Annotated in this window: 89 protein-coding genes, 1 tRNA gene, 1 other RNA gene, 2 pseudogenes and 1 riboswitch (1 of these 94 running past the window's edge); of the genes and pseudogenes, 28 read left to right on the top strand and 65 right to left on the bottom strand. The window is 57.0% G+C overall.

All coding sequences use genetic code 11. The annotated features are described in order from the left end of the window. From ruvB to murD, 9 genes are all read right to left on the bottom strand, one after another. Nucleotides 1-382, bottom strand: the 5' portion of a protein-coding gene (gene ruvB, locus KQI26_RS04905; protein ID WP_216503457.1) for a Holliday junction branch migration DNA helicase RuvB. Its footprint begins 659 nt before the window's first position; 382 of the gene's 1,041 nt are visible here — the first part of the coding sequence; the start codon lies at nucleotides 380-382; its stop codon lies off the left edge, out of view. Nucleotides 383-394: 12 nt separating this feature from the next. Continuing rightward, a complete protein-coding gene (ruvA, locus tag KQI26_RS04900) occupies nucleotides 395-994 on the bottom strand; it encodes a Holliday junction branch migration protein RuvA (RefSeq protein ID WP_216503456.1) in 600 nt (199 codons plus the stop codon). 2 nt (nucleotides 995-996) lie between these two features. After that, on the bottom strand, nucleotides 997-1,494 hold the full coding sequence (gene ruvC, locus KQI26_RS04895; RefSeq protein ID WP_118428817.1) for a crossover junction endodeoxyribonuclease RuvC: 498 nt from the start codon (nucleotides 1,492-1,494) through the stop codon (nucleotides 997-999). Between the two features lie 566 nt (nucleotides 1,495-2,060). Further along, the gene (locus KQI26_RS04890) at nucleotides 2,061-3,317 is read right to left on the bottom strand and encodes a methionine gamma-lyase family protein (protein ID WP_216503455.1); all 1,257 of its coding nucleotides are present in this window, start codon (nucleotides 3,315-3,317) and stop codon (nucleotides 2,061-2,063) included. After that, nucleotides 3,314-4,321: a M20/M25/M40 family metallo-hydrolase gene (locus tag KQI26_RS04885; RefSeq protein WP_216503454.1), complete on the bottom strand. Its 1,008-nt coding sequence runs from the start codon at nucleotides 4,319-4,321 to the stop codon at nucleotides 3,314-3,316. The genes KQI26_RS04890 and KQI26_RS04885 overlap by 4 nt, the downstream gene beginning before the upstream one ends. Nucleotides 4,322-4,338: 17 nt before the next feature. Continuing rightward, nucleotides 4,339-5,346, bottom strand: coding sequence for a M20/M25/M40 family metallo-hydrolase (locus KQI26_RS04880; RefSeq protein ID WP_253292681.1), 1,008 nt, complete (start codon nucleotides 5,344-5,346; stop codon nucleotides 4,339-4,341). Continuing rightward, on the bottom strand, nucleotides 5,339-6,364 hold the full coding sequence (locus tag KQI26_RS04875; protein ID WP_216503453.1) for a M42 family metallopeptidase: 1,026 nt from the start codon (nucleotides 6,362-6,364) through the stop codon (nucleotides 5,339-5,341). The genes KQI26_RS04880 and KQI26_RS04875 overlap by 8 nt, the downstream gene beginning before the upstream one ends. A 14-nt stretch (nucleotides 6,365-6,378) precedes the next feature. Next, complete coding sequence (locus tag KQI26_RS04870; protein ID WP_216503452.1) at nucleotides 6,379-7,413, bottom strand: M42 family peptidase; 1,035 nt, start codon at nucleotides 7,411-7,413, stop codon at nucleotides 6,379-6,381. A gap of 21 nt (nucleotides 7,414-7,434) precedes the next feature. Continuing rightward, entirely contained in the window at nucleotides 7,435-8,802 is a 1,368-nt protein-coding gene (murD, locus tag KQI26_RS04865; RefSeq protein ID WP_216503536.1) for a UDP-N-acetylmuramoyl-L-alanine--D-glutamate ligase, read from the bottom strand. A 366-nt stretch (nucleotides 8,803-9,168) separates the two neighbouring features. Between murD and rnpB the strand changes: the two genes are divergently transcribed. The 3 genes from rnpB to KQI26_RS04850 all read left to right on the top strand — a co-directional run bounded on the left by rnpB (nucleotide 9,169) and on the right by KQI26_RS04850 (nucleotide 12,105). Further along, an RNA gene (gene rnpB, locus KQI26_RS04860) (RNase P RNA component class A) lies at nucleotides 9,169-9,528 on the top strand. Between the two features lie 267 nt (nucleotides 9,529-9,795). Next, entirely contained in the window at nucleotides 9,796-10,449 is a 654-nt protein-coding gene (locus KQI26_RS04855; protein ID WP_216503451.1) for a GntR family transcriptional regulator, read from the top strand. A 585-nt stretch (nucleotides 10,450-11,034) separates the two neighbouring features. After that, complete coding sequence (locus KQI26_RS04850) at nucleotides 11,035-12,105, top strand: hypothetical protein (protein WP_216503450.1); 1,071 nt, start codon at nucleotides 11,035-11,037, stop codon at nucleotides 12,103-12,105. A 224-nt stretch (nucleotides 12,106-12,329) separates the two neighbouring features. Here the strand turns inward: KQI26_RS04850 and KQI26_RS04845 are convergent, their stop codons facing one another. Beyond that, nucleotides 12,330-13,142: an RsiV family protein gene (locus KQI26_RS04845; RefSeq protein ID WP_216503449.1), complete on the bottom strand. Its 813-nt coding sequence runs from the start codon at nucleotides 13,140-13,142 to the stop codon at nucleotides 12,330-12,332. 334 nt (nucleotides 13,143-13,476) lie between these two features. Next, nucleotides 13,477-14,184: a gamma-glutamyl-gamma-aminobutyrate hydrolase family protein gene (locus KQI26_RS04840; protein ID WP_216503448.1), complete on the bottom strand. Its 708-nt coding sequence runs from the start codon at nucleotides 14,182-14,184 to the stop codon at nucleotides 13,477-13,479. Between the two features lie 535 nt (nucleotides 14,185-14,719). On the opposite strand from KQI26_RS04840, the gene KQI26_RS04835 reads away from it, so the two are divergent. From KQI26_RS04835 to KQI26_RS04815, 5 genes and pseudogenes are all read left to right on the top strand, one after another. Next, nucleotides 14,720-16,498, top strand: a complete 1,779-nt coding sequence (locus KQI26_RS04835) for a Na/Pi cotransporter family protein (protein WP_216503447.1) — start codon at nucleotides 14,720-14,722, stop codon at nucleotides 16,496-16,498. A gap of 460 nt (nucleotides 16,499-16,958) precedes the next feature. After that, complete coding sequence (locus tag KQI26_RS04830) at nucleotides 16,959-17,858, top strand: phosphatase (RefSeq protein ID WP_216503446.1); 900 nt, start codon at nucleotides 16,959-16,961, stop codon at nucleotides 17,856-17,858. A 21-nt stretch (nucleotides 17,859-17,879) separates the two neighbouring features. Then, a pseudogene (gene ppk1, locus KQI26_RS04825) lies at nucleotides 17,880-20,042 on the top strand (polyphosphate kinase 1); the annotation flags it as partial. Between the two features lie 576 nt (nucleotides 20,043-20,618). Further along, the gene (locus KQI26_RS04820; protein WP_216503444.1) at nucleotides 20,619-23,534 is read left to right on the top strand and encodes an acyl-CoA dehydratase activase-related protein; all 2,916 of its coding nucleotides are present in this window, start codon (nucleotides 20,619-20,621) and stop codon (nucleotides 23,532-23,534) included. Between the two features lie 5 nt (nucleotides 23,535-23,539). Then, a complete protein-coding gene (locus KQI26_RS04815; protein ID WP_216503443.1) occupies nucleotides 23,540-24,883 on the top strand; it encodes a 2-hydroxyacyl-CoA dehydratase in 1,344 nt (447 codons plus the stop codon). A gap of 603 nt (nucleotides 24,884-25,486) precedes the next feature. On the opposite strand, the gene KQI26_RS04810 is transcribed toward KQI26_RS04815, so the two are convergent. From KQI26_RS04810 to polA, 4 genes are all read right to left on the bottom strand, one after another. Next, entirely contained in the window at nucleotides 25,487-26,107 is a 621-nt protein-coding gene (locus tag KQI26_RS04810; RefSeq protein WP_216503442.1) for a redox-sensing transcriptional repressor Rex, read from the bottom strand. Nucleotides 26,108-26,357: 250 nt separating this feature from the next. After that, nucleotides 26,358-27,383 carry a tRNA (adenosine(37)-N6)-threonylcarbamoyltransferase complex transferase subunit TsaD gene (tsaD, locus tag KQI26_RS04805; protein ID WP_216503441.1) on the bottom strand — a complete coding sequence of 342 codons (1,026 nt, stop codon included), beginning with the start codon at nucleotides 27,381-27,383 and terminating at the stop codon, nucleotides 26,358-26,360. Nucleotides 27,384-27,644: 261 nt separating this feature from the next. Next, complete coding sequence (gene rimI, locus KQI26_RS04800) at nucleotides 27,645-28,106, bottom strand: ribosomal protein S18-alanine N-acetyltransferase (protein WP_216503440.1); 462 nt, start codon at nucleotides 28,104-28,106, stop codon at nucleotides 27,645-27,647. Then, a complete protein-coding gene (gene polA / locus KQI26_RS04795) occupies nucleotides 28,090-30,735 on the bottom strand; it encodes a DNA polymerase I (protein ID WP_216503439.1) in 2,646 nt (881 codons plus the stop codon). The genes rimI and polA overlap by 17 nt, the downstream gene beginning before the upstream one ends. A 293-nt stretch (nucleotides 30,736-31,028) precedes the next feature. On the opposite strand from polA, the gene KQI26_RS04790 reads away from it, so the two are divergent. Further along, nucleotides 31,029-31,102, top strand: a tRNA-Gln gene (locus KQI26_RS04790). A gap of 210 nt (nucleotides 31,103-31,312) precedes the next feature. Here KQI26_RS04790 and KQI26_RS04785 read toward each other — a convergent pair. Together KQI26_RS04785 and KQI26_RS04780 are read right to left on the bottom strand one after the other, a co-directional pair. After that, on the bottom strand, nucleotides 31,313-32,170 hold the full coding sequence (locus KQI26_RS04785) for an ATP-binding protein (protein WP_216503438.1): 858 nt from the start codon (nucleotides 32,168-32,170) through the stop codon (nucleotides 31,313-31,315). Then, the gene (locus tag KQI26_RS04780) at nucleotides 32,167-32,787 is read right to left on the bottom strand and encodes a DUF6291 domain-containing protein (protein WP_216503437.1); all 621 of its coding nucleotides are present in this window, start codon (nucleotides 32,785-32,787) and stop codon (nucleotides 32,167-32,169) included. Before KQI26_RS04780 ends, KQI26_RS04785 begins: the two co-directional genes overlap by 4 nt. Before the next feature lie 670 nt (nucleotides 32,788-33,457). Here KQI26_RS04780 and pckA point away from each other — a divergent pair. The 3 genes from pckA to KQI26_RS04765 all read left to right on the top strand — a co-directional run bounded on the left by pckA (nucleotide 33,458) and on the right by KQI26_RS04765 (nucleotide 38,699). Next, the gene (gene pckA, locus KQI26_RS04775; RefSeq protein ID WP_216503436.1) at nucleotides 33,458-35,017 is read left to right on the top strand and encodes a phosphoenolpyruvate carboxykinase (ATP); all 1,560 of its coding nucleotides are present in this window, start codon (nucleotides 33,458-33,460) and stop codon (nucleotides 35,015-35,017) included. A gap of 816 nt (nucleotides 35,018-35,833) precedes the next feature. After that, complete coding sequence (locus KQI26_RS04770; RefSeq protein WP_216503535.1) at nucleotides 35,834-37,993, top strand: Tex family protein; 2,160 nt, start codon at nucleotides 35,834-35,836, stop codon at nucleotides 37,991-37,993. A 178-nt stretch (nucleotides 37,994-38,171) separates the two neighbouring features. After that, entirely contained in the window at nucleotides 38,172-38,699 is a 528-nt protein-coding gene (locus tag KQI26_RS04765; RefSeq protein ID WP_216503435.1) for a hypothetical protein, read from the top strand. Nucleotides 38,700-39,163: 464 nt separating this feature from the next. Here KQI26_RS04765 and KQI26_RS04760 read toward each other — a convergent pair whose 3' ends face one another. Both KQI26_RS04760 and KQI26_RS04755 read right to left on the bottom strand, forming a co-directional pair. Continuing rightward, the gene (locus tag KQI26_RS04760; RefSeq protein ID WP_216503434.1) at nucleotides 39,164-40,030 is read right to left on the bottom strand and encodes a YitT family protein; all 867 of its coding nucleotides are present in this window, start codon (nucleotides 40,028-40,030) and stop codon (nucleotides 39,164-39,166) included. A gap of 5 nt (nucleotides 40,031-40,035) precedes the next feature. Further along, a complete protein-coding gene (locus tag KQI26_RS04755) occupies nucleotides 40,036-40,392 on the bottom strand; it encodes a Mini-ribonuclease 3 (RefSeq protein WP_371744083.1) in 357 nt (118 codons plus the stop codon). A gap of 312 nt (nucleotides 40,393-40,704) precedes the next feature. Between KQI26_RS04755 and trxA the strand changes: the two genes are divergently transcribed. The 3 genes from trxA (at nucleotide 40,705) to KQI26_RS04740 (ending at nucleotide 44,533) form a co-directional block, all read left to right on the top strand. Further along, the gene (trxA, locus tag KQI26_RS04750; protein ID WP_118746695.1) at nucleotides 40,705-41,013 is read left to right on the top strand and encodes a thioredoxin; all 309 of its coding nucleotides are present in this window, start codon (nucleotides 40,705-40,707) and stop codon (nucleotides 41,011-41,013) included. Nucleotides 41,014-41,784: 771 nt separating this feature from the next. Next, a complete protein-coding gene (locus KQI26_RS04745) occupies nucleotides 41,785-43,998 on the top strand; it encodes a substrate-binding domain-containing protein (protein WP_216503433.1) in 2,214 nt (737 codons plus the stop codon). Between the two features lie 292 nt (nucleotides 43,999-44,290). Continuing rightward, nucleotides 44,291-44,533, top strand: a complete 243-nt coding sequence (locus tag KQI26_RS04740; protein WP_216503432.1) for a helix-turn-helix transcriptional regulator — start codon at nucleotides 44,291-44,293, stop codon at nucleotides 44,531-44,533. A gap of 399 nt (nucleotides 44,534-44,932) precedes the next feature. Here the strand turns inward: KQI26_RS04740 and KQI26_RS04735 are convergent, their stop codons facing one another. The 18 genes from KQI26_RS04735 to KQI26_RS04650 form a co-directional block, all read right to left on the bottom strand. Beyond that, entirely contained in the window at nucleotides 44,933-49,279 is a 4,347-nt protein-coding gene (locus KQI26_RS04735) for a PolC-type DNA polymerase III (protein ID WP_216503431.1), read from the bottom strand. Beyond that, nucleotides 49,276-50,337: a flavodoxin-dependent (E)-4-hydroxy-3-methylbut-2-enyl-diphosphate synthase gene (gene ispG, locus KQI26_RS04730; protein WP_216503430.1), complete on the bottom strand. Its 1,062-nt coding sequence runs from the start codon at nucleotides 50,335-50,337 to the stop codon at nucleotides 49,276-49,278. The genes KQI26_RS04735 and ispG overlap by 4 nt, the downstream gene beginning before the upstream one ends. A gap of 5 nt (nucleotides 50,338-50,342) precedes the next feature. Continuing rightward, entirely contained in the window at nucleotides 50,343-51,389 is a 1,047-nt protein-coding gene (locus KQI26_RS04725; protein ID WP_216503429.1) for an RIP metalloprotease, read from the bottom strand. Between the two features lie 119 nt (nucleotides 51,390-51,508). Further along, nucleotides 51,509-52,663 (bottom strand): 1-deoxy-D-xylulose-5-phosphate reductoisomerase, encoded by a 1,155-nt coding sequence (locus tag KQI26_RS04720; protein ID WP_216503428.1) that lies wholly within the window; start codon nucleotides 52,661-52,663, stop codon nucleotides 51,509-51,511. An 18-nt stretch (nucleotides 52,664-52,681) separates the two neighbouring features. After that, nucleotides 52,682-53,488 carry a phosphatidate cytidylyltransferase gene (locus KQI26_RS04715; RefSeq protein WP_216503427.1) on the bottom strand — a complete coding sequence of 269 codons (807 nt, stop codon included), beginning with the start codon at nucleotides 53,486-53,488 and terminating at the stop codon, nucleotides 52,682-52,684. After that, on the bottom strand, nucleotides 53,485-54,225 hold the full coding sequence (uppS, locus tag KQI26_RS04710; protein WP_216503426.1) for a polyprenyl diphosphate synthase: 741 nt from the start codon (nucleotides 54,223-54,225) through the stop codon (nucleotides 53,485-53,487). The genes KQI26_RS04715 and uppS overlap by 4 nt, the downstream gene beginning before the upstream one ends. Nucleotides 54,226-54,710: 485 nt before the next feature. Then, nucleotides 54,711-55,265 carry a ribosome recycling factor gene (gene frr / locus KQI26_RS04705; RefSeq protein ID WP_216503425.1) on the bottom strand — a complete coding sequence of 185 codons (555 nt, stop codon included), beginning with the start codon at nucleotides 55,263-55,265 and terminating at the stop codon, nucleotides 54,711-54,713. A gap of 2 nt (nucleotides 55,266-55,267) precedes the next feature. Next, the gene (gene pyrH, locus KQI26_RS04700) at nucleotides 55,268-55,990 is read right to left on the bottom strand and encodes a UMP kinase (protein ID WP_118746685.1); all 723 of its coding nucleotides are present in this window, start codon (nucleotides 55,988-55,990) and stop codon (nucleotides 55,268-55,270) included. Between the two features lie 715 nt (nucleotides 55,991-56,705). After that, on the bottom strand, nucleotides 56,706-58,343 hold the full coding sequence (locus KQI26_RS04695) for a recombinase family protein (RefSeq protein WP_253292680.1): 1,638 nt from the start codon (nucleotides 58,341-58,343) through the stop codon (nucleotides 56,706-56,708). 77 nt (nucleotides 58,344-58,420) lie between these two features. After that, complete coding sequence (locus KQI26_RS04690) at nucleotides 58,421-59,035, bottom strand: hypothetical protein (protein WP_216503423.1); 615 nt, start codon at nucleotides 59,033-59,035, stop codon at nucleotides 58,421-58,423. A 14-nt stretch (nucleotides 59,036-59,049) separates the two neighbouring features. Continuing rightward, nucleotides 59,050-60,522: a MobQ family relaxase gene (gene mobQ / locus KQI26_RS04685; RefSeq protein ID WP_216503531.1), complete on the bottom strand. Its 1,473-nt coding sequence runs from the start codon at nucleotides 60,520-60,522 to the stop codon at nucleotides 59,050-59,052. Between the two features lie 2 nt (nucleotides 60,523-60,524). Beyond that, nucleotides 60,525-60,833: a DUF3847 domain-containing protein gene (locus tag KQI26_RS04680; RefSeq protein ID WP_216503422.1), complete on the bottom strand. Its 309-nt coding sequence runs from the start codon at nucleotides 60,831-60,833 to the stop codon at nucleotides 60,525-60,527. A 305-nt stretch (nucleotides 60,834-61,138) separates the two neighbouring features. Continuing rightward, nucleotides 61,139-61,564 carry a very short patch repair endonuclease gene (locus KQI26_RS04675; RefSeq protein WP_191470740.1) on the bottom strand — a complete coding sequence of 142 codons (426 nt, stop codon included), beginning with the start codon at nucleotides 61,562-61,564 and terminating at the stop codon, nucleotides 61,139-61,141. 22 nt (nucleotides 61,565-61,586) lie between these two features. Next, entirely contained in the window at nucleotides 61,587-63,482 is a 1,896-nt protein-coding gene (locus KQI26_RS04670; RefSeq protein WP_021919698.1) for a Z1 domain-containing protein, read from the bottom strand. Further along, complete coding sequence (locus KQI26_RS04665) at nucleotides 63,479-64,540, bottom strand: restriction endonuclease PLD domain-containing protein (RefSeq protein ID WP_216503421.1); 1,062 nt, start codon at nucleotides 64,538-64,540, stop codon at nucleotides 63,479-63,481. Before KQI26_RS04665 ends, KQI26_RS04670 begins: the two co-directional genes overlap by 4 nt. Nucleotides 64,541-64,552: 12 nt before the next feature. After that, nucleotides 64,553-65,662, bottom strand: a complete 1,110-nt coding sequence (locus KQI26_RS04660) for a DNA cytosine methyltransferase (protein ID WP_191470743.1) — start codon at nucleotides 65,660-65,662, stop codon at nucleotides 64,553-64,555. 199 nt (nucleotides 65,663-65,861) lie between these two features. Next, nucleotides 65,862-66,506, bottom strand: coding sequence for a recombinase family protein (locus KQI26_RS04655; RefSeq protein ID WP_216503420.1), 645 nt, complete (start codon nucleotides 66,504-66,506; stop codon nucleotides 65,862-65,864). Further along, nucleotides 66,475-66,699, bottom strand: coding sequence for a phosphoribosylglycinamide formyltransferase (locus KQI26_RS04650; protein WP_101691721.1), 225 nt, complete (start codon nucleotides 66,697-66,699; stop codon nucleotides 66,475-66,477). Before KQI26_RS04650 ends, KQI26_RS04655 begins: the two co-directional genes overlap by 32 nt. A 567-nt stretch (nucleotides 66,700-67,266) precedes the next feature. Between KQI26_RS04650 and KQI26_RS04645 the strand changes: the two genes are divergently transcribed. Beyond that, the gene (locus tag KQI26_RS04645) at nucleotides 67,267-68,166 is read left to right on the top strand and encodes a helix-turn-helix domain-containing protein (RefSeq protein WP_371744081.1); all 900 of its coding nucleotides are present in this window, start codon (nucleotides 67,267-67,269) and stop codon (nucleotides 68,164-68,166) included. Nucleotides 68,167-68,343: 177 nt separating this feature from the next. On the opposite strand, the gene KQI26_RS04640 is transcribed toward KQI26_RS04645, so the two are convergent. Beyond that, nucleotides 68,344-69,765: a M20 family metallopeptidase gene (locus KQI26_RS04640; RefSeq protein ID WP_253292679.1), complete on the bottom strand. Its 1,422-nt coding sequence runs from the start codon at nucleotides 69,763-69,765 to the stop codon at nucleotides 68,344-68,346. A 981-nt stretch (nucleotides 69,766-70,746) separates the two neighbouring features. Here KQI26_RS04640 and KQI26_RS04635 point away from each other — a divergent pair. From KQI26_RS04635 to KQI26_RS04620, 4 genes are all read left to right on the top strand, one after another. Continuing rightward, nucleotides 70,747-72,048 carry a putative DNA modification/repair radical SAM protein gene (locus KQI26_RS04635; protein ID WP_216503418.1) on the top strand — a complete coding sequence of 434 codons (1,302 nt, stop codon included), beginning with the start codon at nucleotides 70,747-70,749 and terminating at the stop codon, nucleotides 72,046-72,048. Continuing rightward, a complete protein-coding gene (locus tag KQI26_RS04630) occupies nucleotides 72,030-72,839 on the top strand; it encodes a TIGR03915 family putative DNA repair protein (RefSeq protein WP_216503417.1) in 810 nt (269 codons plus the stop codon). The genes KQI26_RS04635 and KQI26_RS04630 overlap by 19 nt, the downstream gene beginning before the upstream one ends. A 44-nt stretch (nucleotides 72,840-72,883) precedes the next feature. Beyond that, nucleotides 72,884-74,116 (top strand): metalloregulator ArsR/SmtB family transcription factor, encoded by a 1,233-nt coding sequence (locus tag KQI26_RS04625; protein WP_216503416.1) that lies wholly within the window; start codon nucleotides 72,884-72,886, stop codon nucleotides 74,114-74,116. Nucleotides 74,117-74,471: 355 nt separating this feature from the next. Then, on the top strand, nucleotides 74,472-74,705 hold the full coding sequence (locus tag KQI26_RS04620; protein ID WP_118428182.1) for a thioredoxin family protein: 234 nt from the start codon (nucleotides 74,472-74,474) through the stop codon (nucleotides 74,703-74,705). A 226-nt stretch (nucleotides 74,706-74,931) separates the two neighbouring features. Here KQI26_RS04620 and KQI26_RS04615 read toward each other — a convergent pair whose 3' ends face one another. From KQI26_RS04615 to KQI26_RS04590, 6 genes are all read right to left on the bottom strand, one after another. Beyond that, nucleotides 74,932-75,276 carry a DUF3784 domain-containing protein gene (locus KQI26_RS04615; RefSeq protein WP_216503415.1) on the bottom strand — a complete coding sequence of 115 codons (345 nt, stop codon included), beginning with the start codon at nucleotides 75,274-75,276 and terminating at the stop codon, nucleotides 74,932-74,934. Nucleotides 75,277-75,399: 123 nt separating this feature from the next. Then, nucleotides 75,400-76,323, bottom strand: coding sequence for a translation elongation factor Ts (tsf, locus tag KQI26_RS04610; protein ID WP_216503414.1), 924 nt, complete (start codon nucleotides 76,321-76,323; stop codon nucleotides 75,400-75,402). A 305-nt stretch (nucleotides 76,324-76,628) separates the two neighbouring features. Beyond that, nucleotides 76,629-77,429 carry a 30S ribosomal protein S2 gene (gene rpsB / locus KQI26_RS04605; RefSeq protein WP_216503413.1) on the bottom strand — a complete coding sequence of 267 codons (801 nt, stop codon included), beginning with the start codon at nucleotides 77,427-77,429 and terminating at the stop codon, nucleotides 76,629-76,631. A 149-nt stretch (nucleotides 77,430-77,578) separates the two neighbouring features. Beyond that, nucleotides 77,579-77,875 carry a YlmC/YmxH family sporulation protein gene (locus KQI26_RS04600; RefSeq protein ID WP_216503412.1) on the bottom strand — a complete coding sequence of 99 codons (297 nt, stop codon included), beginning with the start codon at nucleotides 77,873-77,875 and terminating at the stop codon, nucleotides 77,579-77,581. A gap of 431 nt (nucleotides 77,876-78,306) precedes the next feature. Continuing rightward, nucleotides 78,307-79,857 carry an ABC transporter substrate-binding protein gene (locus KQI26_RS04595; protein ID WP_216503411.1) on the bottom strand — a complete coding sequence of 517 codons (1,551 nt, stop codon included), beginning with the start codon at nucleotides 79,855-79,857 and terminating at the stop codon, nucleotides 78,307-78,309. A 695-nt stretch (nucleotides 79,858-80,552) separates the two neighbouring features. Then, nucleotides 80,553-81,209: an ECF transporter S component gene (locus tag KQI26_RS04590; protein WP_216503410.1), complete on the bottom strand. Its 657-nt coding sequence runs from the start codon at nucleotides 81,207-81,209 to the stop codon at nucleotides 80,553-80,555. Between the two features lie 125 nt (nucleotides 81,210-81,334). Further along, a riboswitch (FMN riboswitch) is annotated at nucleotides 81,335-81,452 on the bottom strand. Nucleotides 81,453-81,830: 378 nt separating this feature from the next. On the opposite strand from KQI26_RS04590, the gene KQI26_RS04585 reads away from it, so the two are divergent. Both KQI26_RS04585 and KQI26_RS04580 read left to right on the top strand, forming a co-directional pair. Next, nucleotides 81,831-82,220, top strand: a complete 390-nt coding sequence (locus KQI26_RS04585) for a NusG domain II-containing protein (protein WP_216503409.1) — start codon at nucleotides 81,831-81,833, stop codon at nucleotides 82,218-82,220. 26 nt (nucleotides 82,221-82,246) lie between these two features. Beyond that, entirely contained in the window at nucleotides 82,247-82,750 is a 504-nt protein-coding gene (locus tag KQI26_RS04580; protein ID WP_216503408.1) for a Gx transporter family protein, read from the top strand. A gap of 29 nt (nucleotides 82,751-82,779) precedes the next feature. On the opposite strand, the gene KQI26_RS04575 is transcribed toward KQI26_RS04580, so the two are convergent. Then, a complete protein-coding gene (locus tag KQI26_RS04575; RefSeq protein ID WP_177614225.1) occupies nucleotides 82,780-82,923 on the bottom strand; it encodes a hypothetical protein in 144 nt (47 codons plus the stop codon). Nucleotides 82,924-82,940: 17 nt separating this feature from the next. Between KQI26_RS04575 and KQI26_RS15690 the strand changes: the two are divergent. Then, nucleotides 82,941-83,018, top strand: a pseudogene (locus tag KQI26_RS15690) (Maff2 family mobile element protein); the annotation flags it as partial. Nucleotides 83,019-83,135: 117 nt separating this feature from the next. Then, entirely contained in the window at nucleotides 83,136-83,579 is a 444-nt protein-coding gene (locus KQI26_RS04565) for a zinc ribbon domain-containing protein (protein ID WP_216503407.1), read from the top strand. Nucleotides 83,580-83,963: 384 nt separating this feature from the next. On the opposite strand, the gene serS is transcribed toward KQI26_RS04565, so the two are convergent. Next, nucleotides 83,964-85,259 carry a serine--tRNA ligase gene (gene serS / locus KQI26_RS04560; RefSeq protein WP_216503406.1) on the bottom strand — a complete coding sequence of 432 codons (1,296 nt, stop codon included), beginning with the start codon at nucleotides 85,257-85,259 and terminating at the stop codon, nucleotides 83,964-83,966. Between the two features lie 504 nt (nucleotides 85,260-85,763). After that, complete coding sequence (locus tag KQI26_RS04555) at nucleotides 85,764-85,913, bottom strand: hypothetical protein (protein ID WP_216503405.1); 150 nt, start codon at nucleotides 85,911-85,913, stop codon at nucleotides 85,764-85,766. A gap of 97 nt (nucleotides 85,914-86,010) precedes the next feature. Here KQI26_RS04555 and KQI26_RS04550 point away from each other — a divergent pair, with 97 nt between their 5' ends. After that, nucleotides 86,011-86,226: a helix-turn-helix domain-containing protein gene (locus tag KQI26_RS04550; protein ID WP_216503404.1), complete on the top strand. Its 216-nt coding sequence runs from the start codon at nucleotides 86,011-86,013 to the stop codon at nucleotides 86,224-86,226. A 14-nt stretch (nucleotides 86,227-86,240) separates the two neighbouring features. Further along, nucleotides 86,241-86,516, top strand: a complete 276-nt coding sequence (locus KQI26_RS04545) for a helix-turn-helix domain-containing protein (RefSeq protein ID WP_216503403.1) — start codon at nucleotides 86,241-86,243, stop codon at nucleotides 86,514-86,516. A gap of 230 nt (nucleotides 86,517-86,746) precedes the next feature. Here the strand turns inward: KQI26_RS04545 and KQI26_RS04540 are convergent, their stop codons facing one another. The 10 genes from KQI26_RS04540 to KQI26_RS04495 all read right to left on the bottom strand — a co-directional run bounded on the left by KQI26_RS04540 (nucleotide 86,747) and on the right by KQI26_RS04495 (nucleotide 104,762). After that, on the bottom strand, nucleotides 86,747-87,262 hold the full coding sequence (locus tag KQI26_RS04540; protein ID WP_216503402.1) for a hypothetical protein: 516 nt from the start codon (nucleotides 87,260-87,262) through the stop codon (nucleotides 86,747-86,749). Between the two features lie 295 nt (nucleotides 87,263-87,557). Further along, a complete protein-coding gene (locus KQI26_RS04535; RefSeq protein WP_216503401.1) occupies nucleotides 87,558-89,195 on the bottom strand; it encodes a recombinase family protein in 1,638 nt (545 codons plus the stop codon). A 90-nt stretch (nucleotides 89,196-89,285) separates the two neighbouring features. Beyond that, nucleotides 89,286-89,459 carry a transposon-encoded TnpW family protein gene (locus tag KQI26_RS04530; RefSeq protein WP_216503400.1) on the bottom strand — a complete coding sequence of 58 codons (174 nt, stop codon included), beginning with the start codon at nucleotides 89,457-89,459 and terminating at the stop codon, nucleotides 89,286-89,288. A 492-nt stretch (nucleotides 89,460-89,951) separates the two neighbouring features. Further along, nucleotides 89,952-90,332 carry a sporulation initiation factor Spo0A C-terminal domain-containing protein gene (locus KQI26_RS04525; RefSeq protein WP_253292678.1) on the bottom strand — a complete coding sequence of 127 codons (381 nt, stop codon included), beginning with the start codon at nucleotides 90,330-90,332 and terminating at the stop codon, nucleotides 89,952-89,954. Nucleotides 90,333-90,898: 566 nt separating this feature from the next. Then, nucleotides 90,899-93,001: a GGDEF domain-containing protein gene (locus KQI26_RS04520; protein ID WP_216503399.1), complete on the bottom strand. Its 2,103-nt coding sequence runs from the start codon at nucleotides 92,999-93,001 to the stop codon at nucleotides 90,899-90,901. Between the two features lie 157 nt (nucleotides 93,002-93,158). After that, nucleotides 93,159-102,587 carry an S-layer homology domain-containing protein gene (locus KQI26_RS04515; protein WP_216503398.1) on the bottom strand — a complete coding sequence of 3,143 codons (9,429 nt, stop codon included), beginning with the start codon at nucleotides 102,585-102,587 and terminating at the stop codon, nucleotides 93,159-93,161. Nucleotides 102,588-102,637: 50 nt separating this feature from the next. Then, nucleotides 102,638-102,778: a hypothetical protein gene (locus KQI26_RS04510; RefSeq protein ID WP_216503397.1), complete on the bottom strand. Its 141-nt coding sequence runs from the start codon at nucleotides 102,776-102,778 to the stop codon at nucleotides 102,638-102,640. Continuing rightward, the gene (locus tag KQI26_RS04505; protein ID WP_216503396.1) at nucleotides 102,775-103,059 is read right to left on the bottom strand and encodes a hypothetical protein; all 285 of its coding nucleotides are present in this window, start codon (nucleotides 103,057-103,059) and stop codon (nucleotides 102,775-102,777) included. Before KQI26_RS04505 ends, KQI26_RS04510 begins: the two co-directional genes overlap by 4 nt. Before the next feature lie 33 nt (nucleotides 103,060-103,092). Then, a complete protein-coding gene (locus KQI26_RS04500) occupies nucleotides 103,093-103,497 on the bottom strand; it encodes an Rrf2 family transcriptional regulator (protein ID WP_216503395.1) in 405 nt (134 codons plus the stop codon). Between the two features lie 425 nt (nucleotides 103,498-103,922). Beyond that, entirely contained in the window at nucleotides 103,923-104,762 is an 840-nt protein-coding gene (locus KQI26_RS04495) for a tyrosine-type recombinase/integrase (protein WP_216503394.1), read from the bottom strand. Nucleotides 104,763-105,093: 331 nt separating this feature from the next. Between KQI26_RS04495 and KQI26_RS04490 the strand changes: the two genes are divergently transcribed. Next, the gene (locus KQI26_RS04490) at nucleotides 105,094-106,053 is read left to right on the top strand and encodes an Abi family protein (protein WP_216503393.1); all 960 of its coding nucleotides are present in this window, start codon (nucleotides 105,094-105,096) and stop codon (nucleotides 106,051-106,053) included. Between the two features lie 220 nt (nucleotides 106,054-106,273). Here KQI26_RS04490 and KQI26_RS04485 read toward each other — a convergent pair whose 3' ends face one another. The 5 genes from KQI26_RS04485 to KQI26_RS04465 form a co-directional block, all read right to left on the bottom strand. Next, nucleotides 106,274-106,435: a hypothetical protein gene (locus KQI26_RS04485; protein WP_216503392.1), complete on the bottom strand. Its 162-nt coding sequence runs from the start codon at nucleotides 106,433-106,435 to the stop codon at nucleotides 106,274-106,276. A gap of 223 nt (nucleotides 106,436-106,658) precedes the next feature. Next, complete coding sequence (locus KQI26_RS15265; RefSeq protein ID WP_253292677.1) at nucleotides 106,659-108,608, bottom strand: C40 family peptidase; 1,950 nt, start codon at nucleotides 108,606-108,608, stop codon at nucleotides 106,659-106,661. 46 nt (nucleotides 108,609-108,654) lie between these two features. Next, nucleotides 108,655-109,737 (bottom strand): DNA cytosine methyltransferase, encoded by a 1,083-nt coding sequence (locus KQI26_RS04475; protein ID WP_216503524.1) that lies wholly within the window; start codon nucleotides 109,735-109,737, stop codon nucleotides 108,655-108,657. A 35-nt stretch (nucleotides 109,738-109,772) separates the two neighbouring features. After that, a complete protein-coding gene (locus KQI26_RS04470) occupies nucleotides 109,773-112,103 on the bottom strand; it encodes a VirB4-like conjugal transfer ATPase, CD1110 family (RefSeq protein ID WP_216503391.1) in 2,331 nt (776 codons plus the stop codon). Beyond that, entirely contained in the window at nucleotides 112,096-112,446 is a 351-nt protein-coding gene (locus tag KQI26_RS04465) for a PrgI family protein (protein WP_253292676.1), read from the bottom strand. The genes KQI26_RS04470 and KQI26_RS04465 overlap by 8 nt, the downstream gene beginning before the upstream one ends. 109 nt (nucleotides 112,447-112,555) lie before the next feature. On the opposite strand from KQI26_RS04465, the gene KQI26_RS04460 reads away from it, so the two are divergent. Then, a complete protein-coding gene (locus tag KQI26_RS04460; protein WP_216503390.1) occupies nucleotides 112,556-112,906 on the top strand; it encodes a hypothetical protein in 351 nt (116 codons plus the stop codon). Nucleotides 112,907-112,941: 35 nt separating this feature from the next. Here the strand turns inward: KQI26_RS04460 and KQI26_RS04455 are convergent, their stop codons facing one another. Genes KQI26_RS04455 through KQI26_RS04445 form a run of 3 tightly spaced genes read right to left on the bottom strand, consistent with a single transcriptional unit; the run spans nucleotide 112,942 to nucleotide 115,196 of the window. Then, on the bottom strand, nucleotides 112,942-113,781 hold the full coding sequence (locus KQI26_RS04455; protein WP_216503520.1) for a hypothetical protein: 840 nt from the start codon (nucleotides 113,779-113,781) through the stop codon (nucleotides 112,942-112,944). Nucleotides 113,782-113,833: 52 nt separating this feature from the next. After that, nucleotides 113,834-114,175 carry a TrbC/VirB2 family protein gene (locus tag KQI26_RS04450; protein WP_371744080.1) on the bottom strand — a complete coding sequence of 114 codons (342 nt, stop codon included), beginning with the start codon at nucleotides 114,173-114,175 and terminating at the stop codon, nucleotides 113,834-113,836. After that, nucleotides 114,159-115,196 carry a VirD4-like conjugal transfer protein, CD1115 family gene (locus tag KQI26_RS04445; protein WP_216503518.1) on the bottom strand — a complete coding sequence of 346 codons (1,038 nt, stop codon included), beginning with the start codon at nucleotides 115,194-115,196 and terminating at the stop codon, nucleotides 114,159-114,161. Before KQI26_RS04445 ends, KQI26_RS04450 begins: the two co-directional genes overlap by 17 nt. Between the last annotated feature and the right edge of the window lie 147 nt (nucleotides 115,197-115,343).

Genomic DNA, 115,343 nt, shown 5'->3' with positions numbered 1-115,343 from the left:
CGCTGCGGTTCAGGCGATGGATCTCATCGATAAAAAGCACATCGTTTTCATTGAGGTTGGTCAAAAGAGCCGCCAGATCCCCTGCCTTCTCGATGGCCGGGCCGGAGGTGATGCGGATATTGACCCCCATTTCGTTTGCAATGATGCCGGCCAGGGTGGTTTTGCCCAGGCCCGGCGGGCCATAGAGCAGCACATGGTCCAAAGGCTCCCCCCGCTGCCGGGCGGCTTCGATGAACACCGACAGATTGTCCTTGGCCTTGCTCTGGCCGATGTATTCATTCAGCTTCCGAGGGCGCAGGGAGTTTTCCCCTTCGTCCTCTTTTGTCAAGCTGCTGGTGACGATCCGTTCTTCTTCCAGATCCTTTTCAAATTCGATTGCCACTGTGATCCCCCATTACCGCATGAGCTTTTTCAGGCACTGGCGCACCAGCTCCTCCACCGGCAGGCTTTCGTCCAGGCCTCCCAGGGCCTCGGCGGCTTCGGCCCGGCCATAGCCCAGCACGGTGAGGGCGGCCAGAGCCTCCCCGGCAGAGCCCATATTGACTTGCGGCGAAGGCAGCTCCACCCCGGATGTGCCGGAGACCGACAGCTGGCTTTTGGCCAGTTTGTCTTTCAGCTCCAGAATGATCCGCTGGGCCAGCTTTTTCCCCACGCCGGGGGCTTTGGTCAGGGCCTTTTCGTCCTCGGAAATGACGCACAGGGCCAGTTTTTCCGGGGTGACCACCGACAAAATGGCCAGGGCCGCCTTGGGCCCCACCCCGGAGATGGAAGTGAGCATCTTATAACAGGAAAGCTCCTCCTCGGCGGCAAAGCCATAAAGCTCCATGGCGTCCTCCCGCACATGGAGATAGGTGTAAAACAGGGCTTCCTCCCCCTTTTTCACCGCCGAGGCCGAGAAAAAGGAGGTGTTGATGCCATACCCCACCCCGCCGTTGTCCAGCACCACCCGGTTTGGGTCCACATGAAAAACCGTTCCTTTGATATGATGAAACATCCTTATGTACTCCTGTTTTCAAACATTCGGGAGGAGGCGCTGTGGGCATGACACACCGCCAGGGCCAGGGCATCGGCGGCGTCATCGGGCCGGGGGATCTTTCGGAGGCCCAGGATGTTCCGGGTCAGCTCCATCACCTGGCGTTTTTCCGCCTTGCCATAGCCCACCACCGCCTGCTTCACCTGGCCGGGGGTGTACTCATAAAAAGGCAGGCCCTTCTGGGCAATGCTGAGCAGGATCACCCCTCTGGCATGGCCTACGGCGATGCCGGTGGTCACATTGGTGTTGAAAAACAGCTCCTCCACGCTCACCGCATCGGGTTTGAAATGATCCAGCAGGGTGAGCATATCCTGATAAATCTCCAGCAGCCGGTTTTGCAGAGGCACCCCGGCGGGGGTGGTGATGGCCCCATAGCCCAGGGCACGCATCCGGCCTTTGTCAACTTCCACGGCGCCATAGCCCACAATGGCATACCCCGGGTCGATCCCCAGTATCACCATGCACTTTGCCGCCTTTCCATTTGCAGATATACAAATCTATTATACTACGGTTTACCTGATAGCACAACGACAAATTTGCAGTCCCGTGTCGGGACGGCCATACTCTCCCCGGCTGTATGCGTTGCTATTCCTCGGTGCTCCGATGCTGGCGAGCCAGCGCCGGGAGGGGTTTTGGTGCAATCCTAACAAAGTGCCGCAGAAAAGGCTGGTTTTTGTTGCCGGGCGCGGGAGCGCAGTATGACAGCCCAGGCACTGGGCCGGGAGTGGCGGCAGCGTGACGCTGCACCCAAAACTCTCCCCGGCTGTATGCGTTGCTATTCCTCGGTGCTCCGGTGCTGGCGAGCCAACACCGGTAGGGGCCTTGGTGCAATCCTAACAGAGTGCCGCAGAAAAGGCTGGTTTTTGTTGCCGGGCGCGGCAGCGCAGTATGACAGCCCAGGCACTGGGCCGGGAGCGCAGTATGACAGCCCAGGCACTGGGCCGGGAGTGGCGGCTCGCCGCCAGCGTCACGCTGGAAGCATCAAAAAAGCGGCTTCTGCCGCTTTTTTGATGCTTTTTGATTCTTTTTATTTTTCCATTTCCAGAATGTACTTGGCGCCGGCCATGACCCCCAGCCGTCCGGCTTCATAGGTCAGGCCGCCCTGCAGAAAGGCGGTATAGGGCTCACGCATGGGCGCATCGCAGGAAAGCTCGATGGACGAGCCCTGGATAAAGGCCCCCGCCGCCATGACCACCGGGCAATCATAGCCCGGCATATCCCAGGGCTCCGGCGCGGCGAAGGAATCCACCGGCGCTCCCGCCTGGATGCCCCGGCAGAAAGCCAGCAGCGGCTCCGGCTTGCCGAAGTCCACCGTCTGGATGATGTCATGGCGCTCCTCCCCGCTTCCGGGAGACACCGAAAAGCCCATCTCCTCCAGCAGGGCCGCGGCGAATACCGCCGTTTTCAGCGCCTGGCACACGGTGTGGGGCGCCATGAACAATCCCTGATACAAAGACCGGTTGACCCCCAGAGTGGCGCCGCACTCTCCGCCGATGCCCGGCACCGTCAGGCGGAAGGCCGCCCGCTCCACAAGGTCAGCCCGTCCGGCGATGTAGCCGCCGGTGGGAGCCAGGCCGCCGCCGGGGTTCTTGATGAGAGATCCGGCCGTGAGATCGGCTCCGTGCTGGGTGGGCTCGGTTTCCTCCACAAACTCGCCGTAGCAGTTGTCCACCACAATGGCGGCATCCGGGTTGACCTTCCGCACCACCTTGCAGATCTCCCCGATTTCCTCGCAGGACAGGGTCTGCCGCTGGGCATAACCCCGGCTGCGCTGAATGAATACTCCCTTTACCTGAGACCCGGCGGCGGCCTGCTCGATGGCGGGCAGGTCGGGCCGTCCCTCTTTCAAAGGCACTTCCCGGTAGCCGATGCCGTAATCGGCAAAGGTGCCCCCCACCTTGCCCCGCAGGCCTACCACCGTCTGCAAAGTGTCATAGACACTGCCGGTTACAGACAAGAACACATCCCCGGCGCCGACGCAGGAGAACATGGCGGCGGCAATGGTGTGGGTGCCGTTGACAAAGCCGGTGCGCACCAGGGCCTTCTCCGCCCCGAATACCTGGGCGTAGATCTGGTCCAGCTTGTCCCGGCCCATGTCGTCATAGCCATAGCCGGTGGTGCCGCCGAAGCAGGCGTCACTCACCCGATGCTCCGAAAAGGCCGACAGAATTTTTGCGGTGTTGCAGCTGGCCCGCTGCTCCAAAAGCGCAAACCGGCCCCGGGCCTTGGCCTCTGCCTTGCGGCAGAGGTCCCAAAGGGCCGGTGAAAAATCAAATGTGCTCATAGCTCCTTCTCGCAGGCCCGGGCCAGAAGGACGGCGGCCTGTTCTCCGTCTTTCACAGAAATGGTTTCGGCAGTGGAATGGATATACCGGCCGGGGATGCTCACGCAGCCCGAGGGCACGCCATCCCGGCTGACCAGAATGGAGGCGGTATCGGTGCCGCCTCGCAGCAGCACTTCGTCCTGATAGGAAATGCCGTTTTCCTCGGCGGATCTCCGCAGATGCTCCACCGCTTCCGGGGTGCAGATCAAGGAAGCGTCCTTGACCTTGATGGCGGGGCCTTTCCCCAGCTTCACTTCCCCATCGGCGGCCCCCGGGCAGTCCCCGGCGTGGGTCAGGTCGATGGCGATACCCAGGTCGGGCTCGATGGCGTGGGCCGAGGTCTTGGAGCCTTTCAGCCCCTGCTCTTCCTGGACGGTAAAGACGAAATACAGGTCATTTTCCGTCTTCTTCACCTGGCTCATGGCGCAGAGCATGGCGGCGCAGGAGGCCAGGTTGTCGCAATAGGGGGACATCAAAAGTCCGTCGCCGATCTCCTTGGCTTCGTAATCAAACACGGCCACATCCCCTACCCGCACCATCTTGCGGGCTTCTTCCTCGGAAGCGGCCCCGATGTCCAGGAACAGATCGGTCATGGCGGCTTTGTCTCCGGTTTTGGTTTTCAGCTCGGCATCGCTCCGCTCAAAGAGCACGCCCTGCACGCCGCTCAAAAACCGCACTTTTTTGCCCGACAGACGGCTGGCCCGATGGCCGCCGATGTTGGTCACCTGCAAAAAGCCGTCCTTTTCAAAGCGATTCACCATAAAACCGATCACATCCATGTGGGCGGCCACCATGATGCGCTTGCCCGAGCCCTTCTTCCGGCAGATCACATTGCCCAAAGCGTCGATCTTCACCTTGTCGCAATAGGGGGCGGCCAGGTCGGCAATGGTCTTTGCCCCATGGGCTTCAAAGCCCGAGGGGGAGGCATTTTCCAGAAGAGTGCGGAAAGTTTTCACAAAATTCATCTTGTTCTCCCCTCCTTTTACAGTGTGCGCTGGGCGCAAAGGGCCATGAGACGGGCGCTTTGCTCCACATCCTTCAGGCTGACCATTTCGTTCTGGGAATGGATATACCGGCAGGGAATGGAAATGCAGCCGGACAGCACCCCGCCCCGGGTCTTCTGGATGGCGGCGCTGTCTGTGCCGCCGGCGGTGAGCACTTCGTCCTGATAGGGCACATCCCCCTCTTTGGCCGCCTCACGAAGGTGGGCGATCACCTGGGGATTGCACAGAAGGGATGCATCCTTGATCTTGATGGTGGGACCGACCCCCAGCTTGACCACCATTTTGGCCTTTTCCGAGGGGTTGTCTCCGGTGCGGGTCACATCCATGCACACGCCGAAATCCGGGTCGATGGCATAGGCCGCTGTGGCAGCGCCCCGCAGACCCACTTCCTCCTGGACGGTAAAGACGAAATACAGGTCGTTTTCGCTCTTTTCCACCTGGCTCATGGCCGAAAGCAGCGCGGCGCAGGCGATCAGATCGTCGCAATACGGAGACAGAAGCATCTGGCCCACCTGCTGGGGCTCCCCTTCGTAGACCGCCACATCCCCCACCTGCACCATTTTTCCGGCGCTTTCTTCGCTTTCAGCGCCGATGTCCAGATACAGGTCGCCCAGAGTGATATCCTCCAGCTTCTTTTCCTCCATGGCCTTTTCGTCACACCAGACGCTGCCGCCCATGCCGTTTTCCAGCTTCATCCGGGCGCCGATGAGACGGTAGGGCACAAAGCCGCCCAAGGCCCCAAAACGGAGGAAGCCCTTTTTGTCGATGTGGGTGATGATCAGGCCGATCACATCCATGTGGGCCGCCATCATCAGGCGCTTCCCCGGCCCCTTTTTGCGGCAGATCACATTGCCCAGGGTGTCGATCTTCACTTCGTCACAATAGGGCCCTGCAAGCTCTGCAATGGCCTGGGCGCAGGGGCTTTCAAAGCCCGAGGGCCGGGCCATACTTTGCAGATGGGTAAATGTTTTCAAGATATCAATCATCGCATTCTGCCTCCTTTACCACCAGCCGGGCCATTTTCAGCACTTCCTCTGCATCGGGCCAATGGAGCACATTGCTGGCCGAATGGATATACCGCACAGGAGCGGCCAGGCCGAACACCTGAGCGCCCTCTCCGGCCTGGTGCATGACTCCGGCGTCGGTGGAGCCGTTCATGCTGGCCCGGTACTGCCAGCGGATGCCCGCTTCGTCGGCCTTGCCGGTCAGGCGGCGGACAAATTCCCGGTTGTATACCGAGCCGCGGTCGGCCAGGGACACAACGGCCCCGCCACCCTGGAAGCAGGATCTTTCATGCTCCCGTACGCCGGGGATGTCGGCGGCGGTGGTGCCTTCGATGACCAGGCCCCAGCGGGGTTTGATCCGGCTGGCGGCGGCCTGAGCGCCACGGCTGCCGATCTCCTCGCCCACCACAAAGGCAAACCAGGTATCTTTCTCCACGCCTTCGCGGATCAGCTGCACCATGACGGCGCAGCCGATCCGGTCGTCGATGGCCTTGGAGCGGATCCGGTCCTCACCGAACTCCACCCAGCGGCTGTCAAAGGCGGCATAATCCCCCACCCGGGCGTATTGTTCCGCTTCCTTCTGGGAGGAAGCGCCGATGTCGATATAAAGGGTGTCAAAGCCGGGGGCCACCTTCCGCTCTTCGGGAGTGGTCAGGTGGATGGCCTTGAGGGAAATGACGCCGGGAACCTTCTGGGGACCCACTTCCATCCGCCGGCCCACCAGGACCCGGGGGTCGATGCCGCCGGAGGGAACGATCTTGAACATCCCGTCCGAGGTGATGCGGCTGATGAGGAAGCCCACTTCGTCCATATGGGCGCACACCATCATGGGCGCTTTCCGGGGCTGCTTGCCTTTTTTCAGCACCAGGAGATTTCCCAGGTGGTCTTCGATGATCTCATCGGCGTAAGGCTCCACCATGTCCCGGATGCACTGACGCACTTCATCTTCATAGCCGGGTACGCCGTTTTTGGCGCACAGCTGTTTGAGTATTTCTTTCATCTTGCTCCCCCCTTTTACAGATTGCCGTCAAAGCCCAGGGTGAACTCTGCCAGGAGATGCCCCACATGCTTCATGTCTTTCAGCTTCAGCACTTCCACCGGGGAGTGCATATACCGCAGAGGCAGGGAGAGCACCGCTGTGCACACGCCGCCCTCGATGGGCTGGATGGACCAGGCGTTGGTGCCGGAATGAGAGGGCACCGCTTCCGGCTGATAGGGGATCTCCTTGGCCCGGGCCACTTCGCACAGCCGGCGGGCAAACTTGGGCATGCTGTTGGAGCCGAAGCCGATGACAGGGCCGCCGCCCAGGTCAAAGACCCGGTCCTCGGGCTTGTTGTCCCCGGTGCGGGCGTGGCACACATCGATGGCAATGGCGTAATCGGGCGCATCCAGATAGGCTCTGGCCCGGGCGCCATGGCCGCCCACTTCTTCCTTGGTGCTGCCCAGGACGATGAGGTCCACATCCAGCTCCTTGTCTTTCAGCTCTTCCAGAGCCAGCAGGATGCACACAAAGCAGGCCCGGTCGTCCATGGACTTGCCGCACAGCAGGTCGTTTTTCAGCCGGAAGGCCTCTCCGGCGAAGGCGGCGTAATCCCCCACCCGGACGGTCTCCTTGGCCTTTTCCCCGCTCATGCCCAGGTCCAGCACCATCTCTTCAATGGGCAGGGCCTTCTTGTTGTCCCCGGCCTTTTGCAGGTGGGGCGGGATGCAGCTGACCACCGCCGGGATGGGGCCGTCCTTGGTGAGCACGGTCAGCTCGCTGCCCAGCAGCATCCGGGGGTCCACCCCCATGCCGATGAAGCGGCAGAAGCCCTCCTCCAGCACTTCGGTGATGACAAAGCCGATCTGATCCAGATGGGCGTCCAGCAGCAGCTTTTTGGCCCCTTCCCTGCCGCAGGAGCGGCAGCCGATCACATTGCCCAGCTTATCCACTTCCACCCGGTCCATATAGGGGCGCAGCAGTTCCGCCGCCTGGGCGGAAACGCCGAATTCATCCCCCGATACGCCGTAGCGGTCAGTGAGACTTTTCATGGTGTTTACCAGTTCCAATCCATTGCACCTCTTTCGTCTTTATTCCGAAAGCCGGGAAACCATTTCCTTATAGGCCCGGCCTTTCGTCATGAAGTTGGGGTATGCGTCAAAGGATGCGCACACCGGAGAAAGGGTCACGATATCCCCTTCCTGTGCCTGCTCATAGGCAAACTGCACCGCTTCTTCCAGAGTGGCTTTTTCGGCGATCTTTATGCCGCAGCCAGGATAAGAAGGGGCATTTTCCACGGCCTGCCGCAGCTTCTGCGCGGTGGCCCCATTGAGAATCAGCAGCTTCACATGGCGGCAGGCTTCTTCGCCGTAGGCATCGAAGGGGATCTTCTTGTCATAGCCCCCGGCGATGACGATGAGCTTCTGGTCAAAGGAATGCAGCCCGGCGATGGCCCGGGCAGGGCTGGTGGCGATGGCGTCGTTATAATACTTGACCCCGTGCACTTCCCGCACAAACTCGATCCGGTGCTCCACCCCGGCAAACTCCCGGGCCACCTGCAAGGCGGTCTCGGGGCGGATGTAGTCGGCCGCGGCGCAGATGGCCGCCATGTAATTTTCCACATTGTGCAGCCCTGGGATGCGGATGTCCTCCCTTGTGATCCAGGGCGTGCCATTATAATAAATGGTGTCGTTTTCGAACCAGGCCCCGCTTTCCACCTTTTCCCGCCGGGAGAAGGTGCGCACCTTGCCGGGGGCTTTTGGGGCCATGGCGGCGCTCAGGTCGTTGTCCAGGTTACATACCAGCAGATCGCCCTTTCCCTGGCCGAGGAAGATATTCTCCTTGGCGGAAACATATTCTTCCATTCCCTTGTGCACATCCAGATGGTTGGGGGTCACATTGGTGACCACCGCCACATGGGGGGCCTTGCTCATGGTCATCAGCTGGAAGGAGGAAAGCTCCACCACGGCGAAGTCCTCCGCCTTCATTTCCCCGGCCATGGACAGCAGGGGCTGGCCGATGTTGCCCCCCAGCCACACCCGCTTCCCTTCGGCCTTGAGCATTTCGGCGATGAGGGTGGTCGTGGTGGTTTTGCCATCGGAACCGGTGACGGCCAGGATGGGACAGGGGCAGACTTCAAAGAACACTTCCATTTCGGAAGTAAGGCGGCTGCCCTGGGCCTTGGCCTGCTCCAGGGAGGGCAGGTCGGGCCGGATGCCCGGAGAGCGGAAGATCACTTCCTGGGTCAGGTTCTCAAGGTACCCCTCCCCCAGCTGGAGCCTGACGCCCATTTCTTCCAGCTGGCGGGCGGTATCTCCCAGCTGCTCTCTGGTTTTTTTATCGCAGGCGGTGACACACGCCCCGGCCTTGCACAAAAGCCCGATGAGGGGGCGGTTGGAAACGCCGATGCCCAGCACCGCCGCTTCCTTCCCGTTCATCGAGCGGAGAAATTCTTCCATTTTGCTCACTTGATCATCCCTTTCAGCAGGCACGCCTGCCTGTGATTTTCTGAGAAAAACATGACACCCTCTATTGTAACCGATCTGCCGCCAATGTCAATGCCCAGTGCCCGGGCCGTCGTTCCTGTCTCCGGCATCATGCGTTGTTTGCTTTTTTGCTCCGGTGCTGGCGAGCCAACACCGGTAGGGGCCTGGGTGCAATCCTGGCAGAGCGCCACAGAAAAATCAGCGGACGCAGCCGGCTTTCGCTTTGTTGCCCGGTGCGGCAGCACCGCTTGGCCGTCCCGACACGGGACCGCCGCTTGGCCGTCCCGACACGGGACCGCCGCTTGACAGGGACGGGACGGAGTGTGTATAATAGGAATCCGAGTAAGCCGAGCAGCCGCGTGCACAGTGCCGAAAGGCCGTGTATGAGGAAAGTCCGGGCTTTATAGGGCAGGATAACGGATAACATCCGCCGAAGGCGACTTCAGGACAAGTGCAACAGAGATATACCGCCATGCCTTGCATGGTAAGGGTGGAAAGGCGGGGTAAGAGCCCACCGGCCCCCCAGGCAACTGGGGGATCCTGTAAACTCTATCCAAAGCAACACCGGAAGGAAAACAGCGCCCCAGGGCGCAGGGCTGGCCCGGTCCGTTTTCGGGAGGTGGCTCGAGGCGTCTGGCAACAGGCGTCCCAGATAGATGGCTGCATAGACAGAACCCGGCTTATAGGCTTGCTCGAAAAAAGAAGGCATCCTTTGTGAATGCCTTCTTTTTCAGTTCTTGCAGATAGATACAGGGCTGCACGCAGCGGCCCAGGTGATCCCATCACTCCGCCCGGATGCCTTGATCGGGCGGGACAGCACCACCTGATCGCTCCGGCGCCGGTTCTGCTGCCCAGCGCGGCAGCGCAATATGACTGCCCAGGCACTGGGCTTGTGCTCGGGGCCTTTGCCATGTATAATAAAATAATAAGGAAAAAACGCACCCTTTGACGAAAGGATGTTGCAATGTGAAAAAATTCAATGAATCCCTGGGGGGCAATCCCCTGCGCAAGCATGTATACAAAGAGATCGAAAAGGCCATTCTGGACGGGGTCTTTGAGCCGGGCTATTCCCTCACCGAGGGCAAGCTGTCCGCTGAGCTGGGCGTGAGCCGCACCCCGGTGCGGGAGGCCCTGATGCAGCTGGAGCTGGAGGGCCTTGTGAAGAACATCCCCAACAAGGGTGCCGTGGTGGTGGGCGTCACCAGCCAGGATATCGACGATATCTACACCATCCGCACCCGCATCGAGGGCCTGGCCGCCCGCCGCTGCGCTCAGAATATCGGCGATGATGAGCTGGAAGAGCTGCGCCAGGTGGTGGAGCTTCAGGAGTATTTTGTCACAAAACAGGATTTCCTCCAGGTGTGGCACCTGGACAGCCGCTTCCACGAGATGATCTACGATACCTGCCGTTCCCGGCCCCTCAAGCAGATCCTCTCTCTGTTCCATAACTACATCCAGAAAGCCAGAGAGTATTCGGTGAAGTCCGGCCGGGCTCAGGCCTCCGCCCAGGAGCACCGGGCCATTCTGAACGCCATCGAAAATCACGACCTGGACGGCGCCGAAAAGGCCATGGCCCTTCATGTGAACAACGCCCGGGACGCCTTCTTCGAATACATGTAGGCAGCGTGACGCTGCACCCATACTGCGCTGCCGCGCTGGCGGCGAGCCGCCGCTCCCATACTGCGCTCCCGCGCCGGGCCGGTTGTACGCAGAAAAGCAAAGAAAGTATGGCCGTCCGGCCACCGGACCTCCCTTGTGCAAAGGGAGCTGTCGGCGAACGCCGACTGAGGGATTGACGGCGAGCCGCCGCACCCAAGCGGTGCTCCCGGTCCGGTGTCCGGACGGCCAAGCGGTGCTCCCGCACCCGACAATAGAAAACCAGCTGAATCATTCCCCCGGCTTTGCAATCCCCCCTGCATGGCGTTGCCATGCTGTCCCCCCTTTGCACAAGGGGGGCTTTTCTTTGCCCTGCGGCAAATGCAGCCAGCCTTCGTTCGATTACCCAGCGCGGCAGCGCAGTATGGCAGCGGCGGCACGCCGCCGCAAGGGGGGATTTTTATGCACCCTGCCAGGATTGCACTTTGGCCTCTATCGGCGGAGCCGAAGCATCGAGGATCGCGACGCATAAAACCGGGGAGAGTATGCCCGCGGAGGCACTCCGCGCATAGAATGGCGTGAAAGACTTTTTCAGGAGGGAAATACGCCATGAATCACAAACCTTACCGTTTCTTTTTGGGAGCAAACTCCAGCCAGGGCTTTGTCTCCTTTTTCGAAAACGCCCTGGAAGACGATGCCATCCGCCAGAACTTCATCTTCAAAGGCGGCCCCGGCTGCGGCAAATCCACCGCCATGAAGCAGGCCGCCCAGGAAGGCCTCCGCCGTCAGCAGCCCATGGAGATCATCCACTGTTCCTCCGACCCCTCTTCCCTGGACGGCGTGCTCTTCCCGGAGCAGGGCAAGGCCCTCTACGACGGCACCGCCCCGCATACCATCGACCTGCCCTTCCCCGGCGCCCAGGGCGGATACATCCTGCCGCCCCCCTTCCTTTCGGAAGAGGAGCTGGTGCAAAAGGCCGATGCTCTCCAGCAGGTGCAGCAGAAGCTGTCGGCCTGCTATCGCCAGGTGTTCACCCTCACCGCCGCCGCAGGCCAGGTGGAAAACCGGCTGCATCTGCTGCTTTCGGGCATCACCGATGCGGCACGGCTGCGCCGCCGGGCCGTGGGCATCATCGCCCGGGAGATCCCCCGGGGAAAAACCCCAGGCCGGGAGAAAAAACGCTTCCTGTCCGGCATCACCCCAGAGGGGCTGCTTCGCTTTGACGAGACCATCGGGAAACAGCGTCGGGTCTATTGCCTGGAGGACCCCCACGGCTTTGCTCCGGTGCTGCTGGAAGAGATCCGCCGGGCGGCTCTGGAGCGGGGCCAGGTCTTTTACGGCTGCTACTGCCCTCTTTGCCCCGAAAAGCTGGAGCATCTGATCTTCCCGGAACTGTCTCTGGCCTTTGTGTCCTCCACTCCCCTGCATCCCTACGAAGGCCCCTGTTTCCGCCGGCTGGATCTGGGACGGCTCACCGACCGGGAATCCCTGCGGCCCATCCGCACCCAGGTGCGTCTGCTGCGGAAAATCCAGCTTGCCCTGCTGGAGGATGCCGTTGCCGCATTGCGGCAGGCCAAGGGCTGCCACGACCAGCTGGAAGCACTCTACCGCCCCCATCTGGACATCCCCGCCTTGCAGCAAACGGCAGAGGAAGTCGTAGGGAAGATCTTTGTACTTTGAGCGTGTCGAAAAAGTGGCTTAGGCCACTTTTTCGAGTTTTTGCAAGGGGCTGTATGCACGCCTTTGGCGCACACTTGCCCCTTGAGAAGTGCAAAAAGCCGCGCACAGGTCGCGGCTTTTTGCGGATTGATAGGGGTAGGGCAGACGACCCTTTTCGTTGTATAGGTTTTTCGACAGACTGAAAAAACCTCCCATCAGGGAGGTTTTTTTCTGTGTTCGGGAAGCTAAGCCAGAACGCTTTCCAGGTTTTCCAGAGGGATCTTCACCAGCTGGCCGCCGGCGCTCTGGGCGCTGATGGCGCTTTCCCCCATGCACAGATACAGAGTATCCTGGCTGATGGCAAAGGAACCATCCTGCTTTTCAAAGGTGAAGGGGGTGAGCTGGCTGTACTCCAGGCCATTCTCCCCGCACCACTTTTCGATCTGCTCTGTAACGGCCTGCTGGGCCTTTTCCTTGTCCTCGATGAACAGATCCTGGAGCTTTTCCGGCCAGCCGGTCTGGCAATCAAAGGTCTCGGCGGTATAGATCACCTTGTCCTTTACATTGGTGTCCACATACCGATAAGTGCGCACCACGCTGATCCGGCCGCCGCTTTGCTGCACCAGCTCGTAGGAAAAATCCACATGGTAATCGGCCACCGGCTGTACCGCCGTCTGCCACGCATCCCCATAGGAGGCCTGGATCCGGCTGAAATAGCTGTCGCAGTCCTGCTGGAGCGCGGCGAGCTCGGTTTCGTAATATTCGTTGATTTTCCGCAGGATCAGCCCCTGGTTTCCCTCCTCCTTGAACTGAGGCAGGGCGGCCCGATAGGTGGCGGCCACTCCGCCGGAAGGCAGGTCCAGCTGCTTTTCATACAAAAGCTCGTCGGCTTCGTAAACGGTCTCTTCGTCTGTGGGCTGCGTGTCCTGGGGTGCGGGCTTCACCGTTTCTTCCTTCTCTTCCTCGGGCTGGCGGAAACGGCTGACGCTGCATCCTCCCGACATCAAAAAGACGGGCAAAAGCAGCAGCGCAGTCAGGGCCTGGATGTTTCGTTTCATATCTCTATCCTCTCTCTATCCTCCGGGTCTCGGCGGCCGCAGGGGCGCCTTTTTCTTTTGCTTTTCCGGGTTTTCACCGGTATATTCAAACGATATACAGAGTTATTATATCGTTTTCCCTTCTTTTCGTCAACCAGCGTGCCGCTGGACCCGTTCCTGTCTCCGGTGGGGATGCGTTGCTGGGCCCCCGTGCTCCGGGTGTGATAAACCATCACCCGGAAAGGGCCTGGGTGCAGTCCTGGCAGGGTGCAAACAAAAAGCTCTCCTTTTCAGGAGAGCTTTTGTCTTGGTTCTGTCGCTCAGCGCGGCAGCGCAGTATGGGAGTAGCGGCACGCTACTGAGTTTTGACCTTTTCCAGGAAATAAGTAAAGAGGGGCGCCATATCGGGAGTGCGTTCGTCCCGCATGATGTTGGTCAGGCGCTCCGGATGCCACTGAACACCGAAAATGGGCAGGCTCTCGTGCTCATAGGCCTCGATGACGCCGTCGGCCTCCGAACGGGCCGCCAGCTTGAGTCCGGGAGCCAGGCTGCGCACCGCCTGATGATGGGTGCTGTTGACCATGAACTCGCTGCCCAGCAGCTTCTCAATAAAGGAACCGGGCTCGGCCTTCACCTTGTGGCGCAGCTCATAGCTAGAGTGGAACACGCCCTTCTGATGGGCCAGATCCTGGTACATATCGCCGCCCAGGTATACATTGATCAGCTGCTCGCCGCGGCAGATGCCCATCACGGCCTTGCCCTTTTCCAGGAAAGCCTTGAGCAGTGCATATTCGTACTTTGTCCGGGGGGTGTCCATATGGACGGTATCATTATAAATGGTCTCGCCGAACAGCTCCGGCTCGATGTCCGGGCCGCCGGACAGCAGCAGGCCATCGCACAGATCGGCCAGCTCTTCGGGGCACTGTTCCCCGCCGATCACCGGCACGGCTCCAGCTTCTGCAATGGCCCGTGTATAGGCCGCAGGACTGCGCAGCTCACGGGCTCCGCTTTGCAGTACGCCCGAATCCGAAGAAACCAAGATCACCAGTTTACCATTGATCATTTTTATCACCTGCTTTATTTTACTGAGGTGGTCTTCCCACCTGTTCCCCTCTACTATACCAGATTCTCCCCGCCCTGTCCACCTAAGAGCCAGAGCCTTCACTGCGGTGTCCCAGCGCCTGGGCGCCCATGCTGCGCTGCCGCGGCGGCGTGTCGCCGCTGCCATACTGCGCTGCCGCGCTGGGTAATCGAACGAAGGCTGGTTGCATTTGCCGCAAGGCAAAGAAAAGCCCCCCTTGCGGCGGCGTGTCGCCGCTGCCATAAGGGGGGATTGTGAATCTGATTGTGTCATTTTGCTTGGATACATGACCGGGTGCGGCAGCACCGCCTGCCAGTGGCGGCTCGCCACCGGCAGCGCAGGTTGGCTGCGGCGGCTCGCCGTGTAAATTTCCTTTTACAGAACGGATTTTTCATTGACGAACACTTTTCCCATTGGTATCATAAGCCTGTATGAATTTACAAAAGGTTTACACCCCCATGACAGAAAAGACAAGAAAGAAGGATCTCTCACAAAGAGGGGAAGTGGAGGAAATCACATGGACATTTTTTCACTGCTGAAGCTATTGGGCGGCCTGGGACTTTTCATCTACGGCATGCTCACCATGGGCAATGCCCTGGAGAAAATGGCCGGCGAAAAACTGGAAAAAACCCTGGAAACCGTCACCGGCAACATCTTTAAGGCCATCGGCATCGGCGCTCTGGTCACCGGCATCATCCAGAGCTCTTCGGCTACCACCGTTATGGTGGTGGGCTTCGTCAACGCCGGGATCATGAACCTGCGTCAGGCCGCGGGCGTTATCATGGGCGCCAACATCGGTACCACCGTCACCGCTCAGCTGCTGCGTCTGGATTCCTCCGGCACCCTGGAGAACAGCGTCATCATGCAGCTGCTCAAGCCCTCTATGCTGGCCTATGTGGCCGTGGGCATCGGCGCCGCCATCTTTATGTTCGCCAAAAAGCGGAAGTTCCATGACTTCGGCGAGATCCTGCTGGGCTTCGGCGTGCTGTTCATCGGTATGTCCATCATGGAAGGCTCGGTCACTTCCCTGAAAGACCTGCCCTGGTTCCAGAATATGTTCACCCTGTTCACAAACCCGGTGCTGGGCATTCTGGTGGGTATGGTGGTCACCGCTGTCATCCAGAGTTCCTCCGCTTCGGTGGGTATTCTCCAGGCCGTGGCCTCTACCGGCGCCATCTCCTATGCCGCCGCCATCCCCATCATCATGGGCCAGAACATCGGCACCTGCGTCACCGCCCTGCTGTCGGCCCTGGGCGCCAACAAAAACGCCAAGCGGGCCGCTATGATCCATTTCTATTTCAACCTGATCGGTTCGGTGTTCTTCATCGTGGTGGTCTATACCCTCAACGCCATCATCGGCTTTGACTTCTGGAACGATCCCATCGGCAAGGCGGGCATCGCCAACTTCCATACATTATTTAATATAGTGGTCACCGTTCTGTTCATCCCCTTCCGGGGTGTGCTCATCACCCTGGCGGAAAAGACCGTCAAGATCAAGCAGGCGGAAAACGAAATTTCTCACGACCTGAGCCGTCTGGACGAGCGTTTCTACTCCTCCCCGGCCGTTGCTCTGGAACAGTGCAACAAGATCATCATCTCCATGGGCCAGAGCGCTCAGTCCAACCTGAAGATGGTCAACGCCGCCATTGTGGAGCAGACCCCGCCCCGGCTGGAGACCTTCAAGGACACCGAGAGCTTCCTGGACCGGGCCGAAGCACGGCTCAACTCCTATATGCTGGGCATCAAGGAGGACGAGCTGTCGGAAAACAGCCGGAAGGCCTATTCCGAAATGCTCCATTCCATCGGCGACTTCGAGCGGGTGGGCGACTATGCGGAAAACCTGCTGGAGTTCTATGAGGATATGCAGGAGCGGGGCACCGTCTTTTCCCAGGAAGCCATTTCCGAGCTGCGGGTGATGAGCCAGGCGGTGGAAGAGATCGTCTCCCTCACCGTCCAGGCCTATGAGCAGAACGACGCCACCCTGGCCCGCCAGGTGGAGCCGCTGGAGGATGTCATCGACTCCATCAAGGAGGCCCTCAAGAGCCGCCATATCTCCCGTCTGCAAAGCGGTATCTGCACCGTGAACACCGGTATCCCCTTCCTGGATATCATCCACGACTACGAAAAGATCTCCGACCACTGCTCCAATGTGGCGGTGTATGTGATGATGCTGGCCGATACCGCAAACCAGTTCGATGTGCATGAGTACCGGAAGATCCTGAAAGACCTGCGCACCGATGAGTTCCAGGCTTTCACTTCCCTCTATGAGAACAAGTACCTGAACAAAGTAATATAAGAGCCAGAGCCTTCGCTGCGGCGAAGGCTGCTGCAAAAATCCCCCTGAAGTTTCCGGGGGATTTTTGCAGCTCTGGCGGCGTGTTATTTCGGCGTAAAGCCGAAATAACTTGCAAGTCGTTAGGTGACGCCGCCACTGGCTCTCGGGGAAAAACTAGTTTTTCCCCGACCTTTTTCCAGCCTCCCGGCGGGGTCCGATAGAGGCCAAGAGCATCACAAAAAGCCCTCCTGCAAAGGAGGGCTTTTTCCGCTTTTCACTTGGTTCTATTTCCCAGCGCGGCAGCGCAGTATGGCCGTCCGGACTACCGGACTTTACGGAGATTTTACAGGATGCACTGGAAAATTCCCCTTTTTTCCGCTATGATAGAGATAATACCATGGAGAGATGGGGAAAAACGCAGAAATGGGAAAAACCATTGTCCCTGCTGCTCTTTTCCAAACTTGAAACAGGGGGTTTTGTTATGCTGTACTCGATCATAGATGTAGGCTCCAACTCCATCCGCATGACGGTTTTCCGTCACGAAAATGACACGCTGGATATGCTGATGAACAAAAAGAGCATGGCCGGTCTGGCCGGGTATGTGGAAAAAGGCGCTCTGAATGAGGCGGGCATCAAAAAATGCTGCGAAGAGATCCGCAGCTTTGTGAACCTGGCCCAGAACCTGGAATGCAGCCATATTTCCATCATCGCCACCGCTTCCCTGCGGAACATCAACAACCTGGAAGAAGTGCAGACCGCCCTGGAAAGCGCCGTGGGCAGACGGGCCGAAGTGCTCACCGGCCAGGAGGAAGCCCGGCTGGATTTCGTGGGCGCTTCCCATTACCTGAATGTGCAGAGCGGCGTGATCATCGACATCGGCGGCGGCAGCACCGAGCTGGTCCAGTTCAAAGACGGCCAGATCCAGCACCTTACCAGCCTGCCCATCGGCTCCCTCAACCTGTATACCCAGTACTCTTCCTCCCTCTTCCCCACGGAAAAGGACCGGAAACAAATGCGCCAGCGGGTGAAAAAAGAGTTTTCCGCCATCGACTGGCTGCCTCTGCAAGGACCTGTCACTCTCTGCGGCATCGGCGGCACCGCCCGGGGCTTTTTCAAGCTGTGCCGTGAGCTTTACAATGTGCCCAAAAGCCAGACCGAAGTGGACGCCGGGTATGTACACGAGATCAACAAAAAGCTGAAAAGCCAGGATTTCCGCCAGCTGCAAAGCATCTACCGGGTGGTGCCCGACCGGGTGTTCACCATTCTGCCCGGCATGACCATCCTCAACCAGGCCGTGAAGAAATTCGGCGCAGAACACTTTGTCGTCAGCAAACCTGGTATCCGGGAAGGTTATCTCTTTGACCGGATCCTCCGCAGCTAACCACGGCAGGAAAAGGAGAAAACATCCATGACCCTCAAATCAAATTGCAGTTATATGCAAAACCGGGAGCTTTCCTGGCTCCGGTTCAATCACCGGGTGCTGGAAGAGGCCAGCTGCCCCACCATCCCGCTGCTGGAACGGCTGAACTTCGTCAATATCTTCACCACCAACTTAGACGAGTTCTTCATGGTGCGGGTGGGCAGCCTCACCGATTACATGACCTATGCTCCCGACTACCTGGACAACAAAACCGGCATGACCGCAGCGGATCAGCTGGAAGCCATCTTCCAGACCTGCGCTCCTCTTTATAAGGAGCGGGACCGGGCCTATGCCGCCGTTATGCACCAGCTGAAGAAAAACGGCCTGACTGCCCTCCGGGTGGAGGATCTGAACCGGGATGAGCAGAAGGAAGTGGAACGATACTTCAAATCCTCCATTCTGCCGGTGCTCTCCCCCCAGATCATCGACCCCCGCCACCCCTTCCCCCACCTGAACAACAAGCAGCTGACGGTGGCGGCCACCCTGGAGCAGAAGGACCACCGGCTGCTGGGGCTCATTCCCCTGCCCTCCATGATCCAGCGGCTCTTCTTCCTCTCCGGGGAGGAACGCCGGTTCCTGCTGGCCGAGGACATCATCCGCTTTTATGCGGAAAAGGTGTTCCAGATCTACAAGGTGAGCCATGCGGCGGTGATCTGCGTCACCCGCAACGCCGACCTGGACACCGACGCCGGGTTCGACGAGGATCTGGATTACCGGCAGTACATGAGCAATATGCTGAAAAAACGCCGCCGTCTCACTCCGGTGCGCCTGGAGGTGCAGGGTGCTCTGGCGGAGGAATCCATGAAGTTCCTTTGCCAAAAGCTGAAGCTGACCCCGCCCCAGGTATTCTGCAGCCAGACCCCCCTGGATCTCTCCTTCTGGAGCCAGCTCCCAAAGGTGCTCTCCCCGTCCCAGCGCCAGGAGCTGGTGCTGCCTCCCTTTGTGCCGCAGAGCAGCCCGGCCTTCTCCGGCCGGGGCTCCATCACCGAGCAGCTGCAAAACCAGGGGGATGTGCTGCTGTCTTTCCCCTTTGAAAGCATGCAGCCTTTCCTGCAGCTGATCCGGGAAAGTGCCTTTGACCCGGATGTGATCTCCATCAAGATCACCCTGTACCGCATTGCCCGGCAGTCCAAGCTGGCCGAGTCCCTGATCTCCGCCGCGGAAAACGGCAAGGAAGTCACCGTGCTCATGGAGCTGCGGGCCCGCTTCGACGAACAGAACAACATCGAATGGGCCAACCGGCTGGAAGAGGCCGGATGCCGGGTGATCTACGGCATGGACGGCTATAAGGTCCATTCCAAAATCTGCCTGATCACCCGCCGGGAACAGGGCCAGGTGCGTTACATCACCCAGATCGGCACCGGCAACTACAACGAAAAAACGGCTAAGCTCTACACCGACTATTCCTATATGACCCGCGATCCGGTGATCGGGGCCGATGCCGCCGCCTTTTTCGCCAACATGGGCCTGGGCAATCTGGAAGGGATCTACCAGAAGCTGTGGGTGGCGCCGGTGAGCTTCAAGAGCAACATTCTGGCGGGCATCGACGAGCAGATCCGCCTGTGCCGGCAGGGACTGCCCGGCCGCCTGACCTTCAAATGCAACAGCGTTACCGACAAGGACATCATCCAAAAATTGCGGGAGGCCTCCCAGGCCGGGGTGCAGATCCGGATGCTGGTGCGGGGCATTTGCTGTCTGCTGCCCGGCGTACCCGGGGAGACCGAGAACATCCATATCCGCAGTCTGGTGGGCCAGTTCCTGGAACACTCCCGGGTCTATTGCTTCGGGGAAGGGGAAAACTGCCGCCTGTACATTTCCTCCGGGGATATCATGACCCGGAACACCGAGCGCCGGGTGGAGATCGCCTGCCCCATCCTGCCGGAACATCTGCGCCGTCAGATCCTGTCCATGCTGGACACCATGTTCCGGGATGATGAGAAGGCCCGGATCTTGCAGCCCGACGGCACCTATGCCCTGCCCCCTCAGGGAGAGACCCCTCTGTGCGCCCAGGAGCATTTTATCTCCCATCTGCCAAGGTTCGCTCCACCCAGGAGCCAGAGTCTTCGCTGCGGCGAAGACGACCAAAAACCCCATAAAGGGATTTTTGGTCTTGGCAGCGTGTTATTTCGTCGTAAGACGAAATAGCGGCGAGCCGCCGCTCCCATACTGCGGCAGCGTGACGCTGCACCCATACTGCGCTCCCGCGCCCGGTTATGCAGCCAAGCTGGGTAGATTTGTTTGACTTCACAATCCCCCCTTGCATGGCTTTGCCATGCTGTCCCCCCTTTGCACAAGGGGGGCTTTTCTTTACCTAGGTGCACACAACGGGCCTTTTCCGCGGCACTAGGCACTGGTGGGGGCCCCGCCGGGAGGCTGGAAAAGGGTCGGGGAAAAACCTAGTTTTTCCCCGAGAGCCAGCGGCGGCGTTACCTACCGGCTTGCAAGTTATTTTGGCCTTGTGCCAAAATAACACGCCGCGGGCGGCCCAGGAGGGGCCCGGCGGCTTGCGCCGGGAAGAAGCCTGGGGCAGCCTTCACCGCAGTGAAGGCTCTGGCTCATGGTGGATTTCGCTATTTTTCCGTCCTTTTTTTGGGCAAATATCGTCGTGATTTTTCTTTACAAATCAAATAAAACGGCTTATGATATATGGTAACATTCTGGTATTCTGCCCGGAGGGCCGAACAAGCCGGATCTTTATTTTGTAAGTCAGAGGTGAACACCTTGCAGATCGGTATCGACATCGGTTCCACCACCATCAAATGCGTGGTGCTGGACAAAACGGGCTCCATCCTCCTCAGCCGGTATGAGCGCCATTATTCCCAAATCACCGAAAAGACCACCGAAATGCTCCGCTCCATCCGGGAACTCTACCCGGCGGAACAAAGCATTTCCCTGGCCATCACCGGCTCGGCCGGCATGGGCATGGCCCAGGGCTGCGGCATCCCCTTCGTGCAGGAGGTCTATGCCACCCGTCTGGCCGCCAATACCTACCTGCCCGGCACCGATGTGATCATCGAACTGGGAGGTGAGGACGCCAAGATCCTCTTCCTCACCGGCGGCACCGAAGTGCGGATGAACGGCACCTGTGCCGGCGGCACCGGCGCCTTCATCGACCAGATGGCTACCCTGATGAAGCTGACCCCCGACGAGATGAACGAGCTGGCCGGGCAGGCCGCCGAGACCTATACCATCGCTTCCCGCTGCGGCGTCTTTGCCAAAACCGATATCCAGCCCCTGCTCAACCAGGGAGCCAAAAAGGCCGATATCTCCAAGAGCATCTTTTTCGCCGTGGTCAACCAGACCATCGCCGGCCTGGCCCAGGGCCGCCCCATCCAGGGGAATGTGGTCTATCTGGGCGGACCCCTCACCTTCCTCAGCCAGCTGCGCGCGGCCTTTGACGAAACCTTGCACCTCACCGGCATCTGCCCGGAAAATTCCCTCTATTATGCCGCCCTGGGCTCGGCCCTCTCCGCCCGGGAAGAGCTGAAATTGGATGAGATCATCCATCGTCTGGAATCTTCCGGCGTCACCGGCCACTACGCTTCCATCGCCCCCCTCTTCCAGGATCAGGAGGAATATGAGGCCTTCCGCCTGCGCCATGAAAAGGCCCAGGTGCCCACCTGCGACCCTGAAACCTACCAGGGGCCGGTGTACCTGGGGGTGGACTCCGGTTCCACCACCATCAAGGCGTTGGTCATCACTCCCGATGGCGCCATTCTCCGCTCCCTCTACCTGCCCAACAACGGCAACCCGGTGCAGGTGGTGCGGGAGTTTCTGCTGGAATTTTACAAGGACTTCCCCAACCTGCCCATCGGGGCCAGCGCCGTCACCGGCTATGGCGAGGAGATCGTGCAGAACGCCCTGCTGATGGATCACGGCGTGGTGGAAACCATGGCCCACTTCACCGCCGCCAAACGCTTCCTGCCGGAAGTGGAGTTCATCATCGACATCGGCGGCCAGGATATCAAGTGCTTCAAGATCAGGGGCGGCGCGATCGACAATATTTTCCTCAATGAAGCCTGTTCCTCGGGCTGCGGCTCTTTTTTGCAGACCTTCGCGGGTGCCCTGGGCTATTCGGCGGCCGATTTTGCCAAGCTGGGCCTTCTGGCCGACGCTCCCGTGGACCTGGGCAGCCGGTGCACCGTGTTTATGAATTCCTCGGTAAAGCAGGCCCAGAAGGACGGGGCCTCGGTGGAGAATATCTCCGCCGGACTGTCCATCAGCGTGGTGAAAAATGCCCTCTATAAAGTCATCCGTGCTTCCAGCCCTCAGGAGCTGGGCCAGCATATCGTGGTGCAGGGCGGCACCTTCCTCAACGACGCCGTGCTCCGGGCCTTTGAGCAGGAAATGGGGGTCCAGGTGGTGCGGCCCAGCGTGGCCGGGCTGATGGGCGCCTATGGCGCGGCCCTCTATGCCATGGAGCGGCAGAAAGGCCCCTCCACTCTGCTGGGGCCGGAGGAGCTGCAAAACCTGACCCACAAGGTCCAGGCGGTGGAATGCGGCCTGTGCCAGAACCACTGCAAGCTCACCGTCAACCAGTTCGGCTCGGACCGCCGCTTCATCAGCGGCAACCGGTGCCAGCGGCCTGTGACCCGTCGGGCCGCCGGAGATCTGCCGGACATTTACGAATACAAGCTCCAGCTGCTCCATTCCTATCACCCCATCCGGGGCAAACGGGGTCAGCTGGGCCTGCCCATGGGTCTGAATTTCTATGAACTGCTCCCCTTCTGGCACGCCTTCTTCACCAAGCTGGGCTTTGAGGTCATCACCTCTCCCCCCTCCAACCGGGCCCTCTATCTCCGGGGCCAGGGGAGCATCCCCTCGGATACCGTGTGCTTCCCCGCCAAACTGATGCACGGCCATGTGCAATCCCTCATCGATCAGGGCGTGGGGCGCATATTCTATCCCTGCATGACCTATAACTTAAATGAACACAAAGGGGATGGCCACTATAACTGCCCGGTGGTGGCCTATTACCCGGAAGTGATCTCCGGCAATATGCCCCTGCCTTCCGATGTGGTGCTCATCACCGATTACATCGGCCTGCACCGTCCAAAGGATTTCACTCACAAAATGACCGCGATCTTGCAGAAGTACTTCCCCGACATCACCCGGAAAGAGGTGCAGGAAGCACTGAAAGCCGGGCAGCAGGAATACGACAACTACTTCGCCCAGGTGCGGGCCCGTGGGGCCGAGATCATCCGTCAGGCCCGGCAGGAACATAAGCCCATCATGGTGCTGGCTGGGCGGCCCTACCATGTGGACCCGGAGATCAACCACGGCATCGACAAGCTGATTTGCTCCTGCGGCGCGGCGGTGATCAGCGAGGACTGCATCAGCCAGGAGGAAGCTCCCTTCCGCACCGGCGTGCTCAACCAGTGGACCTACCACGCCCGGCTCTATGCCGCCGCCCGGCACATCCGGGATCAGCAGGACATGAACCTGGTGCAGCTGGTGTCCTTCGGCTGCGGCCTGGACGCCATCACCACCGATGAAGTCCGCTCCATTCTGGAGAGCGAAAACAAAATATACACCCAGATCAAAATCGACGAGATCACAAACCTGGGCGCTGTGAAGATCCGGCTGCGCAGTTTGCTGGCCGCTCTGGAAGCGCCGGAAAGAGCAGGAGGAAAGTAACTACCATGGCCAAATTGCAGTACGATAAACAAGGGCGGCTGATGTTCACCCAGGAAATGCGCCGGGAATATACCATCCTGGTGCCCAACATGGCCCCCATCCATTTCCGCATTCTGGAAAGCGTGCTCCGCAGCCACGGCTATCGGGCAGTGCTTCTCCATAACTGCGGCCCCTCTGTCACAGAGAACGGGCTGAAATATGTGCACAACGACACCTGTTACCCGGCCCTCCTGGTCATCGGCCAGATGATCGACGCCCTGAAAAGCGGCAATTATGACCCCGACCGCACCGCCCTGCTTCTGTCCCAGACCGGCGGCGGCTGCCGGGCTTCCAACTACATCCATCTTCTGCGGAAAGCCCTCCACCGGGCCGGTTTCGACCAGGTGCCGGTGATCTCCCTGAATGTTTCCGGCCTGGAGAAAAACAAGGGCTTCCGGCTCACCCTGCCCCTGCTGCGTCAGGCCATGGCCGCTCTGGTCTATGGCGACCTTTTGATGCTCCTTTCCAACCAGGTGAAGCCCTATGAGACCGAAAAGGGCCAGGCCATGGCCATGGTGGAGACCTGGAGCCAGCGGCTGGTGCAGCAATTTGAACAGAAGAGCGGCTACGGCAAAAAGGAGATCGCCCAGAACATGGGTGAGATCGTCCGGGATTTTGCCCGCATTCCGGTGCATATGACCCCCAAAGTGAAGGTTGGGGTCGTGGGCGAGATCTATGTGAAGTATTCCAAGCTGGGCAACAACGATCTGGAAGGACTGCTGCGCCGGGAGGATTGCGAAGTGATGATCCCCGGGGTGCTGAATTTCGTGATGTACTGCATTGAAAACAACATCACCGATGTGGAGCTCTATGGCGGCAGTCCCATCAAGGCCATGGTGGCGAAGAAGATCATGGACTACCTTTGCGGCATTGAAAAGGCCATGATCGACGCCGTATCCCAGGAGCCCCGGTTTCAGGCCCCCTCCCCCTTTTACCACACCAAGGAGCTGTCCCGCGGGCTGATCGGCTCGGGCTGCAAGATGGGCGAAGGCTGGCTGCTCACCGCCGAGATGGCCGAGCTGATCGACGCAGGGTTCCAGAACATCATCTGCACCCAGCCCTTCGGCTGCCTGCCCAATCACATCGTGGGCAAGGGCATGATCCGCAAGCTGAAGGAGATCTATCCCGATTCCAACATTGTGCCCATTGACTATGACCCCAGCGCCACCAGCGTCAACCAGGAAAACCGGATCAAGCTGATGCTGGCCATCGCCCGGGAAAATCTGGAGAAAAAGACCACTCCCCTGGCCTATCCTCAGAAAAAGCAGGAGCCGGTGTCCCACGCGGCTTCCTCCTCGGCCACCTGCTAAGTCCCACCAGCGTGACGCTGGACCCAAACTGCGCTCCCGCGCCCGGCAGCAGAATTTAGCTGGTTGGCTTGTTTCGCTTCACGATCCCCCCTGCATGGCTGCGCCATGCTGTCCCCCCTTTGCACAAGGGGGGTCCGGTGGCCGGACGGCCAAACTGCGCTGCCGCGCCCGGCAAGTCCGATGCAGAAAGGCAAAGACGGCTCCCTTGTGCAAAGGGAGCTGTCGGCGAACGCCGACTGAGGGATTGACGGCGAGCTCCCGCACCCGACAATAGAAAACCAGCTGAATCATTCCCCCGGCTTCACAATCCCCCCTGCATGGCTGCGCCATGCTGTCCCCCCTTTGCACAAGGGGGGCTTCTCTTTGCCCGGGTCAACACAACCGACCAAGACAAAGAATCACGCTGGCCCAGTGCCTGGGCTCTCGTTCCTCTCTTTGCCCAGGCAAACACAACCGGCCAAAGCAAAGAAAATATGGCCGTCCGGCCACCGGACCCAGGATCGCAGGTTGGCCCTTACCGGTGTTGGCTCGCCAGCACCGGAGCATGGAGGCGCAGCAGCGCATCCCCACCGGAGACAGGAACGGGTGCGGGGCCACCCCGCCTCAAATGCGGTATGACAATGTCATCAGGCTTTCGCTGAAATGAACATTCTCCACCGGCACATGGATGCCGTCCAGATGAAGATCCGCACCGGTGAAATTCCAGATGCCCCGGATGCCCCAGCTGCACAGCTTGTCGGCCACATCCCGGGCCGCCTGACGGGGCAGGGTCAGAATGGCAATATCCGGCTGGTGCCGCTCCACATAGCTTTCCAGTTCCTGCATATCCAGCACCGGCACCCCGGCCACATGACCGCCGAACAGCTCCGGCCGCACATCAAAGGCCGCGGTGAGCTGGAACCCGCTTTGATCAAACTTGAAGTTGGTCATCAGCGCCCGGCCCAGATTACCTGCGCCGATGAGCACCGCTGTATGGTTGTTGTCCAGCTTGAGGATCTCCCGGATGGAAGCCCGGAGATTCTCCACATTATAACCATAGCCCTGCTGGCCAAAGCCGCCAAAGCAGTTGAAATCCTGCCGCACCTGGGAGGCCTTCAGGCCCATCTTGGCCGCCAAGACCCCGGATGAAATGCGGGCCACGCCGTTCTGGTGCAGCTCATTCACATACCGATAGTACCGGGGCATCCGGCGGATCACCGCCATTGAAATCTTTTTTTCTTCCATTTTGCCTATTTCTTCCTTCCACGGGACTGTTTCCGGGCGATGGTCCACCTGTTCCCGTTTTCTTACTACAATGAGTTATCAACATTGTCCACAGAGTTATCCACAACCGGAAATCCCTGCTTTTTCAATGGGTCCCGGCCTTTTTCGACCTTTTGTTCTGGTTTAACAAGGTGTTATGCTCTGTTTTGACAATGGGGATCTTGCGCTTTTCTCGTCTCTTTTTTGGTGCGATCTGTGATTTTTCACAGCATCACAGCGCCGCGCTCACATCCTCCGAAAGAGGCATGGTGGCATAGCAGTTCTGCTCTAAGGTGCCGGTGTGCCCGGCCAGAAATTCATAGTAGGCCTGGCAGGCGATCATAGAGCCGTTGTCCCCGCAAAGACGCAGGGGCGGCAGGAAAAGCCGCAGTCCGGCCTTCCCTGCTTCCTCTTCCAAAAGACCGCGCAGTACCGAGTTGGCCGCCACGCCCCCGGCGATCACCAGGGTATCCCGCTTTCTTTCCCGGGCCGCTTCCAGCATCCGGGGCACGATGGCCTGGGCCACGGCATGGCATACCCCCGCCGCCAGATGGTGTTTTTCCACCTGCTGCCCCTTCTGGCCTAAGTTGTGCACCAGGTTGATGGCGGCGGTTTTCAGCCCGGAAAAAGAGAAATCCAGAGCGCTGCCCGCCACATGGGCCTGGGGCAGATCGTAAAAATGGGGGTCTCCCTGCTGGGCCAGTTCATCCATGGCCTTGCCGCCGGGATAAGGCAGGCCCAGGGTGCGGGCGATCTTGTCGAAGGCCTCCCCTGCCGCATCGTCCCGGGTGGTGCCCAGCACTTCCATGCGGGTGTGATCCTGCACATCGGCCAGGACGGTGTGGCCGCCCGAGGCTACCAGCGCCAGAAAAGGCGGCTCCAGATCCGGGAAGGCCACGAAATTGGCGGCGATATGGCCCCGGATATGGTGCACCGGCACAAAGGGCACGCCCCAGGCCTGGGCGCAGGCCTTGGCGAAGTTGGCCCCCACCAGAAGGGCCCCGATCAGCCCGGGGGCGCAGGTGGCGGCCACGGCGTCGATCTCCTCCGGCCCCACCCCGGCCTGCTCCAGGGCCTGCTGGGCCACCAGGCTGATTTTCTCGATGTGCTTGCGGGAGGCGATCTCCGGCACCACGCCCCCATACAGGGCGTGCATATCGGCCTGGGAATAGATCACATCGGACAGAATGGTCCGGCCATCCTGACTGACGGCCGCCGCCGTCTCGTCACAAGAGGTTTCTATGGCTAAAATCTTCATATTGTTCTCATTCCTTTTCTGCGGGGTGTCCCCGCTGCCAAAACTCTCCCAGGCTGTATGCGTTGCCAGGCCCAGGTGCTCCGGGTGTGATAAACCATCACCCGGTAGGGGCCATCTTGCAATCCTGGCCCAGTGCATCAGAAAAGGCCAGTTGTGCCCACCCAGGCAAAGAAAGTTATGGGTCCAGCGTCACGCTGGCCCGGCGATTTTATCGCCGGGAAGAAGCCTGGGGCAACACCCGCCGCAGCGGGTGTTCTGGCTCTATGCTGGCTTCAGTGCCATCAAAAGCGCATCTTCCGGAGGGGATCGGTAATAGCCGGGGCGGATACCGGTTTTCTGAAAGCCGAACTTTTCATAAAGGGCCTGGGCGGCGCTGTTTGACACCCGCACTTCCAGGGTCACAAGGTTCATGCCCTCCCGGCGGCAGAAACCCAGCATGGCCTCCATCAGAAAGGAAGCCACTCCCTCCCGGCGGCACGCCGGAGATACCGCCACATTGGCCACCTGGCATTCATCCAGCACCATCCGGGTGCCGATGTACCCCAGCACCTCCCCGTTTTCGGTGCACACAAAGTACCGGGCCAGAGGACTGTTCAGCTCATCCCGCAAGGCGCTTTCGCTCCAGGGGTCTGTGAAACAGGCCCGCTCGATGGCGGCGATCGGAGGAATGTGTTCCTCCCGCAGCTCCTCCACCTGCCACAGCGTCTTATTTCTTTGCTTCATACCAGTTCTCTCCCTGGCTCACATCGGCAGTCAGGCGCACCGACAAGGGGAAGGCCCCTTCCATCTCCTCTTTGAGAAGGGCGCTGACCTGCGCCGCTTCCTCCCGGGGCGCTTCGATGATCAGCTCGTCGTGGACCTGGAGCAGCAGCCGGGCCTGAAGGCCTTCCTTTTCAAGCCTGCGGGCAACCGCCACCATGGCCGCCTTGATGATGTCGGCAGCCGTTCCCTGGATGGGAGTGTTCAGCGCCAGACGCTCTCCGAAGGAGCGGATATTGAAGTTCTTGCTGCGGAGCTCGGGCAGGTACCGGCGGCGGCCCCACAAGGTGGTGACGAACCCTTCCTGCCGGGCCTTTTCCTTGATCTCTTCCATATACCGGCGCACGCCGCTGTATTTTTCCAGGTAGCTGTCAATATAGCCCTGGGCCTCCTTCTGGGACACATGAATGTCCTCGGAGAGAGAAAAGGCGGAAATGCCGTAGACAATGCCGAAATTCACCGCCTTGGCATGACTGCGCATCTGGGGCGTGACAAACTCCACCGGTACGCCGAACACCTGGGAGGCGGTGACGGTGTGGATGTCCTCCCCTTCCAGGAAGGCCCGCTTCATAATGGGGTCATCGGCGATATGGGCCAGCACCCGCAGCTCGATCTGGGAATAGTCGGCGTCGATGAGCACCCAGCCGGGCCTTGCCACAAAACACCGGCGGATCTCGGCGCCGATCTGCTGACGCACCGGGATGTTCTGCAGGTTGGGCTCGGTGCTGCTGAGACGCCCTGTGGCGGTGATCATCTGCTGGAAGGTGGTGTGCACCCGTCCATCGGCTCCCGCCAGCCGGCTCAGGCCGTCCACATAGGTGCTTTTCAGCTTGGTCAGCTTCCGGTATTCAATAATGAGGGGCACAATGGCATGGCTGTTTTTCAGTTTTTCCAGCACTTCAATGTCGGTGGAATAGCCCTTCTTGGTCTTTTTGACGGCTTTGAGTCCCAGACTTTCAAACAGGATATGCCCCAGCTGCTGGGTGGAGTTGATGTTGAACTGCTCCCCGGCCAGGCGGTAGATCTCCTGTGTCAGCTCCTCGATCTGGCTGCCGAGAGAGGCCCCGAAACAGAGAAGCCTTCCGGTGTCCAGCAAAAAGCCCTCCCGCTCCATCTGGCACAAAACGGGAACCAGGGGCAGCTCCACTTCACAAAGGAGTTTTTCCATTCCCTCTTCCCGGATGCGCTCTCCCAGGGTTTCATGGAGCCGTCCCACGGCCCGACAGTGCTGGGCCAGGGCGGACAGGGCCATGCTCTCCGGGTTCAGGGGAGAAAAGGCGTCCTCCCCGGTGTAGTGGCTCTCCGGAAGCAGGTGCGCCCCCAGATAGGCCGCAGCGGTTTTCTCCAGGGTGTAGCCGCCGGCGGTGGGGTCCAGCAGGTAGCAGCTGAGGGCGGTGTCCCCTTTTAACCCCTGGGGACAGATGCCCCCTTCCAGCAGGGCTTTCCAGGTGGGCTTGGCGTCGCAGAGCACCTTGCCCCCTGTTCCCTGGAAAAAGTCCCGGAGGAAGCCCATGAAGGCTTCTTCCCCCAGATGCTCCCGGGTGAAGAGCAGCACTTCCCCCTCTTTCTCCAGGGCCAGGGCGTGGAACCCCGGGTCCAGGCGGCAGGGGGTGTCCTTCCCGGAAAAGGCTTGCAGCAGGTCTTGCAGTTCCTCCGGCTGGGCCAGGCGGTAGTCTGCGGAGATCTCCCGGGCCTCCGGCGTATCCAGGCTTTCCCCTTCGCCTTCCAGCCCCAGACGCTTGGTGAGGGCGGAAAACTCCAGCATGGAAAAGAGCCGGAACAGTCCCGGTTTGTCCATCTCGCCCCGGCTCAGGCTGGGGAGAGCGGCGGTGATGGGGGCGTCCACCACGCCCAGGGCCAGCTCAAAGCTCAAACGGGCGCTGTCCTGCCCGGCTTGCAGCTTCTTTTTCTGGGAGGGGGTGAGGGACGGGTCCTCCAGGTGCTCATAGACCCCATCCAAAGAGCCGAACCGGGTGAGCAGGCTCATGGCGGTTTTTTCCCCGATGCCCGGCACGCCGGGGATGTTGTCGGAAGCATCCCCCATGAGGGCTTTCAGATCGACGATCTTATCGGGCGACAGGCCCTGGTAGCTTTCCCGGAAGGCCTGCTCGTCATAGTCCTTATAAATGGTCTGGCCCATTTTGGTGGTCACCAGCTTGACGGTGGCCCCTTGGGCGATGAACTGGAGACTGTCCCGGTCACCGGTGACGATGACGCAGTCCTCCCCTTTTTCCCGGCAGAGCCGGGCCAGGGTGCCCAGAAGGTCATCGGCTTCAAAGCCCTCCAGCTCCATGCGGGCAATGCCCATCTTGTCCAGCACTTCTTTAATAATAGGCATCTGCTGGGCCAGCTCATCGGGCATGCCCTTCCGCTGGGCCTTATAGCCTTCGTATTTCAGATGGCGGAAGGTTTTCGCCCGCATATCAAAGCAGACGCATACCTGCTCCGGCTGCTCTTCCTCCAGCAGCTTGAGTAAGATATTCACAAAGCCATATACTGCATTGGTATAAAGCCCCTGCCGGTTGGTCAGCAGGCGCACGGCATAAAAAGCCCGGTTCACCAGGCTGTTGCCATCAATGGCCATCAATTTCATGGTGTTTCTCCTCCCAGCGGTCCCGTGTCGGGACGGCCAAACGGTGCTGCCGCACCCGATCACACGGGACCGGCCCTGGTTCTGTTGCCCAGCGCGGCAGCGCAGTATGGGTGCAGGGCCTCCCTGTTATATTATCTTCGTTTTCGGGGAGAATTGCAAGAGACCTTGGAAAACTTCCTCCAAAGTTTTTTAAAAGTTTTTCAGATTTTTTTAAAAAAGGTGTTGACATTCTGAAAAATATAGCTATAATAAATTATGCGCTCAGGGCCACGGCCCAAAGCGAAAAACAAAATAGCGGGATTGTGTAAGGGTAGCACGACAGACTCTGACTCTGTTTGTGAGGGTTCGAATCCTTCTCCCGCTGCCAAACTGAAAGGCCCCGGAAACCTTGAAAATCAAGGCTTCCGGGGTTTTTTCGTGCTGTTTGGAAAATTTGCTGCATCCGGTTTTCCCGGGATTTTGGCGGTATTGGTGGTGGAGAAGTGGTGGAGAAAACAATGGAAATATATTGAATCTTTTCTCCTTGAATCCACTCCTCCTTTTTTCTTCTCTTAAATTTGCTTCTGTCTCCTTTCTTTTATCCGGCCTGCGAGCCAGGGGCGGGTGCGATGCCGGACAGCAGCATCGCCCGGGCGGCGTTCTGCTTTTCCTCGTGGAGCCTGTGACGGCGGCTCTGGCCGCCCATCTGGATGGTCACCGTCATTTCCCGGATGCGGTCATAGATCCGCCTGTCCCCTTCCTCCCTGGGATTCTGGAACTGCTCCCAAGTCAAGTTGGTGGTGACCAAAATCGGCTTGCCGCTGGCATAGCGGCTGTCGATGATCTGATACACCGCCTCTTTCATGGCGTCGCTGCCCCGCTGGGCTCCCAGATCGTCCATCACCAGCAGGTCATAGGCGTTCAGGCTGCGGAGAAACACGGCCCGCTCCTCCCCCCAGCCCAGGGCGTTGGCCATGCGCACCAGGCTGGCCATGAGCACCGGCACTCCCTGCCGGGTCAGCTCATTGGCCACGCAGGCGGCGGCAAAGGTCTTGCCGGTGCCCACGCCCCCGTAGAGATACAGCCCCAGATTCTGTTTTTTCATCTCCGGCCACTTCTGGCAGTAGCGGCGCAAGGCCTCCATCACCCGTGGATTGGCTCCGTCGTCCCCCTCAAAGGTCCATTTCCGGTAGGCCGGGTCCTGGACAGCGGCGGCCCGCTTCCGCTCCAGGGCCTCTATCCGCTGCCGCGCCTCCATTTCCTCCAGCTGCCGCCGCACTTTCTCGCTTTGGCACCGGCACAGGCAGGCCACCTTCCGCTGCATCCCAAACAGTTCCACCCTGGTTTCCTTCCGGCTATGGCAGGCGCCGCAATGGAGCAGGCCGTCCTGGATATAATCCCCCGGAAGGTGCTCTGCCCGGCGCTGGGCCAGGGCTTCGATGGTGGGGTCTGTCATAGGGTCTCACCCCCGTACAGCTCCTCTTCCGCCGGTTCCAAAGGCTCGTCCTCCCACCGGCCCTGGTTCAGCCAGGTGGCCGGGTGTGGAATGAAGCGGCCCCCTTCCTCCTGCCACTGAAGAGACCCCTTCTCCCGCCGGATGGTCTCCAGCATCTGTTCCAGCAGCTCTTCCCCGGGGTTCAGCTTCTGAAATGCTTTCAAGGCCGCCCCTTTCCCCGCTTTTCGGGGATACGCCGACCAAAAGCGGTCGAATCTTCCCCCAAGGGGGGATGGAAGGGGGATATTTTCTCCTTTGTCTTTTCTTTCTCCTTTGCCTTTTCCTTGGCTTTTTTCGTTTTCGAAAAAACCCACTGGGTTTTTTGGCTTTTTGGGTCTGCCACCGCTTTTTCCATTGATGGCGTTCTTCTCACACTGTCTGGTATATTTTGCGTTGTCCCGGTCGATCTGGCTTTTGATGATGGGGAACACAAACCGCTCGTTGCCGCTGAGGTGCCCGGCGTCGCCCGTCAATGCGTAGTTCAGCATTGCCGTCAGCAGCCGGCCCCGCTCGGCGTCGCTCAGGGCCTGTATGGCATCCAGGTAGGAATGGTACAGGCAGATATATTCTCGCGCCATTGTGTTTCTTCCTTTCTCTGCTTTTCTTGCCTCTATCCTACCACCACTCTTACCGTCTTTTTCGTCCGGCGGCAGCGTGACGCTGCACCCAAAACTCGCTGAAGGCTGTATGCGTTGTTTGCTCCTGTGCTCCGGTGCTGGCGAGCCAACACCGGCAGGAGACAAGGTGCAGTCCCAGGCAGAGTGCAGAACAATGGCGAATAAAAAGGCTCCCCACAGGGAGCCTTTTTATTTGAACGCTGCCAGGATTGCACAATCCCCCCTGCATGGCTGCGCCATGCTGTCCCCCCTTTGCACAAGGGGGGTCCGGTGTCCGGACGGCCATACTATCTTTGCCTGGGTGGACACAACCGGCCTTTTCTGCGACACTCTGCCAGGACTGCACAATAGCCCCTACCGGCGGAGCCGGAGCATCGAGGCCAACAGCGCATACAGCCGGGGAGAGTTTGGCGGCGGGGACACCCCGCCGGCGTCACGCTGCTTGTGATTTTTTTATCGATTTTTAGGAAAAATCGGCGTTTTCGGCCTTTTTATTTCGTTTTGAAAGAAAAAACGGGGGAAAAGCGTTTTTCCGTCATTGACTTCATTTACCAGCTCCTGTATGATGTATACAACAGATCCCCGGTACCATTTTGGGGGAGAAATTCCATGAGGAAAGAGGTCGCGCACCATGGCAAACATCGATCTGAGCAAGTATGGCATCACCGGCATTTCCCAGATCCTCCGCAACCCCTCCTATGAGACTTTGTTCGAAGAAGAGACCCGGCCCGGGCTGGAAGGCTTTGAAAAAGGCCGGCTGACGGAGCTGGGGGCCGTCAATGTGATGACCGGCGTCTACACCGGCCGCTCCCCCAAGGACAAATTCATCGTCATGGACGAAAACTCCCGGGACACCGTGTGGTGGACCTCCCCGGAGTTCCCCAACGACAACAAGCCCGCTTCCCGGAAGGCCTGGGAGGAATGTAAGAAACTGGCGGTGCAGTCCCTTTCGGGGAAAAAGCTCTATGTGATGGATGTGTTCTGCGGGGCCAACCCCCAAACCCGCATGGCCGTGCGCTTCATCATGGAAGTGGCCTGGCAGGCCCATTTTGTGAAGAATATGTTCATCCAGCCCACCGAAGAAGAACTGGAGCACTTCGAGCCGGACTTCGTCTGCTATAACGCCTCCCATACCCCGGTGGAAAATTATCAGGAGCTGGGGCTGCATTCCCCCACCGCCGTGCTGTTCAACATCACCTCCCGGGAACAGGTCATCCTCAACACCTGGTACGGCGGAGAGATGAAAAAGGGCATCTTCTCCATGATGAACTACTACCTGCCCCTGCAGGGCATTGCCTCCATGCACTGCTCGGCCAACACCGATCTCAGCGGCCAGAACACCGCTCTGTTCTTCGGCCTGTCGGGCACCGGCAAGACCACCCTGTCCACCGATCCTCACCGGCTGCTCATCGGCGACGACGAGCACGGCTGGGATGAGCACGGCATCTTCAACCTGGAGGGCGGCTGCTATGCCAAGGTCGTGGGCCTGGACAAGGAATCCGAGCCGGACATTTACCACGCCATCCGCCGGAATGCCCTTCTGGAGAATGTGACGGTGCAGGAGGACGGCCAATGCGATTTTGCCGACAGCTCGGTCACCGAAAACACCCGGGTGTCCTACCCCATCGCCCACATTGAAAAGAGAGTGCAGCCCCGGTCGGTGGGCCCCCACGCCAAGCATGTGATCTTCCTGTCGGCCGATGCCTTCGGGGTGCTGCCGCCGGTGTCCATCCTCACCCCGGAGCAGACCCGGTATTACTTCCTCTCCGGCTTCACCTCCAAGCTGGCCGGCACCGAGCGGGGCATCACCCAGCCCACCCCCACCTTCTCCGCCTGCTTCGGCCAGGCCTTCCTGGAGCTGCATCCCAGCAAATACGCCCAGGAGCTTTTGCGGAAGATGGAGCAGAGCGGCGCCCGGGCCTACCTGGTGAACACCGGCTGGAACGGCACCGGCAAGCGCATCTCCATCCACGACACCCGGGCCATTATCGATGCCATTCTGGACGGTTCCATTCTGAAGGCCCCCACCAAGCGCATCCCTTATTTTGATCTGGAAGTGCCCACCGCCCTGCACGGGGTGGACGGCGGCATCCTGGACCCCCGGGATACCTATGCGGACAGCGCCCAGTGGGAGGAAAAGGCCCGGAACCTTTCCGCCCAGTTCGAAGAGAATTACAAAAAATACCGTTAATCCCAGCGGTGGCGGAGTGCCTCCGCTCCCGTTCCTGTCTCCGGTGGGGATGCGCTGTTTGCCATATTGCTCCGGGTGTGATAAACCATCACCCGGAAGGGGCCGGGGTGCAATCCTGGCCAAGTGCCACAGAAGGGGCCGGTTGTATGCTGAGCAGCAAAGACGCCCCCCTTGTGCAAAGGGGGGTGGCGGCTTGCGCCGCCGGGGGGATTGGCGGCGAGCCGCCGCGGCCAAGCGGTGCTGCCGCACCCGGCAGGTTGTGTGAGGAAAAGCAAAGAAAGTATGGCTGTCCCGACACGGGACCGCCCTTGTGCAAAGGGAGCTGTCGGCGAACGCCGACTGAGGGATTGACCCGGTGTCTTCGCTTCCAAGTGATGCTGCTGCACCGGGCTGAATCATTTACCCGGCTTCACAATCCCCCCTGCATGGCTGCCCATGCTGTCCCCCCTTTGCACAAGGGGGGCTGCGGAGTGCCTCCGCTGGTCCGGTGGCCGGACGGCCATACTGCGCTCCCGCGCTGGGCAAGCAGCGTGACGCTGCACCCATACTCTCCCCGGCTGTATGGGCCCGGGGCCTCGATGCTCCGGCTCTGCCGGAAGGGGCCTGGGTGCAGTCCTGGCAGAGTGCTACAGAAAAGGCCCGTTGTGTGCACCTAGGCAAAGAAAAGCCCCCCTTGTGCAAAGGGGGGGACAGCATGGCGCAGCCATGCAGGGGGGATTGTGAAGCGGATTGCATCATTTTGCTTGGCTGTGTTGCCCAGCGCGGGAGCGCAATATGCCAGCGGCGGAGTGCCGTAAGGAGACTGTTTTTATGGATATGGACAAACTGACAAGCACCCTGGCCCGGGAGATCGGCCGGGATGCAAAGCAGGTGGCAAATGTCATCACCCTGCTGGAGGGCGGGGCCACCATCCCCTTCATCGCCCGCTACCGGAAGGAGCTGCACGGCTCCATGGACGACCAGCTTCTGCGGCAGCTCTGTGACCGGCTCCAGTATCTGCGGAACCTGGAAGGACGGAAAGAAGAGATCCGCACGGCCATCGAAAACCAGGGCAAGCTCACCGATGAACTTTCCCAGGCCATCGAAAACGCCGCCACCCTGGCCGAAGCCGAGGACCTGTACCGCCCCTATAAGCAGAAGCGGCGCACCCGGGCCACCATCGCCCGGGAAAAGGGCCTGGAGCCTTTGGCCCAGCTGCTCTTTGAGCAAAAGCGCAGCGGCCCTGTCCCGGAGGAGGCCGCCCGGGATTACTCAGGGCCGGAAAAAGGAGTGGAGACGGTGGAGGACGCCCTCCAGGGGGCGAGCGACATCATTGCCGAATGGCTCTCCGACGACGCCGCCATCCGCAAGACCCTGCGGGAACTGGTGCTGCGGCAAGGCTCCCTGCACTCCGCGGCCGCCACCCAGGAGGACAGCGTCTATCGGCTGTATTATGACTTCTCCTTCCCTCTCCGCAGGCTCCAGGGCTATCAGGTGCTGGCCATCAACCGGGGCGAGCGGGAGAATATGCTGAAAGTCAGCGTTCAGCTGGACCGGCCAAATGCCCTGATACCCCTGTGCCGGGCGGTGGTGCGCCCCGGCACTCCGGCCATGGCCTTTGTGAAGGCTGCCGCCGAGGACGCCTATGACCGGCTGATCTTCCCCTCCCTGGAGCGGGAGGTGCGCGCCCTGCTCACCCAGCAGGCCGATGAAGGGGCCATCCATACCTTTGCCCTCAACCTGCGGCCCTTGCTGATGCAGCCGCCGGTGAAGGGCAAGGTGACCATGGGCTTGGACCCGGGCTACCGCATGGGCTGCAAGGTGGCGGTGGTGGATGCCACCGGCAAGGTGCTGGACACCACGGTGGTCTATCCCACCCATGGAGCCCGGCAGAAGGAGGAGTGCATCCGCACTTTGTCCCAGATGATCGCCCGGCACCAGGTGGAGTGCATCGCCATCGGCAACGGCACCGCCAGCCGGGAGACCGAGCAGATGACCGCCCAGCTGATCCGGCGCATCGGGGGCGGGGTCAGCTATATGGTGGTCAGCGAGGCGGGGGCCTCGGTGTATTCCGCCTCCCCTCTGGCGGCGGAGGAATTCCCCCAGTTTGATGTAAACCTCCGCTCGGCGATATCCATCGCCCGCAGGCTCCAGGACCCTCTGGCCGAGCTGGTGAAGATCGACCCCAAGGCCATCGGCGTGGGCCAGTATCAGCACGATATGCCCCAGGCCCGGCTGGGTCAGGCCCTGGATGGGGTGGTGGAGGACTGCGTCAATGCCGTGGGCGTGGATGCCAACACCGCCTCTCCTTCCCTTTTGCAGCGGGTCAGCGGGCTTACTGCCGCCACCGCCAAGAATGTGGTCCACTACCGGGAGGAAAAGGGCGCCTTCCAGAGCCGGAAGGAGCTACTCAAGGTGCGCGGCCTGGGGCCCAAGGCCTATGAGCAGTGCGCCGGGTTTATCCGCGTGCCCGAAAGCCGCCAGGTGCTGGACCGCACGGGAGTGCATCCGGAAAGCTATGCCGCGGCCCAGGCACTGTTAGAGGAATGCGGCTTCACCCTTTCTGATGTGGAAAAGGGAGCTTTGGGACATCTGCCGGAAAAGGCGGAGGCCATCGGGCTGGAAGAGCTGGAAGAGCGGATCGGGGCCGGGGTGCCCACCCTGCGGGACATTCTCCGGGAGCTGTGCAAGCCGGGCCGGGACCCTCGGGAGGAGCTGCCCCCGCCTCTGCTGCGCACCGATGTGATGGAGATGAAGGATCTGAAGCCGGGCATGGAGCTAAAGGGCACGGTGCGCAATGTGGTGGATTTCGGGGTGTTTGTGGACATCGGGGTCCATCAGGACGGCCTGGTGCATATCAGCAAGCTGCCCCAGCGGGTACGGCATCCCTCCCAGCTGCTTCAGGTGGGGGATGTGGTCACCGTATGGGTGGAAAAGGTGGACGAAGGAAAAAAACGCATCAGCCTGACCATGTGTCCCGTGTCGGGACGGCCATAACTCGCTGAAGGCCCTCTGCTTGCTCCGTATTCATCGTCTTCCCTCCTTTGCGGGACGGAAGTGCTTCCCGCCCCTTCCCCCATCTATGCTGCTCCGTGATAGCGCAGTCAGATGCAGTATAGACAACCGCAGTCAGATGCAGTATAATAAAGCCAAAATTTCAGTCTGGTGATACCCTATGAAACGCTGCATCATACGCCTGGCCCTTGTTTTCCTCGTTCTGTTCCTGATCAGCCTATTTTTCCGCTTCACCGTAGGCGGAGAGCTTTGGGAGACCTTGTGCATCACCTTCGCCGTGACGGCCTACCATTTCTGGATGCGTCTGGGGGTGGGACAGCTTTTGGATCACACATTGCAGAACAATGTGGATTTCACCAAGCCATGGTTCCGGCCACGACGGTTTGAACCCTTTCTATACCGGACGATCCGGGTGAAAAAATGGAAAAAACATATGCCCACCTATGATGCGGCGTATTTCGATATCAGAACGCACAGCATCACCGAGATCATAAAGGCTGGCTGCCAGGCCGAGATCGTGCACGAGATCATTATTGTTCTGAGTTTTTTGCCGGTGGGCCTTGCTTTCTGGTTTCGCCCGGCCGGTGTGTTCCTGGCCACTTCTTTTCTGTCCGCTCTGGTGGACAGCTTGTTTGTCATCATGCAGCGATACAACCGGCCCCGCTTATTGAAATTGATCAGCCGGTGACCCCGGGGCAGCGTGCCTCCGCTGTCATACTGCGCTGCCGCGCTGGGCAAGCCCAGTGCCTGGGCTGTCATACTCTCTTTGCCCAGGCAAGCACAACGAGCCAAGGCAAAGACAGTATGGCCGTCCGGACACCGGACCAAAGACAGTATGGCCGTCCGGCCACCGGACCTCCCTTGTGCAAAGGGAGCTGTCGGCGAACGCCGACTGAGGGATTGAGGGCACATGGCTGACGACACTCACACCCGGTGGCTGGTATCATCCAGACAGCTGAGTGCCGTCAATCCCCCCTGCATGGCTTTGCCATGCTGTCCCCCCTTTGCACAAGGGGGGCTTTTCTTTGCCCTGCGGCACTGGGCCAGGACTGCACCTTGTCTCCTGCCGGTGTTGGCTCGCCAGCACCGGAGCACAGGAGCAAACAGCGCATAAAGCCTTCAGCGAGTTTTGGCTGTCCGGACACCGGACCTTCACTTGTCGTAGGTTTTGAAGTGGGTACCAAAGACCTCGCTCACTTCCGAGATGAGCATAAAGCACTCCGGGTCCACCTGATGCACCAGCTTTTTCAGGGCCGAGATCTCGTGGCGGCGCACCACCACCATCAGCACGGTCTTTTCCTCGCCGGTATACATTCCCTTGCCGCCGAAACCGGTGCAGCCACGCTGGAGGTTCTCCAGAATGGCCCGGGCCAGCTCCTCCGGCTTGTTTGTGATGATCAGCCCTTCCTTCTGCCGGTCGGAGCCGTCCACCATGGTGTTGATGATCACGCCGGTGAGATACTGCACAATAATGGCATACAGGGCGCTTTCCACGCTCTTATAGATCAAGGAACAGGCGATGATGACCAGGCCGTTCATCACCAGGTTTGCATTGCCGATGCTGATATCGAACTTCACATTCAGGTACTTGGCCAGGATATCGGTGCCGCCGGAGGTACCGCCCCATTTGAACACCATACCGATGCCGCCCCCCAGGATGATGCCGCCATACAAAGCCGCCAGCAGCCGGTCCCCTTCGAACAGGGGCAGGAAGGGCCCCACCACATCGATGAACACCGAATAGGACACCGAGGACACAATGGTTTTGAAGAAAAATTCCCGGCCCAGCAGTTTGTAGCCGAAGATGAACAGGGGCACATTGAGCACAATGCTGGCCACGCCCAAAGGCAGGCCGGTGATGTAGTTGCCGATCAGGGCAATACCGGCCACGCCCCCCATGGAGATCATCGCCGGTTTGATGAAAATGGCGATGCCCGAGGCAAAAATGCAGGAGCCCAGCACAATGAGCAGATAATCCAGTATCAGATCGGCTTTGGGATTTTCCAGAGTCTTTCGCATGATTTTTATTTCTCCTTTTTCCAGGGCTTCATGGCAAGGATCTGCTCAAACAGCAGGCAGACCCGCTCTTTTTGCCCGGTAAGATAGAGCCAGCCGAACAGGGCCTCCAGGCCGGTGGCATGGGCATAATCCTCCGGCGAGGCGCTTTTGGGGGCGGCGTGGGAATGGCAGTTGCGGCCCCGGAGAAAAACTTGCTTTTCTTCCTCGGTGAGCGCTTCCTCCCGCAAAAGCCCCCGGATGGCCCGGGCCTGGGTCTGGGCCCGCACCAGTTCCACCGTCCGCTGGTGCATCTGCCGTGCCAGGCCCCCCTTCTGCCCCACCACATAGGTGCGGGCCATCAGCTCATAGACCCCGTCGCCCACATGGGCCAGAGCCAGACTGCTCAGGCGCAGCAGTTCTTCTTTTGACAGTTCAGGGAAAAATAGTTCCGTAACAGTTCCTCCTTAACAGTTCCTCCTTGGGGTCTCCCCCACCGTTTTCCTCCTGCTTCCCAGGAAGGTTACCGCTATTGTATCATAAATCCGCTCCGGCCCCAAGGAAAATTTTTCACCCTTTTCCGGGGAAACTATTGACAAAGGGGCTAACTGGTAGTATGATTGTTACAGTAGAAATGTAGATGAATTTTGTGAACTTTAAAATCAACAGCCCCGAACAAAAAAAGGAGGATATTCATTATGGCAGTCAAGCACATTACTCAGGATCAGTTTGATGAAGTGACCAATCAGCAGGGCAAGAAGGTGCTGGTGGACTTTTTCGCCACCTGGTGCGGCCCCTGCAAGATGCTGGCCCCCATGCTGGAAGAGCTTTCGGAGAAGCTGCCGGAAAACTGTGAGATCGTGAAGATCGATGTGGATCAGAACCCGGAAGCCGCCCGGAAGTTCCGGGTGATGAGCATCCCCACTCTGATCCTTTTTGAAAACGGCCAGCCTGCCGAGCGTATGGTGGGCGTCCATTCCCTGGACGAAATCAGCCGCCTGTTCTAGGAGCCAGAGCCTTCGCTGCGGCGAAGGCCAGCAAAGAAACAGGCCCCATGAGAACTTGGTTCTCTGGGGCCTGTTTCTTTTGCTATTGGCGGCGTGTTATTTCGGCGTAAAGCCGAAATAACCATCATTCCGGTAGGTAACGCCGCCGCTGGCTCTCGGGGAAAAACTAAGTTTTTCCCCGACCTTTTTCGCGCCCCAGGCGGGGTCCGGTGTCCGGACGGCCATACTGCGCTGCCGCGCTGGGCAAGCTCGATGCAGAAAGGCAAAGACGGCTCCCTTGTGCAAAGGGAGCTGTCGGCGAACGCCGACTGAGGGATTGACGGCGGCGAGCCGCCGCGGCCATACTGCGCTCCCGCGCTGGGCAAGCCCGATGCAGAAAAGCAAAGACGGCTCCCTTGTGCAAAGGGAGCTGTCGGCGAACGCCGACTGAGGGATTGAGGGCACATGGCTGACGACACTCACACCCGGTGGCTGGTATCATCCAGACAGCTGAGTGCCGTCAATCCCCCCTGCATGGCTTTGCCATGCTGTCCCCCCTTTGCACAAGGGGGGCTTTTCTTTGCCCTGCGGCACTGGGCCAGGACTTCACCCAGGCCCCTTCCGGGGTTGGCCCGCCAGCACCGGAGCACTCCGGCCCGCAGCGCATACAGCCGGGGAGAGTATGACCGCCCAGGCACTGGGCCGCATGGACGGATTGACTTTAGAACGGCAGCGTGATATAATAACGCAAAGCTTTCCATATTTTTCTGAGCGAGAAAAGGAGTGAATCATATGAAACGGATCACGGCCATCATCCTTTGCTTCCTTTTTATCAGCCCCATGGCCCTTGGCGTGGGCGATCCCACCGAAGAATTGTGGACACGCACCGAACCGGGCGGCCACTATGTGACCGTCCGTGTCCCCTGCCCTCAAGGCTCCGGCCTGTCCTGGGGAGAAGCGGGCCAGCTGAGCCTGCGGTATGCCGATACCAAAACCCCGGTCCCCCTCACCAGCGACTACCTGGCCGGCTACCTGTTCGCCACCCTTCCGGTGTCGGAAAAGGACCGTCCCCTGGAGGTTTTCCAGGGTGAGGAACACCGCTTCCCCGACTGCTTCGTCCAGTGGGGAGATGAGCAGGGCTATGATTCTCCCGCCGGCACCAGCGATCTTCAGCTGCGAGGCATCATCCAGGGCGATGCCCAGGGCAGCCTGAACCCGAAGGCCAGCCTGACCCGGGCCGAGGCCTTTGCCCTGGCCTGCCGTCTGCTCAGTCTGGAAGCGCCGGAGGACTCCGTTCTTCCCTTCCGGGATGTGGACCGGAGCGACTGGTACTACGCCACCGCAGCCGCCGCCTATGCACACGGCCTGGCTTCGGCGGACGATAATTTCTACCCCCATCGCCCGGTGACCCGCGGCGAATTCACCACCATATTGGCCCGGGCCATGGAGCACATCGGCTGGCTCTCCATCCCGGAAAACGGCCAGGCTCAGGATCTGTCCCTGGCGGATGCCGCTTCCATCCCCTCCTGGGCTCTGGGCGCCTACCTGGCTTTTGACGGGGGGGACATCGGCATTTTCACCCAAAGAGAAACCGGTGAAGCGGACAAAGACGGCTCCACGAAAATGGAACTTCTGGCCCAGTGGAACAAGATCGCCACCCGGGGCGAAGCCATCACCTTCCTCCATTTCGCTCGGATCCAGCTGCCCTGGTACCCCTCCCAGTATGCCATCGACTGGGGCCTTTCGCAGCAGATGCCGGTGCTGGACGGCTCCACCTCCACCTATCCCTACACCCAGGCGGTGTATGGCGTGCTGTTCCATAACAGCAACCATCATCCCCAGTATGTGGAAAAGCACTCCACCTCCCACGATTCCTATGTGCGGCTCATCCAGGGCGAGGCTGACATTCTCTTTGCCGCCACTCTGCCCTCGGAGGATCTGAAGGCTCAGGCCGCCGCTGCCGGTGTGGAGCTGGAGTTCATTCCCATCGCCTATGACGCCATGGTCTTTTTCACCAACAAGATAAATTCCCTGGACAGCCTGACCCAAAAGCAGATCCAGGAGATCTATGTGGACGGAAAATACCAGAACTGGAACCAGCTGGGCGGCCCGGATGCAGAGCTTCTCCCCTACCGGCGCAATGCGGACAGCGGCTCCCACGCTTTGATGGAGCAATATTTCCTGGAAGGCGGCAAGCTGTCCCTCAGCCCGGATGTGAACAATGTGCTCACTTCCTATGCCATGTCCTCGGCCCTCACCGATGTGGCCGACGCTCTGCGCACCGATCCCCCCGCTTATGCCATTGGTTACAGCGTCTATTACTATTACACACGCAGCTACCGGCTGGTGGACGAGGTCTCCGCCGGCGGACTCAAGCTGCTGGCCATCGACGGCGTGGTGCCTTCCGATGCCACCATTGCCGACGGCAGCTATCCCCTGGCCGGATACAACTATGCCGTTGTCCGGGCCGATGAACCCAAGGATTCCCTGGCCCGGCGCATGGTGGAGTTCATGACGGGCGATGTGGGACAAAACTGCGTCGGCAACGCCGGATTCGGACCTTTGTCCTCCGGCCCCAAGGCCGATTTCCAGCGGGATCTCCCCCACCGGGAACTGGAGACCATTTTCCCCGCCGGTGTGGGGTATGTGGCTCTTTCCTGGGACAAGGACCACACCCAGCTGCAGGCCCACGGCCTGGAGCGGCGCAATAATGACGGACACTGGCATCCCCTTACGGAGAACCAGTGCTCGGCCCCGCCGGAAGGTGGGCTTTCCGCCGCCGTTTTGGGGCCTGCGGGGCACACGGTGGTCTTTGGCGCAGTAGGCGGACAGTGGGACAATATGCCCTCCCTTCGCCTTTCCTATGGGGATGGGCAGCAGGTGACCCAGTCGGTTTATGCAGGCCAGACTTTCTATTTCTCCCTGGAAGGCCAGCCCAAACTGGAAAAGCTGGAGCTGCTCTACCGTGGCGAAGTGGTGGCCACCCACACCTTCCCGGCAGCGTGACGGCGGAGTGACGGCAGCGTGACGCTGCACCCGTTCCTGTCTCCGGTGGGGATGCGCTGCGGGCCGGAGTGCTCCGGTGCTGGCGAGCCAACCCCGGAAGGGGCCAGGATGCAATCTTAGCAGGGTGCCATAGAAAAGGATGGTTGTGTGTAATCCGGCAAAGACAGTACGGCCGTCCGGCCACCGGACCAAAGAAAGTATGACCGCCCAGGCACTGGGCCGCTCCCGCGCTAAGCAATAGAACCAAGGTTGGTTATGTTCACCCAGGCAAAGAAAATAAGGAGAATTGCCCATGGATATTGGTCAGGCGGTACGGCTGCGGCTGCTGGAATTGTGCGAAGAGAAAAAACTGACGGTGAACCATCTGGCCCTGCGCAGCGGTGTCACCCAATCCACACTCAACAACATCGTCAGCGGACGCAACCGCAGCACCACGGTCTCCACCCTGAAAAAGCTGTGCGATGGCCTGGAGATCACCATGGTGGATTTTTTCCGCTCTCCCCTCTTCTCTCAACTGGAACAAGAACTCCGCTAGGCGGCGTGTCGGCGGAGTGCCTCCGCACCCATACTGCGCTCCCGCGCTGGGCAACAGAACGAAGTTGAAAGAAAAAGCCTCCTAAAAGGAGGCTTTTTTCTTTGTCCTGGTTCGTTGGTTTCGCCCCGGCCAAGACCAGCGTGACGCTGCATCCAAGCAGTGCTGCCGCACCCGACAATAGAAAACCAGCTGAATCATTCCCCCGGCTTCGCAATCCCCCCTGCATGGCGTTGCCATGCTGTCCCCCCTTTGCACAAGGGGGGCTTTTCTTTGCCCTGCGACACAGCACTGGGCCAGGACTTCACCCAGGCCCCTTCCGGGGTCGGCTCGCCAGCACCGGAGCACTCCGGCCCGCAGCGCATCCCCACCGGAGACAGGAACGGGTGCGGCGGCTCGCCGCTAGATCATTTCGAAGAGATCGATCTGATTGCTTTTGGGGATACCCTCCAAGGCCCCGGCGGCGGTGAGGGTCTCGATAACCCCCTTGGTCACCTTGCCGCAGCGGAGGATCATCTCCTCGGTGGACATGAACTTGCCGTTTTTCCGCTCCTCCACAATATCCCGGGCGGCGGCCTCGCCCAATCCAGGCAGAGAAGTCAGCGGCGGCACCAAGGTATTCCCGCGGATCAGGAACTTGTTCACATCGCTCTCATAGATATCCAGCTTCTGGAATGTAAAGCCCCGGCGGTAAAATTCGTGCACCACTTCCAGCGTGGTCAGCGTGTCTTCCTCGGCGGCGGTGCGCTTGTCCTTCCCCTGCAGTTCCCGGGTCTTTTCCATCACCAGCCCGTCGCCGCGGCACATGATAGAAGCGTCAAAGCCGCCGGCCCGAATGCCGAAATAGGCGCTGTAAAAGGCCATGGGCTGATGCACCTTGAACCAGGCAATGCGGTAGGCCATCATCACATAGGCCGCCGCATGGGCCCGGGGGAACATATACTGGATCTTCTTGCAGGACTCAATATACCAGTCGGCAATGCCGTGCTCCCGCATCAGATCCTCCCACTCCGGTTTTAAGCCCTTGCCCTTTCGCACGCTTTCCGAAATCTTGAAGGACTGCTGGGGCTCGATGCCCGTCTGGATCAGATAGGTCATGATGTCGTCACGCACCGAAATCACATCTTTCAGCGTGGCGTCGCCGCTTTCGATGTAGTCCTTGGCGTTGTTCAGCCACACATTGGTGCCGTGGGACAGGCCGGAAATGCGCAGCAGTTCGTCAAAGGTGTGGGGCTGGGTGATCTCCAGCATGCCCCGGACGAACCGGGTGCCGAACTCGGGAATGGCCACGGCCCCGGTCTTTCCGAAGGAGCCGTCGTCATCGATCTTCAGGGCATCCAGGGAGGTGAAGATGGACATGGTGTCCGGGTCGTCCAGAGGGATCTCCCGGGCGTTGACCCTTGTCAGGTCCTCCAGGGCCTTTATCATGGTGGGATCTTCGTGTCCCAGCATATCGAACTTCAGAAGGTTCTGGTCGATGGAATGGTAATCAAAATGGGTGGTGATGATGTCGCTCTGGGGGTCGTCCGCCGGACGCTGCACCGGACAGAACTCATAAATGCTCCGGTCGTTGGGCACGATGATCAGCCCGCCAGGGTGCTGACCGGTGGTGCGCTTGATGCCGGTGCATCCCACCACCAGCCGGTTTTCCTCGGCCTTCCCCGGCATCAGGCCCCGTTCCTCGTTGTACTTCTTCACAAAACCATAGGCCGTCTTGCTCTTGACGGTGCCGATGGTTCCCGCCCGGAACACATGGTCCTCTCCGAACATGCGGATCAGCTCCCGGTGGGCCCGGGACTGGTATTCGCTGGAGAAGTTCAGGTCGATATCCGGGGCCTTTTCTCCGTTGAAGCCCAGGAAGGTGGCAAAGGGAATGTTGAACCCGTCTTTGATCAGGGGCGTGCCGCACTGAGGACAGAGTTTGTCCGGCAGGTCCACCCCGCAGCCGTAACCCGGATCACCCGGGAAAATGGAATGCTTGCAATGGGGGCAGCGGTAGTGGGCCGGCAGGGAATTTACCTCGGTGATGCCGGTCAAAAAGGCCACAAAGCTGGAGCCCACGCTGCCGCGGGAGCCCACCAGGTAGCCGTCCTCCAAAGACTTGGCCACCAGCTTCTGGGCGATCAGGTACATCACATCAAAGCCGTTGTTGATGATGGGGATCAGCTCGGCGTCCAGCCGGTCCTTCACCAGCTGGGGCAGCGGATCGCCATAAAGCTCGACGGCCTTCTGGTTTGCCATCTGGCTGATCTCGTCGGCCGAGCCGGGGATCACCGGCGGGCATTTGTCGTCGGGCACCGGCTTAATGTCCTCGCACAGTTCGGCGATCTTGTTGGGATTTTCCACCACCACTTCATAGGCCCGCTTCTGCCCCAGATAGGCAAATTCCTTTAGCATCTCGTCGGTGGTTTTGAAATAGAGGGGGGCCTGCTTGTCGGCGTCGGAAAAGCCCATGCCCGCCATGAGGATGGCCCGGTACTGGCTGTCCTCCGGCTCCAGGAAGTGCACATCCCCGGTGGCCGCCACCGGTTTGTGCAGGGCGTCCCCCAATTTCAGCACCGTGCGGTTGAAGTCCCGCAGCTGCTCTTCGTCCTTGGCCGTGCCGTTTTCCAGCATAAACCGGTTGTTGTCGATGGGCTGGATCTCCAGGAAATCATAGAAGGATGCGATCTCCTTCAGCTCATTCCAGGTTTTGCCCTGGACGATGGCGGAAAACAGCTCGCCGGCCTCGCAGGCCGAGCCTAAAATCAGCCCTTCCCGGTACTGCATCAGCAGGGTGGCCGGGATGATAGGATGGCGCTTAAAGTATTTCAGATGGGAGAAGGAAATGAGCTGATAGAGGTTTTTCAGCCCCACCAGGTTTTTCACCAGAATGATCATATGGTGGGACCTGCGGGACAGGGGGTCTGCTTCCCCGCCCCGGCACACATCCAGGGCGTGGTTGATCTGATCCACCCGCTCCACCGGGGCCTTCTCCTCGATCAAAGACAGCAGATGGTCATAGATCTTAGCCAGCACGCCGGTGTCGTCCAAGGCCCGGTGGTGGTTGAAGGAAAGCCCCAGGTCCTCGGCCACGATATTCAGCTTGTGCCGTTTCAGATGGGGCAGCAGCACCCGGCACATCTCCACGGTGTCGATACTGCAAAACTCCCTCTCAATGCCGAACTTTTCGCACCCGGCCCGGAGGAAGGACACATCAAACCCGGCATTGTGGGCGCAAAGGGGCCTGTCCCCGGCAAAATCCAGGAAGGCCCGGAGCGCTTCCTCCTGGGAAGGGGCCCCGTCCACCATCTCATCCCGGATACCGGTGAGCTTTGTGATCTCATAGGGCACCGGGGATGTGGGGCTGACATAAGTATGGAAGGTCTCCTTCTCTTCCCCGTCTTTCACGATGATGGCGGCGATCTCGATGATCTCGCAGTTGCGGGGGCTGAGGCCGGTGGTTTCCAGGTCGAAGACCACGGTTTCACCCCGCAGGGGGGTGTCGCACTGGCCCTGCACCGCCTGGCTCTTTGCCAGGTCGTTCACGAAATAGGCCTCCACGCCATAGATCACCTTGATGTCCTGGCCCTTGCCCCGCAGCTTTTCCTGGGCGTGCATGGCATCGGGGAAGGACTGGGCCACGCCGTGGTCGGTGATGGCGATGGCCTTGTGGCCCCAGCGGGCGGCGGTCTGGATGGCCTGGGCCGTGTCCGTCAGGCCGTCCATGGAGCTCATGCAGGTGTGGAGATGCAGCTCCACCCGTTTGTTTTCCGCCTTGTCCTGGCGCAGCTTCTTTTTGGCCTCCACCACGGCCTGGGGGGAAATGACCACTTCCCGCTCAAAGGTACTATAATTGGCCACGCCCTGGACCATCACATAGGAACCCACCTTCACCGCATCCATCAAAAGGGCGCATTCCTCGTCGGGCAGCACCTTGACGCACCGCACCGAGCCATGGCCGTCGGTCATATCGAAGGTATAGATGGTCTTGCCCCGACTCGTCAGCTTCTTTGCCTCGGCGAAAAAGACCTCCCCTTCCACCGCCACCTTGCCGCTGTCCACATTGACCTCGTCCATATGGATGATGGGCCGCTGGGCCGGTTTGCCGTAAAGCACCTTGGCATCGGAGTTTTTGGGCCGGAAGATCACGCCTTCCGGCTTTTTCCGCTCCATGTACCGTTTTTCCGGGGCGGGTTTCTTGGGGGCCGGGGGTTTCTGGGCAGCCGGTGCGCACCGGCTTTGCTCCAGGAGGGCCTTTTGCAAAAGGGCCTTCTGCTGTTTTTCGAAGTCCTGGCAATGGGCCGGGAAACTCTTGCCCTCCCGCACTTCCACCGGGGAGGAAAGGCCCAGTTCCCGCTGCAAAAACAGCTGCAGCGGCTCCCGCAGCTCCTGGGCCCGGGGAAGCCACTGCTGGGGGGCGTCGATGACCAAAGCCCCCTTCTCCTCCTGGAAGCGGAGGCAGTCCCCGGCGGCCGCCATGGAGGGATAGCGGGCCCGCAGCCGGCGGCGGCAGTAGTCCGCCGCCGCCTGATCCAGCGCATGGAGCTGATAGCGCACCTGGAGATGGGCTTTTTTCAGACCGTAAGCCCTTCGAATGCAAGTTTCCCCGGCCTGGAGGGAGCTTTCTTCCAGCAAGTGAGGGGCCAGCAGGGACACTTCCAGGGTGTTCTCCTTCCGGTTTGCCTCAATGCCCTGGACCTGGGCCTTTGCCAGGGGGCCGCCTTCAAAATCGCATTTGCCGAAGAGCTGCTGTAAGGTGGCGCTCATATCTGTTCACCGGTCAGGCGGCTGACTTCCTTGGCCAGAGCGTCGGCGATCTCCCGGGCCGGGACTTTGCAGAGGATCTCCCCTTTGGAAAAGAGCAGGCCCTCCCCATTGCCGCAGGCCACCCCCAGATCGGCCTGGCGGGCCTCCCCGGGGCCGTTGACGGCGCAGCCCATCACCGCCACGGTGATGCGGCTTTTCAGCCCGGACAGGCGCTGCTCCACCTCTTCGGCGATGGGGATCAGATCCACCTGGGTGCGGCCGCAGGTGGGGCAGGACACCAAGGTGGCCCCTTCCCGGTTCAGGCCCAGGGCTTTGAGAATGTCTTTGGCGGCATAGACCTCCCGCACCGGGTCGGCGGTGAGGGACACCCGCAGGGTGTCGCCGATGCCGTCCAGCAGCAGCGCCCCGAAGGCCGCCGCCGATTTCAGGGTGCCCATATATCGGGTGCCCGCCTCGGTGACCCCCAGATGGAGGGGATAATCGGTCTTTTCCGCCATCAGCCGGTAGGCCGCAATGTTTATTTTCACATCGGAGGATTTGAGGGAAATGCAGATGTCGTCAAAATCCCACCGGTGGAGCTTTTCCACATGGGACATGGCGCTCTCCACCAGAGCTTCCGCCGTGGGAGCGCCGTATTTCCGGAGAATGTCCTTTTCCAAAGAGCCGCCGTTGACGCCGATGCGGATGGGGATCCCCTGTTTGCGGCAGGCCCGCACCACTTCCCCCACCTTCTCATCGGAGCCGATGTTGCCCGGGTTGATGCGCACTTTGTCGGCCCCTTCCTCGGCGGCCCAGATGGCGGCCTTGTAGTCAAAGTGGATGTCGGCCACCAGGGGCAGCGGAGAATCCCGGCGGATATGCCCAAAGGCCCGGGCGGCCTTTTCATCGGGCACGGTGAGCCGGGCCACATGGCACCCGGCCTCTTTCAGCCGGTGAAGCTGGCAGAGGGTGGCTTCCGCATCGGTGGTTTTGGTGTTGGCCATGGATTGAATAGCCAAGGGGGCGCCGCCCCCAATGGCCACACCCCCCACCATGATCTGTTTTGTTTTTCTTTCCATAGTCTTTACCCCGCGATCAGACGCACGATGTCGTTATAGGTGACGAAAATGAACAGGCCGAAGATGAGGGCCAGCCCGGCCAGCTGCACGGCCCCTTCGAACTTGGGCGGCACCGGGCGGCGAATAACGGCCTCGATGAGCAGGAACAAAATCTTGCCGCCGTCCAGCCCGGGAATGGGCAGCAGGTTCATAATGGACAGGTTGATGGAGAGGAACGCCACGAAATACCACATATCCAGGGCCGAGGTCTTGGCCCGGCTGCTGATCTCGTTGGCAATGCCCACGGTGCCCATCACATCGTCCTTTTTCACCTGGCCCCGGAAGATCTGCCCCAGGCCTTCGGTCACCGACTGCATGAAGCTGCCGGCGTTATTCAGGCTGTAACGGAGCTTCGCGCCCACGGTGGCCTTTTCGGTGACGAAGTTCATGCCATAGCGCAGGCTGGTGCCCCCCTGTGAGTCGGAATACTCCTGCTTTACGAGCTCCACATCCTTGAGCTCGATCTTTTCGCCATCCCGCCGGACGGTGATGTCATAAGGCTCTCCGGCGCCATATTCCAAAGCAGTCATCACATCCCCATAGAGGAAGATGTGAAAGTCATTGATCTTGAGCAGCTCATCCCCCTCCTGGATGCCGTTTTCGCCCCCTGCGGGGAAGCTCTCTTCCAGGGAGGCCACCTGAGCGGTGGGCAGGGCCTGCGCCGGCCACAGGGTGATGATGATGAGCAGCAGGCCGGTGAGGAAGTTCATCACAGAGCCCGCCGCCGAAATGGCAAACCGGCGGGGCAGACTGGCCGCCTGGAAGGAGCCGGTCTGATCTTCCACTTCGTTGCCCTCTTCGTCAAACTCCCCTTTCATCACGACGCTTCCGCCCAGAGGCAGAAGGCGGATGGCATAAAGGGTGCCTTTCCACTCCTTTTTCACGATGGCCGGGCCGAAACCGATGGAAAACCGGTAAACGGTGACCCCGGAGAGCTTGGCGGCCACAAAGTGCCCCAGCTCATGGACAAACACGATCAAACCAAATACCAAAACCGCGATGAGAATGGACAAAAAATATCACCTGTTCTTTTCTTAATGAGCGGAGTACCTCCGCTGGCAAAACTCTCTGAAGACTGTATGCGTTGCTGCGCATTCCTGCTCCGGCGCTGGCGAGCGGCGGCTCGCCACCGTCACGCTGGCGGCACGCTGGCGGCGGCACGCCGACGAATTTGGGCGTCGATTTCCAGAATCTCCTGGATGGTGGGATCTTCCCGGAAGGGCTGATCCCGCAGGGCCTGGGCGCACATCTCGTAAATATCCAAAAACCCGATCGTGCCTTCCAGAAACAGCGCCACCGCCACTTCGTTGGCCGCATTGATGACCGCCCCCCGGTCTCCCCCCTGGCGAATGGCCTGCTCGCACAGATCGAGACAGGGGAAATTCTCCCGGTCGGGCTTCTGGAAGGTCAGAGAACCAATGGCTGTCAAGTCCAGGGGCTTTATCGCCCCCTCCTGCCGCCGGGGCCAGGTAAGGGCCAGCTGAATGGGCAGGCGCATATCGGGCTCCGACAGCTGGGCCATGACGCAGCCATCGACAAACTCCACCGCCGAATGGAGAATGCTCTCCCGGTGCACCAGCACCTCCACCTGCTCCGGCGCAAGGCCGAAGAGCCACACCGCTTCCATCACCTCAAAGCCCTTGTTCATCATGGTGGCCGAGTCCACGGTGATCTTCTTCCCCATGCTCCAGTTGGGATGGCGCAGGGCCTCCGCCGCCGTCATCCCCCGCAGCTCCTCCCGGCTTTTGCCGAAAAAGGGCCCGCCGGATGCGGTGAGCAGCACCCGCCGCACTTCCTCCAGGGGCCTATTTCCCATGGACTGGAAAATGGCCGAGTGCTCGCTGTCCACCGGCAGAATGGAAACGCCCTTCTTTTTGGCCAGCTCCATCACCCGGGCGCCGCCGCACACCAAAGACTCCTTGTTGGCCAGGGCCAGGGTGTGCCCTGCCTCCAGAGCCGCCACCGTGGGCCGCAGTCCGGCCACACCCACCAGGGCGTTGAGCACCATATCGCACTCTTCCATGGAAGCCGCTTCCAAAAGCCCTTCTTCCCCGTAAGCGACCCGCACATCGGTGTCGGCCAGGCGGCCTTTCAGCTCCCAGGCCGCCTTCTCCTCCCCCAGCACCGCCAGGCGAGGGCGAAACCGGCGCACCTGCTCTTCCAACAGCCGGGCGTTTTTCCCGGCGGTGAGGGCGGTGACGGCATACTGTTTTTCATCCCGGCTCACCACATCCAGGGCCTGGGTGCCGATGGAGCCGGTGGAACCCAACAGAGCAATGCGTTTCATAGCCGTTTTCTCCTTTTGTTAAATGGCGCTGGTGAAATGGAGCAGGATCTCAAACAAAGGCGCGGTGAAGATGACGCTGTCGAACCGATCCAGCACACCGCCATGGCCGGGCATGATGCGGCCATAGTCCTTGATGCCGGTCTTTCTCTTGACCAGGGACAGGGCCAGATCGCCCAGCATTCCGGCCAGACTGCCCACCACTCCGGCGGCACTGAGAAGCAGGTAGTTGGGCTCCACGCCCAGCTTGTTTCCGGCAAAATAGCCGAAGATGCAAAGCCCTGCCACGGCGCCGATGACGCCGCCCACGGCCCCTTCCACCGTCTTTTTGGGGCTGACCTGAGGGATCAGCTTGTGCTTGCCGAAGAGCATGCCGAACACCAGGGCCAGGCTGTCGCTGCACCAGGCGGCCAGGAAAGGCAGAAGCACATACACCTTGCCGTTTTCGTGCTGAAGCAGGATGCGCATGACGCCGCTGAGCAGGAAGGGAATGGTAATTGCCCCCAGATAGGCATGGGCGATCTGCTCTGCGGTGATGCGCTGGGGATGGAGAATGGCCCACAGGAACACCAGAAGGGTGAACACATAGAGCAGGGGCAGGATGTAGTACATATCGTAGTTGCTGGCGGCGGGCACCACGAAGGCGGCGATGCAGCAAATGGGCAGCAGCGGACTGCCTTTCAGCAGGCCGGTGTTGTGCAAAAACTCGTAGGCCGCCAGGGCGCAAAGCAGGCTGAAGGCCAGCAGCGTCACCCATTGCGGCGCCCAATAGACCACAGCAATAAACAGCAAAATGCCCACCAGAGCGGAAATGACCCGTACTTTCATCGGGAAAGACCCCCATATCTTCTGTTTCTCTTCTGAAATTCTGTAATGGCTTTGTAGATCTCCTCTCTGCCGAAATCGGGCCAGAGGGTATCGGTGAAGTAAAATTCGCTGTATGCGCACTCCCAAAGCAGGAAGTTGGAAATGCGCATTTCCCCACCGGGCCGCACCAGCAAATCGGGCGGCGGCACATTCTTACAGTACATCCGCCCTTCCAGCTCCCCTTCCCCGATGTTTTCGGGTTTGAGTTTGCCGTCCAGGCAGTCCTGGGCCAGGGCCCGGGCGGCCCGGAGGATCTCATCCCGGCCGCCGTAATTCAGGCACACATGGACCTGCATCCCGGTGCACTGTTTGGAAAGCTCGTCGGTCTGGTCGATGAGCTTTCGCAGCTTGGGCGACAGAGGGCTTAAGTCCCCCCAGAAATCCAGCTGGATATTGTTTTCCACCAGTTCCCGGATGGAGCGCCGGAGGTATTTTTCCAGAAGGCCCATGATGGCCGAGACCTCTTCCAGGGGCCGTTTCCAGTTTTCGGTGGAAAAGGCGTAGACCGTCATGTGCCGGACGCCCAGTTCGGCCAGGATCTCTGCGGCCTTGTGGAAACTTTCGCTTCCCGCCGAGTGTCCGGCGGTACGGGGCAGGCCCCGTTTCTTGGCCCACCGGCCGTTGCCGTCCATGACGAAGGCAATGTGCCGGGGTACCCGCTCTTTGTCAAAGGGCAATGGCCCCGTTTCCTTGTTCATCGTGTCCACCTATTGTCGTTTTCTGCGGAGTGCCTCCGCTGGCGTTCCTGTCTCCGGTGGGGATGCGTTGCGCCCCTTCCTGCTCCGGTGCTGGCAAGCCAACCCCGGTAGGAGCCGGACTGCAATCCTGGCCGGGCAGCGTGACGCTGCACCCGTTCCTGTCTTTGCCCTGCGGCATCCAACCAGCCTGTGTTCTGTTACTTCGTGCTGCAAAAATTCCCCGGAAACCGGGGAATTTTGTTTTGTATCGCAGCCTTTTCTATGGCGCTTGGCCCCTACCGGGCCCCGCCGGGAGGCGCGAAAAGGGTCGGGGAAGTCCGGTGGCCGGACGGCCAAGCGGTGCTGCCGCACCCGATCACACAACCGGCTTTCGTTCCACTGCCCAGCGCGGCAGCGCAGGTTGGGTCCAGCGTCACGCTGGCCCGGCGGCTTTCGCCGCCGGGAAGAAACCTGGGGCAGCCTTCCCCGCAGGGAAGGCTCTGCCCCTATATCTCCAGGAGTTCTTTTTCCTTTTTGGCGCTTTCGGCTTCCACTTCCTTGATGAACTTGTCGGTCAGGTTCTGGATGTCCTTCTCGGCGATCTTGTAATCGTCCTCGGTCATCTCGGAAGCCTTCTTCTGGGCCTTGAAGTCATCCATGGCATCCCGGCGCACATTGCGGACGGCCACCTTGGCCTCCTCGGCGTACTTGCTCACCTGGCGGGTCAGCTCTTTGCGGCGCTCCTCGGTGAGGGGCGGGAAAGACAGCCGGATGGCCTTGCCGTCGTTCTGAGGTGTGATGCCGATGTCGGAAGCCAGAATGGCCTTCTCAATGCCCTTGAGCACCGAGGAGTCATAGGGCTGGATCAGAAGGCTGTGGGGATCGGGGGACGAGATGTTCCCCACCTGCTGCACCGGAGTGGCAACGCCGTAATAATCCACGGTCACTTTGTCCAGCACAGCGGCGCTGGGCCGGCCTGTGCGGATGGTGGTGAATTCGTGCTTGAGCACATCCACTGTCTTCTGCATTTTGTCCTGATACGCTTGATACTGATTACTCATTTTTATTCCTCCCCTATCACCGAGCCAATATGCTCGCCTTTTAACACTTTCAGAATATTTTCAGGGTCCTTGATGGCAAAAACCAACACCGGGATGTTGTTGTCCATGGAAAGGGATGTGGCGGTGGAGTCCATCACCTGGAGCCGGTTTTTCAGCACATCGGTGTACTTGATGGATTCGATCTTCTTGGCCTGCGGATTCTTGGCCGGGTCAGAGTCATAGATGCCGTCGATGTTCTTGGCCAGCAATATGGCGTCGGCATTGATCTCGGCGGCCCGCAGCGCCGCTGCGGTATCGGTGGAGAAGAAGGGATTGCCTGTGCCGCAGGCAAAGATGACCACTCTTCCCTTTTCCAGATGCCGGATGGCTTTCAGCCGGATATAGGGCTCGGCGATCTTGTTCATATCGATGCCGGTCTGCACCCGCACCACGACGCCCTGCTTTTCCAGCACATCGGCAAAGGCCAGGGCATTGATGGTGGTGGCCAGCATACCCATATGATCGGCCCGGGTGCGTTCCATGTCGCCCCCGTCCTTGAGGCCCCGCCAGAAGTTGCCGCCGCCTACCACGATGCCGATCTGCACACCCATATCGACGCACTCCCGCACCACTTTGGCGATGGATTCCAGCACATCGAAGTTGATCCCCCGATGGCCTTCGGCATCCCCGGCCAGGGCTTCGCCGCTGACCTTGAGAAGCACGCGTTTGTATTTCAGTGTTTCCATATTATCCCCCGCTTTTGATTTTCTTCTATTTTAAACTATTTCCGTCATTTTGAAAAGCCGTTTTCCCGTTATTTTTGGTTTATTTACAATCGCCCCTTTTTTCCCCCGCTTCCATAGGTATGTTCCGTGCTGCCTGTCCCATGCCCCAGGCGGGGTGTCCGGACGGCCATACTTTCTTTGCCCGGGTCAACACAACCGGCCAAGGCAAAGAAAGGAACGGGTCCAGCGTCACGCTGGGCGGGGTGTCCCCGCCGCCATACTTTCTTTGCCCAGGTGGACACAACCGGCAAAGGCAAAGAAAGTTATGGGTCCAGCGTCACGCTGGCCGGACGGCCAAACTGCGCTGCCGCGCTAGGCAGTTGAATGAAAGCCGGTTGGAATTGCTTGGCTTCACAATCCCCCCTGCATGGCCCTGCCATGCTGTCCCCCCTTTGCACAAGGGGGGCTTTTTCTTTGCCCAGGCGAACACAACCGGCAAAGGCAAAGAAAGTTATGAGTCCAGCGTCACGCTGGCCCCGCCTGGGGCGCGAAAAAGGTCGGGGAAAAACCTAGTTTTTCCCCGAGATCCAGCGGCGGCGCCCGCTGATTACTTGCAAGTTATTTCGGCTTTATGCCGAAATAACACGCCGCCAAAGCTGCAAAAAATCCCCCGGAGGAAATGGCCGGGGGTCATAAGAAAGTAATATTGCTTTTTGCAGGAACGGCATGGCTTCGGTCATGCCGTTTCCTGTTTCATCAGTTCCTCCACGGGGATAAAGCCCACAAGGTCATAGGAGATGCGGATACCCTGTCTGCGCTTCCCACTGCTCTTGTCAGGCGCTTCGATGTAGATTCCCTTGACAAGCTCCCGCAAGGCGTAAGGGGTCATTTCCTGCAGATCCTCGTATTTGTGTACCCGCTGGATGAACTGCTCCAAATTTTCAATCTGTCGTTCCTGTACTTCGATTTCCTGCTGCAAGGTCTGGATTTCCACTTTAAGCTGCGCCTGCTCGTCCTCATAGGTCTTGCTCATCAGTGCAAACCGTTCATCAGAAAGTTTCCCGGCCACATTATCCTCATAGATACGGATAAACAGCCGGTCAAGTTCCCCAAGACGGCGTTCTGCCTGCGCCAGACGCTTCTTGTATCCCCGGACAGCTTCTTCACTGGACAGCCGGAGTCTATGCTCCATAACTGTCCGAAAATGGGATTCATGCCGGGTTACATAGGAGATTACTGTTTTCATGTGCATCCAGACCAATTCTTCCAGTACAACTGCCCGGATGAAATGGGCTGAACAGGTTCCCGTGTTGCTGCGGTAGCTGGCGCATACAAAATGGTCTTGCCGCTTCTCAAAGTAGTTGGTGGTGCAGTAGCGCATTTTTGCCCCGCAATCAGCACAGTAAACCACGCCGGAGAACAGGCTGCTTTTTCCTGTTTTTGTCCTTCGGTGGCGCTGCTTGCGGATTTCCTGCACCTTGTCAAAGACTTCCTGCTCAATGATAGCCGGATGGGTGTTGTAGAATACCGCCTGCTTCTCAATGGGTGTTTCCCGCTGCTTCTTGTCCCAGATGGAGTTGGTGTAGGTCTTGAAATTAACCGTACAGCCGGTGTATTCCCGTCGTTCCAGAATATGAACAACGGTATTGGGGTTCCAGTGGTACGGATCAGCGGTTTCAGGACTTGGGGTGTTAATGCCCTCTCTCCTCTTATAGGCGGTAGGGTTGAGCATCTGTTCTGCCTGCAAGAGTTTGGCAATCTGCATCGGCCCCCGGCCTTCCATACACAGTTTGAAGATGCGCTTGACCACAAGAGCGGCTGCCTCGTCCACGACCCACTTTGTTCGATCCTCCGGGTCTTTGCGGTAGCCAAAGGGGACATTGGTTGTCAGCGGGATGCCCTGCTCGCCCTTGGCCTTCTGTACCGCACGGATTTTGCGGCTGGTATCCTTGGCAAAAAACTCATTGAACCAGTTTTTGATTCCCGCAACATCGTTGTCGGTGCTGTTGGGATCAATTGTGTCAAAGTGGTCGTTGATGGCGATATAGCGCACACCATATTTAGGAAAAGTAAAATTGATGTACAAGCCAGTCAGCGAGGAATTTCGTCCCAGCCGAGAAAGGTCTTTCGACAGCACCACAGCCACTTTTCCTGCCTCGATTTCTGACAGCATCTGCTGAAATCCGGGGCGGTCATAGTTTGTACCGCTGTATCCGTCATCCACAAAAAATGTTGGATTCGGGAAACGGTGCTCTTTGGCATATCGGAGCAGGATGTCCTTTTGGTTGGTGATGGAATTGCTGTCGCCCTCGTTGGCATCCTCTTGGGAGAGGCGGCAATAGAGTGCGGTGATTTTATCAGTTGCCCGTAACATTTCTGTATCCTCCTTCAAAGGGGCAACTGTCAGTACAGGACTGGTTGCTTTTATTGTACCAAGATTCCCGGTATTTGTCATTCATCATCCTCCGTATTTTCTGTAAACTTTTCAGTCAGAATACGCTCCATCTTTCTATCCAGCGTTTCTGTCCCGTCATAGCTGCCCGTGATGGTGTAAATGGTGCCACCGATCTCACGCTGTAAGGTGAACTCCGGCAGCCAGAAAGCAGATGGATTTTTCACTCGGATATGTCCAGTTTCGTCAAACCAGAAATTGTGTCTGGGGCGGTCAGGCGACAGCGGTTCGAGTTTAAAATAGGGATTGGAGAAAACATATTCCGTTGGCTCGTCGTGGTCAGAATTTTCCCATTGACTGATTTCTTCCCAAAGTTCCAAATCATCTGCATCAAACACCGAAAGCAAATCATCAAGTAACTGTGGGTCAAGAGCATATTTTTCTTCCAGCTGCCTGATGACATCATCCACATCAATGCGGATGGAATCGCCGCTGCGTTGTGCGGCTGCAAATTCCGCATCATTCATATTTGCCCACCGCTGCAATTCAGCCCGTGAAGTATCATCAAGCAATATGATTGAACTTACAGGTTTACCATTGGGCAGCGTATCTCCAAGAAGTATTTTTGCAAGTTTCCTTATGAGGTTGCTATCCTCTTTCCAGTTGAGTTCCATTTTTGAAATCCTCCTTAATGGTCGATCTGGTGCTGTTTCCTGCGGCTCTGTTCGGGATTTTCCTGCGCACGAACAACCTGTTCTACCTTGTATTTGATCTGCCAGAGTTTTTTCACCTCCGCATAAATGGGCGAAAGTTCCGCTTGCCCCGTCTTGTATTCCTGTTCCAGACGGTCATGCTCCTTGCGCCATGCAGTGACCGGCAATTTCCCATCCTTAAAATGCGGCTTTAATTTGCGCTCTGCCATGTGATACAGGCGGAGTGCATTTTCATTTTCAGACATGAATTGCTCACGCCTACCTTTCCACTTGATGGCTGCCAGCTTGTCAGCAACAGGTTTTCCGTCAGCGTAAAACTGTACCATGCGGAGAAGCTCATCTAACTCCTTCCTGCGGTCAGATTTGCCAGACAAGGTACTTTTCAAAGTGTCAATGCGGTCACTCAACGCAGATACACGCTCCTGCAACTGTTCCGGCGTTGTCAAATTGTTCTGCATGAGATAATTACAAATCTCATTGAATTCTTTGAGATTTCCGATTTTCGCTTTCCGGCTCCATGCCCCTGTGCTGCGGTTGGTGTAATACTCGCTGAGCAGCTGCGCCAGATTGGGGGCTTGCGATTTGTTCAATTCCTCATGCGCTTCTTTCAGCCAATCAAGCAGCGCCGTAATTTTCTTTTTCAGTTTGCCGATCAACGCATTGGTCGCCTTGACCCAGCGGTTGAAATCGCCCTTATCAGTACGAATACCTCTGGCCTCCATCTGGCGGATCGCCGGTCCCTCATGGACAGTAGGCAGCTGCTCCACGCCCTGACGCTCGTAGCTGCGGTGGTCGATGCGGCAATTCAGCCCTTTTTCGGCAAATCGAGCATTGCACATTGCCGCCCACTGTTCCCGCCAATGTTCCAGCGTTTTCGGTTTACCCCAGTCCGTGGTGGGGACAGCGTTGAACACATAATTTCCTGCTTCATCCCGGATGCGCTCCCCGTTTTCATCCAAGAGATATTCCCGCCGCTGCTTGTTGCCCCATTTCCCATCCGTCAGCAGGGGACGGATAGGACACATGACATGAAAATGCGGGTTGGTAATGCCGCCATCTCCCTTGTCGGGGGCGTGAACGGAGAAATCCACCACCATACCCCGGCTCACAAACTGCTCCAATAAAAATTGCCTTGCAAGACTGATGTTCTCCTGCATGGAAAACTCGTTCTGCAAGGCAATGTCAAAACTGTATGCAAGCTGGGCTTTCTTGCCCCGTTCTGCCTTTTCCACCTCGTTCCACAGGGTCTGCCGGTCTGCGAAGGAAGGTGGAGCGTGGGGCGGCAGCAGGATTTCAGAACAGAGGACACCGCCTTTCTGGGTGTAGTCGCTGTCCTCTCCGTAATACTCGCTGTGCAGCTTTTCCCCGGATCGGTAAGCAGCGGACGCAACAGCGGATTGCCCTGCACTGCGTTTTATCTGGGTAACATGGAAGTGAAATAGTGCGATACTTATCCCTTTCCTTTCTGGCTTTCTTGATTGTGTGTATTGACTGCCCCCATCAACAAAGCCCTGACTTCCGGCAAGGTAAAAACCTTTTCCGTAAAAGCGTAGAACTCCGTTTCGCTCAAAGCCTTTACCAGCGGTGCAATGCTCTCCACGGCAGCCCCTCTGGTAATGAGGCGGTGCGCCCGTTTCTTCCTGTCTCCCTTCTCATAATAGGATTTTCGGTTTTCCAGCCGCTGGAGCCTGCTGCGCTCCTGCGCCAGCTTCTTTTCTGCGTCTGCGATCTCCTGTTTCAGTTTTTCGGTTGTTGGCATCGTAGATTCCTCCTTTATTTGCAGATAAAAAATACCGCCTGTCTTTCGGACAAGCGGTAAAATTTGCGTGTTGAGTTTTAGGCTTTGGATGGGAAACTGTCTGTGCAAACAGATTGTTTCCCATCCAAAGCGGGCAGGGATAGCCGCATAAGCGGTGCAAGGGGTGCAGCCCCTTGTACGGAACGCAGTGACGCAAAACAGCCCGGACTTCCATCGTCCGGGCTGTTTGCCTCGCAGAGCGCACGCATACAGGGTTTACCCTGTATAGAAGTGCGCCCTTAGTCCCTAAGGGCTTTTCGAGATTCCTAATAATCATTGCTTTTTCGAATTTCATCGCATAATCGGGATAGTCGTTCTTCGGCTGTACGCTTTTTCAATTCACATTCCCAGACTACAATCACCTTCCAACCGTCAGCCTCCAGTTTTTGTTGATTTTCTGCATCCCGCTGGATGTTTCGTTCAATTTTGGGCTTCCAGTATTCTTGATTGGAACGAGGAAGTCTGGAGCGGGAGCAACCATGCATATGCCAGAAGCATCCGTTGACAAAAATGATAGTGTGGTATTTTGGCAGGACAATATCGGGCTTTCCCGGATAGCGTTTGTCATTTTTGCGGTAACGGAAACCGTGGCTGAATAGATATTTCCTTACGATTTCCTCCGGCTTGGTGTTGGTGCTGCGGATTCGAGACATATTTTCGCTGCGTTCAGCGGGAGTTTTGGTATCAGCCATTGGAAATCACCTCCATCTATACTCAGATGGTTTCCCCAGTGTAATATGCACAGTCACCAGGCAATTTGATATTAGGAATCCAAAGTTGTGTTCCGTCCCACCCCTTGGCCTTATTGCCTGTAATTTTGTACATGGTAAGTACCAGATCATCGGGATAGGTATCGCCCAGATTGCGGTCGGTGGGAGAAAGCAAAGTGCCGGTTCCCTTACCAATATCTCTATTTCTGCGGACGATCAGCTTTCCTTGAGCTGTCGGGTCGGTAGCCAACAGCGTGTTGACAAAACCAATAAAGGCTTTTGCATTCCAATCGTCTGCTGTTTCAGAATCAAGCTGCTCCATGACCTTTTTAATTAGTTTCAAACTAACAGTATACAAGTCATCCCCAAACGACTGAAGCAACATATCAATGGATGCAACATCCTTATTCACAGGATAAAACGGGAAATAGTTGACTCCACCTGAATAGATTCCAACAGCTTTTTTGTCCAGCACATTTTTTCTGGTGGGCTTCAGGCCAGTAGGATAGAAAATCTTAATGTCACATCCGTTGCTGGAGTTTTCAATCTGCTTGATGATACTGTTGTTGGTTCTGTTAATATCAGAGAACAACTTGAACAGTTTCGGTGGCATGAATACACGGAGCAGGCAGGGATCACGGTCATAGCCAAACATTCTTGCATGTTGCCACATAGTATCAGCTTGCGGACTTTTTGCAACACGGCAATAGTAAATTGTTTGGAGCTGCGGGAAAGTCACTCCACGGCCTAAACTGTTGCCTCCAACAATAACATTGATGCCTTTTTCATACTGCGTATTTTCATCATAAGATACGATAGAGTTCAGCATTAGAATACCGATTTTATCCTCCTGAAGCTGCTCTGCTATAAAGCCATAAATCTGCTCAAACGGCAGAATGTCCGTTTTTGTTTCTCTCAATGACTCATAGGCGCGTTCAAATGCTTCTCTCGTTTCCGCCTCGTTATGGGAATGAGAAATTTCATTCAAATAGTTCCCGATTTTATTTGCAAAACAGGAATGCTGGCTGGTTTTCATGCTCGGATGAATTAGAAAATTACAGACCGTTCCACCGTTCAGCATAATATGACCGGAGGAAATCAAATGCATGATCAACGCAGTTTTTAGTCCATTTTCTGGAAATTCATCGTCATTCAAAAGTTCTTCGGCTTCATCATTGTCTGTAAGAATAACCTGTTTCGGTGGTTCCGGTGGAAAAAAGAAATCCCCTCCCATATAACCCTTGCCCGGCCTAAAATAATAGATAAAATAGGGTTTCCAACCGCTTTTGGCTGTTTGCAGAAGAATAGACTGCGGTGTACCGGTTACTTGCATATAAATACTACTGGAAGTTGTTTTCTTGATGGCTTCCAAATTTTTGTTGATGGTACTTTGCTTATTTCTATTCACCTGAGTGTTCAGACTGGCAGCATCGGCCTCATCATCTACAATAAACAGCGGATTACCGGCGCAGAAATTGGTTGAAGAGAAATTGTTTTTCCACTGCTTCAGCACAGAAGTATTCTTTTTCAAAACAATTACTGCGGGTTTGTGCAGATTGTTCTGAACAAATTTTAGGTAATCATTTTCATCGCAAACGCAGAAATCACAAAGATCCCGTTGCGCTCTTTGATAGGTCTGCTGTTGTAGCAGAATATTGTCTGTTGTCAGCAGAACAAAATTCATAAAACTTTCATCAGCAGCAGCACACATAAGTCCAAACATATGGCTCGTTTTACCGCTTTGAACATCACCCACTAACAGGCTTACAACATGATCAGTAAAAGAAAAATTGGAAATGTACTGCGGAACTATATCCTCAACTGTTTTATGGATTGCATCTGCAAGAGCAGGGTTTCCTTTGCCGCGGATTCTATCTAAATAAGATTGCAAGTAACTCATTGTCCCACCCCAAAATCAAGAAACCAGATTCCCGGTATGGTTGTCTTTGTAAGTGCAAATGAATTGCGCCCATAACGCCTCAGCGTATCTGCGGTAACCGGATTACCGACGGCCAGTACACCTGCGTTTTCCAAGCGCCCTTTCAGCCATTTCCCAAGAATTTTCAAATCGCCTTCTGAACGGAAATTTTTGCTGTAATCACCGCTGACCTTACACTTAAATGACCATCCATCATCGGTAATAACTGTGAAAACTGCATTATCGGTTTGGCTTTGCGGATATCCAGGCTGACTTGTCACATTTTTGGGTACAATCAGCTCAACTTCGTACCAATGTCGTGGTTTGACAAGACCGTTTTTGGATTCTCTGCCTTTTCCAAAAAATGCATTCAAGTTGCTTTGCGGAGACACTTCATATGGTTTAATGGGTATTTCAAAAGAAATGTCTGTTTTCGCATTTATTGCTTTTGCAAGATTCTGAGGAGCCACTTTCTCAACAAATTCGTGTCCATCCAGCAGTGCATTTTCATTATTGAATGTGTCAATTTCCAACTCGGCAATGTTTCTTGTAGAGGTTTGCATAAGCTGACGGATGAACGCGTTTATCTGTTTAGCAGATACCTCATCGTTCAATAAAACAGAACTCTCATACATACGAACGCCGCCATCTACAATGCTGCTTAGGTTGTTCGATCCTACAATTCCTGCAAACGGACCAGTAGCATTGCTATAAGAATACAGTTTTCCGTGATAGCGGAAAGCATTGACAAGCCGGACGCCACCCATCTGATTACCCGCCAAGAAATCATTTAGGTGCATTGCCGCATCGTACTGTACTTTGGTAAAATAGTCAAAATAATGCATCCCGATAATGAGGTTCAATGTGCGAATATTGCTGTTCAATTCGATAGTTTTTTGCAACTCAATCAATGAATCGGCAGACACATAACCTACGGCAATATCTAATTTTGAAGTTTTCGGGAGCAGGCTGTAGAACGCCTCCGCGAATGTTTTGTTTCCAGTCTTCATCGGAGGATAGTTGGAAAACAAAAAATCCATACTCTGTCCCCCTTAGTTCATTTGTAATGTTACATACTCGAGTCTTTGCTTAACCGTCATGGCTTTCATCTTCTCGTATTCCGGCAGCAAATCGACAGGGGTATATTCTCCTGTAAACAAGGGAAGTAAGCGCTTAGCAACAGCCCGCACACCCACAGGAGGAACAGCGTTGCCGATTTGTCTGCGTACTTCCGTGACACTGCCTTCAAAAATAAAATCGTCAGGGAAAGACTGCAGCCGTGCACGCTCTCTGTTAGTCAGAGGACGAGGTTCAGGATAGTGATATCCCCATGTCCCGCCGCCGCCAGCAGCAATAATTGTCTTAGCTGGCTCATCTCTCTTGATTCTGCGGTAAACATGGCTAATCATGCCCTTAACATACAGTGGATTATCCTTTGGAATATCCGTGAAGTTGCCGCCCTCGGGAATTAGTTCAAGAACCTTCCGTGTCTTTTCCTTGATGTTGATATGCTCGTTATTAGTAGGAACCTTTTCAACACCCTCCAGCGCTTCGCCTGCTGTCACATAAGGAAGTGTACCGTTCGGGCCATGAGAAGGCTTGGGATGAACAAAGTCAAATCCCGTATCAATTCTGACACCGACAAAGAGGACACGCTCTCTGAACTGTGGTACGCCGTATTCCGCAAAGTTATACAGATGGGGCTTTACCACATAGCCGGGAGCGATGCTTTCGAAGTCTTTGATAATGGTGTCAATGGCCCTCCCGTTATTGGCCGTAATTAGCCCCTTAACATTCTCAGCAACAAACGCTTTCGGTTTCTTTGCATCAACAAATTCTGCAAAATGTCTGAACAGACCGCCACGGGTGCCGTTCAGACCGGGCTGTTTCCAGATAATAGAGAAGTCCTGACACGGAAAACCACCCAGAACAATGTCACATTCCGGGATGGTGGTGTCGGTGTAAGGATCTATCTTGGTAATATCCTTATAGTGAATAACATCGCCGAAATTGGCGGCAAAGGATTTGCACGCCCATTCTGCAAAATCGTTAGCCCATATTGTTTCATATCCTTCCATGTGAAAGCCATAGTCAAGGCCTCCACAGCCGGAAAAGATAGAAACAATTCTCGGCTTTCTTAAAGTCTCATTGGTATTTCCCACTTTTAGTACCCTCCATTAGAATCCTTTACAGGAATGTGTACTTTCCTGTAAATAGATACACCTTTCCATAATATTTTTATTATACCTCTTTTAGCAGAAAAAGTCTATCAGTAAAATTCCTTTTTCGCTATTCGGCAAACAACTACAAGTTATCTAAATCTCCTACAAAAAAGTACACATTCCTGTAAAAACACCCCCTTTACAACAACTTGGCTTTTTCGTAAATCTCTGCCCGGTAACGAAAGGTAGCAAGGGGCATCCCACATTCCTTTGCTGCTGCCGTCCCGGTGATTTCCCCCATTTTCCAACGCTGGTAAACGGAGTGGAAATTCTCGGGCAACGGTTTGGGTGGCCGCCCAAACCGAATGCCCTTGGCTTTGGCCGCAGCAATACCCTCAGCCTGCCGCTGCCGGATGTTGGTGCGCTCGTTCTCTGCCACAAAAGACAGTACTTGCAGCACAATGTCACTGAGAAAGGTTCCCAGCAAATCCTTGCCTCTCCGTGTATCCAGAAGCGGCATATCCAGAACCACAATGTCAATGCCTTTTTCCTTTGTGAGAAAGCGCCATTGCTCCAATATTTCGGCGTAATTGCGTCCCAGACGGTCGATGCTCTTGATATAGAGCAGATCGTCTTTTTTCATTTTTCGCAGCAGCTTCTTATACTGCGGACGCTCGAAATCCTTGCCGGATTGCTTGTCGATATAAACATTTCTCTCAGGTACGCCCACTTCCCGGAGGGCAATGACTTGGCGATCTTCATTTTGCTCTCTGGTGGAAACACGGATGTACCCATAAATTTTCTGCTCGATCTTATTTCCTCCGTTTCTGCCACACAATGTCATACCCCAGCACATCTGCCAGCTCCACCGCTTCGCCATAGCGTAAAGAACCGCGCTTTAATTTCCCGGACAGGTTGGGGACACTGCTGCTCCATCCGTATTCGTCAGCCAAAACCTCCACCACCTCACTCATGGTCATGCCAGCCCTGACAATGTAGGCTTTGATCTCGTTCCTGTAATTCTCGTGATTGCTCATAAAAAAGTCCTCCTGTTTTGTTGGCTCTGCGGCGAACAGAATCTATTCCGTGATAAACTCTATTTGCTGCAAAGCATTGTTTTGGTAAAACTCATTTTCAAACTGGAATTTTTGCTTGTGATGCCCTGTTCACAGTACTCGCTTTCCCGTTTTGCTGGTTTGTATGAAATCAAGCCAAACAGCGAATATCCACATGAAACGATGTACTGTGTATGCTGTACGGTGCAACGCTCTTTGGTGTGGTTAGCAATACTAAAATTGCAGTTTGTTTGCTGATTTCACATGGATTGATTTTTGCCTGTGTTTTTAAGCGCCGTTTTTCCCGAATGCCGTTCCTGCCCGGGAATCTCACCCCGGCGTATCCCCGGCTTTGGCACGCTCGCAGCTTAGGGACAAATTGTCCCGAGGCTGGTTCTGGCGCTGCTTCGCCAACCGGCATATCCCATTCGGACGGTCATGTATTTTTCAAGCTACAATGTCTGGTGACAAGTACATTTTAGCGAAAAAACATGACCATTCCCGTATATCCAAAAGGATGGAAAAGCCCCTGAAAAAGCAGGAATTTCCATGCTTATGGACAAGCTGTGTTATAATAAAAGAAATGGAGCAGCGGGGAGGCTTGGCATGAATACGACCTTAACGATTCAGGAAAAATTGAAGGATTTGCGGGTGGAGCACGGACTTACCTTGGAACAGCTGGCCGACCAGACCGGGCTTTCCAAATCTGCGCTCGGCAAATACGAGAATGATGATTATAAGGACATAAGCCCTTTTGCCATCGTCACACTGGCAAAGTTTTATCATGTGACTACGGATTATCTGTTGGGGGTGTCAGAACAAAAAAATCACTCAGACTCAGAGCTGAGTGCCCTGCACCTGAGTGATGATGCGATTGATGTTCTGAAAGCCGGGAAATTCAACCCCCGGCTGCTGTCGGAAATTCTCTGTCACCATGATTTCCAGAAAATGATGCTGGATGCGGAGATTTATGTGGATCGGATCGCAGATATGCGGATTAGCGATATGAACGCCGTACTGCAAGCCGTCCGCCAAATGGTACTGATGCAGCAGGGAGAAACGGAAAATGATCTGTATCTGCGGACACTGGAACTTGCACAAATACAAGAGGACGAGTATTTTTGCCATGTTATTTCTGACGATTTGAAACTGATCCTTCGGGATATTCGGGAAGCCCATCAAAATGATGCAACCACTGCGGACAGCCATTTTCCGGCGCTGGATGTGCAAAAGAGTTTGCAGGAAGCCACGAACTACAAAGGCAGCAATGCAGAAAAGCAGGCCCGCATTTTCCTCGCAACCTTTGGTATTGACTATGATGCGATCACGATGGAGCAGTTTGTAAATCTAATAGAGGTTTTGAAACTGTCCAAACACCTGAAACCCTCTATTAACCAACGAGGGAAAACCAATATGACCCACGGAAAAGGGAAAAGAAAACGCAAATAGGCAAAAAAATATGCTGGACACGGTTAAAATCAACCATGTCCAGCATATTTCATTTACCCAATCCCGTCTGACAGATGCCGTAAGTGTAATTTTGAGTGAATTACTTTCTTACGAGCACCCGTCTAAACCTCCGGGGGATTTTTTTGCAGCAGCATCCGCCGCAGCGGATGCTCTGGATCACCAGATTTCCGGTTTGGCGTCGGCGGGCAGGGCGTTGGGATAGGTTTCCCCGTCCAGATCCTCCAGCCAGGCTTTTTTGGCCTGCTCCACCAGATCCGGATCTGTGAGGAAGTCATAGGCCGCAGCCGCCATGACCTTTGCCGCAAAGAGCATCCCCTTGTGGGCCACGGGGCCCTTGCCCTGGGCCACGACCTGCCAGGCATGGCCGGGAGTACCGGCACACCAGGTAACGGCGCTGAACTGGCCGGTGGGCACCACCCAGCTCACATCACCCACATCGGTGGAGCCTTTGCCGCCGCCCAGGTTCTTTTCCACCAGGAAATCGAACAGGGGCTTTTCCAGAACCTTGCCGCTGTCCTTTCCACATAGCTTCTTGGCGGTGTCCTTCAGGTTTGCTTTGTCCAGATCGGTGATGACCTCCTGGAATTTCTTAGCATACTCCAGCTCCTCATCGGTGTAGCCGATGGGCAGCAGCTCCTTCATATGTTCGCCCAGTTTTTCGCTGATCACATCGTTTGCGTGATAATCGGAATAGGCGGCCACCTGGCGGATGTCCACGGTGGTGCCGGTGATGAGGGCGGCGCCGCGGGCGCAGTCGCTCACCCGCTCAAACAGCTCCTTCACCTGGGTGACCTTGGGGGCCCGGATGGCATAGAGCACCTGGGCCTCGGACTGCACCACATTGGGAGCGGTACCGCCGGTGTTGATGATGGCATAGTGAATGCGGGCCTCGTCGATCATATGCTCCCGCATATAGTTGACGCCCACATCCATGATCTCCACGCCGTCCAGAGCGGAGCGGCCCAGATGGGGCGCACCGGCGGCATGGGCCGATTTGCCGTGGAAGGTGTAGAATACCCGGAAGTTGGCCAGGGAGCCGGAGGGGGTCACCTGGTTCATCCAGCCGGGATGCCATGTGATGGCGATGTCGCAGTCGGCAAAGGCGCCATCCCGCACCAGGAATGCCTTGCCGCCGGCATTTTCTTCGGCGGGGCAGCCATAATAACGAATGGTACCGGGCAGATCCTTTTCCGCCATGTATTCCTTCAGGGCCACAGCAGCCGCCAGGGAGGCCGTGCCCAGGAGATTGTGGCCGCAGCCGTGGCCGTCGCCGCCCTCCTGCAAGGGACAGCGGCTGGGCTCGTCGGCCTTCTGGCTCAGGCCGGACAGAGCGTCGTATTCACCCAACAGGGCGATGACCGGTTTGCCGGAGCCGTATTCGGCGATAAAGGCGGTGTCCTCCCCGGCGATGCCCTTCTTCACCCGGAAGCCCTCCTGCTCCATGTAAGCGGCCTGGCGCTCAAAGGAACGGAACTCCTGGAACCGGGACTCGGCAAAGCCCCAGATATCATCGCTGATGGAGATGAATTCGTCACTCCGGTTCTGGATCAGCTGACTCAGGTCTTGTGTGTAGCTCATGGTATCTTCCCTCCTGCAAAGTTTTTGCACTCGATACTTCATACTATAAACCCTCCCTTCCCTTTCTTGCAAGGCGGGGAGAAGGAAAAAAACCAGCGCCAAAACTGTGTAATTTGCCCACCAGCGTGACGCCAGCGTGACGCTGGACCCAAAACTCTCCCAGGCTGTATGCGCTGCTACGCCTAATTGCTCCGGCGCTGGCAAGCCAACACCGGTAGAAGCCCGGGTGAAGTCCTGGCCCAATGTCGCAGAAAAGGATGGTTGTGTGCGATCCGGCAAAGACAGGAACGGCGGCGGAGGCTCGCCACAGCCCCCCTTGTGCAAAGGGGGGACAGCATGGCAAAGCCATGCAGGGGGGATTGTGAAGCAGATTGCATCATTTTGCTTGGTTGTTTGACTGGGTGCGGCAGCACCGCCTGACCGTCCGGACACCGGACCGGCAGCACCGCCTGACCGTCCGGACACCGGACCGGCAGCACCGCCTGACCGTCCGGACACCGGACCGGCAGCACAGGTGGCCAGCGGCGGTACTCCGCCAATCCCTCAGTCAGCGTTCGCCGACAGCTCCCTTTGCACAAGGGAGGTCCGGTGGCCGGACGGCCATACTGTCTTTGCCTTGGCTCGTTGTGCTTGCCTGGGCAAAGAGAGTATGACAGCCCAGGCACTGGGCTTGCCCAGCGCGGCAGCGCAGTATGGCCGCGGCGGCTCACCGCCGGCTCGCCACAGCCCCCCTTGTGCAAAGGGGGGACAGACCGCCGCAGGCGGACAGGGGGGATTGTGAAGCAGATTGCATCATTTTGCTTGGTTGCTTGACTGGGTGCGGCAGCACCGCCTGGCCGTCCGGACACCGGACCGGCAGCGCAGTATGGCCGCGGCGGCACGCCGCCGGCTCGCCGCTTGCAAAACAGATGTTCGTATGCTATAATAGCCATAACGCACAAACATTTGTTCGAACTTTCTCACACAAAGGAGGTCTGTTTTGTGGACAGGCTCCAGAAACTCCGCATCCTCACCGACGCCGCCAAATACGATGTGGCCTGCACCTCCAGCGGCACCCAGGGCCGGAACATCCCCGGCGGAACGGGCTCCTGCGCCGCCCAGGGCATCTGCCATTCCTTTTCCGCCGATGGCCGGTGCATCTCCCTGCTGAAAGTGCTTCTCAGCAATGACTGCGCCTACGACTGCCGCTACTGCACGAACCGCCGGTCGGCCCCCACGCCCCGGGCCTCCTTCACCCCCCGCGAGCTGGCCCAGCTCACCATGGACTTCTACCGCCGCAATTACATCGAAGGCCTGTTCCTCAGCTCGGCCGTCCACGGCTCCCCCGACGAGACCGCCGAACAAATGATCGAAACTCTCCGCATTCTCCGCCAGGAATACCGCTTCGCCGGGTATATCCATGCCAAAGCCATCCCCGGCTGCGACAGCCGCCTCATTGCCCGCCTGGGCCTTCTGTGCGACCGGATGAGCATCAACATCGAGCTGCCCTCCCAGGCCTCCCTCCAGCTGCTGGCCCCCCAGAAGAGCAAGGCGGGCATCCTGGGGCCCATGGGCCAGATCGCCGGGCGCATCCAGGAAAACCGGCGGGATCTCACGGTCTTCCGCCACGCCCCGGCCTTTGCCCCGGCGGGCCAAAGCACCCAGATGATGGTGGGGGCCACCGGGGAATCGGATCTGCAGATCCTCCGGCTCACCCAAAGCCTGTACCGGAAATACCAGCTGAAACGGGTGTTTTTTTCGGCCTATCTGCCCATGGTGGCCGACGAACGGCTGCCCGCCCTGGACACCCAGCCGCCCCTGCTCCGGGAGCACCGGCTCTACCAGGCCGACTGGCTGCTCCGCTTCTATGGCTTCACCGCCGGGGAAATTCTGGAGGAGGACGCCCCCAACTTAGACCCCCGCCTGGACCCCAAATGCACCTGGGCCCTGCGGCATCTGGACCAGTTCCCGGTGGAAGTGACCACCGCTCCCTATGAACTGCTGCTGCGGGTGCCCGGGCTGGGGGTGCGCTCGGCCCAACGCATCGTCAAGACCCGCCGCCACTGTCCCCTCACCTTTGAGGGCCTGAAAAAACTGGGAGTGGTGCTCAAACGGGCCCGGTACTTTATCACCTGCCGGGGCAAAGCCCTGGAAAGCCTGGTCTATGCCCGGGAGCCTTTGGAGCAGGCCCTGCTGCTCCAGCGCCTGCGGGAAGGCCCCAGCCCCTATCCGCAGCTCTCTTTGTTCGACACCCCCGCCCAACTGCCAAAGGAGGAAAATCTGTTATGTCTCGGTCCGATGTAGTCTATTATTATGACGGCAGCTTTTATGGCTTTCTCTCCGGCGTTTTCGACGCCTTTGCCCAAAAGGAGGAGCCCATGCTCTTTCTCTCCCAGGAGGAAGAGGAGCAGCCTTTGCTGTTTGACAGCCACTTCGTGGAAACAGACCCCCAGAAGGCCCGGCGGGTGCTGGCCGGAGTCCAGCGCACCCTGGGCAGCCGCGGGGTGGACATTGTGCGGGAAGGATTCCTCACCCGCCTGCCCCAGCGGGAGTATTTGCTGCTGAAATTCCTGCGCCAGGGCTTCCAGGAGGGGCCGCAGCTGCTGGCCCAGCTGACAAGGGAGCCTTTGTGCTCCCTGCTCTCCGCCATCCGGAAGGCCAAAAACGAAGCCCATCTGCTCACCGGCTTCATCCGGTTTTCCCGCTGTGAAACCGGGGTCTATGTCTCCCGCATCCGGCCCAAAAACCAGGTGCTTCCCCTGATCAGCGGCCATTTCTGCCGCCGGTTCTCCGATCAGCCCTTTCTGATCTGGGATATCACCCACCGCATGGCCCTTCTCCACCAGCCGGGGAAACGGCCCCAGGTGCTGCCTCTGGAATGCCTGGACATGCCCGCCCCCTCCCCCGAGGAAGAGGAGATCCAGAATATGTGGCGGGCCTTTTACAACACCCTGGCCATCCCGGCCCGGGAGAATCCCCGCTGCCGCATGACCCATATGCCCAAACGCTTCTGGGAATTTCTCACCGAGCTCACCCCGCCTCCGGCCAAAAACGAAGAAAAAGCATTGACATTTTTTAATGAGATGGTACAATAGGGTCAGGTCATTAAATAGACTATTTTTAATGCGAGGTGGAAACCATGGAAAGATCCCTCCCCCAGTTGGAAGATGTTTTCTGGGCCGTAGCCGATGAGGTTCGGGGCCAGATCCTCACCATGCTCCGCGGCAACGAGATGTGTGCCTGCAAGATCCTGGAGCATTTTGATATGCGCCAGCCCACTCTTTCCCACCATATGAAGATCCTGTGCAATGCGCAGCTGGTGACCAGCCGCCGGGATGGCCGGTGGGTCCGTTACCGGCTGAACCAGCCGGTGATCCAGGAGCTGATCGACGCTCTGGCCGTTTTGCAGGAGGAAAAAGCCCCTGTGCTGCCCCCTCCGATGGGCGGAAAGACCCGGCTGTATGTGCTCACCGGTTTTCTCGGCTCGGGAAAAACCACCCTGCTTCTTCGGCTGCTCACCGCTCTGGAGGGTCGCCGGGTGGGTGTCATCCAAAACGAGTTCGGCAAACTGGGCATCGACGGCCAGATCCTCCAGCGCGGGGATGTGGAGATGGTGGAGATCAACCGCGGCTCCATCTTCTGTTCCTGCCTGAAGCTGTCCTTTGTCCAGGCCCTGGCCGACATGGCAAAGCAAGATCTGGATTACCTGTTTGTGGAAAGCTCCGGCCTGGGCGATCCCTCCAACTACCAGGAGATCCTGGATGCGGCCAAGGAATTGGGCGGAGATCATTATGATTTCCAGGGGGCCATTTGTCTGATCGACGCTGTCAACTTCCCCCGGCAGCTCCAGGACATGGAGACGGTGGAGCGGCAGCTGAAGCACTGTCATCTGGCGGCGGTGACCAAGGCAGATCTCATCGGGCCGGAGAAGATGGAAGAGCTGAAAGAGGCCATCCGGAAGATCAACCCCCGGTGCCCCATTCTCACCAGCACCCAAGGGGATCTGGATCTGTCCTTCCTGGGAGAGGATCTGCTGCAATACACCTGGTGTGAGGGCGAGGAGACCACCAACACCGAAGAAACCAAGCCCAAGACCATTTCCCTGTGGTTTGACGGGGTGATGAAGCAGGAGACTCTGGATGCGATTCTTCAGGAGGTACTGCCCCACGCTTACCGGATCAAGGGCTTTTTCCATTTGGAAGAGGGCTGGAACCAGGTGGATGTGGTGGGAGACCGCATCGATCATGCGCCCTGCGATGCCCACGAACGGAGCCAGCTGGTGTTTATCTCCCGCATCGGGCCCCAGATCATCAAGAAGATCATGGAGGCCTGGCAGAATCACACCGATGCCAAAATGGAACTGAAAAACTAGGCAGCGTGACGCTGCACCCGTTCCTGTCTCCGGTGGGGATGCGCCCCGTGCCCCACTGCTCCGGGTGTGATAAACCATCACCCGGTAGGAGCCGGTTTGCAGTCCTGGCAGAGTGCCCCAGAAAGGCCGGTTGTGTTTGCCTGGGCAAAGAAAGTATGACGGCCCAGGCACTGGGTCCCCGCCTGGGGCGCGAAAAAGGTCGGGGAAGTCCGGTGTCCGGACAGCCATACTTTCTTTGCCTTCTTCATAGAACCTGCCGGGTGCGGGAGCACAGTATGGGAGCCCAGGCACTGGGCCAGCCTTCGCCGCAGCGAAGGCTCTGGCCCCTGTGTTCTGGACCGATTGGAGGATACAAATGGAAATCAAAGTGATCGGCACCGGCTGCGACAAATGCGACCGGTTATATGAAAACACCCAGGAGGCCCTGCGCAATCTGGGGATGGAAGCCAATGTGGAGAAGGTAGAAGATCTGGTAGAGATCGTCAAGCTGGGGGTTATGACCTCCCCTTCCCTGATGGTGGACGGCAAACTTTTGATCCGCGGCCGGGAAGCCAAAACCCGGGAGATCGAAAAACTCCTCTCCCGCTAAGCAGCGTGACGCCGGTGGCGAGCCGCCACTCCCGTTCCTGTCTTTGCCTTTGCCGGTTGTGTCCACTTGGGCAAAGAAAGTATGACGGCCCAGGCACTGGGCCCGTCCCGACACGGGACCCGTCCGGCCACCGGACCAGCGTGACGCTGGACCCGTTCCTGTCTTTGCCTTTGCCGGTTGTGTCCACTTGGGCAAAGAGAGTATGGCTGTCCGGCCACCGGACCCGTTACTTTTCCCCTTTCATGGACAAAAGAGCGATCACCACGATCAGCAGACACAGGCCAAGGGAAACCAGGGTGATCTCTCCCCCATAGCGGTGAATATCCCCTCGCTCAATGGCCGGCACGGCCCGCAGCTGGACATAGGCCACAAGAGCGATCAACGCCAGATCAATGGGGAGCATCCATTTCCCGGCCCGTCTGGCAAAAGCCCCCCGGTCCAGCCTTGCCCGCTCTTCCGGGCTTTTTTGCCGCCAGCCGGTGACAAAGCTGGCTCCGTGCCCTGTAAGCAGCACCCCGGTGGCAATACACGCCGCCAAAACCACCGCCCACATGATCCATACAAAAAGCATTGCTCATTCCCCTTTCAACGCAACGATGCAAAAAAAGCCCCCGGAAACCGGGGGCTTTTTATCACGGAATTTCAGTTCTGTTGCTGGGTGCGGCAGCACCGTTTGACAGCGGAGGCACTCCGCTTATTTTTTTGCCATGGCGGCGACTTCAGCAGCGAAGTCGTCTTCTCTCTTGGCCAGGCCCTCGCCCTTCTCAAAGCGGACGAAGTTCTTGATGGAGATGGTGCCGCCCAGCTCCTTGGCCTTGGCATCCACATACTTGGAAACAGAGGTCTTGTTCTCCTTGACGAAAGCCTGATCCACCAGGCAGTTCTCCTCGAAGAACTTGTTGATGCGGCCACTCACGATCTTCTGGGCCACAGCTTCGGGCTTGCCCTCGTTGATGGTCTGAGCCATCAGGATCTCCTTCTCGTGCTCCACCACTTCAGCAGGCACGCTGTCCCGGTTCAGATACTGGGGATTCATGGCAGCGATCTGCATGCACACATCGTGGCCCAGCTCGTTGACAACGGCGTTGCCCTTCAGGTTGTCGGAAACCTCCAGGGCCACCAGCACGCCGATCTTGCCGCCCATGTGCATATAAGCCACATTCTGGGTCTTCTCGCAGAAACGGACGAAACGGCGGATCTGGATGTTCTCGCCGATGGTGGCCACCTTCTCGGTGAGCACTTCGGCAACGGTCTTGCCCTCTTCGGGATACTGGCAGGCCTTCAGAGCCTCCAGATCAGCGGGATTCTCCTTCATAACGATAGTGGCCAGGTCCTTGACGAACTTCTGGAACACTTCGTTCTTGGCAACGAAGTCGGTTTCGCTGTTGACTTCCACCATGGCGCCCACGCCGCACTCCTGGCACACGCCGGCATACACCATGCCTTCAGCAGCCACACGGCCAGCCTTCTTGGCGGCAGCGGCCAGGCCCTTTTCCCGCAGGAACTCTACGGCCTTATCGAAATCACCGTCAGAGGCGGTGAGAGCTTTCTTGCAATCCATCATGCCGGCGCCGGTGCGCTCACGCAGATTCTGGACATCCTTCGCAGTAAATGCCATTTTTCATTCCTCCATAGTTGATATCCAGGGGGATCCTCCCCTGCTCTATCCTGTATAACACCCCAGTTAAGCCCGCATGGTTGCGGGCTTAACTCAGGCCGAACAAGCGGCAAGCCCCTTGTTCGGGTTTCCCAAGGGCCTGCGTGCAGCCTTGCGGCCACACTTGCCCCTTGAGCGGTGCAAAAATCCACGCACAGGTCGCGGATTTTTGCGATTTTATTGATATCAGGGCAAACTGCCCTTTTCCGTCAACCTTCTGTCCATCCCCCACAGCAACGAAAGCCCGGGAGAAGAACTATGATTTCTTACTGATTGGCGATCTCTTCAGCGGTCTTGGAAGCTCTCTTCTGAGGAGCTCTGGGGGTCTCGTCCACCGCTTCGCCCTCTTCGGCCTTAACAGCCTCGTCGGTGACTTCCAGCTGCTCGCCCTGACGGCCTTCCAGCACAGCGTTGGCCATGGTCTGGCTGATCAGCTTGATGGCGCGGATAGCGTCGTCGTTGCCGGGGATGACATAATCCACTTCATCGGGATCGCAGTTGGTGTCCACGATAGCCACGATGGGCACACCCAGCTTGCGGGCTTCGGCGATGGCGTTCTTTTCCTTCCGGGGATCGATGACAAACAGAGCACCAGGCAGCTTCTTCATTTCCTTCACGCCGCCCAGGTATTTCTCCAGCTTTTCGATCTCCAGCTTCAGCTTGACAACTTCCTTCTTGGGAAGCAGGTTGAAAGTGCCGTCCTCTTCCATCTTCTTCAGCTGATTCAGACGGTCGACGCGGCGGCGCATGGTCTTGAAGTTCGTCAGCATACCGCCCAGCCAACGAGCGTTCACATAGAACTGGCCGCAGCGCTCGGCTTCTTCCTTCACGGCTTCCTGAGCCTGCTTCTTGGTGCCAACGAAGAGGACGCTGTCCCCGGCGGCGGCCACATCACGGACAAAGAAATAAGCCTCTTCCAGCTTTTTCACTGTTTTCTGCAGGTCGATGATATAGATGCCGTTTCTCTCGGTGAAGATGTACTGCGCCATCTTGGGGTTCCATCTTCTTGTCTGGTGGCCGAAATGGACGCCGGCTTCCAGAAGCTGCTTCATAGAAATTACTGCCATTTTCAATTTCCTCCTTTTGGTTTGCCCTCCATTGCGCTCCCTTCGGCGCGGCCCCGCAGGGCACCGGGCGCCGGAGACACAATGTGCGTTTTAGCCTTACTAGGATATCACAAAGATACCAGAATTGCAAGAAATTTTTTCATTTTTCCCTAGAACCTACGGCGATGGGTGCTCCGGCGGGATGGCGGCAGCGACGGCAGAGCGGGCAGGCGGCGCACCAGGATGATGTCGTCGCCGATTTTCTCCACATTCTCCCAGTGGATGCAGGCATCCTCTTCCCGGCCCAGCAGGCCGAAGAAGCGAGCCCTTCCCGGGGTGAAAAAAGAGCGGATCCGGCCGGTTTCCAGATCGATCTCGGCGTCATAGATATAGCCCAACCGGGCACCGCTCTGAAGGTCGATCACTTCCTTGTCCCCCAGGTCGAACAAACGACAGCTTTTTTCCATCCTTCTCCCCCCTTCCCTGCATCTTACGCAGAAAAGGGCCGGGCTAGAACCAGGTCCCGTGTCGGGACGGCCATACTCTCCCTGGCTGTATGGGTTGCTGTGCCTGGGTATTCCGGGGCTGGCGGCGAGCCCCGGAAGGGGCCAGGGTGCAATCCTGGCAGGGTGCAAAGAAAAAAGCTCTCCTTTGCAGGAGGGCTTTTTCCGCTTTTCACTTGGTTCTATTGCCCAGCGCGGCAGCGGCGGGGTGGCCCCGCTGCCATCCCTCTCTTTGCCCAAGCAAACACAACCGGCAAAGGCAAAGACAGGAACGGGTGCAGCGTCACGCTGCCGGGATGATGGTTATTTTGGCCTTGTGACAAAATAACACGCCGCCAATGCCGAAAATTCCTTTCAGAATTTCCGGCAGCCTTCGCCGCAGCGAAGGCTCTGGCTCACGCTGCCCAGGAAATGTTTTCAAAATACAGCTTGCCGCTGGGACCCACCTCCACCCCTTGCAGCCCCTTCTTGTAAGCCCGCAGCTCCACAGGCTGATACAGGGGCGCCTGGGTGCAAAGGCTGTTGGCCAAAGCACAGGCCTGCTCCAAAATAGCGATCCGCTGCTCCCGATCGGTGGTCTCCTGGGCCTGGTCGATCAATGCGTCCAGCTCATCACTGCGCAGCAGCGTCTTGTTTACGGAACCGATGGACTTGGAATGAAACACCGCCGTCATATACCCCAGCATGGTGCTGGTGGTGTAGCTGCCGATGGCCCCGGAATAATTGCCCTGGGTGGTGGTGGCCAGATAGGTGGCCAGATCCATGCTCTCCACCTTGGCCTCAATGCCGATCTCCGCCAGGTTCTGCACGATCACCTGGGCCGCCCGGCGTTTGGTATCGCTGGAACAGATGATGCTCAGCCCGATGTCCTGGGCCTTCACCCCGGAACGCTCCATATACTCCCGGGCCAGCGGAAGGTCATACCCCTGGGCGTTCTCCTCGCTGTAACCCGGCAGATTGAAGGGGGCCTGACCGATGGCCGCCTGGCCCAGCCCGCCCAGAGCCTGATCGATCACCGCTTCCCGGTCGATGGCGGCGTTGATGGCCCGGCGCACCCAGATGTTATCCAGACCGGCCACTTCGTTGTTCAGCATCAGCCAGGTAGGGCCGGTGGACAAAAACCCGGTGACTTCGATCCCCTCATTCTGGGTCAGACGCTGGTGATCGGTGTTCTCCACATCCATGAGGAAGTCCACATCCCCGTTTTCCAGGGCCGCGGTGCGCTCCTCCCCTTCCGGGATGATCTTCCAGACCATATGCGAGATGGCCGGTCCACCCAGGAAATAATCGGAAAAGGCCTCGAACTCCAGCCGGTCCCCCAGCACCCAGGTGCGGAACCGGTAAGGGCCGCTGCCCACCGGGTTTTTGCTGAAGTCGTTGCCGCTGTCAATGAGGTGCTTGGGCAGGATGGAATTGGCGTGGAAGCTGAGATCGCTGATGAGCGTGGCCGAGGGCCGGGCGGTTTTGATCTCAAAGGTGTATTCGTCCACCACCTGCACTTCCTGAACATTGTCGGTGTACCGCTTCACCTGGGGAAAGGACTTGGCCCAATCCAAAGAGGCCTTCACATCCCGGGCCGTCAGGGTGGTGCCGTCGTGGAACTGCACCCCTTCCCGCAGTTTGAACCGCCACAGGGTGTCGTTCACCGCCTCATATTCCTCCACCAGATGGAGCTGGGGGTTCATCTCCATATCCAGGCGGAAAAGGGTGCTGTAAGTGAGCAGGTTCATGTAATCCCCCGCCACCGAGCTGTGGCCGGTGGGCGACAGAGAAGGCGGCTCGCTCATGGCGGCGATGACGATGCTGTCCTCCGGGGATGCAGGCTCCTCCGGCTCGCCGGCCCGGGCCGGCAGCGACGGCTCCGTCTGGTTTCCGCACCCCGCCAGCATGGCAAGACTCAGGCTCAGGGCACAGAAAAACGCCCCCAGCCGTGTCCGTTTCTTCAAGCCGCTCTCCCCTCTCCTGTGAGATATTATTTCAATTATACTGAACTTTGTTACGATTTTCAATCATGAGTTTATAATCTCGAAACATTCTGCGGGCAGCGTGACGCTGCACCCATACTCTCCCCGGCGGCGAGCCGCCGCTGGCAAACTCTCCCCGGCTGTATGGGCTGCGGGCCCAGGTGTTCCGGCTCCGCCGGAAGGGGCCTGGGTGAAGTCCTGGCCCAGTGCCGCAGGGCAAAAAAAAGCCCCCCTTGTGGCGGCGTGGCGCCGCTGCCATATCAGGGGGGATCGCAAAGCCAGGCAAATGATTCAGCTGGGTGCTGTGATCGGGTGCGGGAGCACCGCTTGGCCGTCCCGACACGGGACCGGGAGCACCGCTTGGGTGCGGCGGCTCGCCGCAGCCCCCCTTGTGCAAAGGGGGGACAGCATGGCAACGCCATGCAGGGGGGATTGCGAAGCCGGGGGAATGATTCAGCTGGTTTTCTATTGTCGGGTGCGGTGGCTCGCCGTCAATCCCTCAGTCGGCGTTCGCCGACAGCTCCCTTTGCACAAGGGAGGTCCGGTGGCCGGACGGCCATACTGTCTTTGCCTTGGCTCGTTGTGCTTGCCTGGGCAAAGAGAGTATGACAGCCCAGGCACTGGGCTTGCCTAGCGCGGGAGCGCAGTATGGGAGCGGAGGCACTCCGCCACTCCGCCTAGATGATGCCTTTCATCACCAGCACAAAGAGGACGCAGGTGATGAGCACCACCAGGGACACCAGCAAAGCGCCCCAATTTTTGCCCGGGGCCTTCTGGCTCTGGGACTTGGGTACCAGCCCGGCCCGGCGCAGCGCGGTGACCACCGGCTTATACAGCAGCATGGTGACGGCGGCATTGATTCCGCCTTTCAGCAGGTTAAAGGGCAGGAAGGCCGGGATGAGCAGCTCGGCCACAGCAGCCCGGGGATAGCCCATATAATAAGGAGTGATCAGGTAGTTCCACAGCAGCATCACGGCCACCATAAGGACGACGCCGATGCCCAGACCCAGCATAGCGCCCTTCTGGTCGTGGCGTTTCTTATAGAGGTATGCGGCCGGGCAAGCGAAAGCGCAGGTGGCAAGCACATTCATCAGCAGACCCCAGGGACCGGTATCGCTGACGGTGAACATCTCCACCACCGAGACCACAGCAGAGATGAGGAAGGAGCTCATAGGCCCATAGATAAAGCCTGCGATGGTGATGACCACATCTTTGGGGTCATACTTGAGGAAGAGCACCACAGGGATGCGTCCCACCACCATGACGATGAACGACAGGGCGGCCAGCATGGCCAGTACGGTGAGTTTTTTGGTGTCGAGCTTGCGTTTTTCCATTGTTGATTCCCTCCGGAACAGATTTTTTGGACGAAAAAAGCACCCGGAAACGGCATTGTCTCCGGGTGCTGTGAAAGGCGGACGCAAAGAGGCCTTCAAGGCCCCTTCGCCGCCAAAAAATTCTCGCACATCTTCTTCCATCCAGACTGTACTGTCGGTACCGGAGTTGCACCGGTTCCTGCGCCAGAGGCGCTCGCGGACTTTACCGCCGATCGGGAATTTCACCCTGCCCTGAAGACATCTGTTCCCTATTCTCTTTTCGCAGCAAACAGTATACCACCTTCTTCTCCAAATTGCAAGCGGGGTGTCCCCGCTTGCATACTCTCCCAGGCTGAGTGCGGTGCCGGCCTGAGTGCTCCGGGTGTGATAAACCATCACCCGGAAGGAGCCAAAGTACGATCCTGGCCAAGTGCAGAAAAAGCTCCCCATCAAGGGAACTTTTTGTTATACATTTGGCTAGTTGTATGCAGAAAGGCAAAGAAAGGAATGACTGCCCAGCGCGGCAGCGCAGTGTGGGTCCAGCGTCACGCTGGCACTCCGCGGGACACCCCGCCTGGGGTTGTGCGGGGGGTGTTCTTTTGGTATACTGTCTTTTATCTGAAGAAAAAGGAGGCGAAGGCGATGAAGGCGATCAAACAGCTGAAAAAAGGCGACTTTGTCGCCTTTGCCCTGATTTTGCTGCTGGCCGGGGGCATCTGGGGCCTGGGTCTGAGCCGCGGCACCGGCGATCTCACCGCCGAAGTGCGGCAAAACGGAGTCCTGGTGCGGCGCATCGCTCTCACCGGTTTAAATGAGCCGGTCACCTTCACCCTCACCGGGGAATACGAAAACACCATCCTGGCAGAAAATGGCCGGGTGTGCATAAAGTCCGCCACCTGCCCTCACCAGGACTGCGTCCACACCGGCTGGCTCACCCGAGCGGGCCAGAGCGCCGTCTGCCTGGAAAACCGGGTGAGCGTCACGGTGGTCTCCCAGGGAAAATCCGACGCCCCCGATGCCATCGTCCGATGAAATTCCCCGCCAAAGGAGCCTTGCCCATGACCCTCTCCCGGAAAATCGCCCTCAGCGGCATCCTGGCCGCCCTGGCCCTGTGCCTCTCCCTTTTGGAGGGGATGCTGCCCCTCAGTCTGTTTCTCCCCCTCCCCGGCTTCCGCCTGGGCCTTTCCAATATCGTCACCCTGGTGGCCCTCGTCACCCTGGGCCCCTCCTTCACCCTGGGGGTGTCCCTCTGCCGGGTGGGCGTTTTATATCTGGCCTCGGGGAACTTCACCAGCCTGTTTCTCTCTTTGCTGGGTGCTCTTTTCTCCCTGCTTGCCATGGCCCTGGCCAAAAAAGGCCTGGGCAAAGTGTTTTCCCTCTATGGCGTCAGCGTCATCGGCGCCGCCTGCCACAATGTGGGCCAGATCCTGGGGGCCTGTATCCTGATGAAAAGCCTGGGGGTCATTTCTTATCTGCCTCTGCTTTTGATCCTGGGCCTGTTCACCGGCTGCTTAAACGCCGCCGTCTCCCAAATCTGCCTGAAGCATTTAAAAGCAGTATAAAAAAAGAAGTGGCTCAGCCGCTTCTTTTTTTATTGTTCTTTTGTCCTTCGCCGGAGGGAAAACCCGTCGATGGCCAGGATGGCCCGCTCCAGCCCCACGGCCCGGAACAGCCGCCCCCGAAGCAGATCCAGCGCCACCCCGGCGATCAGGAACAGAAAGCTGAAACCCACCATGGCCGCCGCCAGCCACAGAGCAACTGATGGCTGGCGGTGGTGTGGCTCTGATCGGCACTACCCTCGTACCCCTGCTCTCCGGTTTGTTCGGCTAATCAGCCGAGGGGCAGCGATTGACATCATCCACTATTCCATAGCAACAGCGAGTTGCTTGTTAAAATAAGGTTTTCAACTTATAATGGATAATAACATATTCCTTAGGAGGGACAGGCATGGAAACACGAGATATTCTCAAGAATCTGCGTGAAAAAAATAATCTTACACAGGAAGAATTGGCAGAGCAGATACAAGTTACCAGACAGGCGGTTAGCCGCTGGGAAACAGGAGAAACACAGCCAAATACAAATACATTAAAATTGCTGTCGCAGGTTTTTGATGTATCAATCAATACGCTGTTAGGTTCTCCACGGCAACTTATTTGTCAGTGCTGCGGAATGCCATTGAATGAGGATGATCTGATTAGTAGAGAACCAGATGGAAGCTATAATGAGGACTATTGTAAATGGTGCTATACTGATGGGAAATTTGCTTATCAGTCTAAGGAATCTTTATTGGATTATCTGGTTGCGAATATGCCAAACCTGGACAATGCAGATGAAGAAACCAGACGCAATCAGTTTGATTTGTATCTTTCGCAGTTAAAGCATTGGAAATAGCTTTATCTTCATAGATTTTAACGCATAGCAAAGCCAGCCGAGCCAGTCAACGGCAAGTCCTAAAATACCAGCCGTTTTTGCCAGCACAATGAGCAGTAAGTCTTGAAAAAGATTTGCTGCTTTTTTGTACCCATTTTCCGTTTTGAATTCTCAAAAAGCGGTGGTTGTAAACAAAGGAGGGGTTCGCACTCCCTCTGCCATTACATAGCCAGGTGGTTGTTTTGCAGCTATCTGGCTATTTTCCTGTCCACTTCTCGTTTTCAGGTGCACATGGAAACGAATGTTGTGGCAAACATCTTTCAAATTCAAGGAGGACAATCTGCCGTTTCTGAAAGGATAGCAAGGCATAAAAAAAGCCGCCCCGAAGGGCGGTTTTTTTCTTGTTTATTTCCCGGTTTTGGGGCAAAGCACTTCCTTGCCGCCCATATAGGGGCGCAGAGCCTCAGGCACACGCACCGAGCCATCTTCCTGCAAATTGTTTTCCAGGAAGGCGATGAGCATCCGGGGCGGAGCCACCACGGTGTTGTTCAGGGTATGGGGGATGTAATTGGCCCCCTCCTTCCGCCGCACCCGCAGGCCCAGACGGCGGGCCTGGGCATCGCCCATGTTGGTGCAGCTGCCCACCTCGAAGTACTTCTGCTGACGGGGAGACCAAGCCTCCACATCCACGCTCTTCACCTTCAGGTCGGCCAGGTCGCCGGAGCAGCACTCAATGGTGCGCACAGGAATATCCAGAGTGCGGAAAAACTCCACCGAATGATGCCACAGTTTGTCAAACCACTCCATGCTCTCTTCCGGCTTGCAGACCACTACCATTTCCTGCTTTTCGAACTGGTGGATACGGTAGACGCCCCGCTCCTCGATGCCGTGGGCGCCCACTTCCTTGCGGAAGCAGGGGGAATAACTGGTGAGGGCCTGGGGCAATTCGCTCTCGTCCAGGATGGTGTCGATGAATTTGCCGATCATGGCGTGCTCGCTGGTGCCGATGAGATACAGGTCCTCCCCTTCGATCTTGTACATCATGTTCTCCATCTCGGCGAAGCTCATCACGCCATCCACCACGCCGCTGCGGATCATGAAGGGGGGCACATAATATTCAAAGCCCTTGTCGATCATGAAATCCCGGGCATAGGACAAAATGGCGGAATGGAGCCGGGCCACATCACCCTTGAGGTAATAAAAGCCGTTGCCGCTGGTTTTCCGTGCGCTGTCCAGATCGATGCCCAAAAGGCTCTCCATGATGTCCACATGATAGGGCACGGGGTAATCGGGCACCTTGGGCTCGCCGAATTTCTCCAGCTCCACATTTTCGCTGTCGTCACGGCCGATGGGCACCGAGGGGTCAATGATATTGGGAATGACCAGCATCCGCTTGCGGATCTCTTCATTGAGGCGGGTGGTCTTTTCTTCCAGCTCCTGCAGCTCCCGGGCCATGGCGGTGACCTGGCTCTTGGTCTCCTCGGCCTCTTCGCGCTTGCCCTGGGCCATCAGCTTGCCGATCTGCTTGCTGATGGTGTTCCGCTGGGAGCGGAGATAGTCGCACCGGGTTTTGGCCGCCCGGCACTCCTCGTCCAATTCGATCACCTGATCCACCAGCTCCAGCTTTTCCTCCTGGAACTTTTTGCGGATGTTCTCTTTCACCGCTTCCGGGTTCATCCGCAGGAATTTCATGTCCAGCATTTTGGTTTCCTCCTGTTACAATGTTCTGCCGGGCCGGAGTGCTTTTTCCCAGAAAAAAAAGAAAAAGCCCCCGATCCCATTTCCTATGGGACGGAAGACTTCCGCGGTGCCACCCATGTTGCCGGCGTGAACCGGCCGCTCTTGTGCGCTGTACGGGGCGCGCCCCTCGGCTCTTCGCCGCAGGCTCCGAAAGTGGAAAAGCGGTTTTGCCCTGCCGGCTTCCACCAGCCGCCGGCTCTCTCGGAAGGCGCTGCCGCCGCTTCTTTCTTCATGGCCTATATGGGAATAGTATACCCCATTCCCCTCAAAATTGCAAGCCCAGTGCCTGGGCTGTCATACTGCGCTCCCGCGCCCAATCATAGAACCTAACTTTCGCTCTGCTGCCCAGCGCGGCAGCGGCGGGGTGTCCCCGCTGCCGTTCCTCTCTTTGCCATGTTCAACCCAACCAGCCTTCGCTCTGCTGCCCAGCGCGGCAGCGCAGGAATGGCTGTCCCGACACGGGACTTACGCTGGCCCCTCTTTCTCTTCTTCCCTCCCCGACTCTTCCTCGTTCAGATACAATTCTTCACAGGCCCGCTCTGCATCGGCCAGCAGCTGAATGCATTGTTCCGCAGCCCACACCATGGTGTGATACATCTTCTGATAATCCGGCATGCCATGTCACCTCGTTTTTCTTTTATTATAACCTGTTTCAGGTTATAAATCAATAATCTAAAACAGGTTATGACATACTTCCCTTGAGGTGAAGTCTATGGCAAACCGGCTGCGTGATCTGCGGGAAGATGCCGACCTGACCCAGAATCAGGTGGCGCAATATCTGAATATGTCCCAGACAGGCTATTCCAAATATGAAACCGGGGAAAATGATATCCCTACCCGGGTACTCATTGCTCTGGCCGCTTTCTATGGCACCAGTGTGGATTATCTTTTGGGCACTACCTCCTGCCGAAAGCCCTACTCCCCATGAAAAAAGGTACTGCTATGGAATTTGACAACAAGGCTGTGGGCCAGACCATCCGCAATTTGCGGGAAAGCAAAAATCTATCCCAGGATGTGCTCAGCGGCTTGGCTGGCATCGCCCGCAGCCACCTTTCCATGATCGAAACCGGCACAAAACAGGCCAACTTTCAAACCATCTGGCGTATTGCCCTGGCGCTGGAGATGCGCCCCAGTGAGCTGGTGGCCCGAATCGAGGAAACCGCCCAGAAGCAGAGCACCTCTGCTGGCAGACCAAACAACATAACGAAAGCCGATTGATGGTCTTAAAACAAGAAAAAGCCTCCCTGCCGGGAGGCTTTTGTCCGGTGTCCGGACGGCCAAGTCGGTGCTGCCGCACCCGATCACAGAACCCAATCTTCGTTGGATCACTCAGCGCGGCAGCGGCGGGGTGTCCCCGCTGCCGTTCCTCTCTTTGCCATGTTCAACCCAACCAGCCTGGTTCTGCTGCCCAGCGCGGCAGCGCAGGAATGGCTGTCCCGACACGGGACCTACGCTGCCAGTTTTACAAAGGTGATCTTGCCGTCGCCATCCAGGGAGAAATCCAGGGTGACGGTTTCCTGGGCACCGTCCACATTCACGGTGACCTTCACCTTTTCACTGCCGGAGGACTCCAGCTCCTGCCGTTCCAGCAGTTCCATCTTTTCCACTTTGACCGGCACGCCCTTCACCAGATAGGAGTAAGCCACCGAATCATTGAGGAAGGCATCCAAGCAGCCCTGGGCGAAATACTTCCCCACTTCCTCGTTCCACTCTTCTCTGGCGTCCTCCCAGTCCTCCATGGCTTCCTGGAGCTTTTCCGGGTCGGGGGTCACGCCCTCGCCGATCACCGACATCATATCCTCTGTGAACAGGTCGTCATTGGGGCAGGTCATCATGGCCTCGATCACCTTTTTTGGGCCGGTGCTCACCCCATTCCCCCCTCCGGGGCGAAGAAAATAAAAGCCCACGCCGGCGGCCACCACCAACACCAATGCGGCCAGGATCAAAAGACTCTTCTTTTTCATTGAGAGTTCCCTCCTTCCAGCAAAACCGGAATGAACTTCATTTTTCTCTTACGGTATTCTGTGGACTTCTCTCTTTACTTGCTATTATACTTTCTTTTTTTAATTTGTAAATGATATAATGCGATAAATTTCCAGATTGTTTTTTGTTAAAAATTCACATATAAACCTTCATGTTCTTTTAACTAACCAGGTGACCTATAAAAAATTATATTTTCAAAAAAGTCCTGCTCCTTTCAGAGAGCCAGTCATAAGGATGTTTTTTGTCAAGAGGAACGGTGTAATGCACTACGGTGTGTTACACCGTTCCTTTTTGGTTTGTCATGTGGGACATTGCGATTTCACCGATAAAATTGTAGTGAATATCAATCTGTTGGACGCGATGCCCACTGGATTTATCCGCTTCGTGGACCACGATTTTCTCTACAAACGCATTGAGCAGTTCGGGGAACAGCTTGTCCGGTATCGTGTATTTATGGACCAGCTTCAAGAAGCTGTCCATATTTACTCTCTGCTGTTCGCAGTTATCAACGACGCGTTGCATTTCCTGCGTATTTTGTACCAGTGCAGCTTGCTCCCGTTCGTAATCTGCGGTCATCTTAGCAAATCGCTCATCCATCAGCTTGCCGGAAATGTTATCTTCATAGAGCCGTTTAATAATCGCATCGATCTCAGAGATTCGGCGATTATTCTGCTCCAAAATCCGTTTGGACTGTGTAAGTTCTTTCATCCGAGCCGCCATTCTGTTGTCCATTGCCTGCTGCACAAATTCGGCTTCATGCTCTCTGGCAAAGCCAATGACTTCCCGCAGATTAGCAAGAACAATTTGTTCCAAAACACATACACGAATGTAATGTGCGGTACAGGTATGTTTATGATTTTTATACGCACCACAAGTATAATTGTCGCTTTCCGGTTTCCATGAGGTGGTCCGATTCAGATTAAGCACATGACCGCAATCCGCACAGAATAGCAAGCCGGAGAACATCCCCATATCGCCCATGCGAGTAGGTCTGCGACGCTGCTGGCGATTCTTTTGCACGATGTCCCATTGTTCCTGCGTGACTAATGCTTCGTGTGTGTTTTCAAAGACTACCCACTTATCCTCTGGATTTTGGATTTTCTTTTTGTTTTTGTAGGACTTCACGGTCGTTCTGAAGTTTACGGTATTCCCCAAATATTCTGGTTGTTCCAAAATAGAAACAATGGTTTTCGAGGACCAGAAGCATGGGTGATCCGGGTCATAGCAATGACTTTTGCCGGTACGTTCATATTGCAGGGTAGATGGCGTGATGATTTGCATCTCTCTTAAAGTACGGGCGATTTTTCCGGGGCCATTGCCTTCCATCGCCAGTTGAAAAATCAAGCGTATCACAGGCGCAGTTTCATCGTCCACCCGCAAGTTGCCTTCGCTATCCCGGATATAGCCATAGGGCGCACTGGTCGAAAGTCGCTTCCCACTCATACCCTTTGCGCGAAAGACCGCCCTAATTTTCTTGCTTGTGTCTTTCGCATACCATTCGTTGATAATATTGCGGAAAGGCGTGAAATCATTATCTTCACGCTCACTGTCAACACCATCATTTACCGCGACAAAGCGAACATCAAATTCCGGGAAGCGAATTTCAGTATACATTCCGACTTCCAGATAGTTTCGCCCCAAACGGGACATATCTTTGACCACGACCATACTGACAAGCCCATTTTCAATATCTCGCAGCATTTCCTGAAAGCCGGGACGGTTGAAATTGGTGCCGGAATAGCCGTCATCTTTGTAGACCTTATAGTTGGTGATATTGTTGTCCTTGATGTACTTGGTCAGGATCGCGATTTGATGTGCAATACTATTGCTGTCACCCTCATTGTCGTCATCGCGGGAAAGGCGGACATAAAGCGCCACCCATTTTTCCAATAATGCAACGGACTGTCTGTACATATTAAGCCTTCCTTTCCGACAGTCACCGCAAATAATAGTATCTTATGACACTATTATTATACCAAAAATCCGTGAAAATTGCAAATTTCGTCAATATTTTCGGCAAATATTGTTTTGCGTTGCATTATCTATCATGCGCTTGATGTGGTCGATTGCGGTGCTGCCCTGTGATTTGAAATGAGCGGTTACAACATAGCGTGTTCCACCGATCTTATATTCTTTTGTGGATACAGTTTTTTGCGATTTTTGCCGATCTTTCGGCATGAAAGCACCTCCTTGAGAAAACGAAATGCGTCCCAACTTGGGACGCATTTTGCGTATAAAAAACCTGCACCGATGCAGATGCAGATATGGCTTGAACGGTTTGTCACAGGAAATTTCAGACGATGGCTGGCAACCATTCCATAGGTCAAACCTCCCTCCATTCTGATGGCGGGGCGTCCTACGCAGTGACGCATAGCCGACGCAAGTATCATGATCCACTACATAGCCTCGTCGCCCGCAGATGTGCCTAAACTGCTGTCCGGCGCAGTAGAACTCGCTCCGCTTTGCCACGCTCTCACCATGCCAAAACATCCTCGCGTACCCGCCGTCCGGCTCCGCTATATAGAAATGTATCTGAATCACCCTATTCAGTTTTCAAAACAGGTTGCACGCCTGCGAAAACGCACCCAACATACGATGCGTTTTCGCAGAAGGACAGTCCCTATGAAAACGAGGGACAGGTCGGAACCTGCCCCTCGTCATCGTTTCGTTTTAACGATGGTTTCTCAGGTATCCAGCCAGCATATCCAGAAATTCACTATTGGACGGTGGACGCTTGAGCGGCGTTCCGGCGATATGTTCCAAAAGCGTATGGTCGGTGCGATCCCATACCGCGTAGATCAGATTACGGATCGCCCGCTCCACAGCGGAGCCAGTGGTGCCGAACTGCTCTGCGGTCTCCGGGTAGAGCCGTTTCGTGATAAGCCTGACTCTTGCGGGGTCGTCGGTGATCTGCTCGATCATGTAAATCGCATACTGGAAGCCTACCAGCTTTCCGGTCACGCTCAGTGCGCGCAGCAGGCGCTCTGCATCCAGCGGTTTCTCTGCCATATTCTTCTCCCATTCCGATATAAACCAATAACTTATCATCATACCAGTCCTTTCACATTTTGAATCGTTCCAGGTCTGGTATTTGGGTGGAGATCGACAGCGTTGGACACCCTCAGCTGTTCACTCCTGATCAGTGCAGCAGGGCTGCTGTGCTTGCCCTGCTTACAGAAAAGAAGAGTTGGCAGACTAAGGGGCGTTGATTGGCGAGGATACCATCATTCGGGAATACCGGTACGCCATTCGGAGGACCACGCTCCCGCCGAAGCATTTTGAATAGACCGCAGACGGAATATTTTCTTAGGTGTTTTTTCTCCCTTTCCGTGTCTTTATCATACCGCATCTGTGGCACTTTTTGTTGGGTGTTCCATCGGCAATGGTCGGCTCCAATCGTTGCATTTCCGGCTATTTGTGTCGATTTCAGGTCGGAAGCGGCGATTGGGAAAACTGGTCTTGGGTATAGAAAAGGGACGGTTCCCATCGAAACCGTCCCTTGCAGGTGTTGGAATGTCATACGCATACAAAATGTTCTGTTACAAGGGTATCGCAATGTAGGAAATTATCTGATGTATCGAAGTCGATATGCTAAGTACAATGTATTGTTCTGTCGTTCAAATTGCTTCAGGTCGGAATTTCTCAAAGAACTCGTCTGCCGGCATCGGCTTACCGATCTTAAACCCTTGCAGCCGGTCACAGCCGAGCTGCTTCAAAAGTTCGATCTGGCTGTCGGTTTCGATGCCCTCGGCCACGCAGGTCATACCGAGGTCATGGCACAAATCAACAAGATGACGAATGACAAGCTGCTCTCTGTCGCTGTGTTCCGCCTTATCGATCAGGCTTTTGTCGATCTTAGCGATACTCAACTGGGGCAAGTAAAGCATCTCCAGGCACGCCGCCTCCGTACCCAAATCGTCGATTGCGATGGCAATTCCGCGTCTTTTCAATTCATCGAACAGGGACGATAACGATTCGAGCTGGATGCCTTGGGACGATTCCGTGACTTCAAAGATCAACTGTTTGGGGTCCACGCCGGTTTCGGTGAGGATTTTATCCACCCGCGCCAGATAGTCCGGCTCAGTCAATGTATTGCGCGAAAAGTTGACATTCAATACAATGTCAGGCCACACAGGTTTCCATTGCCGAATCAGTTCGCAGGACTGCCGCAGCATTTCCAAATCCACCATCGAGATCATGTGTTCTTTTTCCATTATTCCGATAAATTCAACCGGTGCGTGGATTTTTCCGTGTGGGTCAACCTTGCGTACAAGCACCTCCGCACCATAGACCTTATCGTGCTTAATGCTGTAAAGAGGCTGCAAGTAGGAGATGAAGGTGCTGTCCCGGAACTCCTGTAGGAGCCGGTCAAGATAGCCGGGGCGCTGTCCTTTCAGGTCGGTGTTGCTTGCATAAAACTTGTTTTTCGCTGCCTGCATTGCCTGTTCTGCTTTGCGCACAGCAATACCCACATCCTCCTCCGTACCCCAAATATATCCAAAAGATGCAATGTCCTTTTCCTCTGTCAATGCTTCTTCCAGTTGTGCAGCTACATCGGTGAATGCCGGATAATCGACCTCCGGCCAAATGATTACAAATTCATCCCCGCTGATGCGATAGACATACTCTTTGGGAATGTGCCGCAGAACGATTTCACAGACGCGGCGCAATGCCTTATTGCCCATGTCGTGTCCGAGGTTGTCGTTGATCCACTTCAAGCCGTTCAGGTCGAGAAAGCCCACACCGCATGGAACTTCTTTTCCCAGCAGGCTGTCCAGTTCCTCGTCGTAGGCAAGTCGATTCCGCAGACCGGTCAGCGGGTCGAGGTAGCTTTTTATCGTCAGTTCGTCGGTCAGTGTCCTCTTTTGCAATTCGTTTGCGGCAATGTAAGTGACCTGCACCAGCATTTCCGGCTCGTCCACGTGCGCTTGCGGGTTATCGACACCGAGAAAGCCGTGCAACTGCCCGTTTACGAACACCGGCACTGTAATCAGGCTCTTGATGCCCTGCGGGTGCAGGCAGTCATACTCGATGCGGCGCGCCGGATCGTCTTTCAGTGCATCCACATCCTCGATGATGTTGACCTTTTTGTTTTGGTTCTTGAAAATATCGACCCAAACGCCGACCACCTCAATGGGAACATTTTGCAGGTTGTCTTTTTCCGGCGTCACGCCGGGTTTGCAAATTTCGTAGGTGTTGTTGGTAATGTTCCGTTCCCAATCAAACTCAAAAATATACGCACGGTCGGCGTCGTAATGCTCGATAATGGTCTGCAACATGGAATTGACAGCGGCGGTAAAGTCAGTGGACAGCACCAGTCCCTCGATGCACGCCACCAGCTTGCGCTCTGCGGCTAAGTCCTGCTTTGCCGCGGCAACTTCGGCAACATAGCGTTCTACACTGACGGCAAGCTCCATGCGGCACGGTCTGCCGCCGTAGTCGATGATGGAGTCGTGGAGCAGAACATCGCCAACGGACGGATGCTGGCGCACCCATGTATGCCGCTGCCCCTGAGAGTGCGGCAGGATGCCGTTCGTGCAGAACGCACAGGGCGCAGATGCTCCCTGCAAGTGCTCATAGCACTTGGCCCCCGGTTTGAAGCCGCCGAATTTGCTCACGCCGTAGCGGTTCAGATACAGCATCTCATAACTCTGCATATCGCTGATATAGACCACCTCGTCAAGCTGATCCAAAATCTTTTTGATGCCTGTTGTATCCATAGCGTTCTCTCCTTGTGGTTGATAGTATCGTTTATACGCCGTACTTGTCCGGCGAAAGAAAATGATCTTCTTCTCTAAAGGCCTATCCCTGCGGATAGATCCTTAGAGAAGAAGGGGAGCCTTGCGGCTCCCCTCCATCTTGATTTGGGGTTTTGCCTTATTTCAGGCCGGTCCAGATCTCCACGCCTTCCTTATCGTAGTCGTGGTCGTGGGCAATGGATGCCTCGATGATCTGATAGTAGGCCCAGTGGGTCGTGCTGACATCCGTGTAGGGATTCGTCACATGGCTGTCCACATAGCTGCGATCCGCAGCAGCGCCCAGCATCCGGTTGATGATGGTCGCCGCCTGCGCGCGGCTGATCACATCATAAGGATGGAAATTGCCATCGCTCATGCCGTTGACCCAGTCGTAGCTGGCCGCAGTCGTTACTGCCGTGTAGTACCAATCCTGTTCATTGATGTCTGCAAACGGGTTCTTGACCGTACTCGTCACTTTGGCGAAGCGGGTCGCAATCGCGCAGAACTCCGCACGGGTGATCGCACGGTTCGGGTCGAACTTGCCCGCGCTGGTGCCCTTGATGATACCGAGAGAGGCAAGCGTATTGACCGCCTTTGCGTACCACGCATCGTCCGCAACATCCGAGAAGCTGACGGTGATCTCCACATTCTGCTCCTTCAGGAGTCGATAGAAGATCTGAGCGACCTGCGCACGGGTCACGCTGTCCTCAGGGCCGAACTTACCGTTGCCGTAGCCGGCCATGCTGGTAGTGTGCTCGTCGGTGCGCAGCCAGTTGGCAATGCCGGTCTGCGTCGGGTCGTTCGGCTTCGTGGTGTTGCCGCCATTGTTGCCGTTGTTGCCGCCGCTGGTGTTGCCGCCAGAGGAGGAACCGCCGCCAGAGCTGCTACCGCCACCGCTGGAGGAGCCGCCGCCGGAGCTGCTGCCGCCGCCAGAGGAGGAGCCGCCGCCGGTGTTGCCGCCGGTGGACTTCTTCTCATAGGTGAATGTGATGACATAGTCCTTCAGATCGGCGCTGACCGCTGCGTTGATGGTGTGTGTTTCATCGCCGCTCACCTTATAGCCGTCGATGGTGACAGCCTTTACGGTTTCGATCTCGCCCGCTTTCAGGCGCTTGGTCGCCGCAGTCTTGAGTTCCTTGCCATCCTTATCCACATACTTGATGGTGTACACCAGCGTGATGTCGCCGCTCGGGGTGATGACCGTGCCGTTCGGCACCTTGACATCTGCCGGGTCGTTGCCGGGGATGGTCACATCCGCGCCATCCGGGTCGGTGATCGTCACATTGCCGTCTGCATCGATGCGGCCAGCGGGCTTATCGCCGTTGGGTTTCACAATGATGTCGTCGTCTGTGCCGGTCTTGTTGTCCTTGCCGGGGAGGATGATCGTGCCGTCCGGCTTCTGGATGGGCTGGGTCTTATCCGTATCCTCGGTGCCGTCCGGCTTGACGGTGGTTCCACCGTTGCCGCCATCGACTTCCTTGTCGTCCGGCAATTTGACCTTGCTGCCTTCGGGAACATAGACGCTGCCGTCCGGGTAGACCCTGACCGTACCGGCAATGATCGTAATCGTCTTGCTGTCAGGCAGCGTAATGGTGCTGCCTGCCGGCGCTTCTACATAGCCCTTGCCCGGCGTGATAGCAGAGCCATCGGCCGGAGTGACCGTCACATCGTCGTTGGAATTTGCCTTGCCGTCTGCGCCCGGAAGCGTAACGACCTTGGTATCCGCATCGACTTTGTAGACGATCGCGTACAGGTTCAACGTATCCTTGTCGCGGAGCGTGATCGCTGCCTCGTCCTCATAGAAGGTCGCGTTCTGGGATGCCGCCTGCGCAGTGCTCCAGCCCATGAACATCCAGTCAGCCGGAGCGGTGAAATGATCCGCATAAGCGTCCAGCTTGCCGGAGAGTATCTCGCCGGTGGTGCCGGCCAGCGTCTGCGTTGCCGCCGCCTCGTCGGTGTTGGGGTTGAGGTTGATCTGCGCCGAGTAGGTCGTCGGGGTCGGGTCACTGTTTTTCCACTGCGCCTTGAGCGTGACATCCTTACCTGTGGTCAGCTCGTCTCCCGCAGCGTAGGACTTGTTGTTGTCCTCGTCCAGCCACTTGTCGAAGGTCTTTCCGCGAGGAGCGGTGAACAGAGAACCATCCAGAATGATGGTCGCTTCATTGGCCTTGACCATCTGGCGCAGCACATTGCCGGTGCCGCCGTTGGGTTCGTAGGTCACGATCACATAGTCCTTCGGAATGACCTCGTCGGGGTACTTATCCTCGGGGCCGATGACCGTGCCGTCCGGAAGAGTGATGGTGCCGTCCGGGGAGATGACAGAGCCAGCAGGAACCTTGATGTCCTCCTTGCTGCCATTGGGGTAATTGGGGTCATTGGGGTCGGGACGGGTGACAGTCGCCTCGTCGTCCTTGACTTCAACGCTGCCGTCCGGCTTCTTGGGGCCGTCCAGCGTGCCGTTTTCGCCCGGAGTGACGATGACATTGTCCTTGTCGTTCGGTGCTTCGATTGCGCCGTCCTTACCGGGCAGTTCGATGGAGCCGCTGCCGGAGCCGGAACCGCCGTCCGTCTGCTTGTACCACTGGGCAAAGAACTCGCCCTCTGCGGCCTTGACCGTATCGCCGGGGTTGTACTCCTTCTTGTCCGTACCCATCCAGTTGAGGAACTTATAGCCGCTCCACTTGAACGGGTTGGCAATGAGCGCGGTATCCTCGCCCTTGATTGCCTTGACATTCACCACGCCGTCCTCGCCGTTGTTGCTGTGGTAGGTCATGGTGACGATCTCGACATTGGGTTTTTCATCCCCCTTGTCGTCCTTCGGCTTTTCGGTGCCGTCCGGGTCTACATCGATCTTGCCGCCGTCAGGCTGATTGATCGAATAGGAGCCGTCCGGGTTCAGCGTGCCGCCATTGGGCAGGAGGATCGTCTCCTTGTCGCCGTTCGGCTTAGTGACCGTAATGGTGCCGCCGTTCGGGATGGTGATGACGCCGGTGTCGGGGTCGCGGGAAATGCCGTTGCCCTTGCCGGTCACATTGGTCTGCTCGTTGTTCGGATTGCCGTCCTTGCCGGGTACGGTGATGGACGAGCCGGTCTGCTTGTACCACTGCGCATACAGATCCTGCGTCGCGCCGTTCTGCATAGTCAGCTTAGCGTCCGGCTGATAGAGTTTGCCGGAGCCGTTCGCCGTCTCATTCCAGCCGCCGAAATCCCAGCCGGAAACACTGAACGAGTTCTTCGCGATCGTCGCAATGAGATTGCTGTCCGCATTGCTGCCGACGATCTGCACGGAATCCGCGTTCGGCGTACCGCCGTTGGGCTTGTAGGTGATGGTCGCGGAATACTTGTAGTTGGACTTCCACTGCGCGTAGAGGACTACGCAGGCGCCAACCTTGTCGCCTGCGGTGTAGGTCTTGCCGTTTCCGTTGCCGTTGTCGTTCCATTCTACGAATGTCGCGCCGCTGACGCCGGTGAACGGGTTGTCCTTGACCGTCAGTTCGTTCTTCTTGCCCAACTCCTTCTTGATCTCACCGGTGCTGTTGTTGGCATTGTAGGTAATGACCACATAGTCGGAGTTTTCGGGCAGACCGTCCGGGAGCTTGGTGTCCGGGGTGATGACCGTGCCATTCGGCTGCGGCTCGGGCAGCGTGATGTTGCCCTCCTTGTCGATGGTCGTACCGCCCGGAACCGTGATCTCTTCCTTTTCGTCCTTGTTGTCGGGATTCGGGCGGATCACAGTGCCGCTGTCGCCGTCCGGGATGGTGACCTTACCGTCACCGTCAATGACCGGCTCCTTGTCGCCCGGCTTGACCGTGATGTCATCCGAGGAAGGAATCTTGTCGTCCTTACCGGGCAGCACGATGGTGTTGTCCGGGCGGACATAGGTGATGGTCAGCGTACCGGTCTTAGCAGTCGGCGTGATGGAGATACCGCTGGTGCCGATCTGCTCTGTGGTGTGCTTGGTGTTCCCATCCTCGAAGGTGTAGGTCGAAGCCTTGTAGCCCTCGAAGCTGGGGATGTCGATGGTGTTTGCCTCGTCGCGGTTGACCTTGACGGTCTTGTCCGCCGCCAGCGCATAGCCGTTGTACCGGTACTGGATCGTCAGATCGGACTGGTACTCGGTGGCGCTGGTCTTGTTGTAGTAGTAGACGATCTCGGTGTCAGCCGTCAGACCGGTCAGCGTCAGCTTGCCGTCCTGATAGCTGTCAGGGAGCGTCGTCGCGCTGCCGCCGTCCACGCCGCTGATGCCGACAAGCGTATAGCCTGCACGGTAGGGCGGGGTCAGCGTCAGGTTGCCGGTGACATTTCCGCTGACATCGGTCTTAATGACCTCGTGGGACTCGTACTCGGCTGCATCCGCATGGTCGCTGCGCTTGGTTTTCACATTGACCGTGACGAAGTTCGCGTCGTAGTAAATCTCCACCTGATTGTCGCCGTTGCCGACGACCTTCGTCTGCGTCCGCTCAGCGCCGGCCGGCAGCTTGTACTTGCCGTCCAGCAGGTACTCCGGGATGTTGATGATGACCTTTTCGCCCACCACAGCGTCCAGAGAGTAGGACATGAGTAGCGCCGCCGCGTCATGGTCTGCGGCAGAGCCGTAGTGATAGTGGACCGTCACCGTTCCGGCGTTCTTCGCGCGATACCAGAAGTAGACCTTCAGCGTATCTTGGCTGTCATCCACCACATAATACTTGCTGATCTGATCGTCCAGGGCGTAACGGTCCACGCTCTGGGCGCTGGCCTTGTAGCTTTCGCCGATGCGCGCCTTTTCGGTCAGGTCGCGGGTGACGATGGTCGCCTCTGTGATCTGCTCCGGCGTTGCGGTGTCAAAATCAGCCTGCGCCAGCTTGCCGCTGTCGATGGCAACGAACTGCACAGCACGGGTGTTCTTGGTGTAGAACACATCGTAGTGCGTTTCGGTGCTGGGCAGCGCGGTCGCAAATTCGACCTTGCCGTCTGCCGTGTTGAACGGAGGCGTTGCATCCCTATCCGCGGGGTCGAAGGTATAGCCTGCGCCGCTCAGATCCAGCACATTGCCGGGGTCACTCGGCTGATAGGTCGTGTTCACCGCACCGTTGACGATGGCGATGGTCTCGACCTTGCCGGTTTCGGGGTTGCGCTCCTTCAGCCGGAAGGACACATCGCCCTCGGCAACATAGTTGAAGGTAACCTCGTTGTTGCCGTTGCGCAGCTCAGAAATAGTCTGCGTCAGCTTCGTGATGTCGGCAAGCGCATAACCCTCTACGAACGGCGCCGTCACGACTACATTCTTCAGTCCGGCGCGATAGCCGGTCAGGGTCTTGGTGCCGATCTCGGTGCCGCCCGCCATCTGATGGATGACGATCTGCGCCGTGATCTCGCTGAAGCGGTAGACGATCAGCGCGTCCTCGCTGTTCGGGGCGTTCACAGAGGTAGCGTTCGTCACATCTGCCGCAAAAGCGGTGTGCAGACGGATGTCCGCCACCTGATAACCGGCAATGACATTCTGCACGGTCGCCGCGTCATACGCCGTCGTGCCGTTGCCCTTTGCCACCAGCGTGGAATAGTTGTAGAACTCGATGGTTTCATTCTCGTTGGTGAACTTGATGGTGTGCTTGACGAAGTTGGTCGAAGCGACGGAAGCGTAATTGAACACGACCTTGTCATCGGTCAGCGGCGTGTCATAGTCCACCGTCACGACAGACGAGCCGCTCACCAGCGCATAGCCGTCGATGACCGGCGCCTGAATGGTGATGCTGTCGCCCTTTTTCAGCACATAGCTGGGCTGATAGCCTGCCGGAGCGGTCAGCGTGCCGCCGTTGGTGTTGTCGTTCAGCTCGACGGTGATGGTACGCGGCGCGTCCAGCACATACTCGAACTGAATGGTCGCATCAGCCGCGGGGGTGAGCGTCTTGGATGTATCCGTGCCGTCCTTGACCTTATACCCCGTCCATGCGGGAGCCGGAACGGTCAGCGACACATCCTTGAACGCGGGGATAGGATAGCTCTGGAACACCTTGCCGTCGCAAACCGACTCGACCGTGATGGTGACATAGCGGTTTGCCTCGTTCTTGCGATACCAGAAGGTGATGCTCTCGTCCGCGTCGCCCATCGTGTGGCTGGTGGGGTTCAGCGCCGTAACAGCCGTGTAGTCGTTCACCGCGTCGATCTCTGCCGCGCCGAAGGTGTATTTTTCACCGGCAGGCACATTGAGAATCTCCTGCGTGCCGATTTCCGCGCCGCTGTCCACATCCTTCTTCACAACCGTCAGCGTGTGCTTGTTGCGGGTGTAGGTGTAGGTAACGGTCACATCGTCCTTGCCGTTGTAGGTATCGGCAGAAGCCGTGCCTTCGCCGGTCAGCGTGTAATACGGAATGGTGAACAGCGCATTTGCCTTGTCCTCGGTCTTATCAACCGCAGCGCCGTTGGCAATTGTTTCGGACTTGGTGGAAAGCAGTGCGTTGCCGTCCGCGTCCACCGCGTTGTAGGTCACATTGCCGGTAGACTTCAGATAGTAGAAGTTGATGACATTGCCCTGCTCGGCAACGCTGTCGATGGTGCCGTTCGCCGGGGTAACGCCAACATTGTCATAGCCGGGGACCGCAGGCTGGGGATAGGTATAGGGCTTGCCGATCTCGGCTCTGACCGTGATCTGGCTCAGACCGTCCACCTGCGTAGTCGTACCCTCCAGATAGGCGTTGATGGTGATCTCCGCCGTGTTGTCCACATAGACGAACATAACCTCGGTGATGGCGTCGTTGTAGTTGCCCGCCTGCGTGCCTTGCAGGTCCTCCAGATAGATGGAGCCGTTCTGCAAGTCAGCCGTGCGGTCCACGCCGTTGACCAGCACCTTTTCGATGCGGTAGTTCTCCAGCGTATTGCCGGTGACCGTCGCGGTGGTGACGCCCTCCGGGTAGGACTGCGTGTAGCTCCACTTTTCGTCCTTGACCGTCTGACCGTCGTCCTCCAGCACCACGCCGCGGATCGTGACCTCCGCTACGGGCACGCCTTCGGGGGTGTAGGTGATGGTGTACTTCGTCGGGTCAGACTGACCGTCTGCACCCTTATCTGCATCCCTGTTGGCGGTCAGGAAGTCCTGATCGAGCGTCAGCGTGATCGGAGTAAATCCGGTCATTGCGGCGTTCTTGTTCATGATGGTGTTCTGCGTACCGAAGGTCGCATTGTACCACTTGACTTTGGAGTTCAGACCGTTGATCTGCACGGTGTCAAAACCGTTGCTGGGAGCCGGCACAAGGGTCTTAGTAGCATAGCCGTGTAAATCCCATGCAAAGCCATAGCTGCCGGTATACTCAGTACCGAGCGCCGTCTTGAGCGGCGCATAGTCCGGGTTGCCCTTGATGTTGCTGTTGCGATCCAGTTCTACGGATTTGACCTGAATGCTGTACTCGCGGTAGATGTTATCCACCGTTAGCAGCTTAACCAGCGTCACACTGGTCGGATTTCCACCGTTCTTATCTGTCAACTGAACGGCGATCTCAAACCAGTACCGTCCGTTCTGACCGACTGGGATTTTGATCGTCTTATCGCCCGCATTCACTGTGACTTCGTCCTTATCCGTGTCAGCGGCCTTTTGATAGCCTTCGGCATAGGTCTTGAAAAGAACACTGCCCGTGCCATATTGCTGGGTGTTGTCTTTGATTACCTCTCGGAACCAGCGAACACTCTGAATACTGCCATCAATCTTTGACCCATCCACCACCACATTCAGCGGTGTTTGCGTATCGTCGGTCGAATAGACTTTCCGGCTGTTTTCTGCTTTTAGAACAAGGTCAATACCCACATTGACCGTTATGGAATTATTGTCGTTTTCCGCAACAATCAGCGTGGCTTCTTTGGTCATACTACCATTGGCAGGGGAATTCACCATCTGCCCACTCAGTACATATGTGCCTGCAGGCAGCCAGACGATGCCTTGTCCCATAGAATCCGAAATGGTCTCATAATAATAGGTGGAACCATCCTTTTCTACCGGGATACTGATGGTGGCGTTTGCCAAAGTCTCGGTATTTTCCAGATTCTTGACCGTGATAATCGCTTTATACAGGAGCTGACTGTTTTTATCCACAGGGCGATTGTTTGTGGAGGTTGCACCACTGGTATTCTTGAAATCCACATTATTGTTGGAACCAATGATATTCAGCGTACCAGCTGCGCCATCGGCGTTTGCTGCCGCCTGTGCAGCTGCATAACCGCCGTTACCACCGGTGGTAGGTAAGCCAACAGTAAAGTCAAAGTTGTTTCCTGTGGTGTAGGCTATGTGATCGCCATAAGTGTTACTTCTCAACCAATCTGGGTGAGCCGTGTAATTAGCATATGGCCAATTACCAGATGCACCGTTAGACCGCGACCCTGCACCGTTGGTGCCGTTCTTACCAACATGACCACCTCCGAAGCCATTATAGCCGCGTGCATTGATTTGACCGCCGCTAATATTCAGTGAACCGGCTGCGCCGCCTTGACCTCCGCGACCGGCATAGCCGCCTGCACCATTGCCGCCAGCACCGCCGCCGCCTTGCGTGACCCATAGATCGTTCCAATGATACGCGGCATGATAGCCATCTAGTGCACCACCGCCAGAACCGCCAGCACCGCCGTTGCCACCGGTGCCGCCAGCGCCGCCGCCGATTGCAGCAGCATCCGCATCTGCCTGTACGGTTATAATGCCATCTGTAATCACAACCGTACCGCCGGAACCACCGGAACCACCGTTGCCGCCGTTGCCGCCGGCACCGCCGCCTCCGGAGCTGCCATTGCCATACACGCGGTACAAAGCGTTCTGGTCAACACGGGTACCGACGCCACCTTGCGTACCGTTACCGCCGCGAACGCCAACCTTACCGTCAGAACCTCTGCCACCGCCAATACCTGCTCCACCGGAGCCACCGATGATATTGATAATACTGCCGTTAATCGTAATCGTACCTGCGTTTTGACCGGCACTGCCGTATGCACCACCGTTACCGCCGGTTCCTTTGTTTCCTGCAGTACCACCCGCTGACAAATGGTTGCCACGAGTACCGTATCCACCATCGCCGCCTTTTGAGGCAGTTTGCGTTGTATTTTGCGAAAGATAGCTACCACCGATACCTGCACCGCCGTAGCCGCCGGTGATATTCAGTGTGCCATTTCCTGCGGTATCATTGTCAATCGTCAGCGTTGCATTCTCCGGCACAGAGATACCGGCAGTGAACCCGCTTGCACTGTTATTCGTTACTGCTTGTGCAGTAGCTGATGTACATTTCAGCGTATTTGTTGTATCAGCTTTTGGGACAAGACGTAAAGTTGCGCCTCCCGCCACTTGAATGGGCGATTTCGCACTTTCGATTGTCACGCCGTCCAGCACGATTGTAACGGATATGCCGGAAGCAATGACCACCGGCGTTGTGCCGGTGCCGTGCAGGCGATAGGTCTTGCCGTTTTCAAACTTCGCCTGGCTCAGATCGGATACATCGTATTCGCCTGCGAAACTGGACGGAATCGTAACCGCCGCGAAAGCCGGGATGATAGACGCCGGGAACATCGTCATTATCATGGTGAGCGTCAGAAGCCATGATATGAGCCTTTTCTTCATGCTTGATAATTCTCCTTTTACTCATTTGAATTTCATGGGGGTTGCTCCGTTCACGACGGCGCACGCACCTCATAACCGAGGGAGCGCACGCTGCGTACCCCGTTCACCGGGACGCGCTCATCATAAAAATGACGCGGCGCAGCCGGGATCGGCGGCAGAACCGCAATGACCTGTGCTTCGTATCTCATCATCCATCACCCCCTCTCGGAAAAGCAAAACGGCGGACAGGTCTGGGACCTGCCCGTGCTTCGCCCGCACGGTAGGCGGGAAGCGTAGTATAGGGCGGAGCGGTGCTCCACCAGTTTTTCAAGGTGCAGGGCGGTCTTGCCGGATGCTCCGGGGGATCGTCCTCCGCAATGCGGCGATAGACGCAGATACGGCGGGTAGTAAACCGCCGTTCCAGCAGGGCGCAGCCCTCGGCGGCATAGGCCGCCAGCCGCCGCGCCTGTGTGCTTGCGCGTTCACGGAGCATGATTCTTCACCTCTCTTTCTCTCTGGGGTATTGTCAGGCATCCTTTAACAGGGATGCGATGGTTTTCCGTTCAAAAACTTCGTCCAGATAGGACTGGATATGGGAATAGAATTTGTGGACGGGACAGTTCGGCGCGCCGTTCCGGTTGCAGGGGTTGCCTTCTTCCAGACAGCGGTTGATGCGGGTCGTTCCCTCCATGATATTGATGATCGCGCCGAGGGAAATGTCCTCCGGCCTTTTTGTCAGCAGATAGCCGCCGGACGCGCCGCGATGGGTATCCAGAATGCCGCCCCGCTTCAAGGACTGTGCGATCGGGCCGAACGCACTGCGCGGGACGCACATACTGTCGCTGATCTCTGACCTGCCTGCGGGACGCCCCACCGAAGCGAGATAATAGACCAGCCGTATGGCGTAGTCTGTTGTGATGTTGAGTTGCATTGGGTCGATCTCCTTTGGAATAGAAAGGCAATGTGCCTACCTATCATTGCAAACAAAAAATATGATCGGTGTCTCGACCTCACCGTCGGCTGACGGAAACAACAGAATCTGCATTTCGTCGGTAAAGTAAAAACGCCGGTCAATCCGGCAATTCGCAAAATCTGCATTTCGTTGATCGGCTTCGGCGTGCTTGCATACCGTTCGGCTAAATTTTTCAAAAAAAGCATTTTCTGAACAATTAAAGTCTTGCACAAAGGTGCAAAAAACCAGCCCCACAAAATTCGTTACTTTTGTGGGGCTAAAAGTCGTGCCTACTGGCACGGTGGGTATTGCATTTTTTCGTAGAGCGTGGTACAATTCCGGTAAAAATATGTAGATTATCGTCGAGGCGATTTCGGCATCAAAGCACGAAATGCAGATTTTGCCTACGACACCAATCCCAGCTTGTCCAGCTGCTTTGCCTGCTCCTCGCCGCTCACGGCAAGATAGATGCGGGTGGTTTCGATGTTGGAATGCCCCAGAACATCGGCCAGGCGGGCAATATCCTTGCAAGCCTTGTAAAAAGTTGTAGCGAACAGGTGCCGCAGGTTGTGCGGAAACACCTTGCCCGGCTCCACCCCCGCCGTTTGACACAATCGTTTTAACTCATACCATACCTGCCGCCGTGAGATCGGCTTTCCGCTTTTGGTGCGAAAGATCGCGCCGGAAGCGATTTTTTGCTTTTTGGCGTATTTGGTCAGCTTGCGATACAGCTTGGTTGGCAGCAGGATCGTGCGGATCTTGCCTTTCAGCGAGATCGTCGCGCGCCCGGCCTTCGCCGCCTCCACGGTGATGTAGCGCAGTTCACTGATTCGGATGCCTGTCGCGCAGAGGGTTTCCATGATGAGCGCAAGGCGCTCCTGCCCGGTTTCCCGTGCGGTGGTTAGCAGGCGGGTGTATTCCTCGCGGGTTAGCTCCCGCGCCGGGTCGCGGAACAAGTGCCGCTGGATTTTGAGGAATTTCACCTTGATGTTCCAATTCATGAAGCGGAAAAAGCCGTTGATGGCGGAGAGCATCGCGTTGATGCTGGTCGGCTTGTAGCCGCGCTCCAGCAGGTGCGCTTTCCAGAGCGCCGCGTTCTCTTTCGTCGCGCCGCGCCCGTCTAGCCAGCCTGCGAAGGCAGCAAGGTCGCGGCGGTATTTCGCCACCGTCCCTGCCGAGCGCTCGTCGGAGCGCAGCGAAAGGCAGTAGCCATCAATGTCCGTGGGCGTAATGATGTGGTTCATATTGATACCTCCTGAGTCGTAGTACCAATAGTTTAACGCCAAAATGAAAAAGGCACCCCGGACGAATTTCGTCCGGGGTGCCGGTGTATGGATCTATCGTGCGCTTCGCAGGAATGCGATTTAGCTGCTCGGTCATGTGCAACATTTCTGCCATACGGCATATACTATGTCAAGAACTTTATTCACTACGGGTCAAGTTTTTCTTGACTGCACAGCGCTTGTGTGGTATAAAGTTCTTAGTGATTGTGTCGCAGAAGTCTGCGGGACCTGCGACCTGAAAGGGAGGCTCTTCCGAGTCTCCCTTTCTTTATAGAGAAAGAGGGGACAAATCATGGCTATGGACAAGCCGTTTCAGACTTACGAAAACCTGATCATAAAGCTGCGCGATGAGAAAAAGCTTGAAATTCCAGACGAGGATCGCGTCATCTCTTTGCTGAAGAAACATAGCTATTTTGCCCTTGTGTCCGGCTACAAAACGCTGTTCAAGCTGCCAAACAGTGAGTATCGTCCGGGAACGACGATCGAAGATATTTTTGCGCTTTTTGAATTTGATGACGCTCTGCGTGGTATCTTCTTCAACGCCATTCAAATCATTGAAAAGCACATAAAATCTCTGCTCTCTCATTCGTTCGTTGAAAAATACGGGGACGATCAGAAGGCGTACTTGACACCTGAGAATTATAAGTTTATCGGTTCTTCTCCGAGCGATACCTACATGAGATGCGCCGCGGTGAAGCGTTTGATCCAGACATTTGAAGCTAAGGTACATCCTCCGTTTGACCAAAAGTACATCGAGCATCAGTGGAAAAACCACAGGAATGTTCCTCTGTGGGTCACGATCAAGGCGGTAACATTGGGGACAACATCGAAAATGTACAGTCTTTGCACGCAGGATGTTCAAGCTGCGGTGAGCAAGGAATTTCCGGTCATTTCGGAGCATCAGCTTGTCGGTATGCTGGATTTTCTTACACGGGTACGAAATGTCTGTGCCCATAATGAGCGTTTGTATGATTTCAATGCAGGAAAAACGCGTGCGATCCAAGCGTTGCCGCTTCATGCTGACCTGAAAATCGGCAAGAAAAAGAGTTATTACAAGCACGGACAATCAGACCTGTTTGCGGCAGTCGTTTGCTTCAAATATTTGCTGTCACCAGAGGAATTTAAGGATACTGCGAACAAGATCGACGCAGAAATCCAAAAGCTCTGTACTCGCACAAAGCTGATCCAGAAGAATAAGATTTTGTGCTGCATGGGATTCCCACCAAACTGGCTCGACAGCATCGAACTTTAAGACTAACTTTTGAAATGCGTCCCAACTTGGGACGCATTTTTGCACATGGAAACAAAAAAGCGTACCCAAAGGATATAATCCCTCTGGGTACGCTCCTGTGATACCGCATCCGACGGATACGGGCAAACGGCGTTGCGCCTACTATATGCAATTATAGCATGACCTTGCGAATGCTCACCGTCGCACTGAAATTCAAAATTGATTCTCTCAATCAGTTCACTTAACGAAATACAAAGGTGGCTAATTTTTCTCTACCCTTTTTCAGAGATGGAGATTCAACCACTTGCTTCCGTTCAGGCTTGCTCTCAAGTTCTTTCTTCAGACGCTCAAAAGCCACAGGGTCTTTCGCATAAAAATCTTTCGTGATGGACGAAGTAGCCATACCAGCACCTCCTCTTTATAGTATGCTACGATTTTGCGTGAAGTATAAAGGCAAAGACTAATATATAGATTTCCTGTTTACAGTATAGCGGTTACTGTGCGTTTTGTCAATCAGCAAGCGGCGTTTGTTAAAACCTTTTCTATTATCAGATAAAACTCGCAGTTTTTTTGCCGACATTGATGCAACACAAAATAGAAATGCGTCCCAACTTGGGACGCATTTCTCATTCCCCATAATATTGCGGTCTGCCGATGCTTGTAAAGCCGGACGCGCCTGTGATGACTACATTGTTCGCTCCGCTGGCGCAGTGGATGATCAACAGGTTTCCATTGGCGTCCCGTCCGCCGACGATGCCGACATGGGAGTCACCTGGGTAGAAAACGAGGTCGCCGGGGAGCGCTTCGCTCCATGAGATGGAGGTGCAATAGCTGTGCTGGCTGGACGCACCGCCGCCATGACCGATGATATAGCTGCCGCCGGATGCGTTGTAAAACGCCCAATCGACAAAGCCGGAGCAGTCAAGTCCGTAAGGGCGATAAGTACCAGTGGTGGAACTGCCGTCCGCAACGACCTTCATCGTAGTGCCCCAACGGGAATCCCAGCCAAGGACGAGGCTCTTGCCGCCCCAGAAATAGTTTACCTTGCCGACGAGCGTCAAGGCGTGTTCGATGACTGCCTTTCGCTCAGGCGAGAGATCATCTGGAAGATTTTTCAGAAGCTCCACAGCATCCTCCTGCCGGATATTCAGGTCGCCGAGCAGTCCGGTGATAATGCTAAGATCGTCCAGCAGTGCGTCCAGTCCCTCGTTCTGATATTTCGTAAAGCGGTAGAATGTCCGCATTTCGTCGGCTGTCCTTGCTGTGACCATGATGTGCAGGATGGTTTCCGTGTCGTTCTCATGCTCAATGACCTCGACCTCCGTTGTGATCTGCGTCATATCCCAAAAGACGGTGCGCAGGCGGTCGATACGATCCTCGTCCAGTGTCGCAACATCCACACCATCATCGGCTCCTGCCGTTTTTGCCGCAAATATGGCAACGACCTGTTTCCATTCAGGCGGTGCGCCATGTAGCTGTACGCTGTCATAATCGCCGGATTGCAGTGCTTCCAGGCGCTCGTTGTATTCTGCATTGATCTGTGCGACAGCAACATTCAGCGTTACATTTCCGGGGGACGGCTCGGAGGAAAACAGGATACCAAAGGGCGATGCTACGACCGCGGCAACAAGGAGGACTGCAAAGAGCGCAAGCAACAATGCGCCGCCGCCCAGCAGTCCGGCAACTGCTCCGGTCATCGCCTTTGCGGTCTGGATCGCAGCTTCGCCGAGCCTTTTCAGAAATGCCGCAGTATTTTGCGCCGCTTGCTGGCGGTGTTTCCAAATTTGTAGTTGTGCCTGCCGCTGTGCGCGCTTTCGTGCTTTTTGTGTTGCCGCTGCCTTTGCCGCACGCTGACCCTGTATAGGACTGATCCGTGCAGTTGGGAGCGTCGGATTTTGCCTTTCCACGATCTGCCGCGTCTTAATGACTGTATTTTCGGTATGAAGTTTGATTTGGGGCGCGCTGCTGCCGTCACGGATTCTCTGCCGAATCAGGGGATGCTCCCCGTCCTTGCGAACGGGGAGCGCCGGATTCGATGGATGGATCGATGGAGAGGACGAAGCATGGATGCTTTCTTCCTGTACAGGAAAGGCGGGAGCCGGTCGAGAGGACTCGCCCGGCTTCGGTGCGGCATTTCCACTTGAAGTGCGCAGTTCATCCCGCTTCTCCAGCTTTTTCTTCCGGTTCTTTTTCCTGTGCTGACGGATTGCCCTGCGGCGCATCTGCTCCTGCGGCGAAAGTTCTGTCCTATCAGCGTTCGTGTGCGGGCAGTTTATGACCGCGGTGCTCTGTGCTGCTTTTGCCGCAGCGGATTTCTTTCTCACCTTGCTCGCCGCCCATTTCGCGGCGTGTGCGGAGCGGGTCAAAGTTTCTCCCGCAGCTGCTTCAACACGATCAACAGCGTGTGTAGTTTCTGCTTCGTTTCCGTGGGTTTCCTTGTCCTGCTGTACCAATTCCTTGCGGTACTTTTCAGTAAGCTGGCGGCTAACGGCACGCACGATTTTGGCGTTTGTGCGGCCTTTCGGCGCACTGCTTTTTTCTCGGATATTGGATGGTTTTTCTCGGATGTCTGGCAAATGTATCCCCCTTTCTGAAAATGCGTCCCAACTTGGGACGCATTTCTCATTTCTCCAGCGTCTCCCGGATGCCGGCCATGATATAGTCCGCACACGGCAGGGCGATGGCGTTTCCCAGCGCCTTATATCGCTGGGCCGGACGGATCTCTTCACCGTCCACGCCGAGCTTTGTCCAGCCCTCCGGCAGTCCCATCATGCGCTCGCTTTCAGTCTCGCTGGGATAGCGCACACAGCCGCCCAGCGGGTCATCCTCGTAATAAAAGGCAAACGGGTTGACCGCGCTGGCTAAAAGAGTGGGAAAAGGGTCATTTGCAAATCCGAAGCTGTTTTGGAATTGTGTGTGCTCCTGATGCTTTGCCGCGGCCCGCATTCGGAACATCTGAAAGGGTCGGACGATGGGTACGCGCCGCCCTGCTTCAAGAAAAGCGCTTCGATCTCCCTCGGCGGCGGGCAACCCGCCCGCTGTGCCAGCTTCAGAAAGCGCGAGCATTCCGCGGGGCTTAAACAGTATTTCGGCAGCACGCCGCCCTCCAAAATCCGCCACGAGAAAGATCCGCTGCCGCCGGGCCAGTCGGGGGCTTGCCCAATATTGGGCGTCCATAAGCCGCCAGGCGATGTCAGGCTGTCCCCCTCGCACCATTCCGGCGGCTGCCCATTGCCCGGAAGCAGGCATTGGAATCTCGGCGCTCTGGAACGCTGCAAGCACGGCGTTAAAATCCAGCCCGTCATTTGATGAAAGACTTCCCATGACATTTTCCCAAACAGCGATAACTGGAAATACGCCTCCACTTGCATCCCTCATTTCCCGTATGATTCGTATCGCATGGTAAAATAGACTTGATTTTGCTCCGGCTAAGCCTGCCCGGTTTCCGATCATGGAAAAGTTCTGGCAGGGAGAGCCAAAGGTGATGATATGGACAGGCGGCACTTCACTGCCATGCAGCTTTGTGATGTCGCCCAGATGCCGCATGGCAGGAAAATGCCGCTTTGTAATGTAGATCGGCGCTCTTTCGATCTCACTGGCCCAGAGCGGCACGATGCCGTTCCGCTGCGCCGCAAGAGGAAAGACGCCGATCCCATCGAACAGACTTCCTAATGTAATATCAGCAGTTATCAGCCTCCTTTGCATGATCGTCAAAATGCGTCCCAAGTTGGGACGCATTTTCATCCTTCGCCGGGCGTGGTCGTCATCAGTCGGTACAGCTCTGTATCCTTTGGGATGGTGTTGACAAAAGGTACCAGTGTCCCGCCCATGCGGAGCAGGCCATGACCCGCCTCAGCATTTTCGATGTACCGTGTCTGTGTTTCGGACAGGTGCAGCAGCTTCGCAAGCTCCATCCGGTCAGTCGCCGCCTGATTGAACAGCAGCAGAAATTCAGAGTTTGCGAACATCAGCCGCGCCGTTTCGCTTTTCAGGCATTCCTCCACATTCTGCGTAGCTGCGGTCAGCGGTGCGCCATACTTTCGCCAGCGCTTCCACGCACGATAGAGGATGTCGCCGGAATACTTGAAGCGGAAGAACAGATAGACCTCATCGATGAATACCCAGGTGAAGCGTCCTTTCTTGCGGTTTGCCGCCACACGGTTTTGGATCGCCTCCAGCGTCACGACCAGCGCCGTGGGGCGAAGCTGGTCGCCCATCTCATAGAGGTCTATCGCCATAATGCGGTTATCCATCTGCACATTGGTCGGGTGCGCAAACACATTCAAGCTGCCCTCGGTGATGAGTTCAGCGGCCAGCGCGATCTCACGCGCTTCAGGGTCCTCCTGCCGCATGACCTCGTTGCGCCAGTCGGTCAGAAGCGGCGGTTTGATGCTTCCGTCATTCTCGTAAAGATAGGGACGATACACATTCGCCGTGCAGCGGTCAATGATAGACTTGTGCGCGCCGGTGATATGACCTGCGCCCATCTGCTGCTCCAGAATACTGGTCACGACCTCGGACTTCATCGCTATTGGGTTTTCTCCGTCGTCATAGCCGTCTGTAATATCCAGCGGATTGATGTGATGCTGACTGTTCGGGGAAATTTCCACGACCTCGCCGCCCAGCGCCCGCACCAGTGGGCCATATTCGCGCTCGGCATCGATAATGATGATGTCGTCATCCGTTCCCAGCGCCACATTCGCAATGGTCGATTTCATGGCGACCGATTTGCCGGAGCCGGACACACCGAGATAGAACCCATGAGGGGAGATCAGCCGTTTGCGGTCACAGATGAGCAGGTTCTTACTGACGGCATTGACGCCATAGTACATTCCGCCGGGGTCCTGAATCTCCTGCGCCCGGAACGGCATCAGGACGGCGGTGCTCTCGGTCGTCAGCGTGCGCAGCGTCTTGATGCGGCGCAGTCCGTAAGGGAGGACGGTATTCAGACCGTCCTCCTGCTGATAGCGCAGGATGGAGAATTGGCAAAGATGCTCCCGGCCGATAGACAGCAGTGTCTCCGTGTCGGCGTCCAACTGCTCCAATGTATCGGCGATATGGACGAGCGTTACAACAGCAAACATCATGCGCTGATCCCGCACGGTCAGGTCGTCCAGGAACTCTTTGCTCTCCGTGCGAAGCTGCTCCAGCTCATACGGAACGGATGCGGTGAAATTTGCCTGTCGGTTCTGGCGCTGCTGCCAGCGGGTAATATCGGATTCGATGCCCATGATCTGGCTCTGCACCTCCTTGACGGCTTCGTCCGTTGCGACCGGCAGGATGTCGATGGACAGCACCAGACTGCGGGAGAAATCAGAAAGGTCGGAGATCATATCGTCCTTGATATAGCTGGCGAAGTTCTTCAGGAAAAGTACCCGTCCGAACTTGCCGCCCATTTCAAAATGCCCGGCTTTGAATTGCATCCCATCGGGACAGATCAGATCCCGGAAGTCCATGCCGGTTCGGATAACATTCTGCTGGTCATAGGCAAAGAACTGTTCTTCTCCCGGCCGGAAGAAGTCGTGCAGCAGGCGCAGGCGGTCATAGCCGGAAACGGGTCTTGCGCCGGAGTCCAGCCGTCCAAAGTTTTTGGAAAGGTTATCGTCTACACGCCGGAAATAAGTACGGGTCTCTTCGATCTTGCGCTTTGCGATGGAGAGCGTGATATATTTTTCCTGCACAAGATTGTTGCTTTCTCCCACCTTGCCGATCAGGATGTCGTTGTATTCCCGGCGATAGCGATCCAGCGGGTCGCCCTTGCGCTTCATCAGCACTGTGCTTTCAAAATCGGCGGGATTGAGTCTACGGTTGATGATCGTGATCTTCGCTGTGGCATCCGTAGGCAGCGCATTGAGCGCACTGCCATAGGAAAGGAAAATACTGCGCCGATCCTCTTCGGAAGCAGCGGCGTAATTCACATCAGCAAAGCGCCAGGTCTTACTGTGCTTGTTGCCGACCTGCCAGATCCCATCCGAGTAGATACAGCGAATAGGGATAGACTGCTGCACACTGCGCGGGATGCGGAATTTATCTCGCTCACTCTTGTTCGCTGTAATAAGAGATTTAATCAAAATCATCACGCTCCTTTCGGTGCAGCAGGTCATAGTACAGATTTCTTGAAACGAACTTCCTCGGACCTGCACATAGAAATTCTGAACGGATAAACGCCCAGAGAAAGCCCTCCAGCGTCAGACCGTTATAGCTGAAGAAACCCGCCAACGCGACCGGCGCGGCAGCAAGGATACAAAGCCAGCTTGCCGTTTCTTTGCCGAGGAACTGCTTTGTCAGCAGGAACACGCCCGCGGCAATGACCAGCGACAATGCCGCGCAAAGGAATTGACGCAGGGATAGTCCGAAAAAAATCGTTTCCTTATGCTTCCGCACTTCTTTGGGGATTTTCACTTCGATAATCATTCACCTCTGATTTTCTCACAAAATTTGACACGATTTCTACGATATGAGATAATATTTGTGTAGAAAACAGCAAAAAACAACACGATTTGCAAGTAAGGAGGACTGAAAAATGAGTTTTTTCACTGTGCTGCTTCAAGCTGCGCTTGCGCTGTTTATCGGCGCGCTGCTGCTGGTACTTATGGGGAAAACACTGACCTGGCCGCTGTTCCTGTATCTGTTCTGTACAGACTTCATGCCGGAGTGGACAGCCGCGCATCACAGTCAGCATATCATCACGATCACCGTTCTGGCGCTGATCCCCACGCTCTATTGGGGACTCCGGCTCTTTCTATGGTGGCGGGAGCGGCAATTCGCTGTCAGTCGGTTCAAGGGCGATATACGGATGAAGATATTTGAAATGGAGCACCGGATGCCAGAGCCGGAGGTACCGGACTCCGATGACTACGGGTACAATCGATAACGGCAAGGCGGCGGGATGTCCCGCCGCCTTGTCTGCTATATTCCAAACATCTCCCGTACCAAGCGGCTGGAGCCTTTCACAAGGCCTGTCAATATGAGCATATTGAACGCCATCTGTCCGATGTATTGCCACACCATCACAACAGCAGAGAGCGAGGTATCCACCGCCGGACTGCTGCTGGACAGGAATGCGGAATACATCACACAGGACAGCACGACCAGTGCGCCCTCCAGACAGACGCCGGTGTAGGACTTGATGAAGCTCTTCCCGATAGAGGATGTGCCTTCGCCGGCAAAGGAAGCGAGCGGCAGCGGCGCCAGTGCGGTGTAGAGGTATAGCCGAAAAAATCGCCCATACACCGTCAGGATCAGGATGAAGGACATCACCCAGACAAGCAGGCTGCCAAGCAGCGAAACGAGCCATAGTGGAATGCTGGCGAGAAAGCCGACATCCTCTACCGCAGTCACGATCTCCGTAGGAAGCGTGGCCGTCATAGACGCCATACCGCCGATTCCGCCCATAACAGACTGCACGATCCCATTGCAAATGCGAAAGATCGCAGTCATAAGTTCCATGCCGTAGCCCACCGCGACCTTTGCCGCCGCAAAGCGGATGAAGTGCCGGATCGCAAACTCCGGCCTCTGCAATTCCCGGAACCCTGCGGCAGTCTGAAAGACGCCCATTGCGAAAAACAGCACCAAAAGTCCGTAACCAATGCCCTGCATGACGCTATTGACGCCAACGATCACATTCCAGATGTCACCGCCCTTGAAATTCTCCGGCGTCTGCGTAATGAGGGACCACAACTCGGCAAGCTTATCGTTCCAGATGCCAAGAGAATGCTCAAGACTCTGTATTACCCAGTTGTCACTGATATTTTACACCTCCCATCTGCATGGAAAATGCGTCCCAAGCTGGGACGCATTTTCAAACCACCCCGATCAAGGTGAGGATCTCTTTGGCAAAAGCGATGAGCAAGCCGCCAAACAGACAGAGAAAACCCTGTGTGCGCTGGCTGGCGTCGTGGCTCTGAACGCTCATGCCGACCTGCACGATGCCCCAACCGAGAATGATGATGCCGATGGCGCGGATGCAGCTGAAAATAAAGTCACTGAGGTTATTGACGATGGTCAGCGGGTCGCTGCTGCCTGCGGCAAACGCCGGGACGGTCAGCAGGCAAAGCGCCAGTACCAGCATCGTCCACGCTCTCATATAGCGATCAGACTTCGTGCGATAGGACATGCGGTTCTGCTTATGTTTCTTGTTCATAGATTTCCTCCGATTCATCTAAAATTTTGATCTCATCCAATTCTGTAAATGCAAGGGCACTGTCATCCGAGAGTCCGTACAGACAGGTGGGGGAATGGATGTATGGCGCGGCGCCGCCATCCTCGGTGTATTTAAGGTTCGGATGGCGCATCAGATCGTACTTTTCATCCATGACCGGCTCCTCGCCGCGGATCAGGGCGATGGCATAACGGTTGTCCAGCCGGCGCACCTCGTCCGGCGTCAGAAGTTCACGGCCGGTCTGTTGGAAGTTTCGGCTGTATGAGCCGTTCCTGCCTTTGCTCTGGCTTGCGGTCTGCGTGTCGATGGTCTCCTTGCCCAGCAGTTCCGAGATATATTTGTGCGTTTCTTTCTCGTTTCCACCTAAGTAGAGGAAGCTGTCCGCGTTGCCGATGATGCCCTCCCAGGAGTCTTTGAACAGTTCTTTCAGCTGGGAGATGTTCTGCAAAATGATCGTTGCCATGATGTTGCGGCTTCGCATCGTCGCCTGAAGGCGGGCATAGCCGTCCGGGAGTGCGATGTTCGCAAACTCGTCAAAGAGTAGACGGACCGGAACCGGAAGCGCCCCTTGATGCACTTTATCCGCCTGATAGTAGAGTTCCTGAAATGCCTGGGTGTAGAGCATCCCAACAAGGAAGTTCAAGGATGCGTCATTGCTGTCTGGAATGATGCAGAAGATCGCCTGCTTGCGTTCTCCTAACTTGCCGAGCTCCAAGTCGTCCCGTTCAGTGATCTGCTGGACCTCCGGCAGCGCAAACATAGCAAGCCGGACAGCGGCAGACACCAAAATGGACTTCAGGGTCTTGCCGGCTGCCTGCTTGAAAATGTGATATTCCCGCACCGCAATGTGCTTTGGCTGTTCTTCCTCCAACGCCTCGAACAGCAGGTCCAGTGCCGATTGGTAGTCGTCATCTTCTTCCTTCGCACCGCCGTACTCGATCATCGTCAGCAGCATTTCCATGTTCTGCTCGTCCTCATCGGCCTCATGGAGCAGATAGAGCATCAATGCGGACAGAAGCGCCGTTTCGGACTATAGTGATAGGTAATCCTTTGAAGTGATCGCCGGATTTTCCCCCACTCCACACCGGACATGCGACTTTCACCGTATCCGGCGTTCCATCGATTGTGTTATCAGGCATTTAATCAATCA

The organism is Intestinimonas sp. MSJ-38 (assembly GCF_018917925.1).
In the GTDB taxonomy this organism is placed as follows: domain Bacteria; phylum Bacillota; class Clostridia; order Oscillospirales; family Butyricicoccaceae; genus Pseudobutyricicoccus.
This window is presented reverse-complemented; position numbering and strand designations above follow the sequence as displayed.

Bases quoted from the DNA above. Each gene is read 5' to 3' on its own strand.
- KQI26_RS04575 (WP_177614225.1), bottom strand. From the start codon at position 82,923: ATGGTGGGTTTCAGCTTTCTGTTCCTGATCGCCGGGGTGGCGCTGGAT.
- KQI26_RS04845 (WP_216503449.1), bottom strand. From the start codon at position 13,142: ATGAAACGAAACATCCAGGCCCTGACTGCGCTGCTGCTTTTGCCCGTC.
- KQI26_RS04620 (WP_118428182.1), top strand. From the start codon at position 74,472: ATGGAAATCAAAGTGATCGGCACCGGCTGCGACAAATGCGACCGGTTA.
- KQI26_RS04485 (WP_216503392.1), bottom strand. From the start codon at position 106,435: ATGGCTACTTCGTCCATCACGAAAGATTTTTATGCGAAAGACCCTGTG.
- KQI26_RS04720 (WP_216503428.1), bottom strand. From the start codon at position 52,663: ATGAAACGCATTGCTCTGTTGGGTTCCACCGGCTCCATCGGCACCCAG.
- KQI26_RS04515 (WP_216503398.1), bottom strand. From the start codon at position 102,587: ATGAAGAAAAGGCTCATATCATGGCTTCTGACGCTCACCATGATAATG.
- tsf (WP_216503414.1), bottom strand. From the start codon at position 76,323: ATGGCATTTACTGCGAAGGATGTCCAGAATCTGCGTGAGCGCACCGGC.
- KQI26_RS04545 (WP_216503403.1), top strand. From the start codon at position 86,241: ATGGAATTTGACAACAAGGCTGTGGGCCAGACCATCCGCAATTTGCGG.
- KQI26_RS04815 (WP_216503443.1), top strand. From the start codon at position 23,540: ATGGCCAAATTGCAGTACGATAAACAAGGGCGGCTGATGTTCACCCAG.
- KQI26_RS04810 (WP_216503442.1), bottom strand. From the start codon at position 26,107: ATGGAAGAAAAAAAGATTTCAATGGCGGTGATCCGCCGGATGCCCCGG.
- KQI26_RS04780 (WP_216503437.1), bottom strand. From the start codon at position 32,787: ATGGCGCGAGAATATATCTGCCTGTACCATTCCTACCTGGATGCCATA.
- polA (WP_216503439.1), bottom strand. From the start codon at position 30,735: ATGAAATTGATGGCCATTGATGGCAACAGCCTGGTGAACCGGGCTTTT.
- KQI26_RS04630 (WP_216503417.1), top strand. From the start codon at position 72,030: ATGTCTCGGTCCGATGTAGTCTATTATTATGACGGCAGCTTTTATGGC.
- KQI26_RS04885 (WP_216503454.1), bottom strand. From the start codon at position 4,321: ATGAATTTTGTGAAAACTTTCCGCACTCTTCTGGAAAATGCCTCCCCC.
- KQI26_RS04625 (WP_216503416.1), top strand. From the start codon at position 72,884: ATGGAAAGATCCCTCCCCCAGTTGGAAGATGTTTTCTGGGCCGTAGCC.
- KQI26_RS04445 (WP_216503518.1), bottom strand. From the start codon at position 115,196: ATGCTCTATCTGCTCCATGAGGCCGATGAGGACGAGCAGAACATGGAA.
- KQI26_RS04500 (WP_216503395.1), bottom strand. From the start codon at position 103,497: ATGCAACTCAACATCACAACAGACTACGCCATACGGCTGGTCTATTAT.
- uppS (WP_216503426.1), bottom strand. From the start codon at position 54,225: ATGAACAAGGAAACGGGGCCATTGCCCTTTGACAAAGAGCGGGTACCC.
- rpsB (WP_216503413.1), bottom strand. From the start codon at position 77,429: ATGGCAGTAATTTCTATGAAGCAGCTTCTGGAAGCCGGCGTCCATTTC.
- KQI26_RS04460 (WP_216503390.1), top strand. From the start codon at position 112,556: ATGAGTTTTTTCACTGTGCTGCTTCAAGCTGCGCTTGCGCTGTTTATC.
- KQI26_RS04615 (WP_216503415.1), bottom strand. From the start codon at position 75,276: ATGCTTTTTGTATGGATCATGTGGGCGGTGGTTTTGGCGGCGTGTATT.
- KQI26_RS04875 (WP_216503453.1), bottom strand. From the start codon at position 6,364: ATGAAAGAAATACTCAAACAGCTGTGCGCCAAAAACGGCGTACCCGGC.
- KQI26_RS04745 (WP_216503433.1), top strand. From the start codon at position 41,785: ATGAAACGGATCACGGCCATCATCCTTTGCTTCCTTTTTATCAGCCCC.
- murD (WP_216503536.1), bottom strand. From the start codon at position 8,802: ATGGAAGAATTTCTCCGCTCGATGAACGGGAAGGAAGCGGCGGTGCTG.
- KQI26_RS04830 (WP_216503446.1), top strand. From the start codon at position 16,959: ATGCTGTACTCGATCATAGATGTAGGCTCCAACTCCATCCGCATGACG.
- KQI26_RS04735 (WP_216503431.1), bottom strand. From the start codon at position 49,279: ATGAGCGCCACCTTACAGCAGCTCTTCGGCAAATGCGATTTTGAAGGC.
- KQI26_RS04590 (WP_216503410.1), bottom strand. From the start codon at position 81,209: ATGGAAAAACGCAAGCTCGACACCAAAAAACTCACCGTACTGGCCATG.
- KQI26_RS04640 (WP_253292679.1), bottom strand. From the start codon at position 69,765: ATGAGCTACACACAAGACCTGAGTCAGCTGATCCAGAACCGGAGTGAC.
- tsaD (WP_216503441.1), bottom strand. From the start codon at position 27,383: ATGAAGATTTTAGCCATAGAAACCTCTTGTGACGAGACGGCGGCGGCC.
- ispG (WP_216503430.1), bottom strand. From the start codon at position 50,337: ATGGAAAGAAAAACAAAACAGATCATGGTGGGGGGTGTGGCCATTGGG.
- frr (WP_216503425.1), bottom strand. From the start codon at position 55,265: ATGAGTAATCAGTATCAAGCGTATCAGGACAAAATGCAGAAGACAGTG.
- KQI26_RS04740 (WP_216503432.1), top strand. From the start codon at position 44,291: ATGGATATTGGTCAGGCGGTACGGCTGCGGCTGCTGGAATTGTGCGAA.
- KQI26_RS04490 (WP_216503393.1), top strand. From the start codon at position 105,094: ATGGCTATGGACAAGCCGTTTCAGACTTACGAAAACCTGATCATAAAG.
- KQI26_RS04690 (WP_216503423.1), bottom strand. From the start codon at position 59,035: ATGGAACTCAACTGGAAAGAGGATAGCAACCTCATAAGGAAACTTGCA.
- ruvA (WP_216503456.1), bottom strand. From the start codon at position 994: ATGTTTCATCATATCAAAGGAACGGTTTTTCATGTGGACCCAAACCGG.
- KQI26_RS04565 (WP_216503407.1), top strand. From the start codon at position 83,136: ATGGAAACACGAGATATTCTCAAGAATCTGCGTGAAAAAAATAATCTT.
- KQI26_RS04770 (WP_216503535.1), top strand. From the start codon at position 35,834: ATGGACAAACTGACAAGCACCCTGGCCCGGGAGATCGGCCGGGATGCA.
- KQI26_RS04555 (WP_216503405.1), bottom strand. From the start codon at position 85,913: ATGCCGGATTATCAGAAGATGTATCACACCATGGTGTGGGCTGCGGAA.
- serS (WP_216503406.1), bottom strand. From the start codon at position 85,259: ATGCTGGACATGAAATTCCTGCGGATGAACCCGGAAGCGGTGAAAGAG.
- KQI26_RS04680 (WP_216503422.1), bottom strand. From the start codon at position 60,833: ATGCCAACAACCGAAAAACTGAAACAGGAGATCGCAGACGCAGAAAAG.
- KQI26_RS04665 (WP_216503421.1), bottom strand. From the start codon at position 64,540: ATGGATTTTTTGTTTTCCAACTATCCTCCGATGAAGACTGGAAACAAA.
- KQI26_RS04450 (WP_371744080.1), bottom strand. From the start codon at position 114,175: ATGAACAAGAAACATAAGCAGAACCGCATGTCCTATCGCACGAAGTCT.
- KQI26_RS04475 (WP_216503524.1), bottom strand. From the start codon at position 109,737: ATGCAAAGGAGGCTGATAACTGCTGATATTACATTAGGAAGTCTGTTC.
- KQI26_RS04650 (WP_101691721.1), bottom strand. From the start codon at position 66,699: ATGAGCAATCACGAGAATTACAGGAACGAGATCAAAGCCTACATTGTC.
- KQI26_RS04835 (WP_216503447.1), top strand. From the start codon at position 14,720: ATGGACATTTTTTCACTGCTGAAGCTATTGGGCGGCCTGGGACTTTTC.
- KQI26_RS04600 (WP_216503412.1), bottom strand. From the start codon at position 77,875: ATGGAAAAAAGCTGTCGTTTGTTCGACCTGGGGGACAAGGAAGTGATC.
- KQI26_RS04525 (WP_253292678.1), bottom strand. From the start codon at position 90,332: ATGATGATAAGTTATTGGTTTATATCGGAATGGGAGAAGAATATGGCA.
- KQI26_RS04765 (WP_216503435.1), top strand. From the start codon at position 38,172: ATGAAACGCTGCATCATACGCCTGGCCCTTGTTTTCCTCGTTCTGTTC.
- KQI26_RS04695 (WP_253292680.1), bottom strand. From the start codon at position 58,343: ATGTTACGGGCAACTGATAAAATCACCGCACTCTATTGCCGCCTCTCC.
- KQI26_RS04890 (WP_216503455.1), bottom strand. From the start codon at position 3,317: ATGAGCACATTTGATTTTTCACCGGCCCTTTGGGACCTCTGCCGCAAG.
- KQI26_RS04465 (WP_253292676.1), bottom strand. From the start codon at position 112,446: ATGATTATCGAAGTGAAAATCCCCAAAGAAGTGCGGAAGCATAAGGAA.
- ruvC (WP_118428817.1), bottom strand. From the start codon at position 1,494: ATGGTGATACTGGGGATCGACCCGGGGTATGCCATTGTGGGCTATGGC.
- KQI26_RS04580 (WP_216503408.1), top strand. From the start codon at position 82,247: ATGACCCTCTCCCGGAAAATCGCCCTCAGCGGCATCCTGGCCGCCCTG.
- KQI26_RS04535 (WP_216503401.1), bottom strand. From the start codon at position 89,195: ATGTACAGACAGTCCGTTGCATTATTGGAAAAATGGGTGGCGCTTTAT.
- pckA (WP_216503436.1), top strand. From the start codon at position 33,458: ATGGCAAACATCGATCTGAGCAAGTATGGCATCACCGGCATTTCCCAG.
- KQI26_RS04540 (WP_216503402.1), bottom strand. From the start codon at position 87,262: ATGAAAAAGAAGAGTCTTTTGATCCTGGCCGCATTGGTGTTGGTGGTG.
- KQI26_RS04585 (WP_216503409.1), top strand. From the start codon at position 81,831: ATGAAGGCGATCAAACAGCTGAAAAAAGGCGACTTTGTCGCCTTTGCC.
- KQI26_RS04715 (WP_216503427.1), bottom strand. From the start codon at position 53,488: ATGAAAGTACGGGTCATTTCCGCTCTGGTGGGCATTTTGCTGTTTATT.
- KQI26_RS04840 (WP_216503448.1), bottom strand. From the start codon at position 14,184: ATGATCAATGGTAAACTGGTGATCTTGGTTTCTTCGGATTCGGGCGTA.
- KQI26_RS04530 (WP_216503400.1), bottom strand. From the start codon at position 89,459: ATGCCGAAAGATCGGCAAAAATCGCAAAAAACTGTATCCACAAAAGAA.
- KQI26_RS04645 (WP_371744081.1), top strand. From the start codon at position 67,267: ATGCTTATGGACAAGCTGTGTTATAATAAAAGAAATGGAGCAGCGGGG.
- KQI26_RS04550 (WP_216503404.1), top strand. From the start codon at position 86,011: ATGGCAAACCGGCTGCGTGATCTGCGGGAAGATGCCGACCTGACCCAG.
- KQI26_RS04850 (WP_216503450.1), top strand. From the start codon at position 11,035: ATGAATCACAAACCTTACCGTTTCTTTTTGGGAGCAAACTCCAGCCAG.
- trxA (WP_118746695.1), top strand. From the start codon at position 40,705: ATGGCAGTCAAGCACATTACTCAGGATCAGTTTGATGAAGTGACCAAT.
- KQI26_RS04880 (WP_253292681.1), bottom strand. From the start codon at position 5,346: ATGATTGATATCTTGAAAACATTTACCCATCTGCAAAGTATGGCCCGG.
- KQI26_RS04760 (WP_216503434.1), bottom strand. From the start codon at position 40,030: ATGCGAAAGACTCTGGAAAATCCCAAAGCCGATCTGATACTGGATTAT.
- KQI26_RS04655 (WP_216503420.1), bottom strand. From the start codon at position 66,506: ATGACATTGTGTGGCAGAAACGGAGGAAATAAGATCGAGCAGAAAATT.
- KQI26_RS04785 (WP_216503438.1), bottom strand. From the start codon at position 32,170: ATGACAGACCCCACCATCGAAGCCCTGGCCCAGCGCCGGGCAGAGCAC.
- KQI26_RS04675 (WP_191470740.1), bottom strand. From the start codon at position 61,564: ATGGCTGATACCAAAACTCCCGCTGAACGCAGCGAAAATATGTCTCGA.
- KQI26_RS04670 (WP_021919698.1), bottom strand. From the start codon at position 63,482: ATGAGTTACTTGCAATCTTATTTAGATAGAATCCGCGGCAAAGGAAAC.
- rimI (WP_216503440.1), bottom strand. From the start codon at position 28,106: ATGAAGCAAAGAAATAAGACGCTGTGGCAGGTGGAGGAGCTGCGGGAG.
- KQI26_RS04510 (WP_216503397.1), bottom strand. From the start codon at position 102,778: ATGATGAGATACGAAGCACAGGTCATTGCGGTTCTGCCGCCGATCCCG.
- KQI26_RS04495 (WP_216503394.1), bottom strand. From the start codon at position 104,762: ATGAACCACATCATTACGCCCACGGACATTGATGGCTACTGCCTTTCG.
- KQI26_RS04505 (WP_216503396.1), bottom strand. From the start codon at position 103,059: ATGCTCCGTGAACGCGCAAGCACACAGGCGCGGCGGCTGGCGGCCTAT.
- pyrH (WP_118746685.1), bottom strand. From the start codon at position 55,990: ATGGAAACACTGAAATACAAACGCGTGCTTCTCAAGGTCAGCGGCGAA.
- KQI26_RS04520 (WP_216503399.1), bottom strand. From the start codon at position 93,001: ATGGATACAACAGGCATCAAAAAGATTTTGGATCAGCTTGACGAGGTG.